A 114144-nucleotide genomic window follows, 5' to 3' on the forward strand; every position below is an offset into this window, starting at 1 on the left:
GCTGCTGGGCAGGTCTGTGCTGGAGCTGGTGCCGCCGGAGTACCGGGCGCGCGCGGCCTCTGTCATTGCCTCCGGGGCGGACGCCTCCTACGAGAGCGAAGTCTTCAACGTGCACGGCGAGCGCATTCCGGTGGAGATCATCGGGCGCTCGATGATGCGCAACGGCGAGCGCCTGCGCATGGCCGTGGTGCGCGACATCCGCGACCGCCGCGAGGCCCAGGCCCGCATCCACGAACTCATCGAAGGCCTGCGCTCGGAGAAAGACAAGGCCGAGGCCGCCGATCGCGCCAAGTCCGTCTTCCTGGCCGCCGCCAGCCACGACCTGCGCCAACCCATCCACGCCCTCAGCCTCTTCCTCACCGCCCTGCGCTCCATGTCCCAGGCCAGGAGCGTGCGCACCGCCGACCTGGCCGAGATCTGCCGGCGCATGCAGGCCTCCCTGGACGGCCTGGGCCAACTCCTGAACATGCTGCTGGACGTCTCCCGCCTGGACGCCAACGCCGTGCAGGTCGAGCGCGCCCCCACCAGCGCACAGCGCCTGCTCGAAGACATCGATCAGGACTTCCACCAACTCGCCACCGAGAAAGGCCTGCAACTGCACGTCTGCAGCTCGCGCCTGTGGGTCGACACCGACCCCACCGTGCTGCGCCGCATCCTGGTCAACCTGGTCTCCAACGCCGTGCGCTACACCTCACGCGGGCGCGTGCTCATCGGCTGCCGCCTGCGCGGCCCCGAGGTCGAGTTCCAGGTCTGGGACAGCGGCATCGGCATCCCCCCCGAGCAGCGCGAGGCCATCTTCGGCGAGTTCTTCCAGATCGGCCAGAGCACGGCCGCGCGCCACGAGTCCCACGGCCTGGGTCTGGGCCTGTCCATCGTCAAGCGCTCCGCCCTCTTGCTGCACGCCCCGCTGGACCTGCGCTCCACCCCGGGGCGTGGCTCCATGTTCAGCATCCGTGTGCCTCGCTGCGAGCCCCCCGAGAACACTGAAGCCCCCGTGCAGGAGCCCTCCTACTCCCAGTCCGCCTCCCGCATGGGTGTGCTCGTCATCGACGATGACGAGCAGGTTCTCGCCGCCATGCGCAGCGTGCTCGGCATCTGGGGCCACCGCGTCTTCTGCGCCACCTCCCCCGATGAGGCCGTCGTCATGGCCATCTCCCACGCCCCCGACATCGATCTGCTCATCTCCGATTACCGCCTGGGYGGCAACGTCACCGCCGTGGACGCCATCCGCGCCGTGCACGCATGCCTCCCACGATCCATCCCCACCTACATCCTCACCGGCGACACCTCCCCACAGCGCATCCAGGAAGCCTCCGAACTCGGCTTCCCCATCCTGCACAAACCCATCGACGCGCTCGCCCTGCGCTCCATCCTGGNCGGCGACACCTCCCCACAGCGCATCCAGGAAGCCTCCGAACTCGGCTTCCCCATCCTGCACAAACCCATCGACGCGCTCGCCCTGCGCTCCATCCTGGAGACGTGAGGGACGGCGCTCACGGCCATCAGTCGATCAGGGTGGCGACCCGATTGCGCAAGACATCCAGCGTCACCGCCGAGGCCGCGAGGGGACTGCCCACCTGAAGCCCGACACGGCTGAAGAAACCTCGGCGAAACGGCCTGACCATGGCCACTGCTTCACCGTTGCGCACCTCGACCCGGCTGAAGTACGAGCCCCACAGGTTGCTCAGCCCCATAGGGATCACGCTCAGGTGCAGGCCCTCGCGGTCGGCCATATCCAGGATCTTCACCACGCCTCCCTTGAAGGCCTGCAACTGACCATCGCGCGTGATGCCGCCCTCAGGGAAGATGGCCAGCAGGTCGCCTTCGCGCAACACCGCCACGGCTGCGTCGAACGCAGCCTCATAGGCCTGCGGATCCTCCTTCTGCGGCGCGATTGGAATGGCCTTGGCCAGTTTGAACAGCCAGCCCAGCAGCGGCACCTTGAAGATGCGGTGGTCCATCAGGAAACGGATCGGCCGCGGGCTGGCGGCCATGAGCAGCACGGCGTCGACAAAGCTCACGTGGTTGCACACCAGCACGGCCGCGCCGTCTGTGGGAATGTGCTCGTCGCCCCGCACCTTGAAGCGGTAGACCAGGCGCGACGCAAACCAGGCCACGAAGCGCAGCAGGTACTCGGGGACCAGCATGAAGATGTAGAACGCCACCACCGCATTGGCCAGACCCACCAGCAGGAACATCTGCGGGATGGTGAAACCCGTCGACAACAAGGCCCCGGCGATGACGGCGCTGGCGATCATGAACAGCGCGTTGAGGATGTTGTTGGCCGCGATGATGCGGGCGCGGTGCGTGGGCTGGCTGCGCATCTGGATCAGCGCGTACATGGGCACGCTGTACAGACCGGCAAACAGGCTGAGCAGGGTGAGGTCGGCCAGCACCCGCCAGTGGGCAGGCAGGGCGATGAACTCGCCCAAACCGAGCGCACTGGCGGGCGGCAGGCCGCTGGACGCGAAGTAGAGGTCGATGGAAAACACGCTCATGCCGATGGCGCCCAACGGCACCAGACCGATCTCGACATGCCGGCGCGAGAGCACTTCGCACAACAGCGACCCGGTGCCGATGCCGATGGAGAACACGATGAGGAGCAACGAGGCCACCTGCTCGTTGCCGTGCAGCACCTCCTTGGCGAAGCTGGGGAACTGGCTGAGGAACACGGCGCCGAAGAACCACATCCAGCTGATGCCCAGCACCGAGCGGAACACCACCGTGTTGCCGTGCGCCAGCTTCAGGTTGCGCCAGGTCTCGGTGAACGGGTTCCAGTTGATGGTGAGCCCGGGGTCGGTGGCCGGCGTCACGGGCACCGCCTGCGCCGTGATGCGCCCGATCACGGCCAGCGCCACACAGCTGAAACCCACGTGGTGCGCACCGATCTCGGGCACGGCAATGATCAATCCGCCGGCCAGGTTGCCCAGCAGAATGGCCACGAAGGTGCCCATTTCCACCATGCCGTTGCCACCCGTGAGCTCACGCTCGCTCAGGTGGTTGGGCAGGTAGGCGAACTTCACCGGGCCGAACAGCGTGGAGTGCAGCCCCATGAGAAAGGTGCACAGCAACAGCAGCGCAATGTTGGTGGTGAAGAACGCCCACGCGGCCAGCGCCATGATTCCTATCTCCAGCCGCTTGACGAAGACGATCAACGTCTTCTTGTCCAGCTTGTCGGCCAGCTGGCCGCTGGTGGCCGAGAACAGCAGGAACGGCAGGATGAACAGCGCACCGATCACCAGCCCGGCCAGCGATGGCGGCAGCCAGCTCACCTGCAACTGGTACGTGACCAGCACGGTGAAGGCGAACTTGAACAGGTTGTCGTTGGCAGCGCCCAGGAACTGCGTCCAGAAGAACGGCGCGAAGCGGCGCTGGCGCAGCAGGGCGAACTGACCACCCTCGGCGGGGTGCGATGGGGACAGGGACATGGCTGACTTCTCCAGTGTTGAGGGGGCGGGCTTGAGCCCTTCACCATCGGACGGACGGGCGCATTGTCACCGAGCCCGTGTTGCCTCAAGGCCCACGGTATCGGAACGGGCGAGCCGAGTGTCCGTCCTCCCCCACTAGAAAAGGATCGCTTTCCGATACAGTGGCTTGACTCAGATCAACAGGTATCGATCCTCGAGACTTATGTACTTAACAAACCATAGAGGTTGTATCAGTTAACTATCCGATCGACGGTTAACGGGTGGAGTTGACGGGTAACGGGTGAGCGGTTAATAATCCAACAGCGTTCAGCTACAGGAGTAACCGAAATGGCCGTCGAAAACATTAACCCGCAAGCCGTCCCATCTCCGGCCGCACAGCCGCGCGGCACGGCCTTTCCAAGCTACGATTTGGCCAGCACCGTGGAAGTCCCACGCGTTTTGCACGTCAAAGGGGGCGGGCAGGCAACGCCGGATCAACTCGCGGCTCATCTTGGGTACAAGGGGACGAACAACGGGGCGTACATCACACGCGTGGCGGCAGCGCGAGCGTTCGGTCTGATCAACAAGGCGGGGCCTGTGTTTATACCTACGCCATTGGCTCATCAAATCTTGTCCCCTGTATATCCGCACGACGTCAAAAAAGCATTGGTCGACGCCTTTTTGAACGTTGAGCTTTTCCGCCGCATCTACGAAGACTTCAAGGGCAAAGAGCTGCCGCCTGAGTTCGGGCTGTTGAACGCCCTCCGCAATCAATATGGGGTGGTGCCTGGGCGCATTAAAGACGCATACCGGATCTTGATGGAAAGTGCCGACACGGCAGGCTTCTTCTCGACCAAAGCCGGTGCGCGGACTCATCTGATCATGCCGTTGGTTACACCCGTTCCCGGCGCCGCAATGGTCGCGCCTGCAGAAGTTCAGTCCGACGTTACGCCTCACGATTTCGGAGGCGGTGGTGGCGGTCAAACTCCACCGCCGCCTCCGCCGCCAAGTGGCACCGGGGCCGTACAACATTTCCCTCAAGGTTCTCTGTCTGACGTGAAGGCTCAGTACGTGTCTACGTTGATCAAGCTGTTTCACGCAAAGAGTGAAAAGGGCGAACTCGACGAAAAGCTCATGGAGCGCATCGAACGCCTACTGGACCTCAAGGGCCAATGATGTCTGCCCTTTCCGGCTTTGGCTCAGGCTTCTTAAGTGGCTTCGGGGGCGTGGAAAGCATCCGCCTCAACACGTCGTCTGGTGCTGGTGCTGGTGCTGGCGCCGGTGAGTCGGGTTCGGGCTTTTGCATGAGGCAATTGTCCTACTTGGAGAACGACATGAGGAGATGATTTTGAGGACGGGTAAGCCATCGCCGCCGGCACCCGCCCCAAATGGAAAAGGCCTGCACCAGTCCTGACTTCGCGGGACGAACTGGATGCAGGCCGGAGTGGCGCAGTAACGCTCAAGTGTGGGGTACGCAGGTCGCCGCTGACTGGATTCCGACCCGACGGCGCGGGGCTCGATTCCCCGGTACTCCACCATTTTTTTGTACCACAAATCTTATCACTATGCCGCCCAAGGCGCTCCCGTACCATCCCAAGCAGGGTGAAGTTCTCCGCTGCGACTTTTCCGGTTTAGTGCCGCCTGAAATGGACAAGGTGCGATGGGTAGTCGTGCTGTCTCCAAAATTCGTAGGCCGTCGCAATCTCGCCACGGTTATCCCTCTTAGCACTACGCCGCCGCCAGCGATCGAGGCTTTTCACGTCAAGTTGGACAAAGATCCGGCGCCAAATGCCAGTGGCGACGATGTTTGGGCAAAGTGCGACATGGTGATGACCGTATCGTTCGCAAGACTGAGTGCATATTGGACGAGCAAGGACGGAGGCCGGCGCAACTATGTTTCGCTGCACATTTCCCCTCTGGAGCTGGGGAAAATTAGACAGGCAACTCTTGCGGGAATAGGGCTTGGCTACTTGTGGAAGTAGCTCGCAGCCTTTATATTCGACTTGTTCCCAGCTTGCTGGGCTTCAAGTCTCTCGCAAGAGAGCCGACCTCGACATAGCGATGACAAGCATCCGAGGGCGAGGTTGTCAGTCAGCAAGCGCCACCTACGGGTGGCGTTTGTCTTTGCGAAGCAGGACAGCAAGTACCTGCTCTTGCGTCGGGAATTTACTCCCCACCAATCCGCCGATAGGTCAGGCGCTTGCCTGCGATGCCCTTGAGCGCGATTGCAGCGCGGTCAGCATCGCTGAAGCCCAAGGCGGTGCGGGTGTTGTAGCGGAAGCTGAATTCGTCGCTGTAGCGCTGGAGGTGCTTCGGTGCTACATGGTGGAACGTGCCGATCAGGCCGCGCTTCAACACTGAGAAGAAGCCTTCCACGGTGTTGGTGTGAGCGATGCCGCGCACGTACTCGGCCTTGGAGTGGTTGACCTGCTCGTAAGCCTTGAAGCCGTGCTCGCGCTTCAACAGGTTGTAGCGAGGGCTGCTGTCGGTCATGACGTGGGTCTCAGGGTGGATCTGTGACTCCAGAACCATCTTGAGGTTTTGACCGGTGACGCTGGGCACATGGAACGCGCGAACCTTGCCGCCGCGCTCGACCAGTGCAACCACCTTGTTGGAGTCCTTGAGGGCGCCGCCGCGCTTGCGTTGACCGTCCTTCTTGGAAGCGGCCTTGCTGCCACCTTCGGAGCCCCAATAGGTTTCGTCGGCCTCAACGATCTTGCCGGATCCACCAAGAGGGCCAGCCATGTTCTCGGTCATGGCTTCGCGGATGCGGTGCGACATGAACCACGCTGTTTTGTAGGTGACGCCAAGCATGCGCTCCAGTTGCTTGGCAGAAATTCCCTTCTTGCTGGCGCACATCAGGTGCACCGCCTGGAGCCACACGTTGAGCGCAATCTTGGAGCGCTCGAACACGGTTCCCACGGTCACGGTGAACTGGCCGTAGCAGTCATTGCACTTGAAAAGACCCGGGCGATACGACTTGCCCTCCAGCTTCAATGGAGCGCGAACCGAACCGCAGTGGGGGCACACAGGGCCATTGGGCCAGCGCAGTGCTTCAAGGTGCTCGCGCGCCTTGTCTGCGTCTTGAAAGTGCGGTTGGTTAAGAATCGGTTCAGCCATGTCGTTCTCCGGTATGGCTGCAGTATCCGAGACTTATCAGGGTTTGTCAAGTATATAAGTCTCGATCCTCAATACCAACGCCCGAATCCCATGAGCACCACCAACGACCTCGTCACCGCCCTCAAGCACGAACTCAAGACCGCGCGCATGACCTACGCCGATCTGGCACAGGCCATGGGCATGGCCGAATCGAGCGTGAAGCGCATGCTGGCCAAGGGCGACATGTCGCTCTCGCGGGTGGACGCGATCTGCCGCGCCCTGCGGCTGGACTTCGCCGACCTGGCGCGCCGCGTGGCCGATGCCCAACCCCTGCTGCGCGAGATGACGCAAGAGCAAGAGCGCGCGGTGGTGGCCGACAAGAAGCTGCTGCTGGTGGCCATCTGCGTGCTGAGCCAGTGGACGCTGGAGCAGATCACGGCACGGTACCGCCTGAGCGAGGCCGACTGTGTGAAGTGCCTGGCCCAGCTCGACCGTATCGGCATCATCGAACTGCGCCCGCTCAATCGCTACCGCCTCAAGCTGGCCAAGACCTTCCGCTGGCGCCCGCACGGTCCGGTGATGAACTTCTTCCGCGACCACGCCCTGCTCGACTACTTTCGCGGCGGCTTCGACGGCACAGGCGAGGGCCTGATGCTGGTGCACGGCTCGGTGAGCCGCACGCTCGCGCCCATGTTCATGGAGCGCCTGCAGCGCGTGGCGCAGGACTTTGCGCAGCAGCACCAGACCGACCAGAAACTGGCCGAGAAAGACCGCGAGGGCTACACCCTGGTGCTGGCCATGCGCAGTTGGGAATTCGAAGCCTTTGGGCAACTGCGGCGTTAGAGCGGCCCGGCTGGCATGATGTCGGGCTTTGCTCGACCGCCTGAATGCAGGAAACCATGAATCCGAACGCCTCCGAACCCACCGACGCTGCAGCGACGGCTCCCACCGAATCCGATACCGGGAACCGCCCACCGGCACGCGGCGGGCGCAACCGCCGCGGCCAGGCGCCACAACGCGCGCAGCGAGGCGGCGCCAACCAGCCCGCCGGCGGCCCGCCCTCGCGTCACCACCCCATGCTCGACCAGCTCGCACAGCTCTACCCGGCGCTGTTCGGTGAGGTGTTTCTGCCCATGAAGCGCGGCATCTTCCAGGATCTGCTGGAAGCACACCCCGACACGCTGGACAAGGATGGTCTGAAAGCCGCGCTGGCCTTGCACACGCGCTCCACCCGTTACCTCACCGCCGTGGCCAGCGGCCAGCCGCGCTGCGACCTGAGCGGCCAGCCGGTGGAAGATCTGGCCCCCGAGCATGTGCACCACGCGCTGGTGGAGGTGTTTCGCCGCCGCCAGGGCCGCGCACCGCAAGACCTGCGGCCCAAGCTGCGCCAGCGCATCGAGCAGGCATTTGAAGCCTCGGGCCTCGGTGCCGAAGCCTACGCCGCGCTGGTGCAGACGCGCGACGAAGCCGTCAATGCGCTGACCCAGGATGCGCTGGACGCGGTGGTGAGCCGCGCGGCCAAAGACGCGGCGCTGCTGCGCGCGTTTGAAGCCAGTGGCAAGACGGTTGAGGAGTTTGCCGACATGTACGGCATGGGCGTGGCGGACGCGAACCGCACGCTGGAGCGGGCCCGCGCCCGTGTCGTCAAACCCGCCTGATGATCAGGCTGCCGGCATCGTGAAAACGGTCAGCACGCCGGTGTAGCCATACAGCCGGTGGTGCGCGATCTCGCCACCGGCAAAAAACCCCACCAGCGGCACATCGCCCAAGGCGCGTCGCACCACCTGCAGCTCGGCACTCGGGCTGCCGAAGTGCGGACCACCGCGGCCCGCGCAGCTCACGTAGATGGCGCCCGCAATGCGCCGCCCCGGGTGCGGCGCGGCGTCCGCTTCGGCCGCGGTCAGGGCACTGGCCATCGACAGGCTGAGCTCTTCGGGTTCCAGCTCCTCGCGCACCTCGGAGCACACCCGCACCAGATCCGCCCGCGCGGCCTGCACGTTGCGCTCGCAAAACGCCAGCCGAGTGCCCTCCGGTGCCACATCGCCAATGGCCACGCCCCGGCGGCCCGGATCCAGGCCGATCAGGTGTCGCACCATGACCTCGGCGCCGAACTGCCCGCGCAGCTGCGGGCCACTGGCCGGCAACACGAAGTCGACCTCAGGGTGGGGCTGCGTCAGGCCCACCAGCGTGGCGCGCAGGCGCGGCATGGCCTGCTCGGGTTGCTCCAGCGAAATGTCGAGTTCACGCAGCAGCACGTCCAGCGCGGGCTCGCCGTCCAGCTGGAGCACGAGGTTGCCGTCGGAGGCGGTGACCGTGCGCTGCCGGTCCACCGGCTGCGCGCCCTGCGTCACGCGCGAGACGATGCCCACGTCGGGCCCGAAAGCCACGCCGCTCAAGCCACCGTGAAACACGCCGCTGGCGGCCCCCTGGCCGCTCAGATTGCCCGCGCTGCCGAGCGAAAACTGCACGCTCTGCCCACGGCTGCCGGCCAGCCCGCCGAACACGTATCCGCTGGTGGTGCGGTCCGCCACTTCGGCAATCAGTTCGTTGAGCTCGGGGGTGCTGCCATCGGCGTGCACCAGGGCCGTGTGGGCCACGAAGCCAGCCGTGCCCACCGCACGGCCGCTGGCCGAGAGCGGCGCCACGCCGCTGAACACGCGGTATTGATCCGGACTCAGATCACACAGCATCACGCTGAGCGCAGGCTCGTCGAAATACTCGACGTTGTTGGCCGACACGCCCACCCCCACCGTGCCCGCCCAGTCGGTCACTTCAGGCAGTTCCGCGCTCAGGTGCTCCAGGATGGCCTGGGCTTCAGCGGCGTAGTGGTCGGTGATGTAGAGCAGGGCCAGCGCAGGCGCCTTGGCGTAGTCGGGCAAGGCCATCTGGCCGCGCAGCTGCGCCAGCGCCAAGGCGGCAGCCATGCGCCATTGCGGATGGGTGGCGTGGGCGTAGGGAAAGAGTTTCATCGGGAGTCGACTCACCAGAGGCGCACAGGTTCAGCGTCGGCGAGCGGATTTGGCCGCCGCGGTCTTGCGGGCAGCGGGTTTGGGGGTGGCGGCCTTGCTGGCCCGGCCTTTTTTGGCGGCAGCCTTCCTGGGCTTGGTCGACGCTGCTGCAGCGGGCTGCAGCGCGGCGAAGCCGGGGAAGAACGCCGTGGGCATGGTCCAGTCGCCCGCCGCCATAGGCTGCGCCGATGGCGCGCGCGCCGGGGCCTTGGCCGCGGGAGCACGGGTGGGAGCCTTCTTGGCTGCAGGGCGAGGCGCCGCCTTTTTCGCTGGCGCAGTGACGGCCCGCGCCGCCGCGCGGCCCATGCCGGCAGCGGTGCCCACGTTGCGCGCCACCGAGCCGCCGATGCTGCGCGCGGCCTTGCCGGCCATGCCGGTGGCGGCCTTCACGGCCTGGTCGGTCAATCCCGTGGCCACCTGGCGCGTGGTGTCCAGCGCGGTCTGTTTGGCCACGTCCTTCATCGCATTGCTGGCAATCTGCTGGAACTGCTGCGAGATCGCACCCCACCACTGCATCGGGTCGACCACGCCGCCAGAAGCCGGGGCGGGCGCCGCGGCGCTCGACTGGCGGACCTTGCTCTTGCGTGTGGGTTCGGGCGCCGGCTCGGGTTCAGCCATTTCCTCCTCCTCGGCCTCCTCTTGCGGTTCGGCCACTGGCGCGTTGCCGTAGGTGCGCTCCGGAATCTCGAGCCCCGCAAACTGGGCCGCCGGAGCGGCCGGCGCTGCACCGGTGAAGCTGGCCAGCGTGTCGGCCGCCTTGATCTTGAGCGCATTGGCGACATCGCCCATGCTGAAGTTCATGCTCTTGAGCGTGGACAGTGTCATCTTCTGCACTTCCAGCGCCTGGATGGTGGCACCCAGCGCCTTGGAGTTCTGGTCAAGCCAGAAGTGCACCGCCTTGAGTTCCTCGATGCGTTTTTCGAGGTCCTCCACGTTGAAGGTGGGGGCCACCCAATGGCCCAGGCTGGGCAACTGCGGGATGTTCTGCCCGATGCCCTGCGCCACACCCCCGGCGGCCTGGCCCGCGAGGTTCTGCAGGAACTCGAAACCGGGTACGAACTTGCCGAATCCGCTGCTGGGCGCGTCGCTCATGGGTGTCTCCTGTGGATGGTCAGGGGCGACTGCCGTGCTGCCGGTTCTCAGCCGTCCACGCCGTAGCGGGGAGCTCGGCGTTCACGCAAGGATGCCACACCTTCGCGCACGTCGGGACCGGCAAAACCCATGAATTCCAGCGCCAGCGAGGTATCGAATGCGGGGCCGGCCTGGCGCAGCCAGTTGTTGAGCGAGTACTTGGTCCAGCGGATCGCGGTCTGGCTGCCGCTGGCCAGCCGGTCGGCCACCTCAAAGGCCTTGTCGATCAGTTGATCGTTGTCCACCGCGAGCGACACCAGCCCGATGCGCTCGGCTTCTTCGCCACTGATGGGGTCGCACAGCATCAGGTAGTACTTGGCCTTGGCCAGCCCGCACAACAGCGGCCAGACGATGGCCGCGTGGTCCCCGGCGGCCACGCCCAGGCGCGTGTGGCCATCGACGATCTTCGCGCTCTTCGCGGCGATCGAGATGTCGGCCAGCAGGCCGGCCACCAGGCCCGCGCCCACGGCCGGGCCGTGCATGGCGCTCACGATCGGCTTGTCGCAGTTGATGACGTTGTAGACCAGATCACGCGCCTCTTTCCACACCCGCGTGCGCACCTCGAAGTCGGTCGCCATGTCCTGCACCAACGCCAGATCCCCGCCACCCGAAAACCCCAGGCCACTGCCACGCAGCACGGCGCAACGCACGCTGTCGTCGCGCCCCACGTCGCGCCAGATTTCGCTCAATTCCCAGTGGCCTTCGTGGCCGGCGGTGGGCAGCTTGCCGTTGCCGCCGGGTCCGTCGGCGCGCATCTGGATGTCGAGTACCGAGGGCACACCACCCACGGCGGGGCCGCGCCGGGTGATGGCCAGGGTCTGGTAACGGCTGTAATCCACGGTGGTCATCAGGGTCTCCTCGAAGAATCGGTTTATGAATCAGGGACGCGTCGCGCGCCCACGCCTTCGGGTGATTGTGATTGACGTGCATCAACACACCACGGCGCCGAAAGGCGCACCATGGACCCGTCCAGAAGGGTCACCGAACGACCCGCAATTTTCCGAGGAGAACCGAATGACAGCCCACATTTCCGACACTTTCGCCACCCAGCTCAAGGAGATGCGCACCGATGTGCTCGCGCAATTGCGCGCCCAGCACGGCGGCGCGATGAGCCGTGCCGAATCGGCCGCCGAAGCACTGGGCAACGCCAGCGACGACCAATCCCAGGCCAACACCGAGCGGGAACTGTCCTTCGCCCTCGAAGAGCGCGAATCAGCCGAGCTGGTCGAGATCGACGCCGCGCTCAAGCGCATCGACGACGGCAGCTTCGGTCTGTGTGTCGACTGCGGGGTGTCGATCCCCGCCGCCCGGCTGCACGCCAACCCCACCGCGATGCGTTGCATCGACTGCCAGACCAAAGCCGAAGTCTGAGGGCGCACTCGGTATGCTGATGGCATGAACGATCAAGCCACCCTCCTGTCCACGCGCAGCCTGTTCCACTTTGCGTTCCACGTGACCGATCTGATGGAGGCACGCCGCTTCTATGGCGACGTGCTCGGCTGCACCGAAGGCCGCAGCACCGCCACCTGGGTCGACTTCGACTTTTTCAGCCACCAGATCTCGCTGCACCTGGGCGAGCCGTTCAAGACTTCACGCACCGGGCGCGTGGGTGACCACCTGGTGCCCATGCCGCACTTTGGTCTGATCTTGTTGTTGCCCGAATGGAAAGCGCTCGCAGCCCGCCTGCAGGCCGCAGGGGTCGAGTTCGTGCTGCCGCCGCAGGTGCGCTTTGAAGGGCAACCGGGCGAGCAGTGGACGATGTTCTTCTGCGACCCCTTCGGCAACCCGATCGAGGTCAAAGGCTTTGCGTCGCTCGAAGCGGTCTACGCCGCTTGAGCTCGTTCAGGCCGACGGCGCAATCTTCTGATCTATTGCTCCGAAGATGCTCTGCCCATCCTTGCCCTTCATCTCGATGCGGATGGTGTCGCCGAACTTCATGAACGCGGTCGACGGCTGGCCATCCAGGATGGTTTCGATCGCGCGCTTCTCGGCAATGCAGCTGTAGCCCTTGGGCCATTCCTTGCGGCCCTCCACCTCCACGCTCTTGTTGCTCACCGTGCCGCTGCCCACGATGGAGCCGGCGCGCACGTTGCGCGTCTTGGCGATGTGCGCGATCAACTGACCGAAGTGGAAGGTCATCTCGGGACCGGCTTCGCACATGCCGACCTTGCGGCCGTTCCAGGTGCTCTGCAGCGTGAGGTGCACGCGCCCGCCCTGCCAGGCGTCTCCCAGTTCGTCGGGCGTGATCGCCACCGGGCTGAACGCGGTGGCCGGCTTGCTCTGGAAGAAGCCAAAACCCTTGGCCAGCTCGGCCGGAATCAGGTTGCGCAGCGAGACGTCGTTGGCCAGCATCAGCAGGCGGATGCCCTCCAGCGCCTGCTCGGGCGTGGCGCTCATGGGCACGTCGCCGGTCACCACCGCGATCTCGGCCTCGAAGTCGATACCGAAGTCTTCGCTGGGCACCAGCACGTCGTCGCACGGACCAATGAAGTCGTCGCTGCCGCCTTGGTACATCAGCGGGTCTGTGTAGAACGACTGCGGCACCTCGCTGCTGCGCGCCGCGCGCACCAGCTCCACGTGGTTGATGTAGGCCGAGCCGTCTGCCCATTGGTAAGCGCGCGGCAGCGGGGCCATGCACATCGCCGGATCGAACGGAAATGCGTGGCGCGCCTTGCCCTGGTTGAGGGTGACGTACAGGTCGTGCAGCTGGGGGCTGATGAAGTTCCAGTCGTCCAGGGCCTGCTGCAATTTGTGCGCGATGCCGGTCGCATAATGCGCCGTGCTCAGGTCGCGCGAGACCACGACGAGCTGTCCGTCGCGCGAGCCGTCCTTGTAGGTGGCGAGTTTCATGAGAGTCTCCTGCTGGTTACGCTGGTGGTTGCGTCAATGGTTACGATTAGTGAAATCGATTAACCTATTCGTAAAGACAGGATTCTAGGCGATGACCCGGGAACGCGGGCACCTGGAGTCAATCGGACACACATCGCGTTGAACCTGTCTGTCCGCCGACCCTCCTACTGTTCCACGCCGCCCATGTCCACCGCCCAACGCAACGCCCTCACCACCCCAGCCGTCACCGATGCGGACGAGGACGAGCCGCAGCGCGCGGGCATCCAGTCGGTGGAGGTGGGTTTCGAGTTGCTCAATGCCTTGTCGGAAGCACCGGGCGCGCTGATGCTGCGCGACCTGGCCGCCGCCGCCGGCATGAGTGCCGCCAAGGCGCACCGCTACCTGGTGAGCTTCCAGCGCATGGGTCTGGTGGTGCAGGACCCGGTGAGCACCCGCTACGACCTCGGCCCGGCCGCGCTGCGCCTGGGCTTGGCCAGCCTCTCGCGCATCGACGCCGTGAAGCTGGCGCGCGAGCGACTGGACTCGTTGATCAACGAGACCGGTCACACACTGGCCATCGCCGTGTGGGGCAACCAGGGCCCGACCATGGTGCATTGGATCGAAGCTCCGCAAACCGTGCCGGTGACCCTGCGCCTGGGGGACGTGATGCCGCTGCTCACCTCGGCCACCGGCCGCTGCTTTGCCGCCTTCATGGGCAGCGAAGGACGTGACGCCCAGCGCATCGGCCCCATGGTGCGCGACGAACTGGCCCGACTGAAGAAGCTGCCACGCAGCGGCCTGCCGCTGGTGGACGTGCCGCACACGCTGGCGGACGTGCAGGCGTTGCTGGACGAGACCCGCCGCCAGGGGCTGGCCCGCGTGGTGCACAGCCTGCTGCCCGGCGTGGGCGGCTTCTGCGCGCCGGTGTTCGATGCACAAGGCCGCCTCGCGCTGGGCCTGGTGGTGCTGGGCTCCGTGGCCACGCTGGACACCGAGTGGTCGGGTGCCCCCGCCCATGCCGTGCTCAGAAGCGCGCGCCAACTCAGCGCCGATCTCGGCCACCGGCCGCCCGCCCCCAGCCCATGACACCCCTGAGCGCACCCGCCCCGGCGCCACGCTGGCCCACCCTGGCCGCGCTGATCGCAGCCGTGCTGGGCGTTCACGTGGCGTTGTTGCTGGGCCCGCTGCCATGGGCCTCTGCGACAGCAGCGTCGACCGACGCGCCGTCCCTCGCGGTGGCACCCCTGCTGGTCGACCGCAGCGACGGCGCGTCGGCAGCGCCCACCGCTTCGGATCTGCCGATGGCCCGCGTGAGCACCGTGCGCTGGATCGTGCCCGCGGCCGCTCTGGAACCGGCCGCCGCCCCGGTGCCCCGACCGCTGCCGCGCCCGGCACCCGTGGTCCGCCCCGCAGCGCCGAAACAGCCAGTCCCGCCCGCCCCACCCACGGTGATCGTGGTGGAGACACCCATGGAGGAAACGGTGGCCCTGGACGCAGCGCCGGTCGACACCATCACCCCACCCGCCGAGCCGGTGGAACTCACCGAGTTCATCGCCCCAGAACCAGCACCAGCACCAGCGCCTGAAGAGGAAGAAAAAGCCGCGCTCGATGCGCCCGCCGCAGCGCCCGATGAGGTATTGCTCGCCGCCGCAGCCGTGAAAAAACGCGCCGCGCCGGCGGCCGCTCGTGCCCTGCCGCCGGCACAACCTCCCGCCAGCACCCGGCTCGACTACGCCGTGACCGGTCGCATCAAGGGCATTGCCTACAACGCCGAAGGCAAACTCGACTGGATGCTGGCCGATGGCCGGTACAGCGCCCGCATGGAGATGCGCGTTTTCCTGCTGGGCAGCCGGGTGCAGACCAGCACCGGCCGGGTGGGCCCGACCGGCCTGAGCCCTGAGCGCTTCGCCGACAAGAGCCGCAGCGAAAAGGCGGCCCATTTCGACACCGAACAGAACCGCATTCGCTTCAGCAACAACGCACCCGACGCCGCGCTGCTGCCCGGCGCGCAAGACCGCCTGAGCCTGTTCCTGCAGATTGCCGGCCTGCTGCAGGCGCGCCCGCAGGCCTATGCGAGTGGGCAGACGATCGAGATGCAGGTGGCTGGCACCGGGGACGCCGACATCTGGCGCTTCAAGGTGGGCGACGAAACCACGCTGGCGCTCCCGGCGGGCGAGATGCGTGCGCGACAGCTGGTGCGCCTGCCACGCAAGGAATTCGACAGCACGGTGGAAATGTGGCTGGCGCCCGACCTGCAGCACCTCCCGGTGCGCCTGCGCATCACCCAGTCCAACGGCGACGTGGCCGACCAGCAACTCAGCCGGATGCCGTAGCCCTTGCACTTCATTTGTGCCCAAAAACACACGCATCTTGAAACGGGACTGAACGTTGCCATGTAAAGAGCACTCAGAACTTCAAGACCGCCAACTTTTGCCGATATAAGTGACAACAGAAGCCGGTTTTCCCAACACAAGGAATTTCAGTCATGAACATGCTCTACGACTCGGATGCCTTCGCTGTGGTCCACATCCTGGCCAACGCACCGGCGGAGGGTGAAGACGTTTCCGCGCAAGGCCCGCAGATTCCGCGCCACGGTTTTGAAATCGTGGACAAGCGCTCAGGCAAAGAGGTCTACCTCGATGGCTCCTGGGCCGAGATGTTCCAGATCCAGATCACCGCCTGGCAGCAAAGCACCCCTTCGCAGGAAGAGGTGGAAGACACGCTGGAAGGCTATGCCGAGCTGGCTCAGATGCCGGTCGTGATGCACTGATCCCCCGCGCCGCGCCTGCGGCGCGTCACCCACCAGGGGGCAACACCTGCGGCTTGGCAAAGCCAGTTCCGCAGTGTTCTGGTCAACTCCCCCTCGCTCCTCTGCCCGGCTTGCCCGGGCTTTTTCATGTCTGGCGGTAGCGCCAGCGGTACACCGGCTCGGCCAGCACCAGCACCGCCACCAGGCGGCAGACCTGGAAAGCGGTGACCACGGGCACGCCGAGTTGCAGCACCTTGGCGGTGATGGCCATCTCGGCAATGCCGCCAGGGGCGGTGCCCAGCAACAGCGTCGCGGGATGCAGGCCGGTGGCTTTCGACAAGACCCAGCCGAACAGCGCGCAGATGCCCATCATGAAAAAGCTGGCAAACGCCACCGAGGCCAGCCAGCGCGGCGCCGTGTGCACAAACGCCGGCGTGAAGCGCACCCCCAGACTCACGCCGATGACCAGCTGGGCCGCGTTTGAAAGCGGCTGCGGAATGGCGGAGAAGGTGACACCCGAGAGCGTGACCACCATGGTGACCACCAGCGCGCCCATGAACCACGGGTTGGCGCGGCCCAGCCTCTGCATGAGCAGCGCCCCCACCAGCGTGAGCCCGGCCAGCGCGAGCAAGCCGGTGAGGTGCACCTCACGCGGCCCCAGCGTGAGCGTGTCCAGGCCGTTCACGCCCCAGAACTGCAGCGCAAACGGGATGGTGAGGGTGACCAGCAGCACACGCAAGCTGTGCGCCGCGGCCACCAGGTCGGTGCGCGCGCCCTGGCGCTCGGCGATCAGCGTCATCTCCGACGCCCCGCCAATGGCGCCGGCAAAGTAGGTCGTGCTCAGCAACTGCGCAGGCGTGAGGTGCGCCAGGTGCCCCGCATGCAGACGGCGCAGCCAGGCGCCAAAGCCCAGACCCAGCAACAGCGCCCAGGCGATGCCCAGCGCAATCGCCCACCACAGGCTGGCCACCAGTGCGCCCACCGCGGGCGTGAAGTACAGGCCCAGTGCGCTGCCGATCACCCACTGCCCGCTGTTGCGCAGCGGGGTCCAGCTCTCGGTGGGCACGCCCAGCACCGAGACCAGCGAGGTCGCCAGCAGCGGACCGATCATCCAGGGAATGGGCGTGCGCCACCACACGCACAAGAGCGCGGCAGCCAGGGCGAGCAACAGGGTGAGGAAGACGTGCCGCCACGAGGTGGGGCCGAAGGCGGGCAAGAGAGGCACTCGGGTACTGGTGTGATGCACCCGCCACGACCGGCGGGCCACGTAGTATCCACGCATGACCTGTCGACCCGCTGTCGCACTGGCAGTGAGCGTGGCCCTGTTGGGCGCCTGCGCTCACCCGCCCCCCACCACCGTGCCCGCCCTGCTCGAACGCGTGATGCCCACCCCGGTGCTCATGCTCGGCGAGCAGCACGACGCGCCCGAGCACCAGGCGCTGCAGCGTGATGTGGTGCTCTCGCTGGGCGCGCGCGGTCAGCTCGGCGCGCTGGTGATGGAGATGGCCGAGCAAGGCCGCCAGACCACCGGCCTGCCGGCCGACGCCAGCGAAGCCCGGGTGCGTGACGCGCTCAACTGGACCGACGACGCCACCACCGGCTGGCCCTGGGCCACCTACGGCCCGGTGGTGATGGCCGCCGTGCGCGCCGGTGCACCGGTGCTCGGCGGCAACCTGCCGCGCAGCCAGATGCGTGCGGCCATGGGCAACACGGCACTGGAAGACCGCATCGGCAGCACAGCGCTGCAGGAGCAACGCGAAGGCATCCGCAGCGGCCATTGCGACATGCTGCCTGAGGGACAGATCGCGCCGATGGCCCGCATCCAGCTCGCGCGGGACGACGCCATGGCCCGAACCACCGTGCAGGCGGTTGAACGGGCGGGGCCCGGCAAGACGGTGGTGCTGGTGGCCGGCAACGGCCACGTGCGGCGCGACCTGGGTGTGCCGCTGTACCTGCCCAAAACGCTCGCGCACCGCGTGGTGATGGCGCAGGCTGGAGTACCCATGTCGTCCGCACCGGCGGACGCGGTCTGGCTCACACCCGCACAGCCCCCGCGCGACCACTGCGCCGACCTGCGCCAGCAGTTCAAGCGCTGAGGGCGGCGCTCAGGCCGCGCGTTTGATGGCGTCGGCCAGCGTGCCGACCATGGTCTCGATCTGGGACTTTTCCACGATGAAAGGCGGGGCGAGCACGAGGTTGTCGCCCGCGTTGCGCACCAGCACACCCCGGTGGTAGCAGTCCATGAACACGTCGAAGGCGCGCTTGCCGGGCAGGCCGGCGACGGGAGCGAGCTCCACCGCAGCGGCCAGCCCCAGACTGCGAATGCCGATCACGTTGGGCAGGCCCATGAGCGCGGCGTGCATCGCATCACCCAGCACAGGGCCCATCTCGCCGGCGCGCTCGAACAGCTTTTCCTCGCGGAACAGGTCGAGCGTGGCGATGGCCGCAGCGCAGGCCACCGGGTGGCCCGAGTAGGTGTAGCCGTGGAAGAACTCGATGGCGTGCTCCGGCGCATTGCCGTGCGCGCCCATCATGGCTTCGTAAATGCGGTCGGTGCAGACCACGCCGCCCAACGGGAACACGCCGTTGGTGACCGCCTTGGCGAAGTTCAGCATGTCGGGCTGCACGCCGTAGTAGTCGGATGCGAACGCCGTGCCCAGGCGGCCGAAGCCGGTGATGACCTCGTCGAAGATCAGCAGTATGCCGTGCTTGTCGCAGATCTCGCGCAGGCGCTTGAGGTAGCCCTGCGGCGGCACGTACCAGCCGGCGCTGCCCGCCACTGGCTCCACGATCACGGCCGCCACGTTGCTCGGGTCGTGCAGCGGCAGGATGCGGTTTTCCAGCTCCAGCAGCAGGTCTTCGTCCCACACCGGCTCGGTGTTGTGCACATAGGCGTGTTTCACCGGGTCGTGGATGAAGCGCAGGTGGTCCACGCGCGGCAGCAGGCTGGAGCCGTAGACCTTGCGGTTGGCCGGAATGCCCCCGACCGACATGCCGCCGAAACCGACACCGTGGTATCCACGCTCGCGGCCGATGAAGACGTTGCGGTGGCCTTCGCCGCGCGCGCGGTGGTAGGCCAGCGCAACCTTCATCGAAGTGTCGGCCGCCTCGCTGCCGGAGTTGCAGAACAGCACCTTGTTCAGGTCGCCGGGCGCCATGGCAGCGATCATCTCGGCGGCGCGGAACGCCTTGTCGTTGCTGACGCTGAAGGCGGTGCTGTAGTCCAGCGTGTCGAGCTGCTTCTTGATGGCTTCGTTGATCGGCTTGCGGTTGTGACCCGCGCCCACGCACCACAGGCTGGAGATGCCGTCGATGACCTGGCGGCCGTCGTGCGTGGTGAAGTGCATGCCGTCGGCCGCCACGAAGATGCGCGGGTCCTTGGCGAAGCTGCGGTTGGGTGTGAAGGGCAACCACTGGTTGTCCATGCGAAGGTCGTTGTAGGCCATGGCGGCGTCTCCGGCACAAGAAGGAAGCCGGAATTGTGGCACCGGCACGCCCACGCCGGGGGTTCCACTGACCCGACCCTGCGCAGGCCCACCCGGGCCCATGCTGCGACAATCGGCCCGCCATGAACCACACCCACGTCCTCACCCTCTCCTGCCAGGACCGCCCCGGCATCGTGCATGCCGTCTCCGGTTTCCTGTTCGAACACGGCGGCAACATCGAAGAAGCCGCGCAGTACAACGACCACGCGACCGGCCTGTTTTTCATGCGGGTGCAGTTCGCCTGCAGCCAGCTCACGCAGGACGACCTGCTGTTGCGCCTGAAGCTGTTCGCCGAGCCGTTCGGCATGCGCTGGAGCCTGCACCCGCTGGCCGAGCCGGTGCGCACGGTGATCTTCGTGAGCAAGGAAGGCCACTGCCTCAACGACCTGATGTTCCGCTGGAAGAGCGGGCTGCTCGCGCTGGACATTCGCGCCATCATCAGCAACCACCGCGACTTCTACCAGCTCGCTGCCAGCTACAACGTGCCGTTCCACCACATCCCGGTGACCGCTGCGACCAAAGCGCAGGCCGAGGCGAAGCAGCTCGACATCATTCGCACCGAAGGCGCCGAGCTGGTGGTGCTGGCGCGCTACATGCAGGTGTTGAGCAACGACCTGTGCCGCGAACTGGCGGGCAAGGCGATCAACATCCACCACAGCTTCCTGCCCAGCTTCAAAGGCGCCAAACCCTACTACCAGGCGCACGACCGTGGCGTGAAACTGATCGGGGCCACCGCCCACTACGTGACGGCCGACCTCGACGAGGGCCCCATCATCGAGCAGGACGTGGCCCGCGTGGACCACACCGACACGGTGGAAGACCTCACCGCCCGCGGGCGCGATACCGAGAGCCAGGTGCTGGCGCGGGCCGTGAAGTGGCACAGCGAGCACCGGGTTTTGCTGAACGGGCACAAGACGGTCGTGTTCAAGTGACCATCAGGATTCCGCCGATCCAGTGTTTGTTGACATTCGAGGCGCTGGCGCGCCTGCGCAGCGTGACCCAGACGGCGGACGAGCTCAATGTGACGCCCAGCGCGGTGAGCCACCGCATCAAGCAGCTGGAACAGATCCTGGGCACCAAGCTGTTCGGGCGGGCCGACTTCTCTCTCACCACCGAAGGCAGCGAATACCTCGCCCATGTGCGCGACGGTCTGACCACGTTGCAGAAGTTCCCCAGCAACGCGGCTGCGCCGGGTCGGCGCAAGCTGCGGGTGGCCGTCACGCCGACCTTTGCGCGTTCGGTGCTGCTGCCGCGACTCAAACAGTTCAGCGACGCCTACCCCGAGATTGACCTCACGTTGCAGGTGAGCATTCCGCTGCTGGACGTGGTGGCCGAAGACGCCGACCTCACCGTGCGTTTTGGCACCGGTCGCTACGCCGATGTGGAACACGTCTGCCTGATGAAGGACGAAGTGACGCCGCTGGCTTCACCCACCTTCGTCCGCGAACACGGACCGTTCGAGAGCGTGCAGGACCTCGAAGGCGTGCCGCTGTTACGCAGCCCACTGGAGCCCTGGCGCACCTGGTTCGCCGCGCACGACCTCGATTGGCCCGAACCCAACGAAGGCTCGCAGTTCAACGACATCGGCCTGATGTGCGACGGCGCGGCCGCCGGCATGGGCGTGGCCCTGGTGCGGCTCAAACTCGCCGCGCCCTGGCTGGAGCACGGCACCCTGGTGCCGCTGTACAGCCGCCGCGTGCCCAGTCCGCACGCGCACTACCTGTGCTGGCGCACCGGCACCATGGACCGCTGGGAGTGCGCGGCGTTCACCGAGTGGCTCAAGAAGGCCGTGAGTTGATCACTCTATGGTCAAGCGCTGGCCTGAGGTCGGTAGTTTTTTCGGCAGCGTCAGTTGCAATACGCCGTTCTCGTACTTCGCCTTCGACGTCGCGTTGTCGATGTCCTGCGGCAACTGAAAACTGCGCGAGACCGCACCGAAATAGCGCTCGCTGCGCAGCAGCTTTTCGCCATCGGACTGACTGTCCTGCTGCTTGATTTCGGCGCGCAGCGTGACCACCGGGCCGTCAATCGTCACGTGAATGTCTTCTCGCGACACACCAGGCACCTCGGCTTCCACCGCATAGGCCTCCGGCGTTTCCTTCACGTCGATCTTGATCTGCGCGGGCACGCCCTCGCCGTGCAGGGGTTTGACGTAAAAGCCGGGGGCGACGTCCTTGAAAAAGTCGTCAAACAATTGATTGCGGGCGATCAAACGGTTCATGACAAAAGCTCCTGAATGAGGGGTTGAGCAGTCGCGCCCAAGGGCGCTTTTCGGTGCTCTTCAATTGATGCCGCCTGCCGGAAATTTCAAGAGGGCTGCAAGTTTCTTCAAACCACAGACGGGGCGTTGTCCTAAACTGACCCGGCCACCTTGCAGTCCATCCCGAGTCCGCCATGAACGCACCCGCCTCCCCCGCCCAGGCCACCCAGCTCCAGCGCGCCGCGCGCCAGGCCGAGGTGGTGCGTGCCCTGCAGGCCGTGGTACCCGCCCACGCGCTGCTCTGGCAGTCCGAAGACACCGTGCCCTACGAATGCGACGGCCTCACCGCCTACCGCGAGCGCCCGCTGGTGGTGGTGTTGCCCGAGACCGAAGACCAGGTGGCCGCGGTGCTCAAGGTCTGCCACGCGCTGGATGTGCCGGTGGTGGCGCGCGGCGCGGGCACGGGTCTCTCGGGTGGCGCCATGCCGCATGCCCTGGGCGTCACGATGTCGCTGGCCAAGTTCAACCGCATCCTGACGATCGACCCGCGCTCGCGCACGGCGGTGGTGCAGGCCGGCGTGCGCAACCTCGCCATTTCGGAGGCCGCCGCCCCGCACGGCCTGTACTACGCGCCCGATCCGAGCAGCCAGATCGCCTGCACCATCGGCGGCAACGTGGCGGAAAACTCCGGTGGCGTGCACTGCCTGAAATACGGCCTGACGGTGCACAACGTGCTGCAGGTGCGCGGTTTCACGGTGGAAGGCGAGCCCATCACCTTCGGCGGTGAAGCACTCGACGTGCCCGGTTTCGATCTGCTCTCGCTCATCATCGGCAGCGAAGGCATGCTGGCCGTGACCACCGAAGTCACCGTGAAGCTGGTGCCCAAGCCGCTGCTCGCGCGCTGCATCATGGCCAGCTTCGACGACATCCGCAAAGCCGGCGACGCGGTGGCCTCCGTCATTGCCGCCGGCATCATCCCGGCCGGGCTGGAGATGATGGACAAACCGATGACCGCTGCGGTCGAGGATTTCGTGCATGCGGGCTACGACCTGAACGCCGAGGCCATCCTGCTGTGCGAGAGCGACGGCACGCCAGAGGAAGTGGAAGAAGAGATCGGCCGCATGAGCGCAGTGCTGCGCCGCTGCGGCGCCACCGCCATTGCCGTGAGCCAGGACGAGGCCGAGCGCCTGCGCTTCTGGAGCGGGCGCAAGAACGCCTTCCCGGCCAGCGGGCGCATCAGCCCCGACTACATGTGCATGGACTCGACCATCCCGCGCAAGCGCCTGGCCGACATCCTGCTGGCAATCGCCGAGATGGAGAAAAAGTACGGCCTGCGCTGCGCCAACGTGTTCCACGCGGGTGACGGCAACCTGCACCCGCTGATCCTGTTCGATGCGAATGATGCCGACCAGTTGCACCGCTGCGAGCTCTTCGGTGCCGACATCCTGGAGACCAGCGTGGCCATGGGCGGCACGGTCACGGGTGAGCACGGTGTGGGCGTGGAGAAGCTCAACAGCATGTGCGTGCAGTTCTCGCCCGAAGAAAACGAACAGATGTTCAGCGTGAAGCGGGCTTTTGATACCAAATCGCTACTGAATCCGGGCAAGGTCATTCCCACCCTGCAACGTTGTGCTGAGTACGGAAAAATGCTGGTGCGCGGCGGGCGTCTGGCGCATCCCGATCTACCCCGGTTCTGAGGGTCAAATATCACGTTCGGCGGGATGCCCCGTGGGGTACAGTTGATCGGATGAGCGCTCTCTTCCCCCCGAAAGACAGCCGTCTTGATGCAAACCGAACCGAGGCAACGGTTTCGGCGCGGGAACGGGCGCTGTTGCTGGAGATCGAGACCCTCAAGGCGGAAAACCAGCACCTGCGCCAGAACTACGCCCAGCACATGGGCGGCAGCCTGCATGAAGACTCCTCCATTGATGTGAGTCTTCGCGCCGATCTGCCGCTGTCGCTTGAACTGGCGCTGGATGCGGACAAAGGCTCGCCCGTGGCGGCCGCGCACCTCGAATACGAGGCCCTCTTTGCCGCTCTGGGCAGCGCATTCCCCATCGGCATCTTCCGCACCGACCAGGCCGGCGTGCTGACCCATGTCGACGCCCGACTGCAGCAGATCTTTGCGCTGGGCAAACACGACTTTCCAAACTTCGGCTGGCTCGACCGCGTGCATCCCGACGATCTGCCGCGGGTGCAGGAACACTGGGTCCGCGGCATCGCCACTGGCGAGAGCCTGAGCGTGGAATTCCGGTTGATCCGGCCGGGCGACGAGGTGGTGCATGTGCTGGCGCGCAATTCACCGCTGCGCGACGAGCACGGCAACGTGACCAGCCAGTTGGGCTTCATTCAGGACATCACGCCCATGCGTGTGCTCGAAGCCGAAGCCCGCATCAAGGACGAGCTGAACCGCCAGATCATTGCCAGCAGCCCCGATTGCACCAAGGTGCTCGACCTCGATGGACGGGTGGTGCAGATGACGGCGCAAGGTTGTCGCCTCCTGGAAGTGGACGATTTCGAGGAAGTGCGCATGGGCGCATGGGCCGACTGGTGGCCCGATGATGGCGTGCTGCTGGCGCTGGAAGCCATCGAATCGGCCCGCAGCGGCGAGAGTTCAAGGTTCGTGGCCTACGGCCCCACTTTCAAAGGCACGCCCAAGTGGTGGGACACCGTGGTCACGCCGATCTGCGACGCCCATGGCCAGGCGGTGATGCTGCTGGCGGTCTCGCGCGACATCACCGAACAGCACCTGCAGCACGAGAGCATCCAGCGCTTCAATGCCGAGCTGGAGAGTGCCGTGCAACAGCGCACCGAAGAGCTGGCCGTGGCCAAGGACCGGATTCACTCCGCCTTGCGAGAGGCCCAGATCGCCTACAACCAGGCGCCCTGTGGCTACCACTCGGTTGACGCCAGCGGTCTGTACGTGCTGATCAACCAGACCGAGCTCAACTGGCTGGGTTATGAAGACCGCAACGAGGTGGTGGGCAAGAAGCACTTTCGGGACCACGTGCAACCAGCGTACCTCGACGATGTGCTGGAGCGCCTGCAACGCCTGCTGCGCGGCGAGACACTGGAAGCCGCCGAGATCGGCATGCTGCGGCGCGACGGCACGGGCTTCATCGGCCTGCTCAACACCACTGCGGTGCACGATGCGCAGGGACGCTTCCTGCGCACGAACAACACGCTGGTGGACATCACCGAGCGCAAGGCGGCCGAAGTGGCTCTGGCAGCGCAGCGCAATTTCCTGCAGACCGTGGCCAGCAGCGTGCCCGTGCAGCTCGCGTTCTTTGATCGTGACCTGATCTGTCGCTTTGCCAACGCCAGCTACGCGCGCTGGCTCGATGGTTCACCCGAGAAGCTGGCGGGGCTGCACCTGAGCCGCATTGCACGAAGCCAGGACTTTGAAGCAGCACGCCCGCGCCTGGACAGCGCGCTCGCCGGTGTGGCACAGCGTTTCGAAGGCGAGCGCGTATTCCCGGACGGCACGGTGTTTTACGCCAGCATCGACTACACCCCCTACTGGCACGACGGCAAAGTGGCCGGCCTGTTCATCCAGATGCTCGACATCACCGAGCGCAAGGCGTCCGAAGACCTGGTCAACCAGACCAACCGCCAGCTCAATCAGGCCCTGAGCCAGGCACAGGCGCTCTACAACCAGGCGCCCTGTGGCTACCACTCGCTCGACACCCGCGGTGTCTTCGTGTCGGTCAACGACACCGAGCTGGGCTGGCTGGGCTACCGCCGCGACGAGGTGGTGGGCAAGATGGTCTTTCGCGAGGTGCTCTCGGCCGCCGACCTGCCGCTGTTCGAGTCCCGCATGCGCAAGATTCTCAAGGACGATGCGCTGGAAGGGGTCGAATACCAGATGCGCCGACGCGATGGCAGCACCTTCTACGCGCTGCTGTCCTCGTCGGCGGTGCGCGACGAGGACGGGCGCTTCCTGCGCAGCAACACCACCGTGGTCGACATCACCCACCGCAAGGCGGCCGAAATGTCCCTGCGCGACAACCAGCGCTTCCTGCAGACCATCACCGACCATGTGCCAGGCCTGATTGCCTACCTGGACGCCGGGCTTCGCTTCCGCTTTGCCAACGCCGAACACCTGCGGGTCTACGGCATGAACCCGGTGGACATCCTGGGCCAGCACATCAGCCAGTGCGTGCGCCCCGATATCTGGGCCGACATCAAACCCCGCATGGAGGCCACGCTGGCTGGCCAGGAGCAGAATTTCACCACCTGGCGCCCCACGGTTGATGGCAAACACATCTTCGTGAGCTCGCGCTACCTGCCCGATGTGCAGGACGGCAAGGTGAGGGGCCTGTTCGTCCAGATGATCGACATCACCGAGAGCAAGCTCATCGAAGAGCGGGTGAGCAACCTCAATGAAGAGCTCGAGCAGCGCATCCGCGAGCGATCGGCGGAACTGCTGGAGGCCGAGCAACGCTTCCGCCTGATGGTGGACAACCTGCGCGACTACTGCATCTTCTTCATGGACGCCGACGGGCTCATCACCGACTGGACCGACAGCGCCCAGCGCATGGACGGCTACTCGCCCACCCAGATGCTGGGCCGGCACTACGGTGTGCTGTTCGACCCCGCCAACCCCGAGCACGGACGGGTCCGCGCCGACCAGATGCTGCGCCTGGCCGCCTCGCGGGGTCAGCACGAGCTGCACAACTGGCACACGCGCAAGGACGGCACGCAGTACTGGTCGCACTCGGTGCTGATTGCCCTGCGAGACGACAGCGGAGAGCTGCGCGGCTTCGCCAAGATCAACCGCGACATGACCGACGCCAAGCGGCTCGACGATCTGATGCGCAACATCAACGACGAGCTGGAGAACCGCGTGGTCGAGCGCACCGAGCAATTGCTCTCGGCCAACAAGGACCTGGAATCCTTCTCGTATTCGGTGTCGCACGACCTGCGCTCGCCGCTGCGCCACATCTCCAGCTTCGTGAGCCTGCTTGAAGAACACATGGGCGGCCAGTGCGACGAGGTGAGCGCGCGCTACCTGAACACCATTGGCAACTCAGCCCGCCACATGAGCCAGCTCATCGACGGCCTGCTGGCGTTCTCGCGCCTGGGCCGCGCGGCGGTCAACGTGACGCCGGTGGACTTCCAGCTGCTGGTCGAAGCAGTGGTGGCCCAGATCGGGCACGACACCGAAGGCCGCATCGTCGACTGGGTGGTCGCCCCCGACCTGCCGGTGGTGCAGGGCGACGCCTTGTTGCTGCGCGAAGTCTGGGCCAACCTGTTGGGCAACGCCTACAAATACAGCCGGCCACGTGAACGAACGCGCATCGAGGTGGGCTGGAGCGTCGACCCGGTGGTGGGCTACACCTTCTTTGTCCGTGACAATGGCGTAGGTTTCGACACAAAATACGCGCAGAAGCTGTTTGGCGTGTTCCAGCGATTGCACCGCGCCTCGGAGTTTGAAGGCACAGGCATCGGACTGGCGCTCACACGGCGCATCATCGAGCGGCACAGCGGCAGCATCTGGGCCGAAAGCGAGCTTGGTATCGGCAGCGTTTTTTACTTCTCCCTACCTTTTGAGGGCCCTGGTTTTTCGGACTCCATCCTGGACTCGATGCCCGCCCCCCTGGAATCATGAGCAAAAACGCCGACGCAATCCTTCTGGTCGAAGACAACCCCGACGATGCCGAGCTGACCAAGCTGGCTCTGTCGCGCCATGGCCTGGACGGGAGGGTCACCCACGTCTCCGACGGCATGCAGGCGCTGGACTACCTGTACCGGCGCAACGGCTTCACCAACCGCTCCGGCAGCAACCCCGTTCTTGTGCTGCTCGACCTCAAGATGCCTTTGCTCGACGGCATCGGCGTGCTCAAGGAAATCAAGGGCAGCGACCTGTTGCACAACATTCCGGTGGTGGTGCTCACCTCATCCACCGAGCCAAGCGATCTGCTGCGCGCCTACGACGCCGGCACCAACGCCTACATCGCCAAGCCGACCGAGTTTTCCCAGTTCCTCAGTGCCATGAAGCACGTGTGCGAGTTCTGGATCAACATCAACCAGACCGCGCCACAAACCGTCAACGCAACGGTGCGCAACACCGGCTTCGGCGACCTCATCTGAACCTGTTCACCAGGCATCGATGAACCGGCGGGCTGTGGGCTCGCCAAGCTTCGCGCCGGCCAGCCCACGCACCAGCCACTGGCGGGTTTGCGCCGGATCGATCACCGCATCGATCTCCAGCGTGGTGGCCATCTGCTCGGCCGATCCCTTGGCGTACTGCTCGGCCACCAGGCGCTCGTACAGCGCGTCGCGCTCGGCGCCTTCAGCCGCGGCCTGCAACTCCTTGCGATAACCCAATCGCACGGCGCCTTCCAGCCCCATGGCGCCAAACTCACCCGTGGGCCAGGCCACGGTGAACACCGGCGCGTGAAACCCGCCGGCCGTCATGCCCATGGCGCCCAGGCCGTAGCCTTTGCGCAGCACCACGCTGAAAAAGGGCACGCGCAACTGGGCCGCCACCACGAACAGCCGGCTCACGTGTCGCACCTGCGCTCGCGCTTCCATGGCCGGACCCACCATGAAGCCTGGCGTGTCGACCAGACTCACGATGGGCAGGCCGTGCGCGTTGCACAGCTGCATGAAGCGCGCGGCCTTGTCGGCCGCGTCCACGTCGATGGCGCCGCCCAGGTGCAGCGGGTTGTTGGCCATCAGACCCACGGCACGGCCCTCGATGCGCGCCAGCGCCGTGTGGATGCCCGCACCAAACCCGGTGCGCAGCGGCAGCAGGCTGCCCTCGTCGACCAGCCCCTGCATCACGGTCCGGGTATCGTAGGCCCGCAGGCGGTTCTCGGGCACGGCGTCGCGCAAGGAGAGCGCGTCAGGCGCGGTCCAGCCGGGCGCGTTCCCCTGGAAGAAGGACAGGCAGTGCCGCGCCGCCGCCACCGCCTGCGCTTCGTCGTCCACCAGCACATCGATCACGCCGTTGGCGTGCTGGATGTCGCCGGGACCGATTTCCTCGGGCCGGAAACTGCCCAACCCACCACCCTCCACCATCGCCGGACCGCCCATGCCGATGTTGCTGGCCCGCGTGGCAATGATCACGTCGCTGCAGCCGAGCAGCGCGGCATTGCCCGCAAAGCACCGTCCCGCTGCGATGCCGATCACCGGTACCTGGCCGGACAAGCGGGCAAAGGCGGCAAACGTGCCCACATGCAGACCCGCCACGATGGGCATGTCGGTGTCACCGGGCCGCCCACCCCCACCCTCGGCAAACAGCACCACCGGCAATTTCTGGCTCAGCGCGATGCCCAACAGGCGATCGGTCTTCTGGTGGTTGCGCATGCCCTGGGTGCCGGCCAGCACGGTGGCGTCATAGGCCATGACGACGGTGCGCGATCGCTCAGGGCCACAGGCCGCCCCATTGACCGATCCGATGCCGGTCACCATGCCATCGGCTGGTGTGTTGGCCACCAGGTCCTCCTGGCTGCGCCGGGCACGCTGCGCGGCCACCGCCAGGGCACCGTACTCGATGAAGCTGCCCTCGTCGCACAGATCGGCCAGGTTTTCGCGCGCGGTTCGCAGGCCCAGGGCATGCCTGCGCGCCACGGCATCCAACCGCGCGGCATCTTGCGTGAGCGCATCGCGGTCCAGCATCGCCTGCAGGTCGGGGCGCACTTGGCCTGGCGCATTCGGGCGGGCCGACGCCTCGGTCACCACGGCAGGGCTGGATGTCAGCGGTTCGGAGCGCAGCAACACATCGTTCGTCTGCACCGACTCTTCGGCCTCGAACAACAACTCCAGCACCCGGGCGTCCGACTCGGCACGCAGTTCGTGCTCCATCTTCATGGCTTCCAGCACCACCAGCACGTCGCCGCGCCGCACGGAGTCGCCCGGTGCCACAAGCCACTGAACGATCCGTGCCTGCAAAGGAGAGCGCAAAAAATTCATGGCGGGATTCTGCGCTTCGTGACCGCCGACAACGGTCGATGACGCGACACTCACCACCATGCAAACAGGCCCTGAAAAGGGCCTGCGACGGGGTAACAGCAGCCAGGAATCAATAAATGTCGGAATCAGCCCACTGGGAAGACGGACCGAAGTCGTTGGCCGTGACGGGTGTGTTGAGGTTGAGGACAAACACCACCTCGCCACCAAAACGACCCACGCCCAGGCTCTTCATGAGCTGCTGCTCCTGCTCGGGGCGCTCCATGCGCAAGAAGCAGATGGCTTGTTTGGTTCCTTCGTGCATGGCGGTCAGGATGTCCAGGCGCGTGATGCGACCGAATTCGCTGCACAGCTGGTGCAGCGCCGATTTCAAGCTCGGCACATCGCTGTGCTGTCTGAGTTCTGCAAGTGTGCTCACAATCGACTCCCAAGTTCGTTTCTGTCGTTTGCGTTTTTAGTCTGAGCCAGGGCCCCAGGCGCTGGCGAGCGTGAATGTTAGCCCAGATGCCAGGAAAACTAACAGTTTTGTTACAACTTGACTTGGCAGCACCGCCTGCTGTGCGCTAGATCACATTCCACCTGTGATCAGAGCACCAGTCTGTGCAAACGCGATGACAACACTTCTGTATTCTCGAACCACCCCATCACCGGAAGTTCCTCATGCGACCCGCTTCCCCAGCACCCACCGCCACCGTCCTCAACGCCGCAGAAACGATGCCAGAGGGTGACTCGGGGGAGTTCGCGCAGAGGGGGGGATTTGATCGGCTGGCCAGCTGGGCGGCCCGCACTGCGGGCGTCAGCGCCTCGGTGTTCTTCGACACGGCGCAGTGGCCGCCTCGGGTGTTGGGGTCCCATGGACTGGCACCGTCGACCCTCGCTGACGCACCCCAGGCAGTTGCCGCGCTGTTCGCTGACGGCACCCGGGAGTGCCGCTTGACGGACCCGCTCAACGATCCGGCCGGGACACACCTGCAGGCCTGGGCTGCCTTGGCGTCTCCGAACAACCTTCTCTGGTGGCCACTGTCGGCGGCCGGTGGACGAACCGCGTCGGCCGTGTTGCTCCTGAATGAGGATCCCGATCGCCCCTGCGACACCAGCGCCCCGGCCATGCAGGAACTCGCCGCTCACGCCATGGACACGGTGGCGCTGGCGCACCGGTGCGAGCAGAGCGAGCTGCGCAATGTGCAGATATTGCGTGAAAGCGAGAGCCGCCTGAACCTCACGGAGCACACCGCTGGCGCGGGCAGCTGGTCGATGCAGGTGGCCAGCGGCGAGCTGGTGCACTCCGACGAGTTCGCCAGCATCCTGGGCTTGGCGGATCACCGCCAGGTCACCTCGCTCGACACCATGGTGCAGCGCTACAACCCGGAGTGGCGCAGCGGGATTCGTCAACGGCTGGAGCGCTGCGCGAGAAGCGGCGAAGGCTTCGACGAAGAAATCCAGATCATGGTGGACGGCGGCGTGTCGAAGTGGGTCCGCACCGTCAGCTCGGCCGTGCGTGGCGTCGGCGGCGAGATCGTTCGCATCCAGGGAGCGATCCAGGACATCTCGGCGCAGAAGCAGGCGCAACAGGACACGCTGCGCCTGGCGATGCGCCTGACGACCACGCTGGCCAGCATCACGGAGGCCTTTGTGACGCTGGACCGCCAGTGCTGCTTCACCTATTTGAACCAGGAGAGCGAGCGCCTCCTGCAGAAAACCACCGCCGACCTGCTTGGCCAGGAAGTCTGGCACGACTTCAGTGGGGGTCTGGCCGAGCGGCTCAAGGACAAGCTCACCCGCTCGCTCAACACCAACCGCCGTGTGGAGCTGGAGGACTTTTTCCCCACACTGGGCAAATGGATGGAGGTGCGGGCGTATCCGTTTGCGGAGGGTCTGGCGGTGTATTTCCGCGATGTGACCGAACGCCGGCGCTCGCAAGAGCAACTGATGCTGCTGGAGACCAGCGTGTCCCGGCTCAACGACATCGTGGCGATCGCAGAAACCGGTGCGGGCAGCCAGGAGCCGCGCATCGTCTTCGTCAACGACGCGTTCGAGCAGCAAACGGGGTACACGCGCGCTGAAGTCATCGGGCAGACGCCACGCATCCTGCTGGAGCTCGATCCGGCCATGACCCAACTGAACACCCTGGTCGCCAGTCTCCAGGACAACCAGCAGGCCCGCACCGAGCTGATGGTGCGGCGCAAGAACGGCGCGCTCTTCTGGGTCGAGCTGGAGGTGGTGACGGTGCAGGCCACGGCCGAAGAAGTGACGCACTGGGTGGCCGTGGGCCGCGACATCACGCAGCGCAAAACAGCCGAGGACATGATCCGCCACCTGGCCTTCTACGACGCACTGACCGACCTGCCCAACCGCCAGCTGCTGTTGGACCGCTTGCAGCAGGCGCTGGCGGCCAGCGCGCGCACTGGTCAATTTGGCGCGCTCATGTTCATTGACCTGGACAACTTCAAGATACTCAACGACACGCTGGGCCACCACATGGGCGACCAGTTGCTGCAGAAAGTGGCCTCGCGCCTGACACAGAGCGTGCGCAAGAGCGACATGGTCGCGCGCCTGGGCGGTGACGAGTTCGTGGTGATGGTCGACGACCTGAGCACCGATCCCGAGGCGGCGGCCTACAAGGCGCGCGCCCTGGGCGAGAAAGTCCTCAAAACCCTGCGTGAACCATTCCAGCTCAACGGCCACCAGCACTTCGCCACACCCAGTATCGGCGTGACCTCGTTCAACGGCGACCAGAACGATGTCGGCGAGCTGCTCAAGCAAGCGGATCTGGCCATGTACCAGGCCAAGTCGATGGGGCGCAACACGCTGTGCTTCTTTGATCCGGACATGCAGGCCACCGTCAGTGTCAATGCCGCGGTGAGCTCCGATCTGCGGATCGGTCTGCGCGAAGAGCAGTTCATCCTGCACTACCAGCCGCAGGTGGATCGGGTGGGTGTCGTCACCGGCGTGGAGGCGCTGGTGCGCTGGAACCACCCCACACGCGGTCTGACCTGGCCAGCGGAGTTCATCCCGGTGGCCGAAGACACGGGCCTGATCCTGCCGCTGGGTCAGTGGGTGCTGGAAACCGCCTGCGAGCAGCTCGCCATCTGGGCGCACCGCCCGCAGACCGCCAGCCTGAGCATCGCCGTCAACGTGAGCGTGCGCCAGTTCCGCCACCCCGATTTCGTGGACATGGTGATGGCCGCGATCACGCGCACCGGCATCCGGCCGCACCGCCTCAAGCTCGAACTCACCGAGAGTCTGCTGGCCGATCGCATGGAGATCACCATCGACAAGATGGGCATGCTCAAGGCGCTGGGCGTGACGCTCTCGCTTGACGATTTCGGCGTGGGCTACTCGTCGCTCTCGGTGCTCAAGCGCCTGCCGCTGGACCAGCTCAAGATCGACAAGGGCTTCGTGGCAGACGTGCTGACCGACCCCAACGACGCCGCGATTTCGCGCGCCATCATCGCGCTGGCGCAGAGCCTGAGCCTGCAGGTGGTGGCCGAGGGCGTTGAAACGCAGGAGCAGCGCGACTTCCTGGCCTACCAGGGTTGCGACCAGTTCCAGGGCCACCTGTTCTCCAGACCGCTACCCATCGAAGAGCTGGACGCGATGCTGGAGAACCCGACCTCGGGCATGGTCGTGATGAGCTGATGCCTCAGCCTGTGAACAGCGCCACGTTCCCACCAGCAGCGGTGGTGTTGATGGTCAGGGTCTGCTCGGCGCAGAAGCGCAGCAGGTAGTTGGGGCCGCCCGCCTTCGGGCCGGTGCCGCTGAGGCCTTCGCCACCGAAGGGCTGCACACCGACGACCGCTCCGATCATGTTGCGGTTCACGTAGACATTGCCCACGCGCGCCGCTCCAGCCAGCGCCAGTGCGCGACTGTCGATGCGTGTCTGGATGCCCAGCGTGAGGCCGTAACCCAGCGCATTGATCTGCTGCATCACGGCCATCGGGTCGCCGCTCCAGCGCACGACCTGCAGCACCGGGCCGAAGATCTCCTGCGTCACCTCGGCAATCGAAGCCACCTCGAACATCTGCGGTGCGATCACGTGCGCCAGCGCAGGCACGGCACGGCGGCTGCCCAGCAGGGGCCTGGCGTCGGTGTGCAGACGCTGGACGTGGCGGGTGATGCCCTCGAAGGCTTCGGCGTCGATCACGGGTCCCAGGTCGGTGGTGAGTGCGGACGGGTCACCCGCCACCAGCTCCTTGGCGGCACCTTCAATCATCTCGATCACACCGTCGGCGATGGCCTCGTGCACGCACAGCAGACGCAGCGCCGAGCAGCGCTGGCCCGCGCTGCGGAAGGCACTCTGCACCACCGCGTCGGCCACCTGCTCGGGCAGCGCCGTGCTGTCCACCAGCATCGCGTTGATGCCGCCCGTCTCGGCGATCAGCGGAATGATCGGGCCGTCCTTGGCGGCCAGCGCGCGCTGGATGATCTTCGCCACCTGGGTGGAGCCGGTGAACACCACACCGGCGATGCCGGGTTGTGCCACGAGCGATGCGCCCACGGTCTCGCCCGGGCCATGCAGCAGTTGCAATGCGCCAGCGGGCACGCCGGCGGCGTGCAGCAGCTTCACCGCTTCGAGCGCGATGGCAGGCGTCTGCTCGGCCGGCTTGGCCAGCACGGTGTTGCCGGTGGCCAGGGCGGCCGCCACCTGGCCCGCGAAGATGGCCAACGGGAAATTCCAGGGGCTGATGCAGACCCACGCGCCGCGGCCCTCCATGCGCAAGGTATTGCTCTCGCCGGTGGGGCCGGGCAGCGTCTGCGGCGCCATCACGCGCTCGGCATCGTTGGCGTAGTAGCGCAGGAAGTCGATGGCTTCGCGCACCTCGGACACCGCGTCATTCCAGCCCTTGTGCGCTTCCTTCACCAGCAAGGCACACAAACACGGCAGTTGCTGCTGCATGGCATCGGCCGCGCGGCGCAATGTGGCGGCGCGCTCGGACACCGGCGTGTGGTTCCAGCCAGCGAAGGCCTGCACGGCCTTGACCACGGCAGCCTGCGCTTGTGCGGCGGAGGCTTCGGGCACGGGGGGCACCACCAGCGCGGCATGCGCGGCCAGCAGTGGATCGCGGTGCGCGACCACGGCCAGGTCCAGGCCCTGGCTGTTGGGGCGCGTCGGGCCGTACAGGTCTGGAGGCAGCGGCAGCGTTGATGACATCCTCTCGGGCTTCGACTGCTCCAGCGGCGAGAGCAGCAACTCGTCCATGCCCACCGATTCGTCGGCGAGCTGGTGCACGAAGGAGGAGTTGGCGCCGTTCTCCAACAGGCGGCGCACCAGGTAGGCCAGCAGGTCGCGGTGCGCGCCCACGGGCGCATAGACGCGGCACGACACGGCCGGGTTCTTCAACACCTCGCGGTAGATGCCCTCGCCCATGCCGTGCAGGCGCTGCAGTTCGAACGGGGCACCCTGACGCGCTGCCAGTTGAAGAATGGCGGCGATGGTGCCAGCGTTGTGCGTGGCGAACTGCGGGTAGATGGCATCGGGCGCGTCCAGAAGCGCACGCGCGCAGGCCAGGTAGCTCACATCGGTGTGCGGCTTCTGTGTGAACACCGGGTAGGCCGGCAGCCCTTGCTCTTGCGCGCGCTTGATCTCGGCGTCCCAGTAGGCGCCTTTGACCAGGCGGCACATGAACTTGAGTTGGTATTGCCGCCCCAGCAACGCCACATGTTCGATAAGCTCCACCGCGCGCGTCTGATAAGACTGCAGCGCAAGACCAAAACCCTGCCACTGCGGACAATGTTGCGCCACGAGCTTGGCGAGCGCTTCGAACACCTCCAGTGACAGTTCGAGCCGGTCAACCTCCTCGGCGTCAATGGTCAGGTTCAGGTTGGCAGCGGCAGCGCCTACACACAGTTGCCACACGCGCGGCACCAGTTCACGCATCACGCGCTCGTGTTGCGCGTCTTCGTAGCGTGGGTGCAGGGCGCTGAGCTTGATGGAGATGCCGTCGTTCTGGCTCGGTGCACGCTGGGGGTCGGCCGTGCGTGCGATCGCGGCGATCGCGTTCTGGTAGCTCGCGAGATACCGCAACGCATCGGCGTCGGTGCGCGCGCCCTCGCCCAGCATGTCGAAGCTGAAGCTCAGGTTGGCCTGGCGCTTGCGCGCCGACGCCGCTTCCTTCATGCCCTCTTCGATCGTCTGCCCCAGCACGAACTGGCGACCCAGCAGTTGCACCGCGCGCAGCGTGGCGGCCACGACCGTGCGCGCGCCGAGCTTGGCCATCAGGCCGGGCTCGTTGCCCGCTTCGGGCAGGAACCTCTTCGACATGGCAATCGCCGTGGAGGACAGGCGAGCCAGCGTGGAGTCGGCGGCGCCATCGAAATCGGCACGACCCAATTGGTCGGCCGTGAGCGCGATCGCGGTCTCGGCGTCGGGCACACGCAGCAGCGCCTCGGCCAAGCGCATCAACGCCAGACCCTCGGCGCTGGAGATCGGGTATTCCTTCAGCAGGCTTTCCATGGCCCAGAACGGCGGCGGGTTCTCACGCACCGAGCGAACCCAGGGCGCGGCGTGCCTGGCCGCGGCAGCCCAATCGAGTGCGCCCTGCAGCGCGCTCAGGCGGTGGGCCAACACCCCGGCTTCTGGGCGGTAGGGGAAGGGCAGGCGGTCGGTGGTGCGCGGCATGAAAAGCTCCAGAGCAGACATTGATTTGCGAATCTGCGTATGTTCTCGCCTTCGAAGCCGAACTTTTCACTAAAAATATCGCTTCAACTGGATAATTCACGCCCATGAATCCCCATGCCGCCGAACCGGACCGCATCGACCTCAAGATCCTCAAGCTGCTGCAGGCCGACGGCCGCCTCACCAACCTCAAGCTGGCCGAGGCGGTGGCGCTCTCGCCCACCGCCGTGCTCGCGCGCACCCAGCGCCTGCAGCGCGACGGTTTCATCCTGGGTTACGAGGCGCGGCTGAACCCGCTCAAGGTCGGGCGCGGAATGATGGTGTTCGTGGAGGTGCTGCTCGACCGCACCACGCCCAACGTGTTCAACGAATTCAAGGCCGCGGTGCAGGTGCGCGACGAGATCATGGAATGCCACATGGTCGCCGGCGGCTTCGACTATTTGCTCAAGACCCGCATGGCCGACATGGCCGCCTACCGCGACTTCGCCGGCAGCGTGCTGTGGCAACTGCCCGGCGTGCGCGAGACGCGCACGTATGCGGTGATGGAAGAGGTGAAGAACAGCTCGCAGCTGCCTTTGTAAGCGGCCTCAATCGCACCGGGGTGCTGTGTCACGCAGATGGCACCATGCAGCGTCGGCGCATTTCTTCGTACTCGTTTCTTTCTGCTTCATACCTTTCGTAGCGACGAAGATCTTCTTGTCGATATCCTTCGTGGACGGCATCCCATGCCAGGATTGGAGTGACTATTCACATGTCTCTCCCTCGGGCAAGCGCGATACGGATCCACTGCGCGCCTTGTTGTACGCCAAGTAGGCGAGCAGCCGCTCCTTGGTGTTCGTCGTCAGAGCCCTGATTTCTGTCCGAACAAGCGAGCTGTTGCTGGCATCCGGGCCTGCAAACGTGCTTCCCAAACACACAATTGCGCGAAAGCTGCCTCCGGACACTCGATCTAGCGCAATTTCATTGCTTTTGTCCACCAACAACATCTGTTGGTGTGCCCGCGCCATCTGCATCGCCGCCGCCCGCTCCGCCGACACGGTGTACTTCTTCTCGATGTACCGCTCAATGTCGTCCCGCACGCCGTTCGCATTCGCATCGATCCCAGCGACGCTGCCGCCGCGATCAAGCGCGGGCAATACGCCAGTGGCTTCCAGTTGGGCAAGCTGTTCGTGCGGTGTGAGCGCAGCCGCCGAACCAGCGCTCCCGCCTCCACCGCAGCCTGTCAAGGCCAATGCAAGCACCAACGGAAATTCACACGTGCGGAATCTCTTCAGTTCATTCATGGGGCCTCCTCCCTGAGTCGATGCAATCGGAGAGCCCCTGGGTGTCGTTGCAATCAACTCCATTGAAAAACCCGAAGACCTCGCCGGTACTGCAACTTTCCCCTGCGGACCCTGAGAGGGGAAACAACAATGCGACGCATGCGATAGACCGCGAGAACGCTGCGCACGTTCGGCAGAAAGTGCTCTCAATCACAAACTGCTCCCTTCGGCATTGTTGACACCGAACCGCTCCGCGCCTTGTTGTATTCAAGATAGGCGAGCAGTCGCAACTTCGTGTTGGTGGTCATGCTTTCAAGCGATGTCGTCATTTGCGAAAGCTCTACAGAGGCAGCGGGACCAGCAAAGACCGAACTCCCACACACAATTGCGCGGGAACCAAGTTCAGAGACTGCCTCCAGCGCCGCCGCGTCTTGCTTGTTCACCAGCAACATCTGCTGAAATGCCCGGGCCATCTGCATCGCCGCCGCCCTCTCCGCAGCCACGGTGTACTTCTTCTCGATATACCGCTCGATGTCGTCCCGCACACCGTTGGCATTCGCGTCAATCCCCGCGACGCTGTCGGTGCGATCGAGCGAGGGCAGCGCACCGCTCGCTTCGAGCTGGGCAATCTGTTCCTGTGGCGTGAGCGCCGCCCCCGAACTTGCGGCTCCCCCGCCACCGCAGGCAGTCAGCGCCGACGCGAGTGCCATCGACGCGCACAGCGCGCGAAATCTCTTCAATTCATTCATGGTGTTTCTTCCCTGTGTCGATGGGCCGCCGTGTTCAGCGCTGCGCTGCCGGCGGCGAGCAGTGTAGTTTTAAAGAACTACAAAACGGACACTGGGGGGAGGTACGAAATCACTCAACCGCGTACTGGTGATCCATTGACACAGCCGTTGACAGCTGGGGCGGCCTTCGCACAATGAGTGCACCACCTCAAGGAATCCACATGTCACGCATTTCGCTGGTCTTGCTGCTGAGCAGCCTCTGCGTCACCACCGTGCACGCCCAAAGCACCAAACCCGGGTTGTGGGAAATCAACCAGAAGATGGGTGGCGGCGTCGAGATGGACCAGGCCAAGGCGCAGATGCAAAAGCAGATGGCCGGCATGTCGCCCGCAGAGAAAAAGATGATGCAGGACATGCTGGGCAAGCAAGGCATGACGATGCCCACACCCGGCGCCGGAGGCGGCATGGCCATGAAGGTCTGCATCACGCCAGAGATGGCGGCAAAGCAGGACATGCCGGTCCAGTCAGAGGGCGAATGCACCACCACCATCACCTCGCGCAGCGCCAGCACCCTCAAGATGAACTTCGTCTGCAAGAACCCGCCGTCCACGGGCGAAGGCACCTACACCTTCAGTGGCGACACCGCCTACACCATGAAGATGCTGATGAAGACCACGCAGCAGGGCAAGCCAGTGAGCACAACGCTCGACGGGCAAGGCAAGTGGCTGTCGGCCAACTGCGGGGCCGTCAAGCCGCTGAAGTGACTTTGGCTGGTCGGCTACCGAACACGGCTCGCCCCACGCGCACCATCGTCGAGCCGGCGGCCACGGCGGCCTCCAGATCGTCGCTCATGCCCATGGACAAGGTGTCGAGACCCATGCCCTGTGCGTTGAGCTGATCGAACAAAACCTTGGCGCGCAGAAAGAGGTCGCGCTGGGTCTGAAAATCCGGCGCGGGTTCGGGAATGCACATGAGTCCGCGCAACTGCAAGCGGGGCAGGCGCGCCATCGCCCGTGCCAGATCTGTCAAGGCTTCGGGTGCCACGCCCGACTTGTTCGCGCCCCCATCCACGTTGACCTGCAGGCAAACCTGAAGCGGTGGAAGCTGGGCGGGCCGTTGTTCGCTCAGGCGTTGGGCGATCTTGAGTCGATCCACCGACTGAACCCAGTCGAAGTGCTCCGCCACCGGCCTCGTTTTGTTGCTTTGCAACGGTCCGATGCAATGCCATTGCAGTGCAACATCAGGACGGAGTTGCCGCAGGGCCTCGATCTTTTCCGTGCCTTCCTGCACATAGTTCTCACCAAATGCATGCTGACCGGCGGCCAGGGCCAGACAGACGGCGTTTGAGTCGAACGTCTTGGAAACAGCGAGCAATGCAACCTCGTTCACATCCCGATCCGCCGCCTTGCAAGCCCGCGCCAAACGCTCGCGAACCTGTTGGAGATTGCCTTCAATGGTCGTCATAATCAGTCGTCATACCTCAACACCGCACGGGACCCCGGGATGGATATCACCCAATTGCTCGCCTTCAGCGTCAAGAACAAAGCATCCGATCTTCACCTCTCGGCCGGTCTCCCACCCATGATACGGGTGCATGGTGACGTGCGACGGATCAACGTCGAACCGCTGGACCACAAGCAGGTCCACGGCATGGTGTACGACATCATGAACGACAGCCAGCGCAAGCAATACGAAGAGTTCCTGGAGTGCGACTTCTCGTTCGAGATCGAAGGCCTGTCGCGTTTTCGCGTCAACGCCTTCAACCACAACCGCGGTGCCGGCGCGGTGTTCCGCACCATCCCGAGCAAGATCCTGACGCTGGAGCAACTCAACGCGCCCAAGATCTTCGGCGACCTTGCCTTGCGCCCGCGCGGCCTGGTGTTGGTGACCGGCCCCACGGGTTCGGGCAAGTCGACGACGCTGGCCGGGATGGTCAACCACCTCAACGAGACCGAGTACGGCCACATCCTCACCGTGGAAGACCCGGTGGAATTCGTGCACGAGTCCAAGAAGTGTCTGGTGAACCAGCGTGAGGTCGGTCCGCACACCTTGAGCTTTGCCAACGCGCTGCGCTCGGCCCTGCGCGAAGACCCGGACGCGATCCTGGTGGGCGAGATGCGCGACCTGGAAACCATCCGCCTGGCCATGACGGCGGCAGAGACCGGCCACCTGGTCTTCGGCACGCTGCACACCTCGAGCGCGGCCAAGACGATCGACCGCATCATCGACGTGTTCCCGGCCGAAGAGAAAGACATGGTGCGAGCCATGTTGTCCGAATCGCTGGTGGCCGTGATCTCGCAGACGCTGTGCAAGACCAAGGACGGCACGGGCCGGGTGGCGGCACACGAAATCATGCTGGGCACCAGCGCGATCCGCAACTTGATCCGCGAGGCCAAAGTGGCGCAGATGTACTCGGCCATCCAGACCGGCAGCAACGTGGGCATGCAGACGCTGGACCAGAACCTCTCGGAGCTGGTCAAGCGCAACGTGATCAGCCCGGCCGAAGCACGCGGCAAAGCCAAGATCCCGGAAAACTTCCCTGGCTAGTCATGACGACCCCCACGCTCCACCGCTGCGCGGGTCGCTGCCCCCCGAGGGGGCTGGCCTTGCTTGGGGCGGCCCTGCGCGACGGCCGCCTCTGCTGATCTAAAGGACTTTCAATGGAACGCGACCAGGCATCGAAATTCGTCAACGACCTGCTGCGCCTGATGCTCAGCCGCAGCGGCAGCGACCTCTTCCTCACCGCCGACTTCCCGCCGGCCATCAAGGTGGACGGATCGGTGGTCAAGGTGTCGCCACAACCGCTGAACGGGTCGCACACGCTGGCGCTGGCGCGCGCCATCATGAACGACAAGCAGGCCGCCGAGTTCGAGCGCACCAAGGAGTGCAACTTCGCGATCTCACCACCCGCCATCGGCCGCTTCCGCGTGAGCGCGTTCATCCAGCAGGGCAAGGTCGGCATGGTGATGCGGACCATTCCCGCCGTACTGCCCACCATCGACAAGCTCGGCCTGCCGCAGGTGTTGAAAGACGTGTCGCTGTCCAAGCGCGGGCTGTGCATCCTGGTGGGCGCCACGGGTTCGGGCAAGTCCACGTCGCTCGCCGCCATGGTCGACTGGCGCAACGAGAACACGCACGGCCACATCATCACCATCGAAGACCCGGTGGAGTTCGTGCACCCTCACAAGAACTGCGTGGTGACGCAGCGCGAAGTGGGCCTGGACACCGACAGCTGGGAAGCCGCGCTCAAGAACACGCTGCGCCAGGCGCCCGACGTGATCCTGATGGGCGAGATCCGCGACCGCGAAACCATGGAACACGCGATCCAGTTCAGCGAAACCGGCCACCTCTGCCTGGCCACCCTGCACGCCAACAGCGCCAACCAGGCGCTGGACCGCATCATCAACTTCTTCCCCGAAGAGCGCCGCGCTCAGTTGCTGATGGACCTCTCGCTCAACTTGCGCGCCCTGGTGTCGCAGCGACTGATTCCACGCCAGGACAACAAGGGCCGCCACGCCGCCGTGGAGATCATGTTGAATTCACCACTGATCTCCGACCTGATCTTCAAAGGTGATGTGGCCGAGATCAAGGAGATCATGAAGAAGAGCAACCAGATGGGCATGCAGACGTTTGACCAGGCGCTCTTCAACGCCTTCGAAGCCAACCTGATCACGTTTGAAGACGCGCTGCGCAACGCAGATTCGCTCAACGATCTGCGCCTGCAGATCAAGCTCAACAGCCAGCGCGCCAAGACGCTGGACCTGGCTGCGGGCACCGAGCACCTCACGATCGTGTAACCCCCCCCGCGCCGCACCTGCGGTGCGTCACCCCCTCAGGGGGCAATGCCTGCAGCCTGGCAAAGCCAGTTCCGCGGCATTCTTGAAAACACCAAAGAGACCATCTCATGAGCAACATTGCAGAGAAAACCTACGAATCCGTGGCCCCAAAGAAGGTGGCCTTCATCGGCCTGGGTGTCATGGGCTACCCCATGGCTGGGCATCTGGCGCGGGCCGGGCATTCGGTGACGGTCTACAACCGCTCCAGCGCCAAGGCCGCCGCCTGGGTGGCCGAATTCGATGGTGCGCACAAGCCAACGCCGCGCGAAGCGGCGCAGGGCGCCGACATCGTGTTCGCCTGCGTGGGCAACGACGACGACCTGCGCTCCATCACGCTGGGTGCGGACGGTGCGTTCACCGGCATGGCTTCAGGCGCGATCTTCGTCGACCACACCACGGCCTCGGCCGACGTGGCGCGCGAGCTGTACCAGGCCGCCAAGACCCTGGGCCTGTCGTTCGTGGATGCCCCCGTGTCGGGCGGTCAGGCCGGTGCCGTCAATGGCCTGCTCACCGTGATGTGCGGTGGTGACCCCGCGGCCTTCGATGCGGTGAAACCTGCGGCCATGGCCTTCTCGCGCGCCTTCACGCTGCTGGGCGAAACCGGCGCCGGCCAGCTGACCAAGATGGTCAACCAGATCTGCATCGCTGGCCTGGTGCAAGGCCTGTCGGAGGCCATCGCCTTCGGTCAGAAGGCCGGACTGGACATGAACCAGGTGCTGGACGTGATCGGCAAGGGTGCCGCGCAGAGCTGGCAGCTCGACAACCGGGGCAAGACCATGGTGGCCGACAAGTTCGACTTCGGCTTTGCGGTGGACTGGATGCGCAAGGACCTGGGCCTGGTGCTCGACGAGGCCAAGCGCAACGGTGCGCGCCTGCCGGTCACCGCCTTGGTGGACCAGTTCTACGCCGACGTGCAGGCCATGGGTGGCAACCGCCTGGACACGTCCAGCCTGATCAAACGCCTGAAATAGGCCCCCCCCGCGCCACGCCTTCGGCGTGTCACCCCTCAAGGGGCAACACCTGCGGCCTGGCAAAGCCAGTTCCGCGGTGTTCTTGCCCGAGATAGTGCTATCGGGCTGGCGCAGGCTGGGGCTGCATGTTGGCGAGTTCCTGCTCGGTGATGATCTCGAACACACGCACCACGCGCGACACACCAGGTGTGTTGCGCGCGAGGTCGGTCGCGCGGTCGGCTTCGCGCTGAGTCACGCGGCCCATCAGGTACACCGTGCCGCGCTCGGTCACCACCTTGAAGGCGCTGGCCGAGAGATCTTTCGCATCCACCAGCGAAGCCTTGAGACGGCCGGTGATCAGCGTGTCTGTCGCGCGCTCCTTGAACGACGGGCTGCTGGTCACGCCGAGTTCGTTGATGACCGCACGGACGTTCTCAACGCCGGTGACGATCTGGGTGATCTGCGTTTTGACCGCTTCGCTGGACGCTTCGCCAGTGAGCAGCACGCGGCGGTTGTAGCTGGAGACGGCGACGCGCGCCTGCGCATCGCCCAGTTCGTCCTTGAGGCGGTTGGACGCCCGCAGTTCGATGCCCTGATCGTCGAGCTGGGCGCCCGAGGTGCGGCGGTCCACCGCCACCAGGGCGCCCACGGCCGCACCGCCAACCACCAGGGGGGCGCAGGCGCTCAGCGTGGCGCCGATCGAGGCCACGACCAGGGCAGCGGCGGCGATGCGGTGCAGGGAAACGGTTTTGATCGGGTTCATGAGGCACTCTCCATGTTGGGGTTTGACACGTCGGGCAGGCCCAGCAGCTGGGCATCCACACCGTCACAAATGCAGTGCAACACGATGTGATGCACTTCCAGAATCCGGGCGGCGAGGTCGTGTGGCACGCAGATGTGCACATCGGTGTCGCGCAGCAGCAGCGCCAGCTGGCCACCGCGCGCACCAGTGAGGGCCACCACGGTCATGTCGCGCTCGTGCGCGGCCTCCACCGCCGCCAGCACGTTGGACGAGTTGCCGGACGTGGTGAGCGCCAGCAGCACGTCGCCGGCCTGGCCGAGCGCGCGCACCTGGCGCGCATAGACCGAGCGCACATCGAAGTCGTTGGCGATGCCGGTGAGCACCGCGGCGTCGGCCGAGAGCGAGAACGCGGCGAGCTCGGGGCGTTCACGGTCGTAGCGGCCAACGAAGCTCGCGGCGAAATGCTGAGCGGCGGCAGCCGATGCGCCGTTGCCGCACGAGAGCACCTTGCCACCGCCGGTGACGCTGGCCAGTACGGCGTTGGTCGCGGCCTCAACAACCGGCGCGAGCGACTGCGCGCACTGGTACTTCAGATCGGCACTGTCGATGAACTGTTGCTGGATGCGTTGCAGAAGCATGGGGCGATCATAGCGGTGGGGTCTGTATCAAATTGCGCCGGAGGCATCGAAGGCCGCCCGCAGCCAGTCGATGTGGCCGCTGGCGCCGTCGATCAGCACCGCGTCGAAACGGCATGGGGGTTCTGAGCCCAGGCGCAGCAAAAAGTGCCGCGCGGCGAACACGATGCGGCGCTGCTTGAGGGGCGTGACGCTGGCACCCGCGCCGCCCTGGCGCTGGCTGGCGCGCTGACGCACCTCAATGAAGACCAGCGTGCCGTCGGGCTCACGCATAATCAAATCGATCTCGCCACCGCCCCGTCCCGGGGTCTTGAAATTGCGCTGGACCAGCTTCAAGCCCTGGCGCTGCAGGTGCAGCAGCGCGGCGTCTTCGGCCGCGTCACCCCGGGCCTTGGTGGTCGGTGCAGGGGCCATTGGCGCCCGGTCTTTTCTGGAACTCCACATTGTCTGCAAGCTCTCCATCCCTGTTGGCGGCCGCGCGCGACGCGGCGGCGCACCAGCATTATCCGCAGGGCGCGCTCTACATGGTCGCGACACCGATCGGCAACCTGGCCGACATCGGGCTGCGCGCGCTGCAGGTGCTCTCGCTGGTGGACTCCGTGGCCTGCGAAGACACGCGCCACACCGCCGCGCTGCTGCAGGGCTACGGCCTGCACAAGCCGCTGCTGGCCCTGCATGAGCACAACGAGGCCGAGGCTGCGCAGACGGTGGTGCAGCGCCTGCAGGCCGGCCAGCGCGTGGCCTACGTGAGTGACGCCGGCACGCCCGGCGTGAGCGACCCGGGCGCGCGCCTGGTGGCGGCCGTCAACGCCGCTGGCTTGCGCAGCGTGCCGATCCCCGGCGCGAGCAGCATCACTGCCTTGCTCAGTGTCTCGGGCACGGTGGCGGGCATGGGGGGCTGGGACGGGCGCTTCGTGTTCGCCGGCTTTCTGGCCAGCAAGGCAGCCGAGCGCCAGCGCGAGGTGCAGCTGATGGGCTCCGATGCCCGCGCCTGCGTGTTGCTCGAAGCGCCGCACCGCATCGAGGCATTGGCCAAGGACCTGGGGCTGCTGGGCGAACGCATGCTCACCGTGGGCCGTGAACTCACCAAACAGTTCGAGGAAGTGGGGCATCTGAAGGCGCAGGACTTCACCGCGTGGTTGCAGGCCAACGCCAACCGCACACGCGGTGAATTCGTGCTGCTGGTGCATCCCCAGCCAGCCACGACGCAGGCCGAAGGTAGCGTGGACGCGGCTGCGTTGCGCACGCTGGACGTGCTGTTGAAAGAACTGCCCTTGAAGACCGCGGTGAAGCTGTGCGCCGAGATCACCGGCCAGCCCCGCAACGCGCTCTACGACGCTGCGCTGGCGCGGCGCCAGGACGGCGCCGGTTCAGACGACTGAGGTCAGCGGATCACGCGCGCCATCGGGTCCTGCCCGGAACGCGGAGCCGGTGCATTCGGTACCTCGTGGGCCTGCACGTCGACCACATCGCCCATGGGCTGGGCAGGGCCACGGCCCGGCCACACGCCCTGGGTGTAGCGCTGCGAGGTCTCGCGGAAGCGGTTGAACACCACCAGGGGCGCTGGCTTGCGGCCGGTGATCAGCGCCCAGAGCGAGATGCCCAGCACCACCACCAGCGTGGCCAGCAGCAGGCTGAGCACGAACGCCAGCGCCATCACACCGAGCGCGAGCTTGAGAACACCGCGCACCACGCGGGCAAAAAAGTCGAATAAACCGTTCATATGAGTGACTGAGCCCCAAGGGCCGATGTTGGTTCCGCGGTCAGGCTGTGCACCGATTCAGCCCACACCGGCGTCCGGGCCAAACATGTTGCACATGGAGCCATTGTCCCCGCATGCAAGGTCTGCCGGCGCACCGACGGTCGTCACACCGACCGGTGACACTGGCTGATATGCTGACCGCTGCTCGCGCGCGCAGCCCGCGCGAGGTCCATCCAAGGCCCCCATGAAACCGATATACCAGTACTTTTTTCGCGGCCTGATCACGTTCCTGCCGCTGGCCATCACGGTCTATGTGCTCTACCTCACCGTGGCCTGGATCGAGTCGATCGCCATGTGGATGATCCGCCCCTTCATCGGCGACTTCTACCTGCCCGGCCTGGGCATCGTGCTGGGCGCGGGGCTCATCCTTGGGCTGGGTTTCCTGATCTCGCAGCCCAATGTGGCGCGCTGGCTCTCGTGGATCGAACTGCCGTTCACCAACCTGCCGGTGGTCAAGAGCATCTACTCATCGCTCAAGAGTTTTGCCGACTACTTCTCGCCCCACAAGGACACCCCGCAGCAGGCCGTGGTCGTGCTGCGCATGCCCGGCAACGAGATGTCCATCGTCGGGCTGGTCACGCGCCAGAACATGCAGGACCTGCCGCCCGGACTGGCCGAGCTGGACCAGGTGGCCGTGTACCTGCCCATGGGCTACATGATCGGCGGCTACACCGTCTTCGTGCCGCGCAGCTGGATCACGCCGATCGAGATGTCGGTCGAGGAGGCGATGCGCTCTTCGTTGCTGGCCTGGATGGCATCGAGCCGCAACGGCGACAGGACCGCCGTCCCGGAGCCCACCGAGCTCACCCGCCCCGCCCCATGAGCGCCGCCCGGCCGTTCCGAAGGCGCTCAGCCCCGCAGTGCGCAGCACGGAGGGTAGTCCAGTGAGCATCCGCCACCTCGACGCCCTCTTTTCACCCGCCTCGGTGGCCGTGATCGGGGCCTCAATGCGGCCCGCCAGCGTGGGTGGCACGGTGTGGCGCAACCTGAACAACGGGGACTTCAAGGGCGCGCTGTACGCGGTCAACCCCAAACACGCCGAGCTCGACGGCGTGAAAGCCTGGGCCTCGGTGGCCGCGCTGCCGGCAGCCCCCGAGCTGGCCATCCTGTGCACCCCGGCGGCCACCATCGTGGGGTTGATCACGGAGCTGGGCGCACGCGGTACCCGCGCGGCGATCGTGCTCACCGCCGGGCTGGACGCCGCGCAGAAGCAGGCCATGCTCGATGCGGCGCGCCTGCACACGCTGCGCATCCTCGGGCCCAACTGCATCGGCATGCTGGTGCCGCACCTGGGCCTCAACGCCAGCTTCGCGCACACCGGCGCGCTGCCGGGCGAACTGGCCTTCGTGTCGCAGTCGGGCGCCCTGGTCACGGCCATGCTGGACTGGGCGGGCTCGCGCGGCATCGGCTTCTCGCACTTCGTTTCGCTCGGCGAACGCGCCGATGTCGACTTCGGCGACATGCTCGACTTCCTGGGCAGCGACCCCAAGACGCGCGCCATCCTGCTCTATATCGAAAGCATCGAAGAGCCGCGCAAGTTCATGTCGGCCGCGCGCGCGGCGGCGCGCAACAAGCCGGTGATCGTGGTCAAAGCCGGACGTTCGGCCGCGGGGCAACAGGCCGCCGCCTCACACACCGGTGCGCTCGCCGGGTCCGACGCGGTGTTCGACGCGGCGATCGCGCGCGCCGGCATGCTGCGCGTGAACACCTTGCAAGACCTGTTTCTCGCCGCCGAAACCCTCTCCCGCTTCCACGGCAACCGGGCTGATCAACTGATCGTGCTCACCAACGGCGGTGGCGCCGGCGTGATGGCGGCCGACGCCGCCGCCACCGAAGGCGTGCCACTGGCCACGCTGGGCGACGAACTGCGTGCCCAGCTCGACGCCGTGCTGCCCGCCAACTGGTCGCACGCCAACCCGGTCGACATCATTGGCGACGCACCGGCCACGCGCTACGTGCAAGCCCTGCAGGCGCTCGAGCAGGACACCGGGAGCGCCGTGCTGTTCATCCACGCGCCCACCGCCATCGTGCCCAGTCTGGAGATTGCTCAAGCGCTGCTGCCGCTGGCCAGCGCCAGCCCGAAGCGCGTGCTGGGTTGCTGGCTGGGAGACGGCGCGGTGGCGCAGGCCCGCGCGCTGTTTCGCGGCGCGGGTGTGCCCGACTTCAACACGCCCGAAGACGCGGTGCGCGCCTTCTCGCTGCTGCGCACCTACCGCGAACACCAGGCCGAGCTGCTGCAGACGCCGCCGGCCCGCAGCGCGGCCCACGCGGCCGATCTGCCGCGCATCCGCGCCATCGTGGACGGGGTGCTGGCCAGCGGGCGCGAACTGCTCACCGAGCCCGAAGCCAAGGACCTGCTGGAAGCCGCCGGCCTGCCGGTGGTGCCCACGCGTGTGGTGGGACCGCTCGCGCAAGAAGCGCAGACAGCCGCCGACGCGCTGGGCTACCCGGTGGCGCTCAAGATCCTGTCGTTCGACATTTCGCACAAATCCGACGTGGGCGGCGTGCGACTGAACCTGGGCAGCGCGGCCGAGGTGGGCGAGGCCTGCGCGACCATGCTGGCGCGCGTGCGCGAACAACGCCCCGATGCCCGGGTGGAAGGCTTCACCGTGCAGACCATGGTGCGCAAGAAGCACGCGCACGAACTCATCATCGGCGCCAGCGTGGACCCGGTGTTCGGCCCGGTGATCCTGTTCGGCCAGGGCGGTGTGGCGGTGGAGGTGCTGGCCGACACCGCCCTGGCCCTGCCGCCACTGAACACCACGCTGGCACTCGCCCAGATGGCGCGCACCCGCGTGGCGAAACTGCTGCGCGGCTACCGTGACGAACCCGCCGCCGATCTGGATGCCATTGCGCAGGTGCTGGTGAGCGTGTCGCAACTGCTGGCCGACGTACCCGAACTCGCCGAGCTTGACATCAACCCGCTGCTGGCCAACCACGAAGGCGCGGTGGCGCTGGACGCTCGCGTGCGCGTCTCGGCCAGCCGCCAGGCCGGCGCCCACCACTTCGCCATCCAGCCCTATCCCCAAGACCTGGTGGAAACCTGGAACTGGCAAGACCAGCCCGTCACGCTGCGCCCGATCCGCCCCGAAGACGAGGCCCAGCACCGCAGCTTCCTGGAAAAGCTCGACCCGGAAGACATCCGCCTGCGCGTGTTCTACAGCCGCCGCCACATCGAGCACAGCGAGCTCGCGCGCCTGACCCAGATCGACTACGCACGCGAGATGGCCTTCATCGCCACCCGCCTGGGAGCAGACGGCGTGGAGGAGACCCTGGGCGCGGTGCGCGCGGCGGTCGATCCCGACAACGACACGGCCGAGTTCGGCGTGATCGTGCGCTCAGACCTCAAGGGCAGTGGGCTTGGGCACAAGCTCATGACCAAGCTGATCGAGCACCTGCGCGCTCGCGGCACGCGGCGGCTGGTGGGCACGGTGCTGCGCATCAACCACGGCATGCTGGAACTTGCGCGCTCGCTGGGTTTCCAAGAGACGACCAACCCCAGCGATCCGGGCGACCACGAAACGCGGTTCGTCGCGCTGGACCTGCCCACCCCAGCCGCGCCACCACCATGAACAACCCATCCAACCGCCGCCACCTCTTGATCGCCAGCGCCGCGGCCCTGGCCGCGCCTGCCTGGTTGCCCTCCGCCCTGGCGCAGGCGAAAAACCTGCGCCCCACGCCCAGCCAGACCGAGGGCCCCTTCTACCCTGTGACCCTGCCGGCCGACAGCGACGCCGACCTGCTCAAGAACGGCAACGTGAACTACGGCCAAGGCCAGCCGGCCTGGGTCGAGGGCACGGTGGTCGATCTGGCCGGCGTGCCGGTCTCGGGCGCGGTGGTCGAGATCTGGCAGTGCGACCATGCAGGCCACTACCACCACCCGGGCGACGGCGGCCGGGCCGACCCGGCGTTTCAGGGCTTCGGCAAGGTCACGGTGGGGCGCGACGGGCGCTACCGCTTCCGCACCATCCGCCCGGTGCAGTACACCGGGCGCACGCCGCACATCCATGTGAAGGTGCGGCTGGACCGCATGGAGCTGCTCACCACGCAGCTCTATGTGGCCGGGGATCCGGGCAACGAGCGCGACGGACTCTGGCGGCGGCTGAGCGAAGAAGGTCGCGCCGCGCTCACCGTCCCGTTCACACCCGGCAATGACGGCGTGCGCGCCACCTTTCCCATCGTTGTTCAAGCCTGATGGATTCGCTCACCCAGATTGCACTGGGTTCTGCGGTCAGCGTGGCCGTGATGGGCCGGCGCACGGCGGTGTGGAAGGCGGCGCTGTGGGGTGCCATCGGTGGCACCCTGCCCGATCTCGATGCCTTCATCGACCATGGGGACGCCGTCCTCAACATGACGCGCCACCGCGCCGAGAGCCATGCGCTGTTCTTCCTCACGCTGGCCGCGCCGGTGCTGGCCTGGATCGCCTCGCGCATCCACGGTGAAGCGGCGCTGTTCAAGCGCTGGTGGCTGGCGTTGTGGCTGGTGCTCATCACGCACCCGCTGCTCGACGCCATGACGGTGTACGGCACGCAGCTGCTGCAGCCGTTCACCGATCACCCGTATGGCGTGGGCAGCATTTTCATCATCGATCCGCTCTACACCGTGCCGCTGATCGTGGGCGTGGTCGCCGCGCTGCGCCTCAAGAACACGCGTGGACTCGGCTGGAACCTGGCCGGTCTGGCGTTCACCACGCTCTACCTTGCCTGGAGTGTGGGCGCGCAGCAGCACGCCACGCAGGTCGCTCGCGCCTCGCTGCAGCAAGACGGCATTCCCGCCACCGGCCTGCTGGTCACGCCCTCGCCCTTCAACACGGTGCTGTGGCGGCTGGTGGCCACCACGCCGACGCACTACTTCGAGGGTCATTACTCATTGCTGGACGACGACCAGCGGATCGTCTGGACGCGGCACGAGCGCGGGGCCGGTCTGCTGGAACGGCACGCTGACGAGCCGTCGGTGGCGCGCATGGCGGCGTTCACCCACGGTTTCTACAGCGTGTCGCAAACGGGTGGGCGCCTGTTCGTGACCGACCTGCGCATGGGCCAGGAGCCCAGCTACACCTTCCGCTTCGATTTGGGCACGCAGGCCGCGCGCGCCAACGGCGGGCACCGACCCACGCTCAACGGGCAGCGGCCCGACATTGGCGCAGCGCTTGACTGGTTGTGGCGCCGGATGTGGGGCGAGCGCATTCCCTCGCCTGGCCCGGGTACTTGAGCGGCCGCCGGTTGGGACGCTCGCTCAACCCAGAACGACCGTCGCCGCAATGGTCGCCACACCCAGGATCAGGTTGACGCCGACCCAGGTGCGGATGGAAGCCAGTGCAGCGCCGCCGGCGGGCCAGTCGCTCGCGCTCACGGCGCGTGTGAGGCGTTTGAACAGCGCGAAGCGGATGTGGCCGAAGATCACGACCATCAGGATGCCCAAGGTGGCCATCACGGTCCAGCCCAGTGGCATGTTGAACGACAGACCCGCCTGCACCGACTCCTTGGCCACACGCCCGATCATCCAAAGGCCCGTGACCAGCACCAGCACCGCCACGACCAGCACGACGGCGAAAAAGCGCTTGAGCACGTCGTGCATCAGACGGACGCGCAGCGGGGGTTCGAGAAATTGCACGGACGGACGCAAGAAGGCATGGGCGAAGAACATGCCGCCGATCCACAGAACGATGGACAGGACGTGGATGAGCTTGAGGCTGGCGTAGATCATGGGGCGCTTTCGTTGGAGAGAAAAATCAGACGTCGGACAGCACGCCGTTCACGCGGCGCTGCAGGCGGTAGGGCGGCAAGCCTTGCAGCATGCGCCGGCCGTAGCTCTGGCGCAGCAGGCGCGCGTCGTAGCAGACCACCACGGCCTCGTCGGTTTCGCTGCGCAGCGCGCGCCCGGTCCACTGCAGCAGGCGCGCACCGGTGGCGGGCACCACCAGTTCGCTGAACGGGTCGCGGCCCTGCGCCTTGAGCCAGTCGGCGCGCGCCTGGCCCACGGGATCGCTGGGCGAGGCGAAGGGCAGCTTGGTGATGAACACCCACTCGCACAGCTCGCCCGGCAGATCGAGCCCTTCGCCGAACGACTGCAGCCCGAACAGGATGGAGGATTCACCCTCGGCCACACGCTCGGCATGGCGGCGCAGCAGCACGGTGCGCGAGGCCTCACCCTGCACCAGCACGCGCTCGCGCAGCGCGCCGTGTTCGCCGCGCTCCAGCAGGCCCTGCGCCTGGCGCATTTGCGCCCTGGAGGTGAACAGCACCAGCGCGCCGCGCTTGACCTCGCGCAGGTCGGCCATGAGCGAGGCCAGCATCTCGCGCGTGTAGCCCTCCACGTCCTTGGGGTCGGCCACGGTCTGCACCACCACCAGCCGGCCCTGGCGCGCGTGGTCGAACGGGCTCTGCACCTCGCGCGCGGCCACCGCTTCGTCGTAAGCCAGACCGGACTCGTGCAGGAAATGGTCGAAGTTGCCGCAGGTCACCAGCGAAGCCGAGGTGACCACGGCCGCGCGCACCTTGTTCCACAGGTGGTTGCGCAGCAGGCTGCCGGGTTGCAGCGGGCAGGCGTGCGCAGTGAGCGTGACCAGGCCGTGGTGGATGCCGGCCTCCAGCCACTTGGCCAGCGGCGGCTGGCCGTCGGTGGGGGCCTGCATCCACAGCGTGGCGGTTTCCTGCGCGCTCTGCAGACGTGGCGCGAGCACGCCCAGGCGGCTGTAGAGCTTGGCGCAGCGCGCGGCGTCGCTCGGGTTTTCACGCGCGTTGGCCTTGAGCTGCGTGGCCAGGGCTTCAAACACCTTGAGCAGCGCGCTGGCGTTGGCGTGCATCTGCGCCACCACCTCGCTCCAGCCGGGCGGCAGCACGCCGCCGTCGAAGCGGTCGACGATGGGCGGGGCGTCACCCCACCGTTCGGGCTGAGCTTGTCGAAGCCCCGCGCGCGCAGACCCGGAGAGCCCTTCGACAGGCTCAGGGCGAACGGAAGTGTGCGTTCGCCCAGTCAGCTGAGCCCATGCCGGCAACGCGCCGATGCGCTGCATGGCCAGGCGCGCGAGTTCTCCCTGCGCGGTCTTGAGGTCCTTGGCGAGTTGCGCCACGTCCGAGGTGGGACGGGCATCCAGCGCACCGGCCACCTCGTCCACCGCGCGCGGCAGCTTGTCCAGCCATTGGCTGCGCATGAGGTCCATGGACGCGGTGAACTGGCCTTGCGCCACCGCGCCCAGATGGTGCGCCTCATCGAACACCACATAACAATCCTGCGGCGCAGGCAGCGCGTGCAGGCCGAGCGTGGAGAGCAGCAGGTCGTGGTTGACCACGATCACCTGCGCCTGCGCCAGCCTGGCGCGCGCCTGGTAGTAGCTGCAGCTGTTGTAGCTCGGGCAATGGCGCGCGGTGCAGGTGTGGCGCTCGGCGGCCACGGGGCCCCACAGGCTGCCGTCGGGCGGTTCATCGAGCCGGTCGCGATCCCCGTCCCAGCTGCCGCCGTCCAGCGCGTTGGCCCAGGCGGTGTACTGCACGCCGCGCTCCTGCCAGCGCGCCGCTGCGGAAGCCGAAGCCACGGCGCGCGCGGCCACGCCCGAGGCGCTGGTGTCGGTGGGGGCGTCGTCGCTCTCGAACAGGTCGGCGCTCGCCGCGTCGCCGCCCGAGAGCTGGTCGAGCTTCAAGCGGCACACGTAGCGCCCACGCCCCTTGGCCAGTGCAAAGCTGAAGGGTTGGGGCAGCGTGGCGGCCAGGGCCGGCAGGTCCTTGGCGATCAGCTGTTCCTGCAGCGCCACGGTGGCGGTGGAGATGATCACGCGCTTTTGCTGCGCCAATGCCAGCGGGATGACGGTGGCCGCGTACGCCGCCGATTTGCCCACGCCGGTGCCGGCCTGCACCACCGCGATGCCGCGCGCGGGCAGTGCCGCGTCCGAGGCCACCGAGTCGTCGCCCGGCGTCACGCCAGCGAGCGTGTGCGCGATGTGCGCGGCCATCTCGCGCTGGCCCGGTCGGGCGCGGTAGCCGCCCGCGTGCGCCACCACGTGGTCGAAGGCCGCCAGGGCCAGCGCCTCGCGCGCCAGCGGGCCGGTGGGCAGCGCGGGTGTTTCGTCAGCGATCGGCTCGAGGATGGTGGACATGCGGGGAGGGGAGGCGAGAAGGCAAAGCGCGATTGTCCCAGACAGCATGCCTGCCCCGGGGTCAGGGCGCCTGGGTGGTAGCCTGACGGTTCGTCCAACACCGGAGATCGTCATGGCCCATTCCATCGAACACCAGGACAACGGCTCGCGCGGCGCCTTCTACATCCAGCGCAACGGGCAGCGCACCGCCGAGATGACCTACAGCCGCACCCACCCGTCGCTGGTCATCGTCGACCACACCTATGTGGACCCGAGCCTCAGGGGGCACGGCGTGGCACGCCAGTTGCAAGACGCCATGGTGGCCTGGGCCCGTGGGACCGAGACGAAAGTCATCCCTGTCTGTTCGTACGTGAAAGTCCAGTTCGACCGGGATCCATCGATCCGCGATGTTCTGGCATAACCGCCCCTTCACCGACACCCTCGCCCTGGCGCCCATGACCACCACACCCCGCCCGAAACGCAAGCCCACCCCCCGCACCGCCAGCGGCAAGTTGCCGATCGATCTCGCGCTGCAAGGCGGCGGCTCGCACGGCGCCTTCACCTGGGGCGTGCTCGACCGCTTGCTGGAAGAAGAATCGCTGGAGATCTCGGCCATCAGCGGCACCAGCGCCGGCGCCATGAACGCGGTGGCCCTGGCCGCTGGCCTCATGGAAGGCGGGCGCGACGGCGCGCGGCGCGTGCTGCGCCAGTTCTGGACGCGGGTGGCCGAAATCTCGCCCTTTCACAAGCTGCAGAGCAGTCCGCTGAGCGCGGCGTTCGGCCCGGCGCAGGCGCTCATGGCGCCGTGGCTGGCGCCGTTCAAACAGTTCAACGCGGCGCTGGGCAGCCAGCTCTCGCCCTACCAGCTCAACCCGCTCAACCTCAACCCGCTGCGCGACATCCTGGTGGAGACGGTGGATTTCAAACGCGTGTGCGCCTGCCACAAGACGCAGCTCTTCATCTCGGCCACGCAGGTGCGCACCGGCGCACTGCGCGTGTTCGGCCAGCACGAACTCACGGCCGACATGGTGATGGCCTCGGCCTGCCTGCCGCTCCTCTTCCAGGCGGTGGAGATCGACGGCGAGGCCTACTGGGACGGTGGCTACGCGGGCAACCCCTCGCTCATGCCGCTGATCACCGACACGCCGGCCGACGACCTGCTGCTGGTGCAGATCAACCCGGTGCTGCGCGACACCGTGCCCCGGCGCGCCAGCGACATCCTGGACCGCATCAACGAAGTGACGTTCAACGCCAGCCTGCTCAAGGAGATGCGCAGCATCGCGCTGCTCAAGCAACTCATCGAGGGCGAAGGCCGCGCCGGCCAACGCCACCGCCAGCCGCTGTTCAAGCGCGTGCAGGACCTGCGCGTGCACCTGATCGACGGCGGCGAATCGCTCAGCCCGCTGGGCGCGGCCAGCAAGACCGAAACGCAGTGGTCCTTCCTCTCCAAGCTGCACGAACTCGGCCATGCCTCGGCCGATCGCTGGCTGCTCGCCCACGGGCAGCACCTGGGCGAGCGCAGCAGCTTCGACCTGGCCGGTGTGCTCGACGGTTGAAGGCCCAGGCCCCTGTCTTCAGTAGAATCGCCGGCCCGATGACGACGTGCGCGCAAGCCACCCCGTCACCCCACACATTCACTGGACAGCCATGCCTTATTCCGTCTCCCACCACAAGCTCACCCAGATCCTGTCGGCCCATGGCCTGAAGGCCGGCGACGCTGGAGGCATCGACAAGCTCTTCGGCGGCAACGACGGCTACTACTGGTTCGGCACCCTGCGCGACCTGTGCCCGCCTGGCAAGACGCTGGTCTGGGAAACCCAGTACGACATGGTCAACGCCATCCAGGCGCACGAGAACGCGACCGCCGCGGAGGACGAGATGAAGCCGCAGGTGCCCAGTGCGGCCAACATCGCGGCGCTGTCCAAAGCGCTTCACGACCCGCTCTGAGCGGCAGCACGTCCACCAGGGCATCCAGAAGATCCTGGCAGACTCAGCGGTGATGGTCTTCGCCGCTGGAGCGCAGGCCATCGAAGGGCGCGACCAGCACATCGCTGTCGTTCCACTTGGCCAACCGCTGGGCCACGCTGCCGGTGAGGAATTGCGCCAGCGACGAACTGCGCCGCTTGCCCACCACGACCAGCTCGGCGCGCGTGGCCTGTTGGTGCAGCGCGGTCGAATAGGCCGGGTCGCCATTGCCGACGTCGAAAGCCAGCGGGTGCCGGCCGTGGTCCAGCCCGTCGATGAGTTGCGCGAGGCGGTCCCTGGCTTGCTGGCGTGAGCCCGACCGGTTGGCCTGGATCGTTTCTCGCGACACGTTGACCGAGCGCAACTTGGCGTCCTCGATCGTGTCGATCGCATGAAACAGCTTCAGCACGGTGGGGGTTGAAAACCGGCGTGCGAAGTCGATCAAGGGTTTTGAGCGTGGCGACAGGTCGATGGCCACGAGCACCCGTTCATAGGGTCCGTGCGGCGCCTGCTTGACCACCAGCAGCGGGCAAACGCTGCCGTGCACGGCCTGGTCGAGCGTCGTGCCGCGGTGAAACCGCTTCCAGCTGCGCTGGGACAACGCCCCCATCACCAGCAGGGTGGAAGCACGGACCTCGACCAACACGTCCTCCAGCGACGCCGATCTCTCCAGGACGTGCACGGCGATCTCGTGGCGCCGGGCCAGCTGCCGCGCACGCTGCGCCAGACGAGCGACGGGATCGGCAAGGAAGGTGTTCGGGCCTTCGGCGAAATGGACCAACCGCAGGGTGGTCCGGTGTTGTCGGGCCAGCAGGGCTGCGCGCTCCAATGCGTGCGCTGACAGCGCCGTGAGGTCGGAGACGGCAAGGATGGAATCAAAGTGCATGGGAATTCCTGGACGAACGAGGGCCCGCCCCGCAGCACAAGGCCAGCGGGGCGTGATCGGTTGCGATGGAGCGGCTAGGTGGTGTAGTCGCCGCTGGCTTCGGGCTGGAACAGCAGCGAGACGATCTCGGCCGCGCATTCGTCCCCGTTGGGCGTTCGCCAGCGGGCGGTGGCGCCCATGCGCTGGCCGAGCAGGCTTGTCCCCACCGGCGAGAGCACGGAGATGAAACCAAGGTGTGGCTCGGCGTCAGCGGGGTAACACAGCGTGAGCTTCTGCCGCTTCCTCGACTCGAGGTCTTCGACGATGACTTGCGAATACATCGTGACGACGTCGGGCGGGATCTCGCGCGAGGGAACGAGGTCCAGGGTGTCGAGCGCATCAACCAACTCAGGCGGGAGCTGTGCGCCGCGCAGGTTGTTCAGGCGTGCGAAATCGATCTCGGTGAGCAGCCGCTCACCAGCAAGGGTCTTGTGCATGGTGCACTCCAACTGGTGCAGGCACGCCGGGAAAAGGCGGCGCCCGCGATCGCGCTGGGCTGGGGCCCGGCGATGGTTGGATTGCGCAAAAAGGGAGGAAGGGGTATCGCCGGGCTTAAGAATGTGCGGCCGGCTGGCGCAGTCCCGCCGAACCCATCAGCTTGCGACCGGCCACGGCGCCGCCTGCCGCGAGGGGCATGCAAGCTGCCGGGTGGGCAGTGATGGTGGGGTGGAACGCCATGACGGCATTGTAGGCCGCGCTCACCCCGCGGGCAGCTGGAAGCAGAATGCGGCCCCACGCCCCACGGTGCCTTCACCACTCACCCGACCGCCGTGGCGTTCGATCACGCGGCGCACCGTGGCCAGGCCCACGCCAGAGCCTTCGAACTCGTGGTGGGCGTGCAAGCGCTTGAACGGCTCGAACAGCTGGTCGGCATAGGCCATGTTGAAGCCGGCGCCGTTATCGCGCACGCAGAACTCCACCACACCATGGGGCCGTTCGGCTTGCGTGAACGCCACCACGGCGTCGGGCGTCTGGCTCGTGTACTTCCAGGCGTTGCCCAGCAGGTTCTGCAGCACCACCCGCATGAGACCAGGGTCGGCGATGACCTGCATGCCGTCGTCGATGCACCACCGCACATGGCGGCCAGGATCGGTGCTGGCCAGTTCCCGGACAATCGAGTGGGCCATGCGCGTGAGGTCCACCGGTTCGCGGCGCAGCTCGGCGCTGCTCAGGTGCGCCAGGGTCAGCAAGTCGGAGATCAGCCGGCCCATGCGCCGTGACGACGTGCGAATGCGACCGACGTAGTTCCGGCCGTCTTCGTTCAGCACCGCACCGCACTCCTCTTCGAGCAAGCTGGCAAACCCCTCGATGCTGCGCAACGGGGTGCGCAGGTCGTGCGAAACACTGTAGGCAAAAGCCTCCAGCTCGCGGTTGAGCACGGACATTTCCCGAGTGCGCTCGGCCACTCGCAACTCCAACTCCTCGTTCAGGCGTTTGAGCGCTTCTTCGGCGGTGTGCACTTCGGTGATGTCCTGCACGGTGCCCACGCTGTGCAAGGGGCGGTCGCCGTCGAACTCGGTGAAACCCGAGACCCGAACGTGTTTGATGCGTCCGTCGGCCATGAGCAGGCGGTGCACCAGGTCGTAAGGCTCGCGCCGGTCGAACGAGCGCTGGTAGGTCTCGGTCACGAGAACACGATCGTCCGGGTGCACGCGGGTGATGAAGGTCTTGTAGGTGGGCCTGACCGACGTCTCTACCTCGAAGATGCGGAAGATTTCGTCGGTCCAGCTGAGTTCGTTGGTGGCGAGATCGCGTTTCCAACTGCCCACGCGGGCCAGGCGCTGCGCCTCTTTCAGCCGCGCTTCGCTCTCCTGCAGGGCAGCTTCGGTGCGCTTGCGCAAGGTGATGTCCTGCATGGTGAACTGCATCAGCGGGCGCCCGTCGAGTTCGAACGCCATCAAATGACCCTCACCGTCCCACTCGCTGCCATCGGGGCGCCGCTGGCGCCATTCGAAGACCACCACACCTGAACGCTGGGCCTGTTGGAAATACGCCGCGCCCTTTTCGGCCGAGGTTCGACCATCGGGTTGCACCCGGGTCGAGACGCCCAGCGGCGACTTGCTCAGCAGCGCTTCGCGCGTGGGATAGCCGTAGAGCGCCAAGGCCGCCTCGTTGCAATCGACAAAGCGATTGGTCCGGATGTCCATCACCAACATGGCCAGTGGCGAGCTTTCGAACTGCCGCAGCCGCAGCACCTCGCTGGCTTCCAGCGCAGATGCCTTGCGCCCCACGTGCAACAGCAACGCAATGATCAAACCGCCGCTCAACAGCAGAAGCACGATGAGCGCAGCGGTCACCCGGCGGCTGTTCTCGAGGGCCGGCGCCAGGGGTTGCAGCACCGCTGCGTCGGCAATGCCGATGGCCACCACCAGACCGGATGCGCGCAGCCGGTACCAGCCATAGGTGCGGGGAATGCCGTCCAGCAGGCCGCGGGTGTGAAAGCTTCCGCTGCGGGCGGTGCGATCGGTGAGGAAAGGCCGGTCCGCCGGCACGCTGGTGCCCATGGCTCCGGCGTGGTCCAGGCTGCGCGCGAGGAAAGTCCCATCGGGCGCGATCAAGGACACCACGTCCTGATCTGAGAGCTGCAGGGCGCCCAGCCTGCGCGCGATGAATTCGGTGGACACCACGAGTTGCATGGTGCCGTCGAACACGCCATCGCGCATGATGGGGCGGTTGACCACGAGCGCCCAGCCCCGGGCAATGCGCGATTCAACCGGCTGGCTGATGAAGAGGCGGTCTTCTGCGGCTGCATCACGCTGGGTCTGGAAATGCGCCCGGTCGCCCACGTACGTGGCGAGCGGCCTCGCCAGGCTGTCGTACACCACATTACCCTCAGCGTTGGCCACCGAGATGTGGGTCACGAAGTCCGGGGGCAAGCCCTGCAACACGCCCAGCGCGAACTCGTTGAAACCCAGTGGGCCACGCAACCACTCGCGACGCAGGTCGCGCAATTGCAGATCGAGCGTGGCCAACAGGCCACTGACCTGCCCGCCCATGGCGTCGGCCAGATGCACGCTGCGCTTTTCCGCCTGCAGGAGCACCTGCTCGCGCACCAGTGCCTGTGAACGCTCCGACTGCCACCACAGAAATGCCGCGGCCACCACCGTGAGCAGCGCCACCAGGGCGGGCACAAGACGGGCGCGGGTGCTCACGGAGCGGGCTTGGACGCAGAGGGGATCGACACGGCGCAGTGAACTCTGAACGGCATGGGTGGGGGGTCGGTGACGTCAGCTGGTGCCGATGTGTCAAAAATATACCTCGGGGGGCAACACCCTGCGCAGCGGATTCACCCTAATTCAGACCCACAAGCCCCGCAGCAATTCGCTCAGTCCGTCCCAGACAATCTGCACACCCAGGCAGAGCAGGATGAAGGCCGACAGGCGCAGGAAAATCACGCTGCCAGCCTCACCCAAGGGCTTGAGCAACTGCTGGGCATAGCGGAAGGCCAGGTACAACAGCAACCCGATGGTGACCAGCGCGAGCACGCCACCGCCCATGCGGGCCAGCGACAGCGACAGCCGCGTGTCGTTGAGCGCCACGCCCACGGTGATGGCCGCGGCGATCGAGCCCGGCCCGCAGCTGATGGGAAACGTGAGCGGGTAGAAGGCCTGGCGGCGCGCCTGCTCGGGCGTGAACGATTCGGCCAGCACGGTGCGGCGATCGTCGCCAGCGTGGCTGGCGTTGAGCAGTCGCCATGCCGCCGCAGCCACGATGAGCCCGCCACCCACCCTCACGATGGGCAGCGAGATGCCGAAAAAGTCCAACACGTAGGAGCCCACCAGCATGGACCCCACCATGAGCGCAAACATGTTGCGTGCGATGCGCCGCGCCAGCAGCGCGCGCGTGCTGGACGAAGCGCCTTCGGTCAGACCCAGGAAGATGGGCGCGGTGGCCGCCGGGTTGAGGATGGGCAGGATGGCAGCGAACACGAACAGGTAGCTCTTGCCCACCGCCAGCAGCAGTTCGGAGGTCATGCCACAGGCGGCTGTTCCAGCAGGTTCTTCATGCGCCGGCGCAGTGCCTTGTCGCGCTTCTGTTCGTCGTCCCAGTCTTCGCGCACGCCGCGCCACAGGGCCACGGCCATGAGCACGATGACCAGCGTGAACGGCAGGGCAAACACGATGGTGGCGGTCTGCACCGCCTTCACACCGCCGGCCAGCAGCAGGCTGATGGCGATGCCCGAGACCAGCAGGCCCCAGACAATCTTCACGCGCGCGCTCGGATTGGCCTGGCCGCCGGTGCTCATCATGCCCAGCACCAGCGTGGCCGAATCACCCGAGGTGACGAAGAACACCAGCACCAGAATCGTCGCCACACCACTGAGCAGGCCGCTCATGGGCAGGGCATCGAACATGGCGAACATGGCGGTGGACACATCGGCGCCCACGGCCTCGGCCATCGGCAGGCCCTGCATGATTTCCTGGGTGAGCGCGGTGCCACCGAACACCGAGAACCACACAAAGGCGGCCAGCGTGGGTGCCAGCACCGTGCCCAGGATGAATTCGCGGATGGTGCGCCCGCGCGACACGCGCGCGATGAACAGGCCCACGAACGGCGACCAGCTCACCCACCAGGCCCAGTAAAAAACGGTCCAGCCGCTGACCCAGCCGCTGTCGCGGAACGGCGTCATGCGCAGGCTCATGCGAACGAATTCGCTCACGTAGCTGCCCAGCGTGCTGGTGAAGGTGTCGATGATGGCGACAGTCGGCCCCATCACGAAGACCGCCAGCGTGAGCAGCGCGGCGAGGATGAGGTTGATGTTGGAGAGCCACTTGATGCCCTTGGTGACGCCGGTGACGGCGGAGGCCAGGAACAGCACCGTGGTCACCAGAATGATGCCGACCTGCGAGGCCTCGCCCACCGGCAGGCCCAGGAGCGAATTCAGACCGCTGTTGATCTGCAGCGCGCCCATGCCCAGCGAGGCCGCCACGCCGAACGCGGTGGCGATCACGGCCAGCACGTTGACAACCGGCCCGAGCTTCTTCAGTGGCGCCCACGGCAGCGATTCGACCGCCGTGCTCACCAGCGCGGAACCGCCCTTGCGGAACTGGAAGAAGGCGATGGCCAGTGCCACGATGCTGTAGACCGCCCAGGGGTGCAGGCCCCAATGGAAAAAGCTGTAGCGCATGGCGGCATTGGCCGCCTCGGGCGTGTGGGCCGCGATGCCGGGCGGCGGCGCGCCGTAATGTGAGATCGGCTCGGCCACACCCCAGAACACCAGGCCGATGCCCATGCCGGCGGCAAACAGCATGGCAAACCACGACCCGATAGAGAACTCCGGTTCGTCGTCTTCGGCGCCCAGCTTGAGATCGCCGTAGCGGCTGAAGGCCAGCACCATCGCCAGCACCACCAGGCCCAACACGACCCACAGGTAGAGCCAGCCGAAGTCGCGCGTGATCACGGCCAGCAGGGTGTCGAACACGCCGCCCAGCAAATCCGGGGCAACGACGCCCCACAGGACGATGGCCAGGATGAGTCCGGCCGAGAAGATGAGTTGCATGGGAATGGTCCTCCAGTGATGGGTATGCGCCGCAACGCGGGGAATGGCCTGTCTGGCCGAACACGCAAGGGGCAGGGTCCAATGCCGCCCACCCCGACGGACCCAACCGCGCGGGGGTGGGGAAATACGGGGTCAAACCCACCCATTTCCAACTACAGCCTGGCGGCAGGGCGCCGATACAACCGGGACCTCCTCAGCATTTCCCGACTGGATCTCCCCATGTTCAAACTGTCTTCACTCGGCGTCTCCAAACGACTCGGCATCCTCGTGGCCAGCGCCGTGGCCGGCCTCGCCGTGCTGCTGGCCATCTTCCTCACCTCCGAAAAAGCGCTGATCCTCGAAGAGCGGCAGGCCGGCGTGCGGCAGACGGTGGAGACCGCGCACGGCCTGGCGGTGCACTTTCACGGCCTGGCCACACAGGGCAAGATGACCGACGAGCAGGCCAGGGGCCTCGCGCTGGACGCCATCCGCTCCCTGCGCTACAGCGGCACCGAGTATTTCTGGATCAACGACATGCAGCCGGTGATGGTGATGCACCCGATCAAGCCGGACCTTGAAGGCAAGGACCTGAAGGGCAACAAGGACCCGACCGGCAAGCACCTGTTCGTCGAATTCGTCGAGACGGTCAAGAAGTCCGGTGCGGGCTATGTGTCGTACATGTGGCCCAAGCCAGGCAGCGAAGCACCGGTGCAGAAGGTGTCCTATGTGAAGGGTTTCGCGCCCTGGGGCTGGGTGATCGGTTCGGGCGTGTACGTGGACACCGTGACGGCGACCATCTGGGAACGCACCCTGATGATGGGTCTGAGCTCGCTCGCGCTGGCCGTGCTGCTGTTGGTGGCGGGTCTGGTGGTCGCGCGCAGCATCCTCAGGCAGCTCGGCGGTGAGCCGAGCCACGCCGCCGCCATCACCGACCGCATCGCACAGGGCGACCTGAGCGTGAGCATCGACCTCAAGCCCGGCGACACGCACAGCCTGCTGCACGGCCTGCGCGCGATGCGCGACAACATGGCCGGCATCGTCGGCCGCGTTCGCCAGGGCAGCGAGTCGGTGGCGCTGGCCAGCAACGAGATCGCACAGGGCAACCACGACCTGAGCGCGCGCACCGAAAGCCAAGCCAGCGCGCTGGAGCAGACCGCCGCCAGCATGGAAGAACTGGGCAGCACGGTGCGCCAGAACGCCGACAACGCGCGCCAGGCCAATGCGCTGGCGCAAAGCGCCTCGTCGGTCGCCGTGCAGGGCGGGGAAGTGGTTGGGCAGATGGTCGACAAGATGCGCGCCATCAACGATTCCAGCAAGAAGATCGCGGACATCATTTCGGTCATCGACAGCATCGCGTTCCAGACCAACATCCTCGCGCTCAACGCCGCCGTGGAAGCGGCGCGCGCGGGCGAGCAGGGGCGCGGCTTTGCCGTGGTGGCGGGCGAAGTGCGCCTGCTGGCCGGGCGCAGCGCCGAGGCCGCCAAGGAAATCAAGGGCCTGATCTCCGACAGCGTGGACCGCGTCGATCAAGGATCGGCCCTGGTGGACCAGGCGCGCAACACCATGAACGAGGTGGTGCAGAGCATCCGCCGCGTCACCGACATCGTGGGCGAGATCAGCTCGGCCAGCACCGAACAGAGCAGCGCGGTGGCGCAAGTGGGCGAGGCCGTCACCCAGATGGACCAGAGCACGCAGCAGAACGCCGCCATGGTCGAGCAGATCGCCTCGGCCGCCAGCGGCCTCAAGAGCCAGGCCAACGAGCTGGTGCAGACGGTCGCGACCTTCAAGCTGGCTGCAGCGCTGGCCTGAGACCGGCGCGCAGAGAGCCGCCACGAAGAAGTGACGGCAAACGGCGGGCCACGCCTTCAGTCGGCGCGAATGCCGTTGGCTCGGAGCACCGGCTGCCAGTACCGCTGCGCCGCCGCCCAGTAGCGTGTTCCGCGTGGATCGAATGTTTCATGGCGCCGCCTCGGGGCGGCGTCCCGCCGTCAACAGCAGCTCGTTGGGACCTTCCCAACCTGTCTGCGTGGTGAATGCCTGCAACCGATCCCGCATCTCGCTCCAGGCCGCTTCGGCCGACGCCGCGTCGAGATGACCGAGGATCTGCAGGATGGGACTCGCCGAGCTGCGAACGAAGGCGAGGTAATGCTCGACCGAGGGCAGGCGGAACACCGCATCGACTGCCGTTGTCGCGACGTCCTGGAATCCGGCTGATCTGAAGAGTGCGTCGATCCGGCCCGGCTGGCCCAGGCTGAGCAGCCCCCCGGGTGAAAAAGGGTCGCGCGCCGGCAGGCCCGCGTGCTTGAGCGCCGTCGACATGAGGATCGTCAGGCAAGGATTCTTTTCAGGGCGGGAGAACACCATCGTGCACACGCCACCACCGGGCCTCAGCGCGCGATGCATCTCGCGCAACCCCCGCAGCGGATCGGGAAAGAACATCAGCCCGAGCCGACATACCGCGGCATCGAAGGAGGCCTCGGCGACGCCCAGATCTTCGCCATCGGCCACCCGGGTCTGGACATGGCCGAAGCCGGCGCGGACCGCGTTGTCCCGAGCCAGCGCCACGATCGCCGGCGACAGATCGGTGGCGAGCACGCGGCCCTGTGGGCCGACCTGCGCCGCGATGTCAAGGGTCTGGTCGCCCGCCCCGGCCGCGACGTCGAGCACGCGCGAGCCCGCCGTCACCCCGGCCATGCGGCACATGGCATCGGTCGGCTTGCGCAGCCATGCGCGGATGTCCGCCGCGTGCGCGTTCCAGCCCGCAGCGGCCGTGTCCCACTGAATGCGCATGCCCGCCTTGAAGGCCTGTCCGTCGGTGATGGATGAGTTCATGCCGTCAGCTTAGGCTCACAGGCTTTGCAGCGTAAGGCGCAAAACTGCACAATGGGGCCGCAATGGCGCATACCCCCCACAGCTTCGACTGGGACGACCTCAAGCATCTGCTTGCCGTCGCGCGCCACGGCAGCACGCTGGCGGCAGGTCGTGCGCTGGGCGTCGATCAGTCGACGGTGCAGCGACGGCTCGTCGAGCTCGAAAGGCGCATCGGGCAAGCGCTGGTGCAGCGCGAGCCGAGCGGGTATCGCCTGACCGAGTTCGGGCAGGCGCTGCTGCCACACGCCGAGCGCGTCGAGCACGCCGTGACGGCGTTCGAGCAACAGATCGCGACCGCCACCGCCGACGTGGCTGGCGTCATCCGCGTGACCTGTCCCGAACCCATCGTGTTCCGGATCACGCAATCGACCTTGCTGGAACGGTTCCACGCACTGCATCCGGCGTTGCAGGTGCATTTCGTCATGAGCGACAAATACATCGACCTGATGAAAGGCGAAGCCGACGTGGCCCTTCGCTCCGGCGACACCGATGACGGCGAGCTCGTCGGACGAAAGATCGGCGACTCGATCTGGGCGATCTACGCCAGCCGGGCGTACATCGAGCGCCATGGCCGACCGGAAAGAATCGAAGATCTGGCGCAGCACGCGCTGGTCGGGTTCGACGACACGATGGCCAGGCACCGAATCGCCGCGTGGCTGCACAAGGTCGCGCCGAACGCCACCCTGGTCGCGCGCAGCAACAGCGTGTTGGGCCTGGTTTACTCGGCCAAGGCGGGGGTCGGCGTGGCGCCCCTGCCCATTGCCCTGGGCGATGCTGAACCGGATCTCGTTCGAGTGATCGAGCCCGTCGCGGAACTCACCCGCATCTGGCGCGTGCTGACGACGCCGGAATTGCGGCGCACGCCGCGTGTGTCCGCGTTCTTCGATTTCATCGTCAGCGAAATCGAGACACTTCGACCGATCATCACGGGCTGAGGTTTCACTCCCCGCCGTCCTGCGGCAGCGGCGCTTCGGGCGTCGCCGCCACCATGCGGCTGGCCTGCGCCTGCAACATGTCCACCATGGCGTCGAGTTGCTGGCGCTCAGCGGGCCCCAGCCCCGAGGCCAGCTCGCGATTGATCGCCGCCACGCGCGGAAAGATCGCACCATACAGGCGCCGCCCTTCCTCGGACAGGAACACGTGCACCTCGCGCCGGTCCGAGGGCTTGGGCTGGCGCACGACCAGCTTTTTCGACGCCAGCGTGGTCAGCGTGCGCGAGGTGCGCGCCCGGTCGAGCATGGCGTGTTCGGCCAGTTGCGACGACATGGCTCCCTCGCGCTCGGCCAGGAACGACAGGATGCGCCACTCGCGCCGCGTGATGCCGAACTCCGATTCGCACATGTGCACCACCAGGCGGCCCGCCGTGATGTGGATGCGGTAAAGCCGGTACAGCAGCAGGTCGGCCTGGTGCTGCGGCTCGATCAGTCGGTCGTGAGAGCTTGTGTCCGGCATGTAGGGAAAACACCCGCAATGATTGATTTCTGCAATTGATTGTGCGTGCATAGCATGGTGGGCTGCACCGGGAATCACCCGACAACCCAGGAGACACAACATGCAAGCACGGTGGATGGCGGGCACCTGCCTGGCCCTTGCGGCCCTGGTCAATCCTTTGAGTGGTTTCGCGCAGGACAAGCCGCCGCTGAAGATCGTGGTGGGCTTTCCGCCGGGCGGCTCGGCCGACACGCTGGCGCGGCTGCTCGGCGAGGCACTGCGCAACGATTTCAGCCCCGTCGTGGTGGAGAACCGCCCCGGCGCGGGCGGCCGCATTGCGCTGCAACAGGTCAAGCGCTCAGCACCCGACGGGCAGACCGTGATCGTGCTGCCCAGCGGCCCCATGGTGCTCTTCCCCCATGTCTACAAGAAACTGGACTACGACGCGGTGGCGGACTTCACGCCGGTTTCCCTGCTGGCGCGCTTTCAGTTCGGCGTGGTGGCCGGGCCGGCCAGCACGGCGAAGAACGCGAAGGACATGATTGCGCAGGCCAAGGCGCAACCCGGGAAGGCGACCTACGGCACGCCGGGCCTGGGCACGCTGCCGCACTTCATGGGCGTGTTGTTCGAACAGAAAGCAGGCGCTTCGCTCAACCATGTTCCGTTCCAGGGCGGCGGTCCGGCCAACACCGCGCTGCTGGGCGGGCACATCGACTACAAGTTCGACGTGGTGTCCGAGACCGCCGAGCTGCACCGCTCGGGCAAGGTGCGCATCATTGCCGTCACGGGCAGCCAGCGCGATCCGCAGGTGCCCGAGGTGCCCACCTTGAAAGAAGCGGGCATCGACATGGACGCCACCGCCTGGTTTGCCATGTATGGCCCGGCCGGGCTCAGCCCCGGCGTGCTCGCGCGCCTCAACACCGCTGTGGCCAGTGCCATGCAGCGGCCCGAGATGCGCGAGCGCATGCGCGGCCTGGGCTACGACCCGGTGGGCTCCACGCCGGGCGAACTGGCCGCCGAACAGAAATCCGACCTGAAACGCTGGGAAGCCCCGATCAAGGCCACCGGCGTGCAACTTGACTGATCGACCTCTGAAAGAAATACCACCGATGAACACCCTCTGCATCTCGCGCCGCCGTCTGGGCGCATTCGCATCCCTCACGCTGGCCGCCGGTCTTGCACTGGGCACCACCACCGCCTTCGGCCAGGACAGCTACCCGAACAAGCCGGTGCGCTTCGTCAACAACTTCCCCGCTGGCGGCCCGTCCGATCTGCTGGCCCGCTCCGTGGCTGCGGTGCTGCAGGACACGCTCAAACAGCCCTTCGTGGTCGAGAACAAGGCCGGCGCGGCCGGCAACATCGGCGCGGCCGACGTGGCCAAGAGTGCGGCCGATGGCTACACCGTGCTGTTCGGCATCGACACCATCTTCACCGTCAACCCGCACCTCTACCCAACGATGCCGTTCAAGCGCAGCGACTTCAAACCGGTGGTGGTGATGGCTTCGTCCGGTCTGCTGGTGGGCGTGAACCCCGCCACCGGCATCAAGGACCTCGCCGGCATGATCCAGGCCGCCAGGACCAAGGGCCTGAACTTCAGCTCGGCCGGCAGCGGCAGCCCGGGCCACCTCGCGGTGGAAGTGATCAAGGAAGCCACGCAGGCCAGGATCACCCACGTGCCCTACCGCGGCAACACGCCGGCCGTGACCGCCGTGCTTTCGGGCGAGGTCGACGGCGGCGTGCTCGCCACACCCGGCATGCTGCCGCACGTGCAGGCCGGCAAGATCACCGCGCTGGCTGTCACCAGCCGTCAGCGCTCGCGCCTGGCGCCCGAGCTGCCGACGGTGAGTGAAGCCGGCCTCAAGGCGCTGGAGCAGGAAGTGCTCTACCTGGTGATGGCGCCCGCCGCCACGCCCGACGCGGTGGTGCAGGCGCTGCAGAAACACATCATCGACGCGCTCAAACGCCCCGACCTGCAGACCCGCATGGCCACCCTCGACCTGTTCTTCGAAGGCCTCACCGGTGCGCAGGCCGGCCAGCGCATCGACGCGCTCTACAACCGTTACGGCCCGATCGTGAAAGCCACCGGCATGAAGGTGGAGTGAGTCGTTCATGACCCAGCGCCCCAACATCATCTACATCGTCTGCGACGACCTCGGCTATGCCGACCTCGGCTGCTACGGCGGGCGCAAGGCCGACTTCGGCGCCGTCTCGCCGAACATCGACCGCCTGGCCCAGGGTGGCGTGAAGTTCACGCAGGGCTATGCCAACTCGCCGGTGTGCTCGCCCACGCGCTTCGCGCTCATCACCATGCGCTACCAGTACCGGTTGCGCGGCGCGATGGAAGAACCGATCAACAGCCGCAGCAAGGGCAGCACCACGCTGGGCCTGCCACCCGAGGTGCCCACCCTGCCCTCGCTGTTGAAGAAGGCCGGCTACCACACGGCCCTCATCGGCAAGTGGCACCTGGGCTACCCGCCTTCGTTCGGGCCGCTGCGCTCGGGCTACGACGCATTCTTCGGCATCATGGCCGGCGGCGTGGACTACTTCACCCACTGCTCGTCCAGCGGCGAACACGACCTCTACATCGACGAAGACGAACACCACGAAGTGGGCTACCTCACCGACGTGCTCTCGCAGCGCGCGGTCGATCACATTCACCAGCGCGCGGCCGATGCGAAAGCCGGCCAACCCTTTCTGCTCAGCCTGCACTACACCGCGCCGCACTGGCCCTGGGAGACGCGCGACGACGCTCACGTGGCCTCCGACGTGGCGAAGAACCTGTTCCACCTGCACGGCGGCGACGTGCAGACCTACCGCCGCATGATCCACCACATGGACGAAGGCATCGGCAAGCTGATGGCCGCGCTGCGCGAGCACGGACTGGAAGACAACACGCTGGTCGTCTTCACCAGCGACAACGGCGGCGAGCGCTTCTCCGACAACTGGCCGCTGGTGGGCGGCAAGATGGACCTCACCGAAGGCGGCATCCGCGTGCCCTGGATCGCCCACTGGCCCGCCGCCATACCCGCCGGCACCGTGAGCACGCAGCACTGCATGACCATGGACTGGTCGGCCACTCTGCTGGACGCCGGCGGTGGCCAGGCCGATCCGGATTGGCCCCTGGACGGCGTGAGCCTGCTGGGGGTGCTGCGCGACCCCGCTCAGCAATTTGAACGACCGCTCTACTGGCGCATGAACCACCGCGGCCAGCGCGCGCTGCGCGAAGGCGAGTGGAAATACCTGCAGGTGGACGGGCACGAGTACCTGTTCAACATCGACAAGGACGAGCGCGAGCGCGCCAACCTCGCCCCGCGCGAGCCCGAGCGGCTGGCGCGCATGCGCGCGCAGTGGCTGGCATGGAACGAGACCGTGCCGCCGATCCCCGACGACGCCAGCGTGAGCCTGGGCTACTCCATGAAGGACATGCCCCAGCGCTGAGGCGGACACCACCCAAGTAGGATCGGGGTATGTCCCGCGCCAAACGCCTGCTGCCCTTCCTCGCCTGGCCGCGCCCCGACGCGACCTTGTTGCGCGGCGAGGCCATGGCCGGACTCACCGTGGGCCTGATGGTGGTGCCGCAAGGCGTGGCCTACGCCGCGCTGGCCGGCATGCCGCTGATCACCGGCATCTACGCCTCGCTGCTGCCCGCGCTCATCGCGGTGCTGTTCAGCGCCTCGGTGCGCCTGTCGGTGGGGCCCACCGCGCTCACCTGCCTGCTCATCAGCGCCTCGCTCAGCGGCCTGGCCGAGCCGGGCAGCGCGCAGTGGATCGCGCTGGCCGTGTGGCTGGCACTGCTCAGCGGCCTGCTGCAGATCGTGCTGGGTTTTGCGCGCTTCGGCTGGTTGCTCAACCTGGTGAACTCACCCGTTCTCATGGCGTTCACCCAGGGCGCGGCGGTGCTCATCATTGCCTCACAGTTGCCGGCCCTGCTCGGGTTGGGCAGTTGGGACAGCCTGTCATGGCCTGCGCAGATGCATCTGCCCTCGCTCGCCTTCGGACTGGGCAGCCTTGCCGCGCTCATGCTGGCGCGGCGCTGGCGTCCGGGCTTTCCCACCGTGCTGGCGGTGGTGGTGGCCAGCGCCGCCATCAGTTACGGCGTGGGCTTTGAGGCAGCGGGTGGCGCGGTGATCGGCACGCTGCCGCAGGGCCTGCCCATGCCCTACCTGCCCACCTGGCCGGGCTGGAGCGTTCTCGGTCAGCTGGTGCTGCCCACGCTGGTGATCACGCTGGTGAGTTTTCTGGAGACGGCGTCCAGCGCCAAGGTCGACAGCGGGCAACGCGGCCAGCGCTGGGATCAGGATCAGGACCTGATCGGCCAGGGTCTGGCCAAGCTGGCCTCGGGGTTCTGTGGCGCGTTTCCCACCAGTTCGTCGTTCTCACGCTCAGCGCTCAACCTGTACGCGGGGGCCAGGACCGGCTGGGCCACCGTGTTCTCGGTGGTGGTGGTCGTGGTGGCGCTGCTGGTGCTCACTCCGCTGCTGCATCACGTGCCGATGGCGGTGCTGGCGGCCATCGTGCTGGTGGCCATCCTGGGCCTCATCAAGCCGCGCGCCTTCGTGCAGCTGTGGACGGTGTCCCGGGTGGAGGCCGGCATCGCGGGCGTCACCTTCGCCGTGACCTTGCTGGCCGCGCCGCGCCTGTACTGGGGGGTTCTCGCGGGTGTGCTGATGGCACTCTCCCACTTCCTCTACCTGCGGCTGCACCCGCGCATCATCGAGGTTGGCCTGCACCCGGACGGCAGCCTGCGCGACCGCCACCTGTGGCTGCTGCCACCGCTGGCGCCCGACCTCTTCGCGCTGCGCATGGACGCCGCGCTCGATTTCGCCACCGCCAATGGTTTCGAGCGCGCGGTGGCCGAGCACATCGCGGCCCATCCCGGCACCCGCCACGTGATGTGGATCGCGCACCCCATCAACTGGATCGACGCCACTGGTGCCGAGGCCTTCGGTCGCCTGCGCGAGCACCTGGACGACCTGCGCATCGAGCTGCATCTGGTGGGCATCAAGCTGCCGGTGGAGGAGGTTCTCAAGCGGGCCGGCTACCTGGACTCAGGTCCAAGGCTTCACCTCTACCGCACCGAAACCGAGGCGCTGCGCGCCACGCAGGCGCTGTCCAGCGCGGCCATCTGAGCGTCCCGCCCGGCCAACGGGGTCAAGAAACGCACGGTTCGCGCCGATATCTCGGCAGACCCCCGTCGTTGCCCTGCATGTTGGGGTCAAATGTGAACCGTTGCCGTTACCGTTGGCATGCACACGGTTGTGTCAGCCAGGATTAAGCACCCGCGACGAACATGGCGCTGCGTGCCCCGAGCACCGCAATATCAGGGTTGAACAAAAAGTGCTTTCTGGAGCCTTGATGAGTTGCCGCGTGTTGATGATTGACGACAACGAGAACGACCTGTTGTTCACCCGCATCGCCTTGCAGCGCTGCGGAGTTCACTATGAGGTTCGCACGTTCGAGCGGGCGCAAGAGGCGCTCAGCCTGCTGGCCACCGATCCCGCGCACGGCATCGACCTCATCCTGCTGGACATCAACATGCCCGTCATGGACGGTTTCAGCTTCCTGCAGGCCTTTGAAGCCTTGCCTGCAGAGCAGCGCGGCCACACCGTGGTAGTGATGCTTTCGTCTTCGTCCGACCCGGCGGACCGCGCCCGCGCAGCGCGTCACGGCTGCGTCCGGGGATTCATGAACAAGCCGTTGGACAAGACGGCCGCCGCCAGCCTGATCCATTTGGTCCGCACACCATGACACCCGGTCAGACCAGCCGCCGATGGGCGCTGGCACTGTGGTGCGCGGGTGTGCTGCTCAGCGCACTGGCCGCCGGGCAGGTGCAGCGCGACAACCACCGGCGGTTGGTGGCGAACACCGGCGCTGCCGCCGATGCGCTGGGCGCCGCGATCCAGGAGCGCTTCAAGCAGTACGAGTATGGCTTGCGAGGCGCTCGCGGAGCGGTGGCCGCCAGCGGTGGAGACAAGGTCACGCGCGAACAATTCAAGGCCTATGTGAACAGCCGCGAGACCCGCGAGTTTCCCGGCGCGCGCGGCTTCGGTTTCATCCGGCAGGTACCGCGTGCCCACGAGGCCGCCTTCGTGGCCCGTGCACGCAACGAGGGTCCTGCCGACTTCAGCATTCGCGAGCTGGCGCCGCACACACACGACCGCTTCGTCATCCAGTACATCTATCCCGAGGATGCCAACCAGGGCGCCACCGGTCTGGACATCGCCTCCGAACCCAATCGCCGCGCGGCTGCGCTGTCGGCCGCGCGCGAGGCCGAGGCCCGCCTGACCGCACCCACCACCCTGGTGCAGGCCAGCGGGCTGGCACGCCGTGGGTTTCTGATGCTGCTGCCGGTGTACCGCGACTTCCCGCCCAGCCCGGAACCGGCGGCCCGCGAGGCCGCCACGCTGGGCTGGACCTACGCGCCCCTGGTGGTCGACGAGGTGCTGGCCAACCTGGCGCCCCAGTTGCGCACGGTGGCGATCTCTCTGACCGACGGTGCCGAGCAGGTGCCATTTTTCGAATCGCAAGATGCGTTCCGCTCGGACGTGGAGATCATCCGTCCGCTGGATGTGCAGGGCCGCCAGTGGGTGATGCGCGTGACCCCGCTGCCGGTTCTGATCGCGTCGACCCACACCGGCTCACCCGCATCAACCCTGATGGCGGGGCTGGCCTTGAGCAGCCTGCTGGCCGTGGGCCTGGCCTTGCTGCTGGAGCACCGATGGCGCACGCGCGAGCACACCCCACCAGCGACGGTGATGCGGCAGTTTCGCCGCCAGCCCGTGCACCTGGCGGCATTCCTGCGCAGCCGGCTCGCCCTGCGCGCCGGCATCGGTTTTGCCGTGGTGCTGGCGCTGCTGGTCACCAACGACTACTTTCAGCAGCTCAAGGCACAGCACCAGCAAGCCGAACTGGCGCTGCTGGGTGCCGTGGACTCGCTGGCGCGCACCGCCGAAAGCAAGTACGCCGAGCGGCGGCGCAGCGTGCTGTTTCTGGCCAACACGCCACCGGTCAAGGGCCTGGTTCGAGCCCTGCAGCAGGGTGGGGTGGATACGCAGGAGGCGTCCACCTCGGCGCTGTGGCGGCGTCGCATGGAGCAGATCTTCACCGCCTACCTGGCCGCCACGCCCGAGGTGTTCATGGTGCGTTTCGTTGGCGCCGCCGATGAGGGCCAGGAAATCGTGCGGGTGGCGCGCCAGGAGGGCCACATCGTGGTGACAGCGCCCGATCGCCTGCAACGCAAGGGCGACACGCCGTACATGCGAGAGGCGCTGCGCCTGGGGGACGGCCATGTCTTCGTGTCGGAGGTGAACCTCAAGCGGGAATACGGCCCGGTGGATCTGCCGCACCGCCCCACCATCCGCTACGCCACACCCGTGCGCGACCCCCAGGGCCGGGTGTTTGGCGCGATCGTGATCAACGTGGATCTGACCGGGCGACTGGGTGCGCTGCCGGCTGGCGCAGGCCCCAGGCCGGATGTCTACGCGACCAATTCGCAAGGGGATTTTGTGGCCCACCCCGATCCATCAATGACCTTTGGCTTCAACCTGGGCCAACGCCACCTGTGGAGCGACGTGTTCCAGCCGGCAGTGCCCCCCGATGCGTCCACCGGGGAGCGCGTCACGTGGTGGACCGGCCCTCAGGGCCTGGTGATGGCCGCGCAGGCCAGCGTGATCGGCAACCCCGATTCGTCCATCGGCGTCCTGCGCTACACAGCCACCCGCCTGGAGAGCGACCTGAAAGCGGCGGCACTGGCCAACGCGCGTGGGGGCCTGCCCCCCATGCTGGCCGCGGGCCTCGTGGGGGCCTTCATGCTCTATCTGTACTGGGTGGGCGTGCAGCGCAGGTTTCAGGCGCGCGAGGATCGCCTGCAGCTTGCCGCCATCGTCGACCAGTCCCCAGATGCCATCGTTGGCCTGGACACCAAGGGCCGCGTGACATCGTGGAACCGGGGTGCGCAGCGGCTCTTTGGCTACGCGGCGAAGGAAGCCATGGGGCAGGGGCTGGATGCGCTCACCATGCCACCGGGCCAGCCGAGCGACACGGTGCGGGCGATCGGGACGCTGCCCGATTCGGGTGATGCGCCCCCGATGGAACTGTGGCGCCAGACGCGCACCGGCCAGGCCGTGCTGGTATCGATGACCCTTTCGCGGCTGGACGACGAGGCGGGCTCGCCGATGGGCGCATCGGTGATCGTGCGCGACGTCACGGCCGAGCGCGCGGCCCAGCGCAAGGTGGTGGAGCTCAAGGAAGGACTGGAGACGCAGGTGAAGGACCGCACCGCCGCCCTGGCCGAGGAGCACGAGCGGCTCGACAACATCCTGCGTGGCACCGACGCCGGCACCTGGGAATGGAACGTGCAGACCGGAGAGCTGCGTGTCAACGAGCGCTGGGCCAGCATCATCGGCTACCGCATCGACGAGCTCGCGCCGCTCTCCTTGGACCGTTGGCTGGAGCGCCTCCACCCCGGCGACCAGACACTGACCAACGAGATGCTGCAAGGACATTTCCGCGGCGCTTTCGACATGTACGAATGTGAGGTGCGCGCGCGCCACCGGGACGGTCACTGGGTCTGGGTGCTCGACCGCGGCCGGGTGCGCAGCTGGACCGCCGATGGACAGCCCGAGTGGATGTACGGCACACACCAGGACATCTCCGCCAGCAAGCAGGCGCAAGAGAACACCGTGCGCAGCGAGGCCTTGCTGCGGGGCGCGATCGACGCGGTGGATGAAGCATTCGTGCTGTTCGATCCCGAAGACCGGCTGGTCTTCTGCAACGAGAAATACCGCCAGATCTCCCCCAGGATGGCCCACCTCATGGTGCCGGGCGTGCGGTTCGAGGACATCCTGCGCGCCAGCATCGCACTGGGCGACCATGAAGACACCAGCGGGCGCGAGGAAGCCTGGGTGGCCGATCGGCTGGCGGCCCACCGCTCCGGCAACACCGAGATGCTGCAGCAGCTCACCAACGGCCGCACGCTGCGCCTGGTCGAGCGCCGCATGCCCGATGGCCACACCGTGGGTTTCCGCATCGACATCACCGACCTCGTGCAGGCCAAGGAACAGGCGCAGGAAGCCTCGCGCATCAAGGGCGAGTTCCTGGCCAACATGAGCCACGAAATCCGCACGCCGCTCAACGCCATGATCGGCATGACCCACCTGCTGGGCGACACACCACTGACCACCTACCAGACGCAACTGCTGTCGAAGTCGCGGGTGGCCAGCCGCTCGCTGCTGGGCCTGGTCAACGACGTGCTTGACCTGGCCAAGATCGAGGCCGGGGGTTTCGATCTGGACCAGAGGCCCTTCAGCCCGCAGGACATGCTGGGCGAGATGGATGCGCTGTTCCGCCCCCAGGCCGAGGCCGCCGGCATCCGCTACCTGATCACGGTGGCGCACGACGTGCCGCGCGTGCTGCTGGGCGACGCCCTGCGCGTGCGGCAGATCTTCATCAACCTGATCGGCAACGCGCTGAAATTCACGCAGGCGGGCAACGTGTGGGTGACGCTGGAAACCGTGGCGATGGACGATGCCCAGGTGCGCCTGCGCAGCACGGTGCGCGACACCGGCACCGGCATCGATGCCGACACGCAGTCCCGGCTGTTCACGCCGTTCACCCAGGCCGACACCTCCTCCACCCGCCGCTTCAGCGGCACCGGTCTGGGCCTGTCGATCGTGCGCAAGCTCACCGAGATGATGGGCGGCGAGGTGGGTCTGCGCAGCGAACCCGGACACGGCAGCGAGTTCTGGTTCGAGCTGGTGTTGCAGCGCCCTACGGCTGCCACGCTGCAGGCCCTGGGCGCCGCCGCTCGCGACAACGGGGAGCGCCTCGAGGCGCCCGGGCAGGCGCTGCGCCACCTCAACCTGCTGCTGGTGGACGACAGCGAGATCAACCTGGAGGTGGCCTCCGGCCTGCTCGGACGCGAAGGGGCCCGCGTGTGCCTGGCGCGCACCGGGCGCGAGGCCCTGGAGGCCTTACGCGCAACGCCCCAGGCCTTCGACGCGGTGCTCATGGACCTGCAGATGCCCGAAATGGACGGCCTGGAGGCCACACGGCGCGTGCGCGGCGAGCTCGGATTGATGAATCTGCCGGTGATTGCGCTCACGGCAGGCGCGCTCGCCGAAGAACGCCTGCACGCCATGGAGGCCGGCATGAACGGTTTCCTCACCAAACCGCTGGACCCCGAGCGGCTGGTGCGCATGGTGCGCGAGTGCGTCGACCAGGCGAGCGCAAACGCAGTCCACGCACCAGATCCACCGGGCGTGCCCACGGCGTTTGCACCACCGGACGGCGCCTGGCCGCAGATCCCCGGCCTGGACAGCGCGCTGGCCCAACACCGGCTGGGGGGCGACCTGGAGCTGTGGCTGAAGTCGCTTCAGCGTCTGCAGGACGAGTTCGGCGACCTCGCGGTGCGCGCCCTCGCCCTGCCCGAGGCCGACACCGAGCGCCAGAGACTCGCCGCGCGGCTGCACAAGCTGCGCGGCAGCGCCGGCACGCTGGGCGCCACCGAGCTGATGCAGCTCGCCCAGGCACTCGAAACCGGCCTGGTCGACAACCGCCCCCCTGCGCAGCTCGACGCGCGTTGGCGCGCGCTGCAGAACGCGCTGGAGGCGCTGCGCCGCCACAGCGAACCGGTCTTGAAGGCCGCTCGCCGCGCCGCGCCGAGCAACACAGCCCCGGTTCCCTCGGGAACAGCCGAGGCCGACATCCCGCACTTTCTGGAGCTGCTGCAGCGCCAGGACCTCGACGCACTGACCTGGTGGAAGCTGCACGCCAGCGGGTTGAGGGTTCGACTGGGTGCGGCCACAGTGGAACGCGTGGGACACTGGCTCGACGAGCTCGACTTCGCGAGCGCCAGTGCAGCCTTGACCGAGGAACTTCCACCATGATCAGCCCCACCACCGGGCTTGAGACCGCCGCCGCGCCGCCGCTGCTGCCCGACATCCTGATCGTCGACGACGATCCGGGGATGGTGCAGGCCCTGGCGCGGGTGATCCGCCCGCTGGGGCGCCTGCGCTTTGCCACCCAGGGTCTGGACGCGCTGCGGCTGATGGCCGAGTCGCCGCCCGACCTGGTGCTGCTTGATGCCCAGATGCCGGGCATGTCCGGCTTCGAGGTGCTGGAGGCCATCAAGGGCGATCCGATGCTGGCCGACATCCCGGTGATCTTCGTGACCAGCCACGCCGAAGCCACCTTCGAGCAAACCGGGCTGGAGAAGGGCGCGGCCGACTTCATTGCCAAACCGATCCGCCCGGCCATCGTGCAGGCACGTGTGCGCACCCAGCTGCGGCTCAAGCAGGCCAACGATGCGCTCAAGAAGGTGGCCGCCACCGACCGCCTGAACCTGGCCGAGGCCCTGGTTGAACTGCGGGAGAGCCATGCCCAGCTGCTCAAGACCGCCGAGGAACTGCAGCTCGCCAACGAAGGCCTGCTGCAGTTCGTGCGCATCTCGTCCCACGACCTGCGCGAGCCATTGAACACGGTGGTGCAGTTCATCGGGCTGGTGGAAGAAGACCACGGCGCCGACCTGCCCCCGGACACACGCCACTACCTCAAGCTGGTGCGCAACGCGGGCGAGCGCATGCGCACGCTGCTTGACGATGTGGTGCGCTATGCACGCCTGCAGCATGGCGAGACCGAGCCGCGCACGCCGGTGGCGCTGGCGCCACTCATGGCCGAGGTGTGCGATGCCCTGGCCGCGCAGCTGGACGCCACCGGTGCGCAGCTGCACATCGGCGAGCTGCCGGTGGTCATGGGTCACGCGAGCCTGCTCTCCCAGCTGTTCCAGAACCTGGTGACCAACGCACTGAAGTTCATGCCGCCGGGCCGCGCGCCCCGCATCGAAATCACGGCCGAGACCCACGCCGACATGACCATGGTCAGCGTGAAAGACAACGGCATCGGCATCTCGCCCGAAGGCATGGACAAGCTGTTCCAGCCGTTTTCACGGCTGAACCTCCGGCGCGAATTCGAAGGCTCGGGGCTGGGGCTGGCGATCAGCCGCCAGATTGCCGAGACACACGGCGGCACGATCACCGTGCGATCGCGACCGGACGAAGGCTCGGCGTTCGAAGTGCGACTGCCGCTGGCCTGAACCCGTCCAGATCAATCCACCATCCTGAACACCGCGCGCAAGGCCTCCAGCCGCGGCGGTTTGCTGAGCAGGTGGTCCACGTGAGGCGGGCACTCGCCCTCTTCCCGCATGCGCCGACCCCAGCCCGTGAGCATCACCACCGGCGTGCCGGGCGACGCGGCCTTGACGGCGGCCGCCACGGACCGGCCATCGACCTCGGGCATGCCGAGATCGGTGATGACCACGTCGAACGCCTGCGCCGACAGCGCCGCCTTGAACGCCGCGATGCCCTCGCCGCCCCCGGCCGCCGTGGCCACCGCGTGTCCTTCCGCGGCCAGGGTGTCGGACAAGGAACGCAGCAGCAGGGGATCGTCGTCCACCAGCAGGATCTTCAGCACCCGGCGCTGGGCGGGTGCTGAAATTGGCGCTGCGTCGATCGAGGCTGGCTCGGCGTGCGCGGCAAAGTCCAGACAGATGGTGGTGCCCTCGCCCGGCGCGCTCTCAATGGTGATCTCCGCGCCGTGGCGCTGCATGCTGCCGTAGACCATGGCCAGGCCAAGCCCGGAGCCGCGCTGGCCCTTGGTGGTGAAGAACGGCTCCAGGCAGCGCCGTTGCGTCTCGGTGTCCATGCCGATGCCGGTGTCGATCACTTCCAGTTGCACCCGCAGCGCTCCGTCGGCGAGCACCGCGCGCCGCGTGCGCAGCGTGAGCGTGCCGCCCTCGGGCATGGCGTCCACCGCATTGAGCACGAGGTTGGTCACCGCGTCGCGGATCTCGCCTTCCATGACGAAGACCGGGGACAACAGGTCTCCCAGGTCGAGCGCGATGTCCACGGAGATGCCCGCTTGCTGCGGCATGTCGCGCCAACGCGCGCGCGTGAGGTCGAGCACCTGCCTGACGAGCTGGTTGAGGTCCACCGCGCGACGCCGCACGCCGGCATCGCTGGGCCGGTAGAAATCGCGCATGCGCGCCACGGTTTCGGCCACGTCGTCGATGGCGATCTGCACCGTCAGCAGCTGGGCGCGTCCACGCTCGCTCAACGCCGGTTCGTTGGCCAGCAGCGATTCGGTATAGAGCACCACCGGCGATATGGCGTTGTTGATGTCGTGCGCAATGCCGCTGGCCATTTGCCCCAGCACGCGCAGCCGCTCCTGCTGCAGCACCACCTGTTGCGCTTCGCTGAGCTCGTCGTAGGCCTGCTGCAGCGACCGGTGCAGCCGGGCCTGGCTGGCGGCCAGCGCCACGTGCTCGGCGAGCTGGCGCATGAACTCGCATTCACCGCTGTCAAAGCCGTGGCTCTGCGCGCGCGCGGCCACCAGCACGCCCAACACCTCGCCCTGCGCATGCAGGGGCGCAAACACCGCCGATCCCATGCCGGTGTGTGCCAGCCGCTGGAGCCAGGAAAACGGGGTGTCGGCCAGCACCGGCTCGTGCACGAGTTCGCCGCTCGCGCAGCGCGCCAGACCGCTGTCCGCCAGGGGCAGCACATCGCCCTCGCGCAGCCCGATCACCTGCCCACGCCTGGTGGCCTTCGCACTCAGGTGGGCGACGGTGAAGGCCTGGGTGGGCAGGTCGAACAGCAGGGCTGCGGAAAACACGGTCGAAAACCGGGACTCGATGTTGTCGCAGACCACGCGAAAGATGCGGTCCAGGTCGAGGCGTTCGTCGGTGGCGCGAACGATGTGGTTGAGCAGCTCGGTGCGCGAGAGCTGCAACTGCAGCCGTGCTTCGGCCTCGACGCGCTCGGTGACGTCCTGCACGGTGCCTCCGATCGACACCATCGCACCGCTGGCGTCGCGCCGGGGTTCGTCGATGTTTTCCTCATACCAGCGGACCTCTCCGCCGGGTTGGACACAACGGTAGGTCCAGCGTCGCGAGGTACCGTCCCGAAGGCACTCGGTCATCGTCCGCAGGTAATCGGCACGGTCGTTCGGGTGGATGCGATCCATGGTCTGCTCCACGCTGGGCGGGCCGTCGGCTGGATCGCGGCCCGTCAAGGCATAAAGGTTGGCCGACCACACGGCCGAATGGTCCTGGGCCAGGCGCTCCCAACTGCCCATGCGGGCCAGCGACTGCGAGCGCGCCAGGCTGACCTGCGAAGCCTGCACCGCCATCAGCGCCTGCGCGCGTTGCTGCTCCAGCGCCACCTGGTCGGTGATGTCCATCGCCACCACCAGCTCGGCATCGCGACCGTTGTAGTTCAGGCTCTGGGTGGTGATGTCCACCGCGATGGATGTGCCGTTCTTGCGCAAATGCACCCAGGTGCCCACGCGCTCACGGCCATCGGGCGACACCACGGAAGCGCGGCTGCGCAGGCGATGTCTTTCGCCCGCGGGGCGGATGTCGTCGATGGACAGTGCGAGGAACTCCTCGCGGCTGTAGCCGTACTGTTCAATGGCGGCGTTGTTCACTTCAAGGAACGCACGGGTGGCGCGGTCGAACACCCACATCGGGTGCGGATTGCCCAGGAACAGCAGTTGGAAGCCACCGCGCAGTCGGGCTTCCTTCTGCTCGGCCAGCTTGCGCTGGGTGATGTCACGCTCGGTCGCCACCCAATGGGTGAAACGGCCTGTGCCGTCGGTGATCGGCACCATGTCCAGCTCCAGCCAGAACTCGCTGCCGTCCTTGCGGTAGTTGATCAACTCCTCGCGAACCGGCTCCCGGTGCTCGATGCTGCGGCGGATGCGTTCGAGCGCATCGGGATCGGTCATGGGGCCGTGCAGCATGCCCGGGGTCTGTCCGATCGCCTCCGCCGCGCTGTAACCGGTCAGGCGCTCGAACGCCTGGTTGACATACAGGATGCGCGGACCCAGCCCATCGGACGACTCGACCCCGGTGATCAGCACGATGTCGTTGACCCGCGCCACGCAGGTCTCCAGCAGCTTGAGCCGGGCTTCGCTGGCGTGGCGTTCCTGTGCCTTCTGCAACTGGTCCAGCGCCGCGGACAGGCTCTCGCCAATGGCCGTCAACAGCTGGCTCTCCTCCTCCCGGAAGTACATCGGCTCATCGGCCATGAGCACCAGGGCCAGAGGCAACTGCCCCTGCGACGCGATGGGCACCACCGCCAACGCCTTGAAGCCACGGTGCAAGGCCGTGGCAGCCCAGCGGCCCATGCTGGCGTCATTGGCAATGTCGTTGGACACCACCAGCTGCAAGGTGCGAAGCGCGGTGGGCACGGGGGAAGCGTAGGTGTCCACGTCCACCGCCGCGCGGTTGAGCAGGTCGGTGTAACCGTCGTCCGCGCCCGCATTCATCAGCGCCGTCATGGTGCGCTTCTGCGGGTCCATGCTGGCCACCCAGGCCATGCGCAGTTCGCCCTGCTCCACCGCGATGTCGCACACGCGCTGGAGCAGACCGTCCCTGGAGTCCGCCGAGACGATGGCCGCGTTGATCTGGCTCTGCACCTGGTACATGCGCCGCAGCCGGTGCTGCTCGGTGATGTCTTGCATGGCGCCGGCGTACACCACCGGCTCGCCGGCTTCGTCGCGTTCCAGGAAGGCAAAACTGTCGACCCAGCGCACACCCCTGTCGGTGCGCACGATGCGGTATTGCTGGCGCAGCGGTTTGCCCCCCTGAAGCAGGCTGTCGCGCTGCGCAATCACCCGATCCATGTCGTCGGGATGGATCATGTACTGGTACATCTCGGCAGTGACCGGCCCTATGGCGGGATCCAGTCCGAACAGCTCGTAGACAGTGTCAGAGGCGCTGTACTGCCGGGTCTTGAGATCAAGCTGGTAGAAGCCCACGCGGGCGATCTGCTGCGCCTTGATCAGTTGGACCTGGTTTTTGGTGAGCTCGCGCAGCATGGCGTCCAGCCCGGTTTCAAGCTCGGCGAATTCGCGGCCCGTTGCAGCCGGCAGCGGTCCGTCCAGCGGTTGGTTTCGAGCGGCCGCACGCATGCGCGCCAGCAGATGCGACACCGGGCGTGCAATGTGTTGCAGGCCCAGTTGCCAGGCCAGCACCAAGCCCACCAGAGCGGCCAGCGCCATGACGGCCAGTTGCAGTTGCAACTGGCGGGTGGTCGAGGCGAGCACGTCGTTGCGCTGTCCACCCGCGATGACGAACAGCCCGTCGCCACCCTGGCCATCGATCGGAACGAACTCGTACAACCAGTCGATGCCCTGGGCATCGCGCAGATCGAGGCTGCCCGTTGTCCTGGCCAGCACAGCCGCTCGCAGACCGTCGTGGTCGATGGTGGTGCCGATGCGATCCGGGCCGGGCCGGCTGGACGCGAGCAGCGTGCCTGTCGCATCGGTGATGTCCACGTGGATGGAGCCCGGCAGAGGCAGGGATTGCAGCTTCTGCGCGGAGGGCAACAGATCCACCGTGGTGAAGGCCACACCCACGAATGCGTTGCCATCGTCGAACACCGGCATGCCGAAGCCGAGCTGGCGCTTGCCCGAGACCCGCCCGATCAGGTATTCACCCATGGAGAACTTCCGCTCACGGACCGTGTTGCGGAAGTAGGCTCGATCGGCCACGTTCAGGCGCTGCTGCCCCTCATTGGCCAGGCATTGAATGTCGCCCTGCAGATCGACCACACCTATGTTGCCGTAACCCGGCGTGGCGGCCGAGACGTTGCGCAGGAACTCGTAGCAGAGCGCGCGCAGGTCGTTTCGGCGCACCGAGGGACCGGCCGCCACCGCGGCCAGGATCTGGCGCGCCCCTTCAATGACTTGCTCCTGGTTGGCTGCGGCCAGCACCCCCACAGCCCTGATTTCCTGGCGTCCGCGCTGCACGGCAGCCTGGCTGGTCATGTTGTAGCTGACCCACAGCATGACCAGACCCGGCAGGATCGCCACGACCACCAACATGAGCAGCAGGCTGCGGATTCCCCTCTTGTGACGCAAGGCGTTGCCCCTGTTGAATAACCAGAAATAAATCACCGTTTGCCGCTGAGCCGCATGCTCGCACAAACGCGGTAGGTGGTAGGGTATGCGTCAAGATCCGATCGTGAAAAATCCCCACATATGGCAATGACCTGCCACTGATCGACAACTGGCACCCCACCATGCCACTGCGCAGTTCCGCCCAGCACCGTCCACGCCCACGTTTGCTCGTGGTGGACGACGAAGCTCCCCAGCAACGCGCGCTCTGCGAAATCCTGGTCGATCAGGGCTATGAGGTCGTGGGCTGCACCGATCCGCAGGTGGCCCTGAACAAACTCGATCAGTCCACCTTCGAACTCCTGCTCACCGACCTGCAGATGCCGGGCATGGACGGCATCGAGCTGACCCGCCGGGCCCAGGCGGTGGCGCCCGACATGGTGATCGTGCTCATGACGGCGCACGGCAGCATCGGCAGCGTGGTGGACGCCATGAAGAACGGCGCCATCGACTACGTCCAGAAACCCTTTCGCATCAGCGGCATCGTGCCCGCCGTGGAGCGCGCGCTCGAGGTACAGCGCTTGCGGGTGAACAACCGCCGGCTCGAAGCCGAGGTGTCTCAACAGTTGAAGGAACTGGTGGCGGTCAACCAGGAGCTTGACGCGTTTGCCGCCCGGCTCGCGCACGACTTGCGCGGACCCCTGGTCAACATGCGCAGCATCCTGGAGCTGACCTTGCAGGACTCGGGCGATCAGCTCGACGCGCAGCAGGCCGAGATGGTGCGCCTGGGCGTGCAGTCGGGTGACCTGGCGCTGCGCATGGTGCGCGACCTGCTCGATTTCGCCCGCCTGGGCAACCAGCCACTCACCATGGCACCGCTGCAACTGGACGATGTCCTGAAGGCGGCGCTGACCACCGTGCAACCGTCCAGCACAGACCGCGTCATCGAATGGAGCATCGGCCCGCTGCCGGCCATCAACGGGCACGCGGGCCTGTTGCAGCAGGCGTTCGTCAATCTGCTGGGCAACGCGATCAAGTACACCTCGGCGCGCGATGTGGCGCACATCAGCGTGACGGCCCAGGCGCTGCCGGGCGGCGGTCACCAGATCGTGTTTGCCGACGACGGCGCGGGCTTCGACCCCCGGCAGACGGACCAGCTCTTCAAGCCATTTCGTCGCCTGCACACGGCCGACGAGTTCGTGGGCGAGGGCATGGGCCTGGCCAATGTGCGGCGCATCGTCGAGCGCCACGGTGGCACGGTGATGGCGCGCGGGCGGCTGGGCGAAGGCGCCAGCTTCACGATCGTGCTGCCGGCCACTTAGAACTTGTCCGCGAATTACTTGGGGCCGCGTTGGGACGCAATCGGGATGAGTTGTCCGCTCACACCACGCCGCATGGGCTCATGCCCATGCAAGGGGTTGGGTGGGCAAATCGCCCGATTTCGTCCCAACCCGAAGGATGATGGGCGGCATGACGCCCCTGTTGAACGCCCGACAAACCGCCGACGCCCTGCCCTACCCGGCACTGGCCGACGAGATCCAAGCCCTGCTGCGCGACCCCGGCGTGGTGGTGCCGCCGCGCACCGTGCAGCCCCTGGCCGGTGGTGGCAGCCTGTTCGTGATGCCCGCCGCCGATGCGCGCGTGGCCATCACCAAACTCATCACGTTCATTCCCGACAACGCCACCCGCCACCTGCCCGCGATCCAGGGCGACATCGTGGTGTTCGATGCCCTCACCGGCCAGCGCACCGCCCTGCTCGATGGTCCGACGGTGACGGCGCGGCGCACGGCGGCGGTGTCGCTGCTGGCCGCGCGGCTGCTCGCGCCGCGCACCGACGGGCCTCTGCTCATCGTCGGCGCGGGCGTGCAGGGGCGCGCGCACCTGGAGGCCTTTCAGGCCGGGCTGGGCGTGCGTGAGGTGTGGGTGGCCTCGCGCAGCACGGCGAGCGCCGACGCGCTGGTGCAGCATGCGCGCAGCCTCGGCATGAACGCTGGCCGCGCGATGGATGCCGACGCCGCCCTGGCCGATTGCCCCCTGGTGGTGAGCTGCACCTCGGCGCAGGCCGTGGCCCTGCGCGCGCGGCCGCGCACGGACGCCTTCGTGGCGGCGGTGGGCGCCTTCACACCACGCATGGTGGAGTGGGCACCCGAGGTCTGCCGCTGGTTCGCCGCCGACGGCCTGGTGGTGGTGGACACGCGCGACGCCGACCACGAGGCCGGCGACCTCTTGCAGGCCGGCATCGACGTGCCCGCACTGGCCACGCTGGCCGACGTGGTGCGCGAGCCGCCAACGCACCGCCGGGACAGACCGGTGTTCTTCAAGAGCTGCGGCTGGGCGGGCTGGGACCTGGCCGCGGCGCGCTGCGTGTTGAGTGGCCAGGCGCCTCAGCGGTGACGGTCAGCGGTAGGTCGCCAGGTGGATGCTGGTCTCGGTGCCCTGGATGCCCTTGATCAGGCGGATGCGCTCCAGCACCTGCGAGAGTTCGGTCATGGAACCTGCACTGAGCTCGGCCAGCAGGTCCCAGCGGCCATTGGTGTCGTGCAGCGCGGCCACGCCGGGCTCGCCCAGCAGGCTGGCGATCACCGCGCGCGTCTGGTTGCCGTCCACCAGCACCGCCATCCAGGCGCGGATGCGCTCGGGCTCGGCCTCGGGCCGCAGGCGCACCGTGTAGCCCACGATCAGCTGCTGGTCTTCAAGCTTGCGGATGCGGTTGGTGACGGTGCCGCGCGAGACCTTGAGGCGGTGCGCGAGCTCGGCCACGGTGGCGCGCGCGTTCTGGCGCAGCTGGGCAATCAGAGCCTGGTCAATGTCGTCCATGTTGATCATTTTGTCATTCATGGCTGACTTTTTGCTGCATCTACTCTGAATATGGCAAGTTTTTGCCGATTCACATTGCCACGCGGCTGCGGGACACTGTTTGTCATGACTTCGAGCACCACCATGAACCCCGCACACACCCTGTTTCTGAGCGCCCCCGCCGCCGCCGACCTCATCAACCGCCACGGCATCCCGCAGACCCTGCGCGGCATGCGGGATGCCATCGTTCAAGACTTCGCGCGCTGGGCCGATTTCGACAAATCGGCCCGCGTGGCCAACCACAGCGCCGACGGCGTGATCGAGCTCATGCCGATCGCCGACGACACGCTCTACAGTTTCAAGTACGTCAACGGCCACCCCAAGAACACCCGCCTGGGCCTGTCCACCGTGATGGCCTTTGGCGTGCTGGCCGACGTGGCCACCGGCACCCCGCTGCTGCTGTCCGAACTCACACTCACCACCGCGCTGCGCACCGCGGCCACCTCGGCCATGGCCGCCCAGACGCTGGCCCGGCCCGACAGCCGTGTGATGGCGCTCATTGGCAACGGCGCGCAGAGCGAATTCCAGGCGCTGGCCTTCCAGCACCTGGTGGGCATCACCACGCTGCGCGTGTTCGACGTGGACCGGGACGCCACCGCCAAGCTGGTGGCCAACCTGGCCGGCAGCGGCCTGGAGATCGTGGTGTGCGAGAGCACCGCCGAGGCCGTGCGTGGTGCCGACATCGTGACCACCATCACCGCGGACAAGACCAACGCCACCATCATCACGCCCGAGATGCTCGAACCCGGCATGCACATCAATGGTGTGGGCGGCGACTGCCCCGGCAAGACCGAGCTGCACGCCGAGGTGTTGCAGCGTGCCAGCGTGTTCGTGGAGTACACGCCGCAAACGCGGGTGGAAGGCGACATCCAGCAGATGCCGGCCGACTTCGCCGTGACCGAACTGCACGATGTGCTGGCCGGCCGCCAGAGCGGGCGCACCCACGCCGAGCAGATCACCGTATTTGATTCTGTGGGTTTCGCGCTGGAGGACTACTCCGCCCTGCGCTTCATGCACGCCCTGGCGATCGACCAGGGCATGGGCACCACGGTGTCGCTGATCCCCGATCTGATGGACCCCAAGAACCTGTTTGGCGCCCTGCGCCCGCAGGTGGCTGCGGCCGGGCTGCGCCTGGTGGCGTGAGCGCGCCGGGCCGCTCCCAAGCGCTCGTCCCGGAGCGCGCAGCGCGCAAGGTAGTCCAGTGAGCCACCAGGATCGCGGGCAGTGGATCAGACCCGCGCGAGCCTGCGCTGGCGGCGCGCCAGCGCGATGCCCAGCAGTCCCAACGCCAGCAGGCTGAGCGAGATCGGCTCGGGCACCTCGGCTCGCAGGAAGGGCGTCACGTCGGCGTAGGTTTCGCCCCAGCGCAGCTCGTCGAAGGCACCCGGAAGATGTCCAGCGCCGGAGAACGTGAACTGGGTAATGGCACCATGGTGGGTCACGAACAGGTCGGAGGCGGCCACGGACAGAGAGGCGTTCGACGCGATGGGCTCGATCGAATCGGTCGGATCCAGGTACAGGGTCAACACGTCTGCGTCGATGGGGTTGAAGTCAAACCGCAAGACCACGAGATGCACGCCCGCCAGCGCTTCCAACGTCAACCCACCGCCATCCACCAGCATGGAGTCGGTGCCGCTGTCGGTGGTCACCGCCAGCGTCAGCTCGTTGACGCCGGAAAAGTGGTTCACGAAAAGGTCCACCGCGAGGAACGAATCGCCCACACCGCCGTTCCACATCTCGTAGCCGCGCTTGCCGAAGTCCGTCACGGTATCCGTGCCCTGGGTACCGAAATCGATCAGGAAACTTTGGTAGAGGGTGAGCGGATCAAGGCCACCCCCCAGCCCGCCGGCAATCGGTCGCCCGGTGCGCCCGAAGGTGCAGCAACTGAACTGCAAAGTTTCCTGTATCTGGCCGCCGCTGGAGGGGAACAGCGGATAGGCCAGACTGCCGATGTCCTTCACGGCCTGCGCATCACCACCGCTCTGGACCCAGGCGCCTGAATAGAAAGCGGTCGGGCCGGTGGCCGGGTTCTGGCCACCCAGCGGGTTGGTGCCGGCGTCTTCGTCGCCGGCCGTGTAGTCCGCTGGCCCGGCACCCACCGCGAACGGGTCGTACACGAGCAAGGCGGCGCTCGCGGGTGAGATGAAGAAGGGAGAGACGGTGATGACAACCGCGGCGGCGAGGGCGGCGGTGCGGCGGAACAGGTGGGATCGCAACATGGGAAAGCCCTCCATCAGTGGTTCCCCGGTGCGGGGGATCGGGCGCCTGCAAGAGATGTGCCGCAACATGCACCGCGGCCAAAATCAAGCACTTGCGCGCGCCAACCCTCACCCCGACGGAGGAATGTGTAAACGAAGCTGACACCACCCAACCCGGTACCCAGGGGCCCGACTTCAAGCCGCCTGCGCCTGCACCCACTGCACGAATGCCACCACCGGAGCCCGCGCCCGGTCGGTGGCGCGCACGCTCAGAAAGTGCACCGGCCGCACGATCCTGCGCAGGCTGCGCTCACCCAGCACCACCAGTTCACCGCGCTTGATCTCGCGCGCCGCCAGGCGCGTGCTCTCCAGCGCCACACCCATGCCGTCGACCGCGGCCGCAATCGCCATGGCCGCGCGGTCGAACGACGGCCGGGGGCGCACGGGCAGCGCCAGACCGTTGAGCTCAAACCACTCGGCCCAGCCGACCGGGCTGAGCTGCGAGTCGATGAGCGACAGGCGCCGGATCGCCTGGGCGGGTCGCTCTTTGGCCACCAGCAAGGCGGGTGACACCAGGGGTGCGATGCGCTCGCCGCCGAGCGAGATCACATCCAGCCCGGGCTTGTGGCGAGCCACACCGTAAGAGAGCGCCACGTCGATGTCGCGCACCACCGCCAGATCGACCGGATCGGCGCCCGTGGTCAGGCGGATGTTGATCAAGGGATGCCGCGCCACGAACGCGGGCAGGTGCGGGCCCAGCCACTTGAGCGCCAGGCTGGGCGCGCAATGCACCGCCAGCACCTCGTCGTGCGTGGGCAGCTGCACCTCGGCGCAGGTGGCCTCCAGCGCGTCGAACAATCGGCCCAGGCTCTCGAACAGGCGGCGGCCTTCCAGTGTGGTCTGCACCTGGCGGTGGCGGCGCTCGAACAACGCGCGCCCGAAATGCCGCTCCAGGTCGCGGATCTGGTGGCTGATGGCCGAGGCGGTGAGGTGCAACTCTTGAGCGGCCAGCGCAAAACTCTGCAGGCGCGCGGCGGCCTCGAAGGTGCGAAGCCGTGCCAGTGGTGGAAGATTCCTCATGCATTTGGCTTTCAGATGAAACTGACTCATGTTTCCATGAGCATTCATCGTTTGTCAACGCGCGTGCACCGGGCCACCATGGCGGCTCATCACCACCCGAGGAGACACCATGTCCGCCGTGCTTGAAAAGCTCTCGAAGCTGGGCCAGAAGGAATACCGGCACGACCCGCTGACCGATCCCAAGGTCTCGATCTACCAGCCCGACCAGCCCGGCCTGATCTACCCCGGCATCCCCACGTTCGACAACGTGGCGCAGGAGCGCCAGTACCTGAAGGAGCGCCTGGCGGGCGCCTGCCGCGCGTTTGCGCGCCAGAGCTTCGACTACGGCTTCGCCGGCCACCTGACCATCCGCGACCCCGAGCACCCGCACCTGTACTGGACCAACCCGATGGCGGTGCATTTCGCGCAGGTGAAAGTGTCCAACCTGATCCTGGTGGACCACCAGGGCCAGGTGGTGGAAGGCCGCCACGCGGTCAACCGCGCCGGCTTCGTGCTGCATGCCGCGGTGCACGAGGCGCACCCGGACATCATCGCCATGTGCCACGCGCACACGGTCTACGGCACGGCGTTCGCCTCACTGGGTCAGCCGTTGCAGCCGATCTCGCAGGACGCGGCCGCCTTCTTCGAAGACCACGTGGTGATTGGTGACGAAGCCGGCCAGGTGGCGGTGGAGGTGAAGGCCGGCCTGAAAGTGGCCGACTGGTTCAAGGGCGTGAAGGCCGCGATCCATCAGAACCACGGCCTGTTCACGGCCAGCCGCCACAGCATCGAGGCTGCGGCGTTCTGGTTCATCGCACTGGAGCGCTGCTGCCAGCAGCAACTGGCCGTGATGGCCACCGGTGCCACGCCGCGCCTGGTGCCGGCCGAGCGCGCGCGCTACAGCCGCGAACACGTGGGCAGCGAGTACATCGGCTGGCTGCACTTCCAGACCATCTGGAACGACCTGGTGCGCAGCGAGCCCGACCTGTTCGACTGAAACAGGCCGGCCCGCGTGCCGATCAGCGCTGGCCGTGGGCGGTCTTGGCGGCCTTGATGCAGGCGTCCTTGGCGTCACCGCTCATGGCATCGCATTTTTCAGCCGCTGCCTTGTACTTGGCCTCGTTGACTTCCTCTTTGCTGTCGGCTCGGGCCTCGGCCGTGGCTTTCGAGGTTTTGGCGGCGGCGAGAGCGGCCACGTGCGCTGCTTTCGCTTCCTTGTTGCACACGTCCTTGGCGTTGCCGTTCAGGTCGTCGCAGCGCTCCTTGGCCACCTCGTAGACGCCATCGGCCTTGACGGTCTGAACCTTGATGCCATCGGCCGGCTTGCCGCTGGCCTTGAACTCGAGCTCGGCGCGAGCGTTGTTTTCCTTGGCCTTGGCCTCTTCCATGCAGATGTCCTTGGCATTGGCCTTGAGGCTGTCGCACGCGGCCTTGTCGGCCTTGTAGTCCGCGCTGATGGCGGTCTTGGCTGCGGCGTATTCGGCCTTGGAGGGTGGTGCGGCCTGGGCGGCCAGCGGCGCCAGCAGACAGGCGCTGACCAACAACATGGCGCGGGAATGGGAAGTGGTTTTCATGGGGAGCCCTTTCAAAGTTGACGGAGTTGCGTGGAGCGGCACCAAGCCGCTTGAGGGATCCACGCCCACAGCATCGGCCAATCAGCGCGTGGGGTCTGTTCGGTTTCCAACGTTGCCCAACGCACACAAGGCAGCAACGCGCGTGACAAGCGCGCGCAGGCGCGCGGCGTAGCATCGGGCGCCATGCCCCACACCCCTGCCGACCCCAGCCTGATCGACTCGCGCGTGGCCATGCGCCGCCTGCTCACCACCCTCGCGCTGGTGACGCTGGGCAACAGCGGCATGTACGTGGTGGCGGTGGTGCTCCCGGCGGTGCAGGCCGAGTTCGGCGTGGGCCGGGCCGACGCTTCCCTGCCCTACACGCTCATGATGGTCTGCCTGGGGATCGGCGGCTTGTTCACCGGAAAGCTGGCCGACCGCCACGGCATCACGCCGGTGCTGCGCGTGGGCGCGGTGGCGGTGGCGGGCGGATTCATCTGGGCGGCCTGGTCGGGCAGCATCTGGACCTTTGGCCTGGCGCACGGGCTGCTGCTCGGCATGCTGGGCAGCTCGTCCACCTTTGCTCCTTTGCTGGCCGACACCGCCCTCTGGTGGAACAAGCGCCGCGGCATGGCGGTGGCCATTGCCGCCAGCGGCAACTACGTGGCCGGCACCGTCTGGCCACCGCTGGTGCAGTGGGGCATATCGACCATCGGCTGGCGCCAGACCTACATCATTCTGGGTGTGGTGTGCGGCACCGGCATCTTCTTGCTGGCCTCGCTCATGCGCCAGCGCCCACCGCTGGTGGTGACCGCGCCGGTGAGCGCGGGTGAATCAGCGCCCGATACCAGTCGCCCGTTCGGCCTGAGCCCGAACCACGCGATGGCCCTGCTGTGCGTGGCCGGCGTGGGCTGCTGCGTGGCCATGTCGATGCCGCAGGTGCACATCGTGGCCTATTGCACCGACCTGGGCTTTGGCGCGGCGCGTGGCGCCGAGATGCTCTCGCTCATGCTCTTCTGCGGCATCGCCAGCCGGCTTATCTCGGGCTGGATCTGCGACCGCATTGGCGGCATCCGCACGCTGCTGCTGGGCTCGGCTCTGCAGTGCGTGGCGTTGCTGCTGTTCCTGCCGTTCGACGGGCTGGTCTCGCTCTACTTGATTGCCGCACTGTTCGGCTTGTTCCAGGGCGGCATCGTGCCCTCATACGCCATCATCGTGCGCGAATATTTCCCGCCCAAAGAAGCCGGCGCGCGGGTGGGCGCGGTGATCATGGCCACGCTGGTGGGCATGGCGCTGGGCGGCTGGATGTCGGGCTGGGTGTACGACCTGACGGGCAGCTACCACGCGGCCTTCCTGAACGGCATCGCGTTCAACCTGCTCAACATGAGCATCGCGCTGTGGCTCTACTTCCGGGTGCGCCGCATCACCCGCGGGCAGCTGGTCGGCGCCTGATCACGGCGGCCTTGCCGGGCTTCGCGTCCTGACGGCGCACGCCGTCCAGCAGCTCCAGGAAACGCCGCGCCGCCACCCCCAGCGGCTGCGCCTTCGCCCAGACGGCGTCCACCCACAGCGGCATGGCATTGCTGAAGTTCTCCAGCGGGATTTCCACCAGCTGCCCGGCGGCCAGGGGCGCGCGCACAAAGCCCTGCGGCAACCACGCCCACCCCAGGCCGGCGATCACCAGACCCATGGCGGCCACCGGGGTGTCGGTGCGCCATTGGTGGCGCGACATCACGATGCGCTCGTCCACGTCGCTGGTGTGCCGACCGGCCACGATGATCTGCCGCTCCACGGCCAGGTCGTCCTCGCGCACGCCGCGCGTGGCCTTGCGCCCCCGCAGCATCGGATGGGTGGGCGCCGCCACCGCCACCAGGATCTCGCGACCGACCTCCTGAAAGCCCTCGCGCGCATCGAGACTGGCGCGTTCGAACACCAGGGCCACGTGTGCCCGCCCGCTGTGCAACATGCCCAGGGCGTCGGTTTGCGGCGCCGCCAGCACCTCCACCTCCAGCAGCGGGTGTTCGGCCGACAGCTGCACCAGCGCCGCGCTCCACGGCGTGGCCGCCAGCAGCTCCGGCGCCACTGCGATGGTCAGGCAGGGCTCCAGCCCCTGGGTGAGCGAGAGCGCATGCGTGTCCAGTTTGAGCAACTGCTCCGCCAGCAGCCGCGCCTGCGGCACCAGCGCCGTCGCCTGCGGCGTGGGACGCGGCTCGCGCCCGCTGCGGTCAAACAGCACCAGGTTCAGGTCGGCTTCGAGATGGGCGATCGCCATGCTCACCGCGGACGGCACCTTGCCCAGGGAGCGCGCCGCGGCCGAAAAGGAGCCGTGGTCCAGCACCGCCAGAAACACCTTGAGGGATTCGAAGTCAAATTTCATCTGTCAGTTCTCCTGATAGAAGCTGACTTTTAGTATCAGTCATAACGACATACAGTGCCCCCATTGAAACAACGGAGACAAGCTGTGCAGGGAATCTGGAGACGCGTGGTGTACATCGGCCTGTACGAAGTGGTGGCCATCGCACTCGCTGGCTGGGGCTTGATGCTCATGTCCGGCCACAGCTTGCTGGACAGCAGCACGCTGGCCATCGCCACCTCGTCCGTGGCGGTGGTCTGGAACCTCGTCTTCAACACCTTCTTTGAACGGTGGGAAGCCCGCCAGAACACGAGCGGGCGCAGCGTGAAACGGCGCATCCTGCACGCGGTGAGTTTCGAGACCGGACTGGTCGCCATGCTGGTACCGCTGATCGCCTGGTGGCTGGGCGTGAGCCTGTGGCAGGCCCTGGTGATGGACATGGCCCTTGTGGTCTTTTTCCTCGTCTACACCTTCGCCTTCAACTGGGCCTTTGACGAAGTGTTCGGCCTGCCGGCCTCGGCCACGAAAGGCGTGGCGATCCAGGCGCCTTGATGCCTCGCGCTCAGCGCACCGATCGGGCCATCTCGGTGGCCAGTGCGCCCAGTGTGCGCAAGGCCGCGTCCACACGATCGTCGCCGGGATGCCCGACATTGAGGCGCAGGTGGTGGGTGAAGCGCCGGTCGGCTGAAAACAGCGCGCCGGGCGCCGTGCTGATGGACTGGGCGCGAGCCCGGTGGTGCAGCGCGAGGGCGTCCACCGAGGGCGGCAGTTCGAGCCAGATGAAGTAGCCACCGTCGGGGCGCGTGGTGCGCGTCCCCGGCGGAAAGTGACGCTCGATCAGCCGCAGTGCGTGTTTGCGCTGCGCCGACAGCGCCTCCCGCAGGCGCCTGAGGTGGCGGTCGTAACCGCCCTGGGCCAGGTAGTCCGCCAGGGCCAGCTGCGTTGGCAGCGCGCTGGCCAACGAGGTCGTCATCTTCAGCCGCTCCACCCGGGACGCATGGCGCCCGGCAGCGGCCCAGCCGACCCGGTAGCCCGGCGCCAGGCATTTGGAGAACGACGAGCAGTGCAGCACGCCACCCTGCTGATCGAACGCCTTGGCCGGTGGCGGGCGCAGCGAGCCCGCATACAACTCGCCATACACGTCGTCCTCGATCAGCGGCACACGGTGGCGCGCGAGCAGTTCGACCAGCGCCTTCTTGCGGGCCGGCGACATCAGCGCGCCCAGCGGGTTCTGAAAGCTCGGCATGAACCAGCAGGCGGCCACCTTGTGCCGATCCAGCAGCACGCTCAAGGCCTCCAGGTCCACACCGTCTCGCGGGTCGGTGGCCACCTCCACGGCCTTGAGGTGCAAGCGCTCCAGCGCCTGCAAGGCCGCATAGAACGTGGGCGACTCGACCACCACCACATCACCCGGCCGGGTGACCGCCTGCAGGCAGAGGTTGAGCGCTTCCATCGCGCCGTTGGTGACGATGAGTTCGTTCTCCGCCAGCGCCATGCCCTGCAAGGCGCAGCGCCGACGCAAGGCCTGGCGCAGCCCTTCGTCGCCAGCGGTGAGCGCACCGGTGATCTGGGTCGGTTTGAGGCCACGCATGGCGCGCGCACCGCAGCGGGCCAGCTCGTCGAACGGGAACAGGTGCGAGGCCGGGAACGCCGAGCCCAGCGGCACCACATCGGCGTCGCGCGTGGTCTCCAGCAGATCGAACACCAGTTCGCTGATGGCCACCGGTGTGGCCTCGCTGCGCGGCGCGGCCACCTGGGGGCCGCCCCGCACGGCCCGGCGCGTGGCCCGCACATAAAACCCGGAGCGCGCCCGCACCTCGACCAGGCCCTCGGCCTCCAACTGGCCATAAGCCTGGAACACGGTGGACGGGCTCATGCCGCGCTGCTGGCGGGTCTCGCGCACCGAGGGCAGGCGCTCGCCCGGGCGCAACAAACCCCCGCGGATGGCCGTGGCCAGTTCGTCGGCCAGTTGCTGGTACCGGGGCACGCGAAAGCTGTTCATCGGATCACACCATCTGATCTGGTCAATTTTCAATTCATCTGAGTCTTGCAGATCAGATGAATTGTGTGAGGATACCCACATGCTCCCCATTCCACCCCTGATCGCCCTGTTGCTCGCCGCATGCATCCCGTGGCGCGCCGCCGCACAACCCGCCCCCCGTTTTGAAGACACCCTGGCCCAGCGGGTGCAGGCCTGCGCCAGTTGCCACGGCCAGCAGGGCCGCGCGCGCCCCGACGGCTACTACCCCCGCATCGCCGGCAAACCGGCGGGCTACCTGTACAACCAGCTCAAGCATTTCCAGACCGGCCAGCGCCAACACGCGCTGATGGCGCGCATGGTCGATCCGCTGAGCGACGCCTACCTGTGGGAGATCGCGCACCACTTCGCATCGCTGGACCTGCCCCACGCGCCCGCCCTCCCCGCCCGCGCGCCCGCCGCCGTGTTGCAGCGTGGCGAGCAGCTCGCGCTGCGCGGTGATGCATCGCGGCAGGTGCCTGCATGCACCGCCTGCCACGGCGCCGCGCTCACCGGCGTGCAGCCTGCCGCGCCGGGGCTGCTGGGCCTTGCGCCGGACTACATCAACGCGCAGCTCGGTGCCTGGCACAACGGCACCCGCAAAGCCCAGGCGCCCGACTGCATGGCCACCATCGCGCGCACCGCTGGAGTGCGGCAGCTTCACGCCACCGGTGGCGCCGGCCTCGGTGAAGGCGGCACGGCCATGAGCGCGCCGGGTAGTCCAGTGAGCGCGCATCTCTCCCGACAACGCGGCGCCCTGGCCATGGGTCTTGTGCTGGTCTTGCTCATCTGCGCTGGCGCCTGGCTGCTGTGGCCGTCCCAACCCGTGGCCGTGCCAGCCCTGAACCCCACCGCCCGCCTGGACGACACCGCCACCATCGAACGCGGCCGCTACCTCGCTGTGCTGGGCAACTGCCAGACCTGCCACACCGAGCGGGGCGGCGCCGCATTCGCCGGCGGGCGCGGCATCGGCACACCGTTCGGCACCGTGTACAGCAGCAACCTCACACCCGATGGCACCGGTCTGAAAGACTGGAACGCCGACGACTTCTGGCGCGCCCTGCACCATGGGCAATCGCGCGACGGGCGCCTGCTGAACCCGGCCTTCCCGTACACCAACACCACCCACGTCACGCGGCCCGACAGCGACGCCCTGTTCGCGTTCTTCCGCAGCCTGGCGCCGGTGGCATCGACCGTGCCGGGCAACGACCTGGGCCGGTACCTGGGTTCGCAAGCCGCGCTCAAGGCCTGGCGCGCGCTGTACTTCCGGCCCGACGACACGGTGACTGCAGCACCGGTGGACGAACTGCAACGCGGTGCCTACCTGGTGAACGGCCTGGCGCACTGCAGCGCCTGCCACGTGCCGCGCAACGCCCTGGGTGGCAGCAGCGACATGCTGTCGCTCGCCGGCGGGTTCATGTCGGCGCAGGGCTGGTACGCGCCCTCGCTGCTCGACCCCGCCGAGGGCGGCGTGCAGGAGCGCGAGCTGGCCGACATCGTGGCGCTGTTCCAGACCGGGCGCAGCGGCACGCACATCGTCACCGGACCCATGGCCGAGGTGGTCCAGCACAGCACGCAGCACTGGGAGAGCAGCGACCTGCGCGCCATGGCGGTGCACCTCAAGGCGCTCCCGGTGACACGCAGTCGCGTGCAGGCCACGACCGAAGCGCGGTCCGACAAGGCGCTGAACCAGGGCGCAAAGATTTACGAGCAGCAGTGCGCGCAGTGCCATGGCGCGCAGGGGCAAGGCATTCGCGGCAACGATGGCGCCTGGGCCTACCCGGCACTGGCGGGCAACAGCACGGTGCTGCAGGGCGTGCCGGCCAATCTGGTGCAGGCGGTGCTCTACGGCGGCTTTGGCCCCAGCACGGCGGGGCACCCGCGCCCCTTCGGCATGCCGCCCTTCGTGCTCGACCTGAACGGCCAGGACATCGCCGACCTGCTGACCTATGTCAGGAGTGCGTGGGGCAACGACGCGCCGGCGGTTTCCGTGCTCGACGTGCAGCAGCTCCGAAACACGGCAGGAAAGTAACCCGCATGCAGACGCCCTGGATCGTTGGCCTCTGCGCTCAGTGGTGCCATGTTTGCCGCGGCCTGGCGCCCGACTTCCAGGCCCTGTCGCTGGAGCACCCCTCGGTCACCTGGTTGTGGATCGACGTCGAGGACCATGCGGAACTGGTGCAGGCGCTGGACATCACCACCTTTCCCTCCGTGCTGGTGGGCATGGGCGAGCAGTTGGTCTTCTTTGGCGAAGCGCCCGGCAACGCCGCGCGGTTCAGGGCGTTCCTGCAACCCTTCGCGCTGGGCCGCGTGACGCGCGCGCCCCAGGCGCCCGACGAAGCCGCGGCCGAGGTCTTCGCGCGGCTGCAGCAGTTGCCCGCGCCGCCGGGCCGGTTGCCGGGCTGAGCCGGCGATCCTGCGTCAGCCCTTGGGGTACAGCACCATCTGCGTGCAGCGGAACAGCGCGATGGTCTTGCCGGTTTCGCGGTGCGTGACCACCGCGTCCCACACCTGCGTGGTGCGGCCGATGTGGGCGGGCGTGGCCACGCAATCAATGGTGCCTTCCAGCGCCGTGCCCAGGTGGTTGCTCTTGAGTTCGATGGTGGTGAAGCCCTTGGCATCTTTCGGCAGGTTGGCCACGCAGCCATAGCCACAGCTGGTGTCGGCCAGTGTGACCACGCTGCCCGCGTGCAGGAAACCGTTGGGCGCCATGGTGGTCGGCTTCACCGCCAGCTCGGAGCGAACCTCCTGCGGGCTCACGTGCGTGATCACCAGACCCAGGTGGCCGGGCAGAGCGCCGGCGCCGCGCTGGTTGAATTCGTCGGCAAGCGTGGTCATGAAAGTCTCCTGTGGTGGATGTGAATGGCAAGGGCCTGTTCACACTATTTTTCCAAGTGCGAATGGGTTGAAAACAGCGCCAATCGAGGCGCGGGACGACGGCCAGACTGGGTGTCTGGCCTAGGAGTGCAACGAAGAGTGGCGCTGTTTTCAACCCATTCCCTTCGGGTTGCGGTCAAAAAGGCCATGCGCCGCGTTGCGAAGCCTCGCCGGGCCACCGGCCCGTCTGCGTTTCGCGCCTTGCGCATGGCCTTTTTGATCCGCAACGCGTCTTGGAAAAATAGTGTGAACAGGCCCTAGCGTCATCGGGTCCAGCTGCCCAGGCGGATGGCGATGGCCAGCGTGGAGCCGTAGACCACCAGGCTGAGCGCAATGACAGCAAAGAGGCCGCTGGCCGGGGTCTTGAACACATGCACGCAAAGCCAGCCACCCACCACCAGGATCATCAGGCGGCCCATGCTGCCGGCCAGCGGCCAGAACATGCGGCCCGCGCCCTGCGACGCAAAGAAAAGTGCCAGGCCCAGGCCGAAGAAGGCATAGCAGCCACCCACGATGTTGAGGTAGGTGGAGCCCACTGCGAGCACCTCGGCGTCGGTGGTGAACAGGCCCATCCACAGCGCAGGCGCCAGGGCGGTGACCACGCCGATGGCGCCGGTGATGGCGGCCACCACCGCACCGCCGGCCCAGGCCACGCGCACCGCGCGCGCCGACTGCCCCGCGCCCATGTTGGTGGCCACCATGGCGGTGAGTGCGGTGCCAAAGCCGAAGGCGATCGGCACCAGGATGTACTCCAGCCGCGCCGCCACGCCATAGCCCGCGAGCGCGGCCGTGCCATAGCTGCCCACAAAAGCCGTGGCCACGGCGATGGAAGCGTTGCTGATCACCGGGCTCAGCGACGCCGGCAAGCCCACGCGCAGGATGTCGCGCAGCAGCGGCAGATGCAGGCGCCAGGGCGAGCGTTGCAGGTGCACGGCACCATCGCGGCGCAGCAGCCAGGCCACCATCACCCCGGCAGACAGCGCGTTGACCACCAGCGTGCTGACAGCGGCACCCGCCACACCCATGCCCGGCACGGGCCCCCAGCCGAACACCAGCAGCGGTGCCAGTGCGAGGTGCAGCAGCGCCGTGCCCAGCAGCAGCACCGAGGGCAGCACCATGTTGCCCGCGCCGCGCACCACGGCGGCCAGCACGTTGGTGAACCAGATGATCAGTGCGCCGCTGAACAGCACGTTCGAATACGCCAGCGCCGCCTCCAGCGCGGCGCCGCGCCCGCCCATGCCACCGAAGATGCTGCGCCCGAAGCCGAGCAGGGCCAGCATGAACAGCGCTGCCAACGCCGCCGAGATGAACAGTGCCTGCTGCGCCAGACGGCTGGCGTCTTCGCTGCGGCCCGCCCCCAGCGCGCGCGCCACGGCCGCGGTGGTGGCGCCACCAATGCCGCCGGCCGACATCTGCAGCATCAGCATCGACAGCGGAAACACCAGCGCGATGCCGGCCAGCGCATCCGCGCCCACGAGCCCGAGGATGTAGCCGTCGTAGCCGATCACGATCGTGGCCGCGAACAGGCCCATCACGTTGGGCGTGGCCAGGCGAAACAGCGTGGGCAACAGCGGCGCGTGCAGCATCTGCTGCAGGCGGGTCTGGGCAAGCACCGAACTCATGGCGTGGGGTTTCGCAGGTAAACACCCGGCTCGGCCGACAGGCCGCGCTTGACCTGCTGCGTGATCTCGTCGCCCAGCACCTCTTCGGCACCGGTCTCCAGCGCGTCGAAGGCGCGGCGCACGATGTCCTCGGGTGTTGACTTCGGCATCTCCAGGCCCTGCGTCAGGTCGGTGTCCACAAAGCCCATGTGCAGGCCGAGCACCTGCGTGCCCTGCGCGCGCAGCTCGTTGCGCAGGCCATTGGTCAGCGCCCAGGCGGCGGACTTGCTCGCGCCGTACGCGGCCAGCATCGGCGAGTTGATCCAGCTCGCGATCGACAACACATTGAGGATCGCGCCACCGCCATGCGACGCGAGCACGGGTGCGAAGGCCTGGCTCACGCGCAGCGGGCCGAAGAAGTTGGTCTCCATCTGGCTGCGCGCCGCCTCGAGGCTGTCGGCCGTGAGGAAGCCGCCCAGGGAGGCGATGCCGGCGTTGTTGATCACGAGCGTCACATCGCCAGCGTGCCGCGCGGCCGCGGCCACCTGCTCGGCGTTGTTCACGTCGAGCGCGATCGGCTCGACGCCGGGCAGTGTCACGCTGGCCGGGTTGCGCGCGCCGGCGTAGACCTTGCGCGCGCCGCGCGCCAGCGCCTCGCGGGCAAAAGCCAGGCCAATACCTCGGTTGGCTCCAGTGATGAGAACGGTGGCGTTGTGGAGTTGCATGGTTCAGGTTCCAGATTGACTGCGGTGGCGGGCTTGATTATGACGACCGTCATATTCAAGAACGAAGAAAAACGCTTTGAGATGGCACATGGCTCAGGCCGGGGGAGAGACGTCGTGCTGCGCCAGCAGGGCGCTGCGGTTGGCGGCCAGCAAAGCCTTGCCTTCGGCGTTGTCGCCCAGGGCGCGGGCGAGCTGCAGTGCACCCACCATCTGGCTGGCGATGGCAGCGGCGATGCCGGGCTCGGCATCGGCGGGCAGGGATTGTTCGACCAGGGCCATCAGGCTGCGCACGCGCTGGGCGGCGGCGGCGCGCACCTCGGGCGACTGGCGCGGCATCTCGGAGACGAGCGCGGCCACGGCACAGCCGTTTTCGGTGCCGCTCAAATGGCGGTCCGACAGGTAGCCCTCGATGAGCGCCTTGAACGGGCTGGCGCCGCGCGCCTGGCGCGTGGCGCTGCCCTTGGCGATGCGGCTGGCGCTTTGCTGCCCGGCGTGCTCCAGGGCCTCGACCAGCAACGCGTCGCGCGAGGCGAAGTGGGCATAGAACCCACCGTGGGTCAGGCCCGCCTCTTTCATGATGTCGGCCACGCCGACCCCGTTGAACCCGGCGCGCCGGATCACGCGCGCGGCCGTGTCAAGGATGCGTTCGTGGGTCAGGGCCTTGCGGCTGGGTGCGATTTCCATGGGCGCATTGTAACCACCAATATGACGAACGTCATATTGTCAAAACCCTGCCGCGGATGCGGATTTTGTGTTGCGCCCGATCAGGCGTGGGCCAGCTTGAACACCGCCACCGCCTGCACCATCTGCGCAGCCTGCGTCTTCAGGCTGGAAGCCGCGGCGGCGCTTTGCTCCACCAGGGCCGCGTTCTGCTGCGTGGCCTGGTCCATCTGTGTCACGGCTTCGCCCACCTGCGCCACACCCGAACTCTGCTCGACGCTGGCCGAGCTGATCTCACCCATGATGTCGGTCACGCGCTGGATCGCGCCCACCACTTCGGCCATGGTCACACCGGCACGGTCGACCAGCGCCGTGCCCTGCGCCACGCGGTCCACGCTGGCGTTGATCAGTTCCTTGATCTCCTTCGCCGCGCCCGCGCTGCGCTGGGCCAGGTTGCGCACCTCACCGGCCACCACCGCAAAGCCACGGCCCTGTTCGCCGGCACGCGCGGCCTCCACGGCGGCGTTGAGCGCCAGGATGTTGGTCTGGAAGGCAATGCCGTCGATCACGCTGATGATGTCGGCGATCTTCTTCGAGCTGTCGTTGATGCCCTTCATGGTGTCCACCACCTGAGCCACCACATCGCCACCTTGCGTGGCCACGGTGGACGCGCTCAGGGCCAGCTTGTTGGCTTCCTGCGCGTTGTCGGCGTTCTGGCGCACGGTCGAGCTGAGCTCTTCCATCGAAGCAGCGGTTTCTTCGAGAGCGCTGGCCTGTTGCTCGGTGCGCGCGGAGAGGTCGTCGTTGCCTTGCGAAATTTCGGCGCTGGCGGTGGCCACGCCCTCGGCGTTGCCACGCACGTTGGACACCACGCGGGCCAGGCTGTCCTGCATGCCCTTGAGGGCCTGCAGCAACTGGGCGGCTTCGTCGCGGCCATCGGTGTCGATCGGCTGCGTGAGATCGCCTGCGGCAATCAGGCGCGCGCTCTCGGCGGCCTTGCGCAAGGGCACCGTGATCGACCGGCTCAGCATGAAGGCCGCAGCCGCACCCAGCAACAGGGCCAGCACGCCACCGGCGATCAGGATGACGCGCCCGGCGGCCGCCTCTTTCTCAGCGTTCTTCAGCATCGTGTCGTAGATGTCTTGCTGGCGCTGCTCGAGCTTGAAGATCGAGTCGAGGTAGGCATCGGCGAGGGGCCGAAGATCGCGCTCCAGCGCCGCGCTCACATCTTCTCCGGCCATCCGGGCTTTCATCAGATTGGCGCGGGGTGTGCGATAGGCCTCGCGTGCGGCGTCGATGCCGGCCAGCAACCGCTTGCCTTCTTCCGACTCGATCAGCTCGATGATCCGCTTGCGCGAGGCCAGCGTCACTTCGGAGGTCTTGTCCATGTCGGCCTGCCACGCGGGAATGCGGCTGGTGTCGGAATCAAGGATGGCGGCGCGGGTGCGCACCCAGTTGACATCGATGGTCTGGCGCCACCGCACGGCCAGTTGCAGCTTTTCGTTGTCCACCGTGGCCAGTTTGCGCGTGGTGTTGCTCAGTTCCTGAAGGCGCCAGACGCCGATGCCAGCCATCATCGCGGTGATGAGCAGGACGATCCCGAATGCAAGGGCGAGTCGGCTGCCGACCTTGATGTTGTTGAGTTTCATGCGCAAGCTTTCCGGCAGGTGATAAAAGAGGTCGAGACAAAATTGTGAGGCGCGCCTCATCGAGAGGCGACCCTGCACATCCAGACATTGAATCGTCGGTTTTGCCGAATTCTTTAATCAGCCGGGCTCAGCGCTGGCCGTCGTTCACCGGCCAGCGGGCAAGGGCCTACAGCCCCCGCTGTGACACCTCCCCCGATCTCGCCGAGTAGCGCACCCGGCTGTCCAGCGCCTCGATGTCCACACGTGCGCTGCGCCGCCCGTACACCTGCGCCTTCAGCCATTCGAGTTCGGCGTCCAGATGCTGCGCGTCGGGCACGGTGCAAAACCAGACCTTGGTGTCCGCATCCCAGCGGTAGCCCCGGCTTTTGAGCTGGTCCTTGGACTCGAACGGCGAGCCGGTGGCACGCAGCTTGAAACGGGGCAACGAGGCGGCCGTGATCAGCTGCGAGAAGCCCGTGGTCGCGCTCCCGGCCACTTTCTTCGACAAGACCTGCAGCAAGGCATGGCAATCCACCTGGGCGCGGTGGGCGTCGAAGAACCAACCTTGGTCCTGGGCCAGCGCGCTCAGCTTGGACGAGCCCGCGCCGGCGGCCTTCCAGTCGATGTCGGCAAACGAGCACGCCCAGGCTTTGGCGGCAAAACAGGGGAACCGGGTTTCCACAAACGGGCGGTCGAAACCGGCGTTGTGCGCCACGATCAGATCGGCCCTCAACACCATGGACTCGACCTGCGCATCGTCCAGGCGATGCCCCTGGACCATGTCATCGCTGATGCCAGTCACCTCCCGCGCCACCGCTGGAATGGGCATGCCGGGGTCTTCGAATCCTTCAAACAGCTCGACCGGCCCGAACGGCAAGCCGGTGGCCATGTCCACCTGCACCAGCAGCATGGCCAGTTCGATGATCTTGTCGGCCGGGTGCGAGAGGCCGGTGGTTTCGGTGTCGAGCACCAGCACGCGCCGACAGGTCGGGATGGTTTGCCCCGAAGCCACGGGCAGGGGTCCGAAATCCGTGACGGGGACGAGACGCCGCAGAACGCGGAAATCAGGATGCCGCTCCAACCGCTGGGCGATCTTCTCCAAGCTGGACAGGGGCGATGGACGGGTGGGTTCAGCGGACACGCTTTGTGCCGGACCCGGTGAATCGAATGCAAAACTGGACTGGTTCATCGAACAAGCCTACCCGACTCGCAGCCCCTTGATCGCCCAGGCAGCGGCCTGGAGATGAATGCTGCCATCGGGTTGTGTCGGCAGTTCGCGCTGCAACAGATCCCGAATGGCGTCCTGCTCGTGCGGCGCCAACCCGGCCAGCCAGGTCGGCGCGGCGCCCTGGCGACCGAGAAAGGGTTGCCAGTAGTCGTCGAAGCTTGAGAAACGGGTCGGTATGTCGATGGCGCGGACTTCGACCTGGGTCAGGCCCGCGTCAACCCACAAGGATCGCAGCGGCTGCGGCGCACACACGGGAAAGCGGCTGGCCTCGTCCGGCACCTCGGCCGGGCCGCACACGGCGATCGCAGCATCCCAGAAACGCCGCATCATCTGCATGCCGCCGGCGTAGTCCCAGACATAGGCGGCCACCTGTCCGTATGGCCGCGTGATCCGCGCCATCTCGGCCACCATGGTCGCCGGCTGAGCCACGAAATTGAGCACGAGCCCGGAGACAGCCGCATCGCAACTGGCGGTCTCCATGGGCAACGCGAGGGCATCGGCGACCGAGAAGCGCGCTCGAGCGTCGGCGATGTTCGCCGATGCGAAACCGACGAAGCCGGCCGACTTGTCGATCGCGTGGATGGATCGGGGGTTGCAGTGGCTCAGGATGGCGTGTGTCAGCGCAGCTGTTCCGCAACCGATGTCGGCCCAGTCCGCGCCCGGCCTGGCGGCCAGCCAGCGGGTGAATTCCGTCGCCACCCGTCGGCTCCAGCGCCCCACGTACAGCTCGTAGGGACCGGCCTCGCCCCAGCGGTCGTTTGTGGGCACTTGCTGATGAGTCATCTGCTTCTCCACCATCTGATGAGAGCGCGCCAGTCTGGCAGAGGGGACGTGAGGAATCAAGCGGTGGGCCCGGCGCTCACGCCACCTTGCGCAGAAAGCCCTGCTGGCGGCCGGGTGCGTTGGGCGCGAAGCCGTTGGCGGCCAGGGTTTCTTCCACCGTGTCGTAGAACACGCCGATCTTGAGGATTTCGCGTGCCTGCTTGCCATTGGCCACGGGCCGCCCGAATTCGTTGGCCATGCGCACCAGCTGTTCAACCTGCCGCGCCGTGCCCATCTTCTCGGTGCGCGACTGGTTCCAGATGTTGTCCTCGATGCCGCAGCGCACATGCAGGCCCATGGCCATGCCGATCATGTTGATGGGCAACACGTTGCGCATGCTGCTTTCCACCGTGAGCATGGTGCCGTCGGGAATGGCGCGCACGAAGTTGGCCAGGTTGTAGATGTTGGGGGCGTCCATGCCGCCGCTGATGGCCACCCAGTTGCACACCAGCGGCCCCTTGTAGATGCCGCGGCGGATCAGGCGCTCCACGGTTTCGAAACTGTTGAGGTTGTAGAACTGGAAGGCGCTCTGGATGCCGGCGGCGCTGAGGCGGCGCACATGCTCCTCGACGAAGCTGGGTGTGGAAGGCACGACCATTTCGGTGTAGGCGCGGCGACCCTCGGGCGTGGCCATGGAGGTGCCGGCGATGTCGGCATCTTCCATGTGCTCGGTCACGTTCATCTGCGTGGTGTTGACGGTGACCGTCACCTGGTCGGGCTGGGGATCGAGTTCGGCCAGCATGTGGCGGGTGTCGTCCGAAAGCCACTTGGCCAAGGCCCCGTCGTTCTCGGGCGCAAAGCTGATGGAGCCACCGACCTGAATGATCATGTCGGGCACCGCCTTGCGCACACCGGCGATCAGCTCGTTGAACATGGACAGGCGTTTGCTGCCCTTGCCGTCGAGTTCGCGCACGTGCAGGTGCAGCACCGAGGCGCCCGCGTTGTAGCAGTCCACCGCCTTCTGCACCTGCTCTTCCATGGTCACTGCAACGTCCTCGGGGAAGTCCGAGGGAATCCACTCCGGGCCGTAGGGCGCGGCGGTGATGACCAGGGGTTGCTGGTTCTCGGTGAAGAGGTGGCCGTCGAGAAAGTTCATGGTGTGTCTCCGGGGTGAATGTGAAGAGAGTCAGAAGGTGGGCGTGCCCACGATGCCGGCGCGTTCCATCTTGCGGTGGCAAGGCGGGTAGTCCATCACCGCGTAGTGCTGCGTGGACCGGTTGTCCCAGATCGCCATGCTGCCGGGCTTCCAGCGCCAGCGAACCTGGTATTCGGGGATCAGTGCCTGGTTGATCAGGTACTGCAGCAGCGCGCTGGCGCCCTGCGTGTAGTCCTGTCCCACACGCACGTTGTCGGGCGTGTGGAAGTTGGTGAAGTGGGTGGTGAAGGCATTCACGAACAACACCTTCTCGCCGGTCTCGGGGTGGGTGCGCACCACGGGGTGCTCGGGGTCCGGAAACTGGGCCTTGAGCGCCAGGCGCTTTTCCATCGGCATGGCGGCCCCGAAGCTGGCTTCGATGCTGTGGCGTGCGCGCAGATGGGCGATCTGCGCTTTCACCGCGTCGGGCAATCGCTCGTAGGCCAGCGCCATGTTGGCCCACATGGTGTCACCGCCCACCGGTGGGCATTCCACGCAGCGCAGCACACAGCCCATGGGCGGGCTTTCGCGCCAGGTGGCGTCGGTGTGCCAGGCGTTTTCGTAGCGGTCGTTCGGTGCGTCGGGTGTCTTGTAGATGCGCACCAGGCCGGGGTGGTCGGGGTCGCTGCCGGCCACCGGGTGGTCTTCCAGCTCGCCGAAACGGCGTGCGAAGGCCACATGGTCGGCGCGACTGATGGCCTGGTCGCGCAGGAACAGCACCTTGTGCTTCAGCAGCGCCGCGCGGATCTCGGCGAACAGGCCGTCGTCGCGCACCGCATCGGCCAGGTTGAGGTCGGAAAGCTCCGCGCCAATGGCGCAGGTCAGTGGTTCGATCTTCATGATCCGGTCTCCTGGTGTGTATGGGGGCGGCGTCAGACCACGAAGATCGACGAGCCGGTGGTCTTGCGCGACTCCAGGTCGCGGTGTGCCTGCGCCGCGTCTTCGAGCGCGTAGTGCTGGTGGATGTCGATTCGGATGCGGCCGGCAGCCACGTGGCCGAACACCTCGGCGGCGAGTTCGGCCTTCTCGCGCGGGTCGGCGATGTAGTCGGCCAGCGCGGGGCGCGTGAGGTAGAGCGAGCCCTTCATGGCCAGCAGGTTGGGGTTGAAGCCGTCGATGGGTCCGCTGGCCGTGCCGACGCAGACCATGAGGCCGCGGCGTTTGAGCGCATCGAGCGAGGCCATGAAGGTGGTCTTGCCCACGCTGTCGAACACCACGTCGGCGCCGCGGCCATCGGTGAGTTCACGCACACGCGCGGCCACGTCTTCGTGGCTGTAGTTGATGGTGTGGGTGCAGCCATGGGCCCGGGCCACCTCGGCTTTTTGATCGGTGGACACGGTGCCGATCACGTTGATGCCGAGCAGCCGTGCCCACTGCGACACGATCAGGCCCACGCCACCGGCCGCGGCGTGCAGCAGCAGCGTGTCGCCGGCCTTGAACGGGTGGATGCGGCGCATGAGGTAGGCCGACGTCAGGCCACGCATGGTCATGGCGGCGGCGGTCTCGAAGCCGATCGATTCGGGCAGCTGGATCAGCGGCGCGGCGGCGATCAGGCGCTCGGTGCTGTAGGCCCCCAGCGTGTTGAGAAAACCGGTGTAGGTGACGCGATCGCCCACCGACACCTGGGTCACGCCCTCGCCCACCGCCTGCACCACGCCGGCCGCTTCCACGCCCATGCCGGCGGGCAGCGGGACGGGATAGGTGCCGTTGCGGAAATAGGTGTCGGCGTAGTTGAGGCCGACCGCGACATGGCGCAGACGGACCTCGCCGGGGCCGGGTTCGCCCACGTCCACCTCTTCGAGGCGGAGCGCGTCCGGGCCGCCGGTTTCGTGGATGCGCACTGCTTTCGCCATGGTCTTGTCTCCTGTGTGGGGGCCCGTGAAAGGGCCGCTGTCGAGAGCTGCAATGTAGGGATTTGCCCGCTCCGTCGCTGTGCATGGCACGCCATGGACTTATCATTTCGTGCCAACTCGGGCAAACCCGAGCCCTTCAACGCAACCGGATGCCCCGCCGATGCCGACCCTGGTGCGCGCCGCCGTACTCACCAACTTCACCGAGGTGGCACGGGAGCGTGGGCTCGATCCGCACGCGCTGCTGCGCAGCGTGGGCCTGTCGCACGCGCTGATCGACGACCCCGAGCTGCGCATTCCCGCCGAGGCCGCCGTGACCGTGCTGGAGCGCGCGGCGCAGGCCGGCAACTGCCTGGACTTCGGGCTGCGCATGGCCGAGTCGCGTCAGCTCTCGGACTTCGGCGTGATGAGCCTGCTCATCAGCCACCAGGCCACGCTGCGCGCAGCGCTCAACATCACCATCTCGCACCGCCATCTGCTCAACGACACGCTGGCGATGCAGATCGAGGACGCCGGCCCGATGGTGATCGTGCGCGAGGAGGTGGTGGCGCAGGTGCCCGCGCGCCAGGCCAACGAGCTGGCCATCGGTGTGCTGTTCCGCATGTGCGCGGCGCTGCTGGGCTCGCGCTGGCGGCCGCACAGCGTCAACTTCAGCCACCAGGCGCCAGGCGACCTGCGGCTGCACAAGCGCCTGTTCGCCTGCCGGCTCGAGTTCGGCAGCGAGTTCAACGGCATCGTGATCCCCGCGGCCGACCTGGAGGCGCCCAACCCCGCGGCCGACCCGGTGATGGCCCGCTATGCGCAACGTTTTGTGGAGACGCTACTGCCGGTGAGCGATGCCTCCATGGTGCTGGAGGTGCGCAAGGCGGTGTACCTCATGCTGCCGGCCGGGCGCGCCACCATCGAATACGTGGCCCAGGGGCTGGGCCTGAGCGTGCGCACGCTGCAGCGCCAGCTCGACATGGCCGGCGTGAGTTTCAGCGACGTGCTGGGTGAGGTGAGGCGCGAACTGGCGCAGCGCTACATCGAGAACCCGCGCTACTCGATGGCCCGGGTGTCGGAACTGCTGGGCTACAGCACGCCGGGCTCGTTCACGCGCTGGTTCAGCGGGCAGTTCGGGACCACGCCGCAGGCCGCGCGCCGCACCCACGAGGCCCGAGCCGCGTCCGCCTCAGGCTGAGCGCGCCGCCCGCTGCTGGCGCCAGCGCGTGACGCTGCTGCCGAAGGTGCTGCGAAACCAGTGCGAGAACGCCGCGGGTGAGGCAAAACCCAGCAGCGCGGCCACCTCGCTCAGGGGCAGGTCGCTGTCCTGCACCTGCCGCATCACCAGTTCCGAGCGCACCGACTGCAGCAGCTTGGCAAAGGTCTGGCCGTCGCGCGCGAGGTGGCGGTGGACGGTGCGGCGGTCCACCCTCAGGTGCTGCGCCACCTGCTGCGATGTGCAGCGCCCGCCGGGCAGCAGCGCCGCGATGAGCTGGCGCACCGTGGCCTGGGTTCCCTGGTGCTGGCCCGACAGCGCACGGTCGAGATACTGCCGAGCGAACCGGGCCATCTCGGGATTGGCGCCCTGTTGCGGCGCCAGCAGGTCGGCCGCGTTGCAGACGATGCCGTTGAACTCGCTGTTGAAGTCCACCGTGGTCCCGAAGAACGCGCGGTGCGCGCCGGCATCGCGGGGCGGCCGGTGGTTGAAACACACGCGCACCGGCTTCCACTGGGGCCCCAGCAGCTCGCGCACGATGCGGTACATGACGCCCACCGCCAGTTCCATCGACTGCCGCGTGCTGGCGGCCTGCGCCACCAGGATCTCTTCACGGATCACCAGCAGGCTGCCATGCTCCTCGATCCGGGTGAGCAGCGAGGCATTGAGCAGGCGCAGGTATCGGCACAAGGTATCGAGCGCGGCGCGCGCCGTGGGCTCCTCCTTGAGCACCAGGCTGATCGGCCCGAGGTTGGAGAGCTGGCGCCGGCTGGCCAGGCGCAGCGCGAAATCCTCCACGCCGCTGGCTTGCGCGCTGTCTTCGAGCAGCGCGCGCACGGCCACCGTGCTCAGCGGGGTTTCAGGATCTTCCAGGCTGCGCTGCGAGAGCCCGGCATGGCGCAACATGGCCTTCGCGTCGAGCCCCACCGATTGCGCAAGATCGACATATCCAGCGAGGCTGGCACTGCGCACGACGGGCACGTAGGGGTAATCCATGGGTGTCCCAAATTCGAAAATCGGTGTCTCACATTATCAAGCAGGGCGGGCGATCAAAACCTAGGATTCACCCCACGGTCAGGCCCCCAGACCGCAGTGGACACCTCCGCGGTCCACCCATCCAACGACTGGAGACAGACATGACCCCATCCCTCTTCTCGCCGCTGCGCCGCACTGTGTGCGCAACCGCTCTTGCACTGGCCCTCCCGGCCGCGATGGCCTGGACCGACAAGCCCGTGCGCATGGTCGTGCCCGCACCGGCCGGCGGCACCATGGACGTGGTGGCCCGCATCGTGGCCGAACAGCTGCAGGCGGACATCGGTCAACCGGTGGTGGTGGAAAACCGCGCCGGTGCCGGTGGTGCCATCGCGGTACAGGCCATGATCTCGGCGCCACCCGACGGCAACACCATCATGATGACGGCGAGCAACATCCTCACCGAAATCCCGCACGTGATGAAGACCGCCTTCGATCCGCTCAAGGACGTCAAGCCGGTTACCGCCATCGCCCGCGCCACCATGGTGATGATCGGTGCGCCCAACCTGCCAGCCAAGGACCTCAAGGGCGTGATCGCGTGGGTCAAGGCCCATCCCGGCACGGTCAGCTTCGCCTCCTACAGCGCCGGCACCAGTTCCCACTACGCCGGCATGATCCTCAACCAGAAGGCCGGGCTGGACATGCAGCACGTGCCCTTCGCCGGCTCGCCACCCGCGCTGGCCCAGGTGATGGGCAACCAGATCCCGCTGATGTTTGACGGCATGGCCACGGCTCGCAACATGATCAACTCAGGCAAGGTGCAGGCCTACGGCGTTGCTTCAAAACAGCGTTCGCAGCACCTGCCCAACGTGCCCACGCTGGCCGAACTGGGCTATCCGGAGCTGGACTTCAGCAACTGGGTCGGCATCATCGTGTCCGCCAGCGTGCCCGCCGCCATGGTGGACAAGATCAACGCCGCCGTGGACAAGGCAGCTGCTTCGCCCAAGGTGCGCGACCGCCTGCTGGGCGCTGGCTTTGATGCCGGTGGCGACGAGACGGCCGAACAGATGGCCCGGTCGCTGCGTGCCGACTTCGAGCGCAACGCCACGATCGTCAAGACCTTCGACATCAAGCTCACCCAGTGATGCAACGCCGCGGTTCGTGCCTTGCGAACCGCGGCCCTTCTTTCCGTTCCCGCTCCCTTCCTGGGCCGCAGTCACGCTGGCCAGGACCTGTCGCGTTCCGACCCTCCGCGCCCAGTTCACCTGAAGACATCCGATGAAAGCCTCCGTCAAATCGACCTTGCGCCGCCGTTCCATGGCGGTCTTGCGCACCACCTGCCTGACCACCGCCCTGGCGCTGGGCGCCGCGAACCGGGCCACGGCATCATGAACGGCCTCATGATGGATCAGCCGCTGCTGATCTCGACTCTGCTGCGCCACGCCGAGCGCCACCACGGCACGCAGGAGGTGGTGTCGCGCCGCGTCGAGGGCGACATCCACCGCTGCACCTATGTCGAGCTGGCTGCGCGATCGCGCCGCATGGCCCGGGCCATGGCCGCGCTCGGCGTGGCCGCAGGCCAGCGCGTTGGCACCCTCGCCTGGAATGGCTACCGCCACCTGGAGCTGTACTACGCGGTTTCGGGTTCGGGCGCGGTGCTGCACACGCTCAACCCGCGCCTGCACGCCGACCAGCTGGCCTGGATCGCCGACCACGCCGAAGACCAGGTGCTGTGCTTCGACAAGACCTTTCTTCCCCTGGTGGAGTCGGTGGCGCAGCGCCTGACCACGGTCAGGCATTTCGTGCTCATGGTCGACCACGACCACATGCCGGCATCCACCGCCATCCCGGGCTTGCTCTGCTACGAAGACCTGATCGATGGCCAGGCGGACGATGGCTTCGAATGGCCCGCGTTCGACGAGAACACGGCGTCCAGCCTGTGCTACACCAGCGGCACCACCGGCCACCCCAAGGGCGTGCTCTACAGCCACCGCTCGACCGTGCTGCACACCTTCGCCTCGGCCCTGCCCGATGCGCTCAACCTCGGTGCACGCGACGTGATCCTGCCGGTGGTGCCGATGTTCCACGTCAACGCCTGGGGCCTGCCGTATTCGGCCTGCATGGTCGGCGCCAAGCTGGTGCTGCCCGGACCGGGGCTGGGCGGCAAGAGCCTGCACGAACTGTTCGAGACCGAGGGCGTGACCCTCTCGGCCGGTGTGCCCACGGTGTGGCAGGGCCTGCTGGCGCACGTGCAGAGCCAGGGCCTGACGTTCAGCACCATGCGCCGCACCGTCATCGGCGGCTCGGCCTGCCCCCCGGCCATGATGGAAGCCTTCGAGGACACGCACGGTGTGCAGGTGATCCACGCCTGGGGCATGACCGAGCTCAGCCCCATCGGCACGGTCGGCATCCTCAAGGGCCACCAGCAAGACCTGCCGCGCGAGCAGCGGCGCACCATCCAGGCCAAGCAGGGCCGCGGCGTCTTCGGGATCGACATGAAGATCGTCGGTGACGACGGCGAAGAACTGCCCTGGGATGGCCGCGCCAGCGGCGAGCTGCTGGTGCGCGGTGCCTGGGTGGTCGATCGCTACTTGAAGGCAGACCACGATGGCCAGCCCGGCCCGCTCGTGCACAGGAACGGTCAGGGCTGGTTCCCCACCGGCGACGTGGCCACCGTCGACGCCGACGGCTTCATGCAGATCACCGACCGAGCCAAGGACGTGATCAAGTCGGGCGGTGAGTGGATCGGTTCGATCGACCTCGAGAACATCGCCATGGCGCACCCGGCCGTGGCCATGGCCGCCTGCATTGCCGCGCGCCATCCCAAGTGGGACGAACGCCCCCTGCTGGTGGTGGTGCGCAAGCCCGACGCGAGCCTGGAGCGCGACGAACTGCTGGCCTTCTTTGAAGGCAAGATCGCCAAATGGTGGACCCCGGACGACGTGGTGTTCGTCGACGCCATCCCGCTGGGCGCCACAGGCAAGATGCTCAAGAACCGTCTGCGCGAACAGCACGGCGGGCATCTGCTTCACAAGGACTGACCATGCACAAGCTCCAGGCCCAGGCGGCTCTCTGGTTTCCAGGCCTGCTGATTTGTGGCATCGCGGCCATCGCTGCCATGTTCCTGGGTGCGCACTATGGCGCGCCGGTGATGCTGTTTGCGCTGCTGCTGGGCATGGCGCTGAACTTCCTGTCACAGGAGGGCCGCAGCGCGCCGGGCATCGACCTGGCCGCCCGGCAGGTGCTGCGCCTGGGCGTGGCCCTGCTGGGCCTGCGCATCACCACGGCCCAGGTGATGTCGCTGGGCTGGGAGCCGGTGGCCATGGTGGTGCTGGCGGTGGTGCTGACCATCGTTGTGGGCATCGTGCTGGCCAAACTGCTGGGGTTTCAGATGTTCTTCGGTCTGCTCACCGGCGGG

98 protein-coding genes (1 of these 98 only partly in view) are annotated in these 114144 nt (G+C 66.9%); 51 read left to right on the forward strand and 47 right to left on the reverse strand.

What is annotated here, in order from left to right:
• Positions 1-4: 4 nt before the first annotated feature.
• Positions 5-1376 (forward strand): hybrid sensor histidine kinase/response regulator (locus tag ASE11_RS27050; protein ID WP_414842424.1); only part of this gene is annotated, 1372 nt, incomplete at its 3' end.
• A gap of 126 nt (positions 1377-1502) precedes the next feature.
• Here ASE11_RS27050 and ASE11_RS03595 read toward each other — a convergent pair.
• Complete coding sequence (locus tag ASE11_RS03595) at positions 1503-3428, reverse strand: MFS transporter (protein WP_056266284.1); 1926 nt, start codon at positions 3426-3428, stop codon at positions 1503-1505.
• A gap of 327 nt (positions 3429-3755) precedes the next feature.
• Between ASE11_RS03595 and ASE11_RS03600 the strand changes: the two genes are divergently transcribed.
• Together ASE11_RS03600 and ASE11_RS27055 are read left to right on the forward strand one after the other, a co-directional pair.
• Positions 3756-4583, forward strand: coding sequence for a hypothetical protein (locus ASE11_RS03600; protein WP_056266286.1), 828 nt, complete (start codon positions 3756-3758; stop codon positions 4581-4583).
• A 389-nt stretch (positions 4584-4972) separates the two neighbouring features.
• Positions 4973-5389: a type II toxin-antitoxin system PemK/MazF family toxin gene (locus ASE11_RS27055; protein WP_082585501.1), complete on the forward strand. Its 417-nt coding sequence runs from the start codon at positions 4973-4975 to the stop codon at positions 5387-5389.
• 184 nt (positions 5390-5573) lie between these two features.
• Here ASE11_RS27055 and ASE11_RS03605 read toward each other — a convergent pair whose 3' ends face one another.
• On the reverse strand, positions 5574-6527 hold the full coding sequence (locus ASE11_RS03605) for an IS1595 family transposase (protein ID WP_056266290.1): 954 nt from the start codon (positions 6525-6527) through the stop codon (positions 5574-5576).
• 90 nt (positions 6528-6617) lie between these two features.
• Here ASE11_RS03605 and ASE11_RS03610 point away from each other — a divergent pair, with 90 nt between their 5' ends.
• Both ASE11_RS03610 and ASE11_RS03615 read left to right on the forward strand, forming a co-directional pair.
• Positions 6618-7349: a helix-turn-helix domain-containing protein gene (locus ASE11_RS03610; RefSeq protein WP_056266292.1), complete on the forward strand. Its 732-nt coding sequence runs from the start codon at positions 6618-6620 to the stop codon at positions 7347-7349.
• Positions 7350-7405: 56 nt separating this feature from the next.
• Complete coding sequence (locus ASE11_RS03615) at positions 7406-8164, forward strand: ProQ/FINO family protein (protein WP_156406224.1); 759 nt, start codon at positions 7406-7408, stop codon at positions 8162-8164.
• 3 nt (positions 8165-8167) lie between these two features.
• Here the strand turns inward: ASE11_RS03615 and ASE11_RS03620 are convergent, their stop codons facing one another.
• From ASE11_RS03620 to ASE11_RS03630, 3 genes are read right to left on the reverse strand one after another with little or no spacing between them, the layout of a single operon-like run.
• Positions 8168-9475, reverse strand: coding sequence for an FIST N-terminal domain-containing protein (locus tag ASE11_RS03620; RefSeq protein WP_056266300.1), 1308 nt, complete (start codon positions 9473-9475; stop codon positions 8168-8170).
• 30 nt (positions 9476-9505) lie between these two features.
• On the reverse strand, positions 9506-10606 hold the full coding sequence (locus ASE11_RS03625) for a PhaM family polyhydroxyalkanoate granule multifunctional regulatory protein (protein WP_321166257.1): 1101 nt from the start codon (positions 10604-10606) through the stop codon (positions 9506-9508).
• 47 nt (positions 10607-10653) lie between these two features.
• Positions 10654-11493, reverse strand: a complete 840-nt coding sequence (locus tag ASE11_RS03630; RefSeq protein ID WP_200959309.1) for an enoyl-CoA hydratase/isomerase family protein — start codon at positions 11491-11493, stop codon at positions 10654-10656.
• A 166-nt stretch (positions 11494-11659) separates the two neighbouring features.
• Here ASE11_RS03630 and ASE11_RS03635 point away from each other — a divergent pair, with 166 nt between their 5' ends.
• Positions 11660-12016 (forward strand): TraR/DksA family transcriptional regulator, encoded by a 357-nt coding sequence (locus tag ASE11_RS03635; protein ID WP_056266305.1) that lies wholly within the window; start codon positions 11660-11662, stop codon positions 12014-12016.
• A gap of 24 nt (positions 12017-12040) precedes the next feature.
• Positions 12041-12481, forward strand: a complete 441-nt coding sequence (locus tag ASE11_RS03640) for a VOC family protein (protein WP_056266308.1) — start codon at positions 12041-12043, stop codon at positions 12479-12481.
• A gap of 6 nt (positions 12482-12487) precedes the next feature.
• On the opposite strand, the gene ASE11_RS03645 is transcribed toward ASE11_RS03640, so the two are convergent.
• Positions 12488-13495 carry a fumarylacetoacetate hydrolase family protein gene (locus tag ASE11_RS03645; protein WP_056266313.1) on the reverse strand — a complete coding sequence of 336 codons (1008 nt, stop codon included), beginning with the start codon at positions 13493-13495 and terminating at the stop codon, positions 12488-12490.
• 183 nt (positions 13496-13678) lie between these two features.
• Here ASE11_RS03645 and ASE11_RS03650 point away from each other — a divergent pair, with 183 nt between their 5' ends.
• The 3 genes from ASE11_RS03650 to ASE11_RS03660 all read left to right on the forward strand — a co-directional run bounded on the left by ASE11_RS03650 (position 13679) and on the right by ASE11_RS03660 (position 16244).
• Positions 13679-14560 carry an IclR family transcriptional regulator gene (locus tag ASE11_RS03650; RefSeq protein WP_056266316.1) on the forward strand — a complete coding sequence of 294 codons (882 nt, stop codon included), beginning with the start codon at positions 13679-13681 and terminating at the stop codon, positions 14558-14560.
• Entirely contained in the window at positions 14557-15807 is a 1251-nt protein-coding gene (locus ASE11_RS03655) for a DUF3108 domain-containing protein (RefSeq protein ID WP_056266319.1), read from the forward strand. The genes ASE11_RS03650 and ASE11_RS03655 overlap by 4 nt, the downstream gene beginning before the upstream one ends.
• Before the next feature lie 152 nt (positions 15808-15959).
• On the forward strand, positions 15960-16244 hold the full coding sequence (locus tag ASE11_RS03660) for a DUF3567 domain-containing protein (RefSeq protein ID WP_056266324.1): 285 nt from the start codon (positions 15960-15962) through the stop codon (positions 16242-16244).
• Positions 16245-16368: 124 nt separating this feature from the next.
• On the opposite strand, the gene ASE11_RS03665 is transcribed toward ASE11_RS03660, so the two are convergent.
• Positions 16369-17448 (reverse strand): AbrB family transcriptional regulator, encoded by a 1080-nt coding sequence (locus tag ASE11_RS03665; RefSeq protein WP_235501184.1) that lies wholly within the window; start codon positions 17446-17448, stop codon positions 16369-16371.
• A 55-nt stretch (positions 17449-17503) separates the two neighbouring features.
• Between ASE11_RS03665 and ASE11_RS03670 the strand changes: the two genes are divergently transcribed.
• Complete coding sequence (locus ASE11_RS03670; RefSeq protein WP_056266330.1) at positions 17504-18319, forward strand: ChaN family lipoprotein; 816 nt, start codon at positions 17504-17506, stop codon at positions 18317-18319.
• 9 nt (positions 18320-18328) lie between these two features.
• Here the strand turns inward: ASE11_RS03670 and ASE11_RS03675 are convergent, their stop codons facing one another.
• Positions 18329-19669, reverse strand: a complete 1341-nt coding sequence (locus ASE11_RS03675; RefSeq protein WP_056266334.1) for an aspartate aminotransferase family protein — start codon at positions 19667-19669, stop codon at positions 18329-18331.
• Positions 19670-19791: 122 nt separating this feature from the next.
• Between ASE11_RS03675 and purU the strand changes: the two genes are divergently transcribed.
• Entirely contained in the window at positions 19792-20640 is an 849-nt protein-coding gene (gene purU, locus ASE11_RS03680; protein WP_056266339.1) for a formyltetrahydrofolate deformylase, read from the forward strand.
• Positions 20637-21506: a LysR substrate-binding domain-containing protein gene (locus ASE11_RS03685; protein WP_056266341.1), complete on the forward strand. Its 870-nt coding sequence runs from the start codon at positions 20637-20639 to the stop codon at positions 21504-21506. Before purU ends, ASE11_RS03685 begins: the two co-directional genes overlap by 4 nt.
• On the opposite strand, the gene ASE11_RS03690 is transcribed toward ASE11_RS03685, so the two are convergent.
• A complete protein-coding gene (locus tag ASE11_RS03690; RefSeq protein WP_056266345.1) occupies positions 21507-21929 on the reverse strand; it encodes an Hsp20/alpha crystallin family protein in 423 nt (140 codons plus the stop codon).
• A gap of 173 nt (positions 21930-22102) precedes the next feature.
• Between ASE11_RS03690 and ASE11_RS03695 the strand changes: the two genes are divergently transcribed.
• The 3 genes from ASE11_RS03695 to ASE11_RS03705 are packed head-to-tail and all read left to right on the forward strand — an operon-like array spanning position 22103 to position 28001.
• Positions 22103-23605 (forward strand): FAD-linked oxidase C-terminal domain-containing protein, encoded by a 1503-nt coding sequence (locus ASE11_RS03695; RefSeq protein WP_056266347.1) that lies wholly within the window; start codon positions 22103-22105, stop codon positions 23603-23605.
• A 50-nt stretch (positions 23606-23655) separates the two neighbouring features.
• Positions 23656-27519, forward strand: coding sequence for a PAS domain-containing protein (locus tag ASE11_RS03700; protein ID WP_082585503.1), 3864 nt, complete (start codon positions 23656-23658; stop codon positions 27517-27519).
• Positions 27516-28001: a response regulator gene (locus ASE11_RS03705; RefSeq protein ID WP_056266353.1), complete on the forward strand. Its 486-nt coding sequence runs from the start codon at positions 27516-27518 to the stop codon at positions 27999-28001. The genes ASE11_RS03700 and ASE11_RS03705 overlap by 4 nt, the downstream gene beginning before the upstream one ends.
• A gap of 6 nt (positions 28002-28007) precedes the next feature.
• Here the strand turns inward: ASE11_RS03705 and ASE11_RS03710 are convergent, their stop codons facing one another.
• Together ASE11_RS03710 and ASE11_RS03715 are read right to left on the reverse strand one after the other, a co-directional pair.
• Positions 28008-29819 (reverse strand): carboxyl transferase domain-containing protein, encoded by a 1812-nt coding sequence (locus ASE11_RS03710; RefSeq protein WP_414842426.1) that lies wholly within the window; start codon positions 29817-29819, stop codon positions 28008-28010.
• A 118-nt stretch (positions 29820-29937) separates the two neighbouring features.
• Entirely contained in the window at positions 29938-30243 is a 306-nt protein-coding gene (locus ASE11_RS03715) for an RNA recognition motif domain-containing protein (protein ID WP_056266355.1), read from the reverse strand.
• A 242-nt stretch (positions 30244-30485) separates the two neighbouring features.
• Here ASE11_RS03715 and ASE11_RS03720 point away from each other — a divergent pair, with 242 nt between their 5' ends.
• Positions 30486-33464, forward strand: coding sequence for an EAL domain-containing protein (locus ASE11_RS03720; protein WP_056266358.1), 2979 nt, complete (start codon positions 30486-30488; stop codon positions 33462-33464).
• Positions 33465-33468: 4 nt separating this feature from the next.
• On the opposite strand, the gene ASE11_RS03725 is transcribed toward ASE11_RS03720, so the two are convergent.
• Positions 33469-36444 (reverse strand): L-glutamate gamma-semialdehyde dehydrogenase, encoded by a 2976-nt coding sequence (locus tag ASE11_RS03725; protein WP_082585504.1) that lies wholly within the window; start codon positions 36442-36444, stop codon positions 33469-33471.
• A 104-nt stretch (positions 36445-36548) separates the two neighbouring features.
• Between ASE11_RS03725 and ASE11_RS03730 the strand changes: the two genes are divergently transcribed.
• On the forward strand, positions 36549-37022 hold the full coding sequence (locus tag ASE11_RS03730) for an Lrp/AsnC ligand binding domain-containing protein (RefSeq protein ID WP_056266365.1): 474 nt from the start codon (positions 36549-36551) through the stop codon (positions 37020-37022).
• Between the two features lie 162 nt (positions 37023-37184).
• Here ASE11_RS03730 and ASE11_RS03735 read toward each other — a convergent pair whose 3' ends face one another.
• Together ASE11_RS03735 and ASE11_RS03740 are read right to left on the reverse strand one after the other, a co-directional pair.
• The gene (locus ASE11_RS03735; RefSeq protein ID WP_056266366.1) at positions 37185-37724 is read right to left on the reverse strand and encodes a hypothetical protein; all 540 of its coding nucleotides are present in this window, start codon (positions 37722-37724) and stop codon (positions 37185-37187) included.
• Positions 37725-37909: 185 nt separating this feature from the next.
• A complete protein-coding gene (locus tag ASE11_RS03740; RefSeq protein ID WP_156406225.1) occupies positions 37910-38452 on the reverse strand; it encodes a hypothetical protein in 543 nt (180 codons plus the stop codon).
• A gap of 200 nt (positions 38453-38652) precedes the next feature.
• Here ASE11_RS03740 and ASE11_RS03745 point away from each other — a divergent pair, with 200 nt between their 5' ends.
• Positions 38653-39195 (forward strand): DUF3617 domain-containing protein, encoded by a 543-nt coding sequence (locus tag ASE11_RS03745; RefSeq protein WP_056266371.1) that lies wholly within the window; start codon positions 38653-38655, stop codon positions 39193-39195.
• On the opposite strand, the gene ASE11_RS03750 is transcribed toward ASE11_RS03745, so the two are convergent.
• Positions 39179-39895 (reverse strand): YggS family pyridoxal phosphate-dependent enzyme, encoded by a 717-nt coding sequence (locus tag ASE11_RS03750; protein ID WP_056266374.1) that lies wholly within the window; start codon positions 39893-39895, stop codon positions 39179-39181. The two genes, ASE11_RS03745 and ASE11_RS03750, sit on opposite strands and share 17 nt — an antisense overlap.
• 39 nt (positions 39896-39934) lie before the next feature.
• On the opposite strand from ASE11_RS03750, the gene ASE11_RS03755 reads away from it, so the two are divergent.
• The 3 genes from ASE11_RS03755 (at position 39935) to ASE11_RS03765 (ending at position 43238) form a co-directional block, all read left to right on the forward strand.
• A complete protein-coding gene (locus ASE11_RS03755) occupies positions 39935-40978 on the forward strand; it encodes a type IV pilus twitching motility protein PilT (RefSeq protein WP_056266376.1) in 1044 nt (347 codons plus the stop codon).
• A gap of 113 nt (positions 40979-41091) precedes the next feature.
• The gene (locus ASE11_RS03760; protein WP_056266380.1) at positions 41092-42228 is read left to right on the forward strand and encodes a PilT/PilU family type 4a pilus ATPase; all 1137 of its coding nucleotides are present in this window, start codon (positions 41092-41094) and stop codon (positions 42226-42228) included.
• Between the two features lie 107 nt (positions 42229-42335).
• Complete coding sequence (locus ASE11_RS03765) at positions 42336-43238, forward strand: NAD(P)-dependent oxidoreductase (protein WP_056266382.1); 903 nt, start codon at positions 42336-42338, stop codon at positions 43236-43238.
• 97 nt (positions 43239-43335) lie between these two features.
• Here the strand turns inward: ASE11_RS03765 and ASE11_RS03770 are convergent, their stop codons facing one another.
• From ASE11_RS03770 to ASE11_RS03780, 3 genes are read right to left on the reverse strand one after another with little or no spacing between them, the layout of a single operon-like run.
• Positions 43336-43980: a BON domain-containing protein gene (locus tag ASE11_RS03770; protein ID WP_056266384.1), complete on the reverse strand. Its 645-nt coding sequence runs from the start codon at positions 43978-43980 to the stop codon at positions 43336-43338.
• On the reverse strand, positions 43977-44597 hold the full coding sequence (locus ASE11_RS03775; protein WP_056266387.1) for an SIS domain-containing protein: 621 nt from the start codon (positions 44595-44597) through the stop codon (positions 43977-43979). Before ASE11_RS03775 ends, ASE11_RS03770 begins: the two co-directional genes overlap by 4 nt.
• Before the next feature lie 27 nt (positions 44598-44624).
• Positions 44625-45038 (reverse strand): YraN family protein, encoded by a 414-nt coding sequence (locus tag ASE11_RS03780; protein ID WP_056266390.1) that lies wholly within the window; start codon positions 45036-45038, stop codon positions 44625-44627.
• Here ASE11_RS03780 and rsmI point away from each other — a divergent pair.
• The gene (gene rsmI / locus ASE11_RS03785) at positions 45038-45976 is read left to right on the forward strand and encodes a 16S rRNA (cytidine(1402)-2'-O)-methyltransferase (protein WP_056266393.1); all 939 of its coding nucleotides are present in this window, start codon (positions 45038-45040) and stop codon (positions 45974-45976) included. The genes ASE11_RS03780 and rsmI overlap by 1 nt on opposite strands.
• Positions 45977-45978: 2 nt before the next feature.
• Here rsmI and ASE11_RS03790 read toward each other — a convergent pair whose 3' ends face one another.
• On the reverse strand, positions 45979-46317 hold the full coding sequence (locus ASE11_RS03790) for a hypothetical protein (RefSeq protein ID WP_056266396.1): 339 nt from the start codon (positions 46315-46317) through the stop codon (positions 45979-45981).
• A gap of 223 nt (positions 46318-46540) precedes the next feature.
• Between ASE11_RS03790 and ASE11_RS03795 the strand changes: the two genes are divergently transcribed.
• The 4 genes from ASE11_RS03795 to ASE11_RS03810 all read left to right on the forward strand — a co-directional run bounded on the left by ASE11_RS03795 (position 46541) and on the right by ASE11_RS03810 (position 51567).
• Complete coding sequence (locus tag ASE11_RS03795; RefSeq protein WP_056266400.1) at positions 46541-47179, forward strand: DUF502 domain-containing protein; 639 nt, start codon at positions 46541-46543, stop codon at positions 47177-47179.
• 61 nt (positions 47180-47240) lie between these two features.
• Positions 47241-49928 (forward strand): bifunctional acetate--CoA ligase family protein/GNAT family N-acetyltransferase, encoded by a 2688-nt coding sequence (locus tag ASE11_RS03800; RefSeq protein WP_056266403.1) that lies wholly within the window; start codon positions 47241-47243, stop codon positions 49926-49928.
• Complete coding sequence (locus ASE11_RS03805) at positions 49925-50551, forward strand: protocatechuate 3,4-dioxygenase (protein WP_056266405.1); 627 nt, start codon at positions 49925-49927, stop codon at positions 50549-50551. The genes ASE11_RS03800 and ASE11_RS03805 overlap by 4 nt, the downstream gene beginning before the upstream one ends.
• Positions 50551-51567 (forward strand): metal-dependent hydrolase, encoded by a 1017-nt coding sequence (locus tag ASE11_RS03810; RefSeq protein WP_056266408.1) that lies wholly within the window; start codon positions 50551-50553, stop codon positions 51565-51567. Before ASE11_RS03805 ends, ASE11_RS03810 begins: the two co-directional genes overlap by 1 nt.
• 24 nt (positions 51568-51591) lie before the next feature.
• On the opposite strand, the gene ASE11_RS03815 is transcribed toward ASE11_RS03810, so the two are convergent.
• The gene (locus ASE11_RS03815) at positions 51592-52062 is read right to left on the reverse strand and encodes a CopD family protein (RefSeq protein ID WP_056266409.1); all 471 of its coding nucleotides are present in this window, start codon (positions 52060-52062) and stop codon (positions 51592-51594) included.
• A gap of 25 nt (positions 52063-52087) precedes the next feature.
• Positions 52088-54448 (reverse strand): ATP-dependent DNA helicase DinG, encoded by a 2361-nt coding sequence (gene dinG / locus ASE11_RS03820; RefSeq protein ID WP_056266412.1) that lies wholly within the window; start codon positions 54446-54448, stop codon positions 52088-52090.
• A 112-nt stretch (positions 54449-54560) separates the two neighbouring features.
• Between dinG and ASE11_RS03825 the strand changes: the two genes are divergently transcribed.
• From ASE11_RS03825 to ASE11_RS03835, 3 genes are all read left to right on the forward strand, one after another.
• Positions 54561-54848 (forward strand): GNAT family N-acetyltransferase, encoded by a 288-nt coding sequence (locus ASE11_RS03825; protein WP_056266417.1) that lies wholly within the window; start codon positions 54561-54563, stop codon positions 54846-54848.
• A 34-nt stretch (positions 54849-54882) separates the two neighbouring features.
• The gene (locus ASE11_RS03830; protein ID WP_082585516.1) at positions 54883-55983 is read left to right on the forward strand and encodes a patatin-like phospholipase family protein; all 1101 of its coding nucleotides are present in this window, start codon (positions 54883-54885) and stop codon (positions 55981-55983) included.
• Positions 55984-56074: 91 nt separating this feature from the next.
• Positions 56075-56374 (forward strand): hypothetical protein, encoded by a 300-nt coding sequence (locus ASE11_RS03835; RefSeq protein WP_056266420.1) that lies wholly within the window; start codon positions 56075-56077, stop codon positions 56372-56374.
• Positions 56375-56417: 43 nt separating this feature from the next.
• On the opposite strand, the gene ASE11_RS03840 is transcribed toward ASE11_RS03835, so the two are convergent.
• The 6 genes from ASE11_RS03840 to ASE11_RS03860 all read right to left on the reverse strand — a co-directional run bounded on the left by ASE11_RS03840 (position 56418) and on the right by ASE11_RS03860 (position 62817).
• The gene (locus ASE11_RS03840; RefSeq protein ID WP_056266422.1) at positions 56418-57278 is read right to left on the reverse strand and encodes a universal stress protein; all 861 of its coding nucleotides are present in this window, start codon (positions 57276-57278) and stop codon (positions 56418-56420) included.
• A gap of 74 nt (positions 57279-57352) precedes the next feature.
• Complete coding sequence (locus ASE11_RS03845) at positions 57353-57754, reverse strand: GreA/GreB family elongation factor (protein ID WP_056266425.1); 402 nt, start codon at positions 57752-57754, stop codon at positions 57353-57355.
• Between the two features lie 115 nt (positions 57755-57869).
• Complete coding sequence (locus ASE11_RS26850) at positions 57870-57995, reverse strand: hypothetical protein (RefSeq protein ID WP_268766266.1); 126 nt, start codon at positions 57993-57995, stop codon at positions 57870-57872.
• A 20-nt stretch (positions 57996-58015) separates the two neighbouring features.
• The gene (locus tag ASE11_RS03850; protein ID WP_156406226.1) at positions 58016-60469 is read right to left on the reverse strand and encodes an ATP-binding protein; all 2454 of its coding nucleotides are present in this window, start codon (positions 60467-60469) and stop codon (positions 58016-58018) included.
• A 144-nt stretch (positions 60470-60613) separates the two neighbouring features.
• Positions 60614-61291 carry a MarC family protein gene (locus tag ASE11_RS03855; protein ID WP_056266430.1) on the reverse strand — a complete coding sequence of 226 codons (678 nt, stop codon included), beginning with the start codon at positions 61289-61291 and terminating at the stop codon, positions 60614-60616.
• On the reverse strand, positions 61288-62817 hold the full coding sequence (locus ASE11_RS03860) for a BCCT family transporter (RefSeq protein ID WP_056266433.1): 1530 nt from the start codon (positions 62815-62817) through the stop codon (positions 61288-61290). Before ASE11_RS03860 ends, ASE11_RS03855 begins: the two co-directional genes overlap by 4 nt.
• Before the next feature lie 219 nt (positions 62818-63036).
• On the opposite strand from ASE11_RS03860, the gene ASE11_RS03865 reads away from it, so the two are divergent.
• Entirely contained in the window at positions 63037-64605 is a 1569-nt protein-coding gene (locus ASE11_RS03865; RefSeq protein WP_056266436.1) for a methyl-accepting chemotaxis protein, read from the forward strand.
• A gap of 147 nt (positions 64606-64752) precedes the next feature.
• Here the strand turns inward: ASE11_RS03865 and ASE11_RS03870 are convergent, their stop codons facing one another.
• A complete protein-coding gene (locus ASE11_RS03870; protein ID WP_056266439.1) occupies positions 64753-65628 on the reverse strand; it encodes a class I SAM-dependent methyltransferase in 876 nt (291 codons plus the stop codon).
• A 62-nt stretch (positions 65629-65690) separates the two neighbouring features.
• On the opposite strand from ASE11_RS03870, the gene ASE11_RS03875 reads away from it, so the two are divergent.
• Complete coding sequence (locus ASE11_RS03875) at positions 65691-66602, forward strand: LysR family transcriptional regulator (RefSeq protein ID WP_056266442.1); 912 nt, start codon at positions 65691-65693, stop codon at positions 66600-66602.
• A 4-nt stretch (positions 66603-66606) separates the two neighbouring features.
• Here the strand turns inward: ASE11_RS03875 and ASE11_RS03880 are convergent, their stop codons facing one another.
• Entirely contained in the window at positions 66607-67119 is a 513-nt protein-coding gene (locus ASE11_RS03880) for a MarR family winged helix-turn-helix transcriptional regulator (RefSeq protein ID WP_056266445.1), read from the reverse strand.
• Positions 67120-67219: 100 nt separating this feature from the next.
• Here ASE11_RS03880 and ASE11_RS03885 point away from each other — a divergent pair, with 100 nt between their 5' ends.
• From ASE11_RS03885 to ASE11_RS03915, 7 genes are all read left to right on the forward strand, one after another.
• Positions 67220-68182 (forward strand): Bug family tripartite tricarboxylate transporter substrate binding protein, encoded by a 963-nt coding sequence (locus ASE11_RS03885; protein ID WP_082585506.1) that lies wholly within the window; start codon positions 67220-67222, stop codon positions 68180-68182.
• Between the two features lie 25 nt (positions 68183-68207).
• Positions 68208-69200, forward strand: coding sequence for a Bug family tripartite tricarboxylate transporter substrate binding protein (locus tag ASE11_RS03890; protein ID WP_056266452.1), 993 nt, complete (start codon positions 68208-68210; stop codon positions 69198-69200).
• 7 nt (positions 69201-69207) lie between these two features.
• Positions 69208-70536 (forward strand): sulfatase, encoded by a 1329-nt coding sequence (locus ASE11_RS03895; protein ID WP_056266456.1) that lies wholly within the window; start codon positions 69208-69210, stop codon positions 70534-70536.
• A gap of 29 nt (positions 70537-70565) precedes the next feature.
• The gene (locus ASE11_RS03900; RefSeq protein ID WP_056266459.1) at positions 70566-72227 is read left to right on the forward strand and encodes a SulP family inorganic anion transporter; all 1662 of its coding nucleotides are present in this window, start codon (positions 70566-70568) and stop codon (positions 72225-72227) included.
• 244 nt (positions 72228-72471) lie between these two features.
• On the forward strand, positions 72472-72846 hold the full coding sequence (locus ASE11_RS03905) for a response regulator (RefSeq protein ID WP_235501189.1): 375 nt from the start codon (positions 72472-72474) through the stop codon (positions 72844-72846).
• Positions 72843-77984, forward strand: a complete 5142-nt coding sequence (locus ASE11_RS03910; RefSeq protein WP_056266465.1) for a CHASE domain-containing protein — start codon at positions 72843-72845, stop codon at positions 77982-77984. The genes ASE11_RS03905 and ASE11_RS03910 overlap by 4 nt, the downstream gene beginning before the upstream one ends.
• The gene (locus ASE11_RS03915) at positions 77981-79189 is read left to right on the forward strand and encodes a sensor histidine kinase (RefSeq protein WP_056266470.1); all 1209 of its coding nucleotides are present in this window, start codon (positions 77981-77983) and stop codon (positions 79187-79189) included. The genes ASE11_RS03910 and ASE11_RS03915 overlap by 4 nt, the downstream gene beginning before the upstream one ends.
• Before the next feature lie 11 nt (positions 79190-79200).
• Here the strand turns inward: ASE11_RS03915 and ASE11_RS03920 are convergent, their stop codons facing one another.
• On the reverse strand, positions 79201-84018 hold the full coding sequence (locus ASE11_RS03920; RefSeq protein WP_156406227.1) for a PAS domain S-box protein: 4818 nt from the start codon (positions 84016-84018) through the stop codon (positions 79201-79203).
• Between the two features lie 161 nt (positions 84019-84179).
• Here ASE11_RS03920 and ASE11_RS03925 point away from each other — a divergent pair, with 161 nt between their 5' ends.
• Both ASE11_RS03925 and ASE11_RS03930 read left to right on the forward strand, forming a co-directional pair.
• On the forward strand, positions 84180-85316 hold the full coding sequence (locus ASE11_RS03925; protein WP_056266476.1) for a sensor histidine kinase: 1137 nt from the start codon (positions 84180-84182) through the stop codon (positions 85314-85316).
• Between the two features lie 148 nt (positions 85317-85464).
• Complete coding sequence (locus ASE11_RS03930; RefSeq protein WP_056266820.1) at positions 85465-86388, forward strand: delta(1)-pyrroline-2-carboxylate reductase family protein; 924 nt, start codon at positions 85465-85467, stop codon at positions 86386-86388.
• Positions 86389-86391: 3 nt separating this feature from the next.
• Here ASE11_RS03930 and ASE11_RS03935 read toward each other — a convergent pair whose 3' ends face one another.
• Positions 86392-86811 (reverse strand): Lrp/AsnC family transcriptional regulator, encoded by a 420-nt coding sequence (locus ASE11_RS03935; RefSeq protein WP_056266823.1) that lies wholly within the window; start codon positions 86809-86811, stop codon positions 86392-86394.
• A 105-nt stretch (positions 86812-86916) separates the two neighbouring features.
• Between ASE11_RS03935 and ASE11_RS03940 the strand changes: the two genes are divergently transcribed.
• A complete protein-coding gene (locus ASE11_RS03940; protein ID WP_200959310.1) occupies positions 86917-87993 on the forward strand; it encodes an ornithine cyclodeaminase in 1077 nt (358 codons plus the stop codon).
• A gap of 86 nt (positions 87994-88079) precedes the next feature.
• Here the strand turns inward: ASE11_RS03940 and ASE11_RS03945 are convergent, their stop codons facing one another.
• Together ASE11_RS03945 and ASE11_RS03950 are read right to left on the reverse strand one after the other, a co-directional pair.
• Entirely contained in the window at positions 88080-89069 is a 990-nt protein-coding gene (locus ASE11_RS03945; RefSeq protein WP_162258022.1) for a PEP-CTERM sorting domain-containing protein, read from the reverse strand.
• Between the two features lie 174 nt (positions 89070-89243).
• Positions 89244-90128, reverse strand: a complete 885-nt coding sequence (locus tag ASE11_RS03950) for a LysR substrate-binding domain-containing protein (protein WP_056266830.1) — start codon at positions 90126-90128, stop codon at positions 89244-89246.
• 109 nt (positions 90129-90237) lie between these two features.
• On the opposite strand from ASE11_RS03950, the gene ASE11_RS03955 reads away from it, so the two are divergent.
• Positions 90238-91104, forward strand: a complete 867-nt coding sequence (locus ASE11_RS03955; RefSeq protein WP_056266484.1) for a class II aldolase/adducin family protein — start codon at positions 90238-90240, stop codon at positions 91102-91104.
• Between the two features lie 22 nt (positions 91105-91126).
• On the opposite strand, the gene ASE11_RS03960 is transcribed toward ASE11_RS03955, so the two are convergent.
• Positions 91127-91681: a hypothetical protein gene (locus tag ASE11_RS03960; RefSeq protein ID WP_056266488.1), complete on the reverse strand. Its 555-nt coding sequence runs from the start codon at positions 91679-91681 to the stop codon at positions 91127-91129.
• A 183-nt stretch (positions 91682-91864) separates the two neighbouring features.
• Between ASE11_RS03960 and ASE11_RS03965 the strand changes: the two genes are divergently transcribed.
• Positions 91865-93112, forward strand: a complete 1248-nt coding sequence (locus tag ASE11_RS03965) for an MFS transporter (protein WP_056266492.1) — start codon at positions 91865-91867, stop codon at positions 93110-93112.
• Here the strand turns inward: ASE11_RS03965 and ASE11_RS03970 are convergent.
• Complete coding sequence (locus tag ASE11_RS03970; RefSeq protein WP_056266497.1) at positions 93084-94037, reverse strand: LysR family transcriptional regulator; 954 nt, start codon at positions 94035-94037, stop codon at positions 93084-93086. The two genes, ASE11_RS03965 and ASE11_RS03970, sit on opposite strands and share 29 nt — an antisense overlap.
• Positions 94038-94121: 84 nt before the next feature.
• On the opposite strand from ASE11_RS03970, the gene ASE11_RS03975 reads away from it, so the two are divergent.
• A complete protein-coding gene (locus ASE11_RS03975; RefSeq protein ID WP_056266501.1) occupies positions 94122-94565 on the forward strand; it encodes a PACE efflux transporter in 444 nt (147 codons plus the stop codon).
• A 10-nt stretch (positions 94566-94575) separates the two neighbouring features.
• Here the strand turns inward: ASE11_RS03975 and ASE11_RS03980 are convergent, their stop codons facing one another.
• Positions 94576-96015 carry a PLP-dependent aminotransferase family protein gene (locus tag ASE11_RS03980; protein ID WP_082585508.1) on the reverse strand — a complete coding sequence of 480 codons (1440 nt, stop codon included), beginning with the start codon at positions 96013-96015 and terminating at the stop codon, positions 94576-94578.
• A gap of 79 nt (positions 96016-96094) precedes the next feature.
• On the opposite strand from ASE11_RS03980, the gene ASE11_RS26420 reads away from it, so the two are divergent.
• Positions 96095-98062 (forward strand): c-type cytochrome, encoded by a 1968-nt coding sequence (locus ASE11_RS26420; protein WP_235501186.1) that lies wholly within the window; start codon positions 96095-96097, stop codon positions 98060-98062.
• 5 nt (positions 98063-98067) lie between these two features.
• Entirely contained in the window at positions 98068-98436 is a 369-nt protein-coding gene (locus tag ASE11_RS03990) for a thioredoxin family protein (RefSeq protein ID WP_056266505.1), read from the forward strand.
• Between the two features lie 15 nt (positions 98437-98451).
• Here the strand turns inward: ASE11_RS03990 and ASE11_RS03995 are convergent, their stop codons facing one another.
• The 10 genes from ASE11_RS03995 to ASE11_RS04040 form a co-directional block, all read right to left on the reverse strand.
• On the reverse strand, positions 98452-98868 hold the full coding sequence (locus tag ASE11_RS03995) for a PaaI family thioesterase (RefSeq protein WP_056266507.1): 417 nt from the start codon (positions 98866-98868) through the stop codon (positions 98452-98454).
• A gap of 302 nt (positions 98869-99170) precedes the next feature.
• Complete coding sequence (locus ASE11_RS04000; RefSeq protein ID WP_056266510.1) at positions 99171-100529, reverse strand: MATE family efflux transporter; 1359 nt, start codon at positions 100527-100529, stop codon at positions 99171-99173.
• Positions 100526-101233 (reverse strand): SDR family oxidoreductase, encoded by a 708-nt coding sequence (locus ASE11_RS04005; protein WP_056266513.1) that lies wholly within the window; start codon positions 101231-101233, stop codon positions 100526-100528. The genes ASE11_RS04000 and ASE11_RS04005 overlap by 4 nt, the downstream gene beginning before the upstream one ends.
• A 93-nt stretch (positions 101234-101326) precedes the next feature.
• Positions 101327-101917, reverse strand: a complete 591-nt coding sequence (locus ASE11_RS04010) for a TetR/AcrR family transcriptional regulator (RefSeq protein WP_056266516.1) — start codon at positions 101915-101917, stop codon at positions 101327-101329.
• 80 nt (positions 101918-101997) lie between these two features.
• On the reverse strand, positions 101998-103542 hold the full coding sequence (locus ASE11_RS04015) for a methyl-accepting chemotaxis protein (RefSeq protein WP_056266520.1): 1545 nt from the start codon (positions 103540-103542) through the stop codon (positions 101998-102000).
• A gap of 166 nt (positions 103543-103708) precedes the next feature.
• The gene (locus ASE11_RS04020) at positions 103709-104710 is read right to left on the reverse strand and encodes a 3'-5' exonuclease (protein WP_056266524.1); all 1002 of its coding nucleotides are present in this window, start codon (positions 104708-104710) and stop codon (positions 103709-103711) included.
• A 9-nt stretch (positions 104711-104719) separates the two neighbouring features.
• Positions 104720-105532 carry a class I SAM-dependent methyltransferase gene (locus ASE11_RS04025; RefSeq protein WP_056266527.1) on the reverse strand — a complete coding sequence of 271 codons (813 nt, stop codon included), beginning with the start codon at positions 105530-105532 and terminating at the stop codon, positions 104720-104722.
• A gap of 76 nt (positions 105533-105608) precedes the next feature.
• Positions 105609-106667: a 3-keto-5-aminohexanoate cleavage protein gene (locus ASE11_RS04030; protein WP_056266530.1), complete on the reverse strand. Its 1059-nt coding sequence runs from the start codon at positions 106665-106667 to the stop codon at positions 105609-105611.
• 30 nt (positions 106668-106697) lie between these two features.
• Complete coding sequence (locus ASE11_RS04035; RefSeq protein ID WP_056266532.1) at positions 106698-107546, reverse strand: TauD/TfdA dioxygenase family protein; 849 nt, start codon at positions 107544-107546, stop codon at positions 106698-106700.
• Between the two features lie 32 nt (positions 107547-107578).
• Positions 107579-108559, reverse strand: coding sequence for a quinone oxidoreductase family protein (locus ASE11_RS04040; protein ID WP_056266534.1), 981 nt, complete (start codon positions 108557-108559; stop codon positions 107579-107581).
• Positions 108560-108719: 160 nt separating this feature from the next.
• On the opposite strand from ASE11_RS04040, the gene ASE11_RS04045 reads away from it, so the two are divergent.
• Positions 108720-109736 (forward strand): AraC family transcriptional regulator, encoded by a 1017-nt coding sequence (locus ASE11_RS04045; RefSeq protein WP_056266537.1) that lies wholly within the window; start codon positions 108720-108722, stop codon positions 109734-109736.
• Here the strand turns inward: ASE11_RS04045 and ASE11_RS04050 are convergent.
• On the reverse strand, positions 109728-110750 hold the full coding sequence (locus ASE11_RS04050; protein WP_056266540.1) for an AraC family transcriptional regulator: 1023 nt from the start codon (positions 110748-110750) through the stop codon (positions 109728-109730). The two genes, ASE11_RS04045 and ASE11_RS04050, sit on opposite strands and share 9 nt — an antisense overlap.
• 140 nt (positions 110751-110890) lie before the next feature.
• Between ASE11_RS04050 and ASE11_RS04055 the strand changes: the two genes are divergently transcribed.
• From ASE11_RS04055 to ASE11_RS04065, 3 genes are all read left to right on the forward strand, one after another.
• Positions 110891-111871, forward strand: a complete 981-nt coding sequence (locus ASE11_RS04055; RefSeq protein ID WP_056266545.1) for a tripartite tricarboxylate transporter substrate binding protein — start codon at positions 110891-110893, stop codon at positions 111869-111871.
• Positions 111872-112114: 243 nt separating this feature from the next.
• Positions 112115-113767: a 3-(methylthio)propionyl-CoA ligase gene (locus ASE11_RS04060; RefSeq protein WP_056266548.1), complete on the forward strand. Its 1653-nt coding sequence runs from the start codon at positions 112115-112117 to the stop codon at positions 113765-113767.
• A 2-nt stretch (positions 113768-113769) separates the two neighbouring features.
• Positions 113770-114144, forward strand: partial view of a YeiH family protein gene (locus ASE11_RS04065; protein WP_056266551.1) — the 5' end (the start) only. Its footprint extends 639 nt past the window's final position; the window shows 375 of its 1014 coding nt (coding positions 1-375); the start codon lies at positions 113770-113772; its stop codon lies beyond the right edge, outside the window.

Source organism: Hydrogenophaga sp. Root209 (assembly GCF_001428625.1).
In the GTDB taxonomy this organism is placed as follows: domain Bacteria; phylum Pseudomonadota; class Gammaproteobacteria; order Burkholderiales; family Burkholderiaceae_C; genus Hydrogenophaga.

Excerpts from the sequence above, each read along its gene's own strand:
- ASE11_RS03595 (WP_056266284.1), bottom strand. The coding sequence starts at position 3,428 with ATGTCCCTGTCCCCATCGCACCCCGCCGAGGGTGGTCAGTTCGCCCTG.
- ASE11_RS03600 (WP_056266286.1), top strand. The coding sequence starts at position 3,756 with ATGGCCGTCGAAAACATTAACCCGCAAGCCGTCCCATCTCCGGCCGCA.
- ASE11_RS27055 (WP_082585501.1), top strand. The coding sequence starts at position 4,973 with ATGCCGCCCAAGGCGCTCCCGTACCATCCCAAGCAGGGTGAAGTTCTC.
- ASE11_RS03605 (WP_056266290.1), bottom strand. The coding sequence starts at position 6,527 with ATGGCTGAACCGATTCTTAACCAACCGCACTTTCAAGACGCAGACAAG.
- ASE11_RS03610 (WP_056266292.1), top strand. The coding sequence starts at position 6,618 with ATGAGCACCACCAACGACCTCGTCACCGCCCTCAAGCACGAACTCAAG.
- ASE11_RS03615 (WP_156406224.1), top strand. The coding sequence starts at position 7,406 with ATGAATCCGAACGCCTCCGAACCCACCGACGCTGCAGCGACGGCTCCC.
- ASE11_RS03620 (WP_056266300.1), bottom strand. The coding sequence starts at position 9,475 with ATGAAACTCTTTCCCTACGCCCACGCCACCCATCCGCAATGGCGCATG.
- ASE11_RS03625 (WP_321166257.1), bottom strand. The coding sequence starts at position 10,606 with ATGAGCGACGCGCCCAGCAGCGGATTCGGCAAGTTCGTACCCGGTTTC.
- ASE11_RS03630 (WP_200959309.1), bottom strand. The coding sequence starts at position 11,493 with ATGACCACCGTGGATTACAGCCGTTACCAGACCCTGGCCATCACCCGG.
- ASE11_RS03635 (WP_056266305.1), top strand. The coding sequence starts at position 11,660 with ATGACAGCCCACATTTCCGACACTTTCGCCACCCAGCTCAAGGAGATG.
- ASE11_RS03640 (WP_056266308.1), top strand. The coding sequence starts at position 12,041 with ATGAACGATCAAGCCACCCTCCTGTCCACGCGCAGCCTGTTCCACTTT.
- ASE11_RS03645 (WP_056266313.1), bottom strand. The coding sequence starts at position 13,495 with ATGAAACTCGCCACCTACAAGGACGGCTCGCGCGACGGACAGCTCGTC.
- ASE11_RS03650 (WP_056266316.1), top strand. The coding sequence starts at position 13,679 with ATGTCCACCGCCCAACGCAACGCCCTCACCACCCCAGCCGTCACCGAT.
- ASE11_RS03655 (WP_056266319.1), top strand. The coding sequence starts at position 14,557 with ATGACACCCCTGAGCGCACCCGCCCCGGCGCCACGCTGGCCCACCCTG.
- ASE11_RS03660 (WP_056266324.1), top strand. The coding sequence starts at position 15,960 with ATGAACATGCTCTACGACTCGGATGCCTTCGCTGTGGTCCACATCCTG.
- ASE11_RS03670 (WP_056266330.1), top strand. The coding sequence starts at position 17,504 with ATGACCTGTCGACCCGCTGTCGCACTGGCAGTGAGCGTGGCCCTGTTG.
- ASE11_RS03675 (WP_056266334.1), bottom strand. The coding sequence starts at position 19,669 with ATGGCCTACAACGACCTTCGCATGGACAACCAGTGGTTGCCCTTCACA.
- purU (WP_056266339.1), top strand. The coding sequence starts at position 19,792 with ATGAACCACACCCACGTCCTCACCCTCTCCTGCCAGGACCGCCCCGGC.
- ASE11_RS03690 (WP_056266345.1), bottom strand. The coding sequence starts at position 21,929 with ATGAACCGTTTGATCGCCCGCAATCAATTGTTTGACGACTTTTTCAAG.
- ASE11_RS03695 (WP_056266347.1), top strand. The coding sequence starts at position 22,103 with ATGAACGCACCCGCCTCCCCCGCCCAGGCCACCCAGCTCCAGCGCGCC.
- ASE11_RS03700 (WP_082585503.1), top strand. The coding sequence starts at position 23,656 with ATGAGCGCTCTCTTCCCCCCGAAAGACAGCCGTCTTGATGCAAACCGA.
- ASE11_RS03705 (WP_056266353.1), top strand. The coding sequence starts at position 27,516 with ATGAGCAAAAACGCCGACGCAATCCTTCTGGTCGAAGACAACCCCGAC.
- ASE11_RS03720 (WP_056266358.1), top strand. The coding sequence starts at position 30,486 with ATGCGACCCGCTTCCCCAGCACCCACCGCCACCGTCCTCAACGCCGCA.
- ASE11_RS03725 (WP_082585504.1), bottom strand. The coding sequence starts at position 36,444 with ATGCCGCGCACCACCGACCGCCTGCCCTTCCCCTACCGCCCAGAAGCC.
- ASE11_RS03730 (WP_056266365.1), top strand. The coding sequence starts at position 36,549 with ATGAATCCCCATGCCGCCGAACCGGACCGCATCGACCTCAAGATCCTC.
- ASE11_RS03735 (WP_056266366.1), bottom strand. The coding sequence starts at position 37,724 with ATGAATGAACTGAAGAGATTCCGCACGTGTGAATTTCCGTTGGTGCTT.
- ASE11_RS03740 (WP_156406225.1), bottom strand. The coding sequence starts at position 38,452 with ATGAATGAATTGAAGAGATTTCGCGCGCTGTGCGCGTCGATGGCACTC.
- ASE11_RS03745 (WP_056266371.1), top strand. The coding sequence starts at position 38,653 with ATGTCACGCATTTCGCTGGTCTTGCTGCTGAGCAGCCTCTGCGTCACC.
- ASE11_RS03750 (WP_056266374.1), bottom strand. The coding sequence starts at position 39,895 with ATGACGACCATTGAAGGCAATCTCCAACAGGTTCGCGAGCGTTTGGCG.
- ASE11_RS03755 (WP_056266376.1), top strand. The coding sequence starts at position 39,935 with ATGGATATCACCCAATTGCTCGCCTTCAGCGTCAAGAACAAAGCATCC.
- ASE11_RS03760 (WP_056266380.1), top strand. The coding sequence starts at position 41,092 with ATGGAACGCGACCAGGCATCGAAATTCGTCAACGACCTGCTGCGCCTG.
- ASE11_RS03765 (WP_056266382.1), top strand. The coding sequence starts at position 42,336 with ATGAGCAACATTGCAGAGAAAACCTACGAATCCGTGGCCCCAAAGAAG.
- ASE11_RS03770 (WP_056266384.1), bottom strand. The coding sequence starts at position 43,980 with ATGAACCCGATCAAAACCGTTTCCCTGCACCGCATCGCCGCCGCTGCC.
- ASE11_RS03775 (WP_056266387.1), bottom strand. The coding sequence starts at position 44,597 with ATGCTTCTGCAACGCATCCAGCAACAGTTCATCGACAGTGCCGATCTG.
- ASE11_RS03780 (WP_056266390.1), bottom strand. The coding sequence starts at position 45,038 with ATGTGGAGTTCCAGAAAAGACCGGGCGCCAATGGCCCCTGCACCGACC.
- ASE11_RS03790 (WP_056266396.1), bottom strand. The coding sequence starts at position 46,317 with ATGAACGGTTTATTCGACTTTTTTGCCCGCGTGGTGCGCGGTGTTCTC.
- ASE11_RS03795 (WP_056266400.1), top strand. The coding sequence starts at position 46,541 with ATGAAACCGATATACCAGTACTTTTTTCGCGGCCTGATCACGTTCCTG.
- ASE11_RS03805 (WP_056266405.1), top strand. The coding sequence starts at position 49,925 with ATGAACAACCCATCCAACCGCCGCCACCTCTTGATCGCCAGCGCCGCG.
- ASE11_RS03810 (WP_056266408.1), top strand. The coding sequence starts at position 50,551 with ATGGATTCGCTCACCCAGATTGCACTGGGTTCTGCGGTCAGCGTGGCC.
- ASE11_RS03815 (WP_056266409.1), bottom strand. The coding sequence starts at position 52,062 with ATGATCTACGCCAGCCTCAAGCTCATCCACGTCCTGTCCATCGTTCTG.
- dinG (WP_056266412.1), bottom strand. The coding sequence starts at position 54,448 with ATGTCCACCATCCTCGAGCCGATCGCTGACGAAACACCCGCGCTGCCC.
- ASE11_RS03825 (WP_056266417.1), top strand. The coding sequence starts at position 54,561 with ATGGCCCATTCCATCGAACACCAGGACAACGGCTCGCGCGGCGCCTTC.
- ASE11_RS03830 (WP_082585516.1), top strand. The coding sequence starts at position 54,883 with ATGACCACCACACCCCGCCCGAAACGCAAGCCCACCCCCCGCACCGCC.
- ASE11_RS03835 (WP_056266420.1), top strand. The coding sequence starts at position 56,075 with ATGCCTTATTCCGTCTCCCACCACAAGCTCACCCAGATCCTGTCGGCC.
- ASE11_RS03840 (WP_056266422.1), bottom strand. The coding sequence starts at position 57,278 with ATGCACTTTGATTCCATCCTTGCCGTCTCCGACCTCACGGCGCTGTCA.
- ASE11_RS03845 (WP_056266425.1), bottom strand. The coding sequence starts at position 57,754 with ATGCACAAGACCCTTGCTGGTGAGCGGCTGCTCACCGAGATCGATTTC.
- ASE11_RS26850 (WP_268766266.1), bottom strand. The coding sequence starts at position 57,995 with ATGGCGTTCCACCCCACCATCACTGCCCACCCGGCAGCTTGCATGCCC.
- ASE11_RS03855 (WP_056266430.1), bottom strand. The coding sequence starts at position 61,291 with ATGACCTCCGAACTGCTGCTGGCGGTGGGCAAGAGCTACCTGTTCGTG.
- ASE11_RS03860 (WP_056266433.1), bottom strand. The coding sequence starts at position 62,817 with ATGCAACTCATCTTCTCGGCCGGACTCATCCTGGCCATCGTCCTGTGG.
- ASE11_RS03865 (WP_056266436.1), top strand. The coding sequence starts at position 63,037 with ATGTTCAAACTGTCTTCACTCGGCGTCTCCAAACGACTCGGCATCCTC.
- ASE11_RS03870 (WP_056266439.1), bottom strand. The coding sequence starts at position 65,628 with ATGAACTCATCCATCACCGACGGACAGGCCTTCAAGGCGGGCATGCGC.
- ASE11_RS03875 (WP_056266442.1), top strand. The coding sequence starts at position 65,691 with ATGGCGCATACCCCCCACAGCTTCGACTGGGACGACCTCAAGCATCTG.
- ASE11_RS03880 (WP_056266445.1), bottom strand. The coding sequence starts at position 67,119 with ATGCCGGACACAAGCTCTCACGACCGACTGATCGAGCCGCAGCACCAG.
- ASE11_RS03885 (WP_082585506.1), top strand. The coding sequence starts at position 67,220 with ATGCAAGCACGGTGGATGGCGGGCACCTGCCTGGCCCTTGCGGCCCTG.
- ASE11_RS03890 (WP_056266452.1), top strand. The coding sequence starts at position 68,208 with ATGAACACCCTCTGCATCTCGCGCCGCCGTCTGGGCGCATTCGCATCC.
- ASE11_RS03895 (WP_056266456.1), top strand. The coding sequence starts at position 69,208 with ATGACCCAGCGCCCCAACATCATCTACATCGTCTGCGACGACCTCGGC.
- ASE11_RS03900 (WP_056266459.1), top strand. The coding sequence starts at position 70,566 with ATGTCCCGCGCCAAACGCCTGCTGCCCTTCCTCGCCTGGCCGCGCCCC.
- ASE11_RS03905 (WP_235501189.1), top strand. The coding sequence starts at position 72,472 with ATGATTGACGACAACGAGAACGACCTGTTGTTCACCCGCATCGCCTTG.
- ASE11_RS03910 (WP_056266465.1), top strand. The coding sequence starts at position 72,843 with ATGACACCCGGTCAGACCAGCCGCCGATGGGCGCTGGCACTGTGGTGC.
- ASE11_RS03915 (WP_056266470.1), top strand. The coding sequence starts at position 77,981 with ATGATCAGCCCCACCACCGGGCTTGAGACCGCCGCCGCGCCGCCGCTG.
- ASE11_RS03925 (WP_056266476.1), top strand. The coding sequence starts at position 84,180 with ATGCCACTGCGCAGTTCCGCCCAGCACCGTCCACGCCCACGTTTGCTC.
- ASE11_RS03930 (WP_056266820.1), top strand. The coding sequence starts at position 85,465 with ATGACGCCCCTGTTGAACGCCCGACAAACCGCCGACGCCCTGCCCTAC.
- ASE11_RS03935 (WP_056266823.1), bottom strand. The coding sequence starts at position 86,811 with ATGGACGACATTGACCAGGCTCTGATTGCCCAGCTGCGCCAGAACGCG.
- ASE11_RS03940 (WP_200959310.1), top strand. The coding sequence starts at position 86,917 with ATGACTTCGAGCACCACCATGAACCCCGCACACACCCTGTTTCTGAGC.
- ASE11_RS03945 (WP_162258022.1), bottom strand. The coding sequence starts at position 89,069 with ATGTTGCGATCCCACCTGTTCCGCCGCACCGCCGCCCTCGCCGCCGCG.
- ASE11_RS03950 (WP_056266830.1), bottom strand. The coding sequence starts at position 90,128 with ATGAGGAATCTTCCACCACTGGCACGGCTTCGCACCTTCGAGGCCGCC.
- ASE11_RS03955 (WP_056266484.1), top strand. The coding sequence starts at position 90,238 with ATGTCCGCCGTGCTTGAAAAGCTCTCGAAGCTGGGCCAGAAGGAATAC.
- ASE11_RS03960 (WP_056266488.1), bottom strand. The coding sequence starts at position 91,681 with ATGAAAACCACTTCCCATTCCCGCGCCATGTTGTTGGTCAGCGCCTGT.
- ASE11_RS03965 (WP_056266492.1), top strand. The coding sequence starts at position 91,865 with ATGCCCCACACCCCTGCCGACCCCAGCCTGATCGACTCGCGCGTGGCC.
- ASE11_RS03970 (WP_056266497.1), bottom strand. The coding sequence starts at position 94,037 with ATGAAATTTGACTTCGAATCCCTCAAGGTGTTTCTGGCGGTGCTGGAC.
- ASE11_RS03980 (WP_082585508.1), bottom strand. The coding sequence starts at position 96,015 with ATGAACAGCTTTCGCGTGCCCCGGTACCAGCAACTGGCCGACGAACTG.
- ASE11_RS26420 (WP_235501186.1), top strand. The coding sequence starts at position 96,095 with ATGCTCCCCATTCCACCCCTGATCGCCCTGTTGCTCGCCGCATGCATC.
- ASE11_RS03990 (WP_056266505.1), top strand. The coding sequence starts at position 98,068 with ATGCAGACGCCCTGGATCGTTGGCCTCTGCGCTCAGTGGTGCCATGTT.
- ASE11_RS03995 (WP_056266507.1), bottom strand. The coding sequence starts at position 98,868 with ATGACCACGCTTGCCGACGAATTCAACCAGCGCGGCGCCGGCGCTCTG.
- ASE11_RS04000 (WP_056266510.1), bottom strand. The coding sequence starts at position 100,529 with ATGAGTTCGGTGCTTGCCCAGACCCGCCTGCAGCAGATGCTGCACGCG.
- ASE11_RS04005 (WP_056266513.1), bottom strand. The coding sequence starts at position 101,233 with ATGCAACTCCACAACGCCACCGTTCTCATCACTGGAGCCAACCGAGGT.
- ASE11_RS04010 (WP_056266516.1), bottom strand. The coding sequence starts at position 101,917 with ATGGAAATCGCACCCAGCCGCAAGGCCCTGACCCACGAACGCATCCTT.
- ASE11_RS04015 (WP_056266520.1), bottom strand. The coding sequence starts at position 103,542 with ATGAAACTCAACAACATCAAGGTCGGCAGCCGACTCGCCCTTGCATTC.
- ASE11_RS04020 (WP_056266524.1), bottom strand. The coding sequence starts at position 104,710 with ATGAACCAGTCCAGTTTTGCATTCGATTCACCGGGTCCGGCACAAAGC.
- ASE11_RS04025 (WP_056266527.1), bottom strand. The coding sequence starts at position 105,532 with ATGACTCATCAGCAAGTGCCCACAAACGACCGCTGGGGCGAGGCCGGT.
- ASE11_RS04030 (WP_056266530.1), bottom strand. The coding sequence starts at position 106,667 with ATGAACTTTCTCGACGGCCACCTCTTCACCGAGAACCAGCAACCCCTG.
- ASE11_RS04035 (WP_056266532.1), bottom strand. The coding sequence starts at position 107,546 with ATGAAGATCGAACCACTGACCTGCGCCATTGGCGCGGAGCTTTCCGAC.
- ASE11_RS04040 (WP_056266534.1), bottom strand. The coding sequence starts at position 108,559 with ATGGCGAAAGCAGTGCGCATCCACGAAACCGGCGGCCCGGACGCGCTC.
- ASE11_RS04045 (WP_056266537.1), top strand. The coding sequence starts at position 108,720 with ATGCCGACCCTGGTGCGCGCCGCCGTACTCACCAACTTCACCGAGGTG.
- ASE11_RS04050 (WP_056266540.1), bottom strand. The coding sequence starts at position 110,750 with ATGGATTACCCCTACGTGCCCGTCGTGCGCAGTGCCAGCCTCGCTGGA.
- ASE11_RS04055 (WP_056266545.1), top strand. The coding sequence starts at position 110,891 with ATGACCCCATCCCTCTTCTCGCCGCTGCGCCGCACTGTGTGCGCAACC.
- ASE11_RS04060 (WP_056266548.1), top strand. The coding sequence starts at position 112,115 with ATGAACGGCCTCATGATGGATCAGCCGCTGCTGATCTCGACTCTGCTG.